At 47.4% G+C, this 115,343-nt stretch carries 93 protein-coding genes (1 of these 93 running past the window's edge); 36 read left to right on the top strand and 57 right to left on the bottom strand.

The window, feature by feature from the left end; all coding sequences use genetic code 11:
• Nucleotides 1–255: the 3' portion of a PEP-CTERM sorting domain-containing protein gene (locus LMJ53_RS02610; RefSeq protein WP_229584671.1), read on the top strand. 558 nt of this gene lie to the left of the window's left edge; the window shows 255 of its 813 coding nt (coding positions 559–813); the start codon falls outside the window, past its left edge; the stop codon is at nt 253–255.
• A 466-nt stretch (nt 256–721) separates the two neighbouring features.
• Nucleotides 722–1,090 carry a c-type cytochrome gene (locus LMJ53_RS02605; protein WP_229584670.1) on the top strand — a complete coding sequence of 123 codons (369 nt, stop codon included), beginning with the start codon at nt 722–724 and terminating at the stop codon, nt 1,088–1,090.
• A gap of 3 nt (nt 1,091–1,093) precedes the next feature.
• Here LMJ53_RS02605 and LMJ53_RS02600 read toward each other — a convergent pair whose 3' ends face one another.
• The 4 genes from LMJ53_RS02600 to LMJ53_RS02585 all read right to left on the bottom strand — a co-directional run bounded on the left by LMJ53_RS02600 (nt 1,094) and on the right by LMJ53_RS02585 (nt 9,262).
• Nucleotides 1,094–4,312, bottom strand: a complete 3,219-nt coding sequence (locus LMJ53_RS02600) for a DEAD/DEAH box helicase (RefSeq protein ID WP_229584669.1) — start codon at nt 4,310–4,312, stop codon at nt 1,094–1,096.
• A 163-nt stretch (nt 4,313–4,475) separates the two neighbouring features.
• Nucleotides 4,476–6,158: a FimV family protein gene (locus LMJ53_RS02595; RefSeq protein WP_229584668.1), complete on the bottom strand. Its 1,683-nt coding sequence runs from the start codon at nt 6,156–6,158 to the stop codon at nt 4,476–4,478.
• A gap of 16 nt (nt 6,159–6,174) precedes the next feature.
• Nucleotides 6,175–6,978 carry an outer membrane lipoprotein-sorting protein gene (locus LMJ53_RS02590; RefSeq protein WP_229584667.1) on the bottom strand — a complete coding sequence of 268 codons (804 nt, stop codon included), beginning with the start codon at nt 6,976–6,978 and terminating at the stop codon, nt 6,175–6,177.
• Nucleotides 6,968–9,262 carry an efflux RND transporter permease subunit gene (locus LMJ53_RS02585; protein ID WP_229584666.1) on the bottom strand — a complete coding sequence of 765 codons (2,295 nt, stop codon included), beginning with the start codon at nt 9,260–9,262 and terminating at the stop codon, nt 6,968–6,970. Before LMJ53_RS02585 ends, LMJ53_RS02590 begins: the two co-directional genes overlap by 11 nt.
• 166 nt (nt 9,263–9,428) lie before the next feature.
• On the opposite strand from LMJ53_RS02585, the gene LMJ53_RS02580 reads away from it, so the two are divergent.
• Nucleotides 9,429–10,931 carry a YifB family Mg chelatase-like AAA ATPase gene (locus LMJ53_RS02580; protein WP_229584665.1) on the top strand — a complete coding sequence of 501 codons (1,503 nt, stop codon included), beginning with the start codon at nt 9,429–9,431 and terminating at the stop codon, nt 10,929–10,931.
• Between the two features lie 36 nt (nt 10,932–10,967).
• Here the strand turns inward: LMJ53_RS02580 and pyrC are convergent, their stop codons facing one another.
• Nucleotides 10,968–11,999 (bottom strand): dihydroorotase, encoded by a 1,032-nt coding sequence (gene pyrC, locus LMJ53_RS02575; RefSeq protein WP_226750459.1) that lies wholly within the window; start codon nt 11,997–11,999, stop codon nt 10,968–10,970.
• Between the two features lie 167 nt (nt 12,000–12,166).
• On the opposite strand from pyrC, the gene LMJ53_RS02570 reads away from it, so the two are divergent.
• Nucleotides 12,167–12,319, top strand: a complete 153-nt coding sequence (locus LMJ53_RS02570) for a hypothetical protein (RefSeq protein WP_229584664.1) — start codon at nt 12,167–12,169, stop codon at nt 12,317–12,319.
• On the opposite strand, the gene LMJ53_RS02565 is transcribed toward LMJ53_RS02570, so the two are convergent.
• On the bottom strand, nt 12,316–13,500 hold the full coding sequence (locus LMJ53_RS02565; protein ID WP_229584663.1) for a multidrug effflux MFS transporter: 1,185 nt from the start codon (nt 13,498–13,500) through the stop codon (nt 12,316–12,318). The two genes, LMJ53_RS02570 and LMJ53_RS02565, sit on opposite strands and share 4 nt — an antisense overlap.
• Nucleotides 13,501–13,713: 213 nt before the next feature.
• Here LMJ53_RS02565 and LMJ53_RS02560 point away from each other — a divergent pair, with 213 nt between their 5' ends.
• Entirely contained in the window at nt 13,714–14,745 is a 1,032-nt protein-coding gene (locus LMJ53_RS02560) for a LacI family DNA-binding transcriptional regulator (RefSeq protein ID WP_229584662.1), read from the top strand.
• Here the strand turns inward: LMJ53_RS02560 and dauA are convergent.
• From dauA to LMJ53_RS02545, 3 genes are all read right to left on the bottom strand, one after another.
• Nucleotides 14,718–16,478, bottom strand: a complete 1,761-nt coding sequence (gene dauA / locus LMJ53_RS02555) for a C4-dicarboxylic acid transporter DauA (RefSeq protein WP_229584661.1) — start codon at nt 16,476–16,478, stop codon at nt 14,718–14,720. The genes LMJ53_RS02560 and dauA overlap by 28 nt on opposite strands.
• Before the next feature lie 179 nt (nt 16,479–16,657).
• The gene (locus tag LMJ53_RS02550; protein WP_229584660.1) at nt 16,658–17,191 is read right to left on the bottom strand and encodes a cytochrome b; all 534 of its coding nucleotides are present in this window, start codon (nt 17,189–17,191) and stop codon (nt 16,658–16,660) included.
• A complete protein-coding gene (locus tag LMJ53_RS02545; protein ID WP_229584659.1) occupies nt 17,184–18,185 on the bottom strand; it encodes a catalase family peroxidase in 1,002 nt (333 codons plus the stop codon). The genes LMJ53_RS02550 and LMJ53_RS02545 overlap by 8 nt, the downstream gene beginning before the upstream one ends.
• Before the next feature lie 86 nt (nt 18,186–18,271).
• Between LMJ53_RS02545 and LMJ53_RS02540 the strand changes: the two genes are divergently transcribed.
• Nucleotides 18,272–18,766: a MarR family winged helix-turn-helix transcriptional regulator gene (locus LMJ53_RS02540; RefSeq protein ID WP_229584658.1), complete on the top strand. Its 495-nt coding sequence runs from the start codon at nt 18,272–18,274 to the stop codon at nt 18,764–18,766.
• A 300-nt stretch (nt 18,767–19,066) separates the two neighbouring features.
• Here LMJ53_RS02540 and LMJ53_RS02535 read toward each other — a convergent pair whose 3' ends face one another.
• The 3 genes from LMJ53_RS02535 to LMJ53_RS02525 form a co-directional block, all read right to left on the bottom strand.
• Complete coding sequence (locus tag LMJ53_RS02535) at nt 19,067–20,782, bottom strand: alpha-amylase family glycosyl hydrolase (protein ID WP_229584657.1); 1,716 nt, start codon at nt 20,780–20,782, stop codon at nt 19,067–19,069.
• Between the two features lie 3 nt (nt 20,783–20,785).
• A complete protein-coding gene (locus LMJ53_RS02530) occupies nt 20,786–22,282 on the bottom strand; it encodes an MFS transporter (protein ID WP_229584656.1) in 1,497 nt (498 codons plus the stop codon).
• A 171-nt stretch (nt 22,283–22,453) separates the two neighbouring features.
• Entirely contained in the window at nt 22,454–23,311 is an 858-nt protein-coding gene (locus LMJ53_RS02525; RefSeq protein ID WP_229584655.1) for a LysR substrate-binding domain-containing protein, read from the bottom strand.
• 96 nt (nt 23,312–23,407) lie between these two features.
• Here LMJ53_RS02525 and LMJ53_RS02520 point away from each other — a divergent pair, with 96 nt between their 5' ends.
• Both LMJ53_RS02520 and LMJ53_RS02515 read left to right on the top strand, forming a co-directional pair.
• Nucleotides 23,408–24,412 (top strand): TDT family transporter, encoded by a 1,005-nt coding sequence (locus LMJ53_RS02520; RefSeq protein ID WP_229584654.1) that lies wholly within the window; start codon nt 23,408–23,410, stop codon nt 24,410–24,412.
• Nucleotides 24,413–24,463: 51 nt separating this feature from the next.
• A complete protein-coding gene (locus LMJ53_RS02515) occupies nt 24,464–25,264 on the top strand; it encodes a sulfite exporter TauE/SafE family protein (RefSeq protein ID WP_226750472.1) in 801 nt (266 codons plus the stop codon).
• Nucleotides 25,265–25,306: 42 nt separating this feature from the next.
• On the opposite strand, the gene LMJ53_RS02510 is transcribed toward LMJ53_RS02515, so the two are convergent.
• The 5 genes from LMJ53_RS02510 to LMJ53_RS02490 form a co-directional block, all read right to left on the bottom strand.
• Nucleotides 25,307–27,169 carry a glycoside hydrolase family 13 protein gene (locus tag LMJ53_RS02510; RefSeq protein ID WP_229584653.1) on the bottom strand — a complete coding sequence of 621 codons (1,863 nt, stop codon included), beginning with the start codon at nt 27,167–27,169 and terminating at the stop codon, nt 25,307–25,309.
• 66 nt (nt 27,170–27,235) lie between these two features.
• The gene (locus LMJ53_RS02505) at nt 27,236–29,674 is read right to left on the bottom strand and encodes a TIM-barrel domain-containing protein (RefSeq protein WP_229584652.1); all 2,439 of its coding nucleotides are present in this window, start codon (nt 29,672–29,674) and stop codon (nt 27,236–27,238) included.
• A gap of 9 nt (nt 29,675–29,683) precedes the next feature.
• Nucleotides 29,684–31,591: an alpha-amylase family glycosyl hydrolase gene (locus LMJ53_RS02500; protein WP_229584651.1), complete on the bottom strand. Its 1,908-nt coding sequence runs from the start codon at nt 31,589–31,591 to the stop codon at nt 29,684–29,686.
• Between the two features lie 102 nt (nt 31,592–31,693).
• Nucleotides 31,694–32,902 carry an EAL and HDOD domain-containing protein gene (locus LMJ53_RS02495; protein ID WP_229584650.1) on the bottom strand — a complete coding sequence of 403 codons (1,209 nt, stop codon included), beginning with the start codon at nt 32,900–32,902 and terminating at the stop codon, nt 31,694–31,696.
• Between the two features lie 98 nt (nt 32,903–33,000).
• Complete coding sequence (locus LMJ53_RS02490; RefSeq protein WP_229584649.1) at nt 33,001–34,257, bottom strand: DEAD/DEAH box helicase; 1,257 nt, start codon at nt 34,255–34,257, stop codon at nt 33,001–33,003.
• Nucleotides 34,258–34,584: 327 nt separating this feature from the next.
• On the opposite strand from LMJ53_RS02490, the gene LMJ53_RS02485 reads away from it, so the two are divergent.
• On the top strand, nt 34,585–35,952 hold the full coding sequence (locus LMJ53_RS02485) for a hypothetical protein (RefSeq protein WP_229584648.1): 1,368 nt from the start codon (nt 34,585–34,587) through the stop codon (nt 35,950–35,952).
• A gap of 198 nt (nt 35,953–36,150) precedes the next feature.
• Here LMJ53_RS02485 and LMJ53_RS02480 read toward each other — a convergent pair whose 3' ends face one another.
• Nucleotides 36,151–37,653 (bottom strand): tryptophan halogenase family protein, encoded by a 1,503-nt coding sequence (locus LMJ53_RS02480; protein ID WP_229584647.1) that lies wholly within the window; start codon nt 37,651–37,653, stop codon nt 36,151–36,153.
• Between the two features lie 78 nt (nt 37,654–37,731).
• Nucleotides 37,732–40,440, bottom strand: coding sequence for a TonB-dependent receptor (locus LMJ53_RS02475; RefSeq protein ID WP_229584646.1), 2,709 nt, complete (start codon nt 40,438–40,440; stop codon nt 37,732–37,734).
• A 377-nt stretch (nt 40,441–40,817) separates the two neighbouring features.
• On the opposite strand from LMJ53_RS02475, the gene malQ reads away from it, so the two are divergent.
• A complete protein-coding gene (malQ, locus tag LMJ53_RS02470) occupies nt 40,818–42,956 on the top strand; it encodes a 4-alpha-glucanotransferase (RefSeq protein ID WP_229584645.1) in 2,139 nt (712 codons plus the stop codon).
• A 74-nt stretch (nt 42,957–43,030) separates the two neighbouring features.
• Here the strand turns inward: malQ and LMJ53_RS02465 are convergent, their stop codons facing one another.
• The 4 genes from LMJ53_RS02465 to LMJ53_RS02450 form a co-directional block, all read right to left on the bottom strand.
• The gene (locus tag LMJ53_RS02465; protein ID WP_229584644.1) at nt 43,031–45,304 is read right to left on the bottom strand and encodes a CHRD domain-containing protein; all 2,274 of its coding nucleotides are present in this window, start codon (nt 45,302–45,304) and stop codon (nt 43,031–43,033) included.
• Nucleotides 45,305–45,691: 387 nt separating this feature from the next.
• The gene (locus tag LMJ53_RS02460; RefSeq protein ID WP_229584643.1) at nt 45,692–45,976 is read right to left on the bottom strand and encodes an EF-hand domain-containing protein; all 285 of its coding nucleotides are present in this window, start codon (nt 45,974–45,976) and stop codon (nt 45,692–45,694) included.
• Between the two features lie 104 nt (nt 45,977–46,080).
• Nucleotides 46,081–46,785, bottom strand: coding sequence for a response regulator (locus tag LMJ53_RS02455; RefSeq protein ID WP_229584642.1), 705 nt, complete (start codon nt 46,783–46,785; stop codon nt 46,081–46,083).
• Between the two features lie 9 nt (nt 46,786–46,794).
• A complete protein-coding gene (locus tag LMJ53_RS02450; RefSeq protein ID WP_229584641.1) occupies nt 46,795–48,228 on the bottom strand; it encodes an ATP-binding protein in 1,434 nt (477 codons plus the stop codon).
• A gap of 376 nt (nt 48,229–48,604) precedes the next feature.
• Between LMJ53_RS02450 and LMJ53_RS02445 the strand changes: the two genes are divergently transcribed.
• Complete coding sequence (locus LMJ53_RS02445) at nt 48,605–49,903, top strand: cystathionine gamma-synthase family protein (protein WP_229584640.1); 1,299 nt, start codon at nt 48,605–48,607, stop codon at nt 49,901–49,903.
• An 89-nt stretch (nt 49,904–49,992) separates the two neighbouring features.
• On the top strand, nt 49,993–50,502 hold the full coding sequence (locus LMJ53_RS02440) for a SixA phosphatase family protein (protein ID WP_229584639.1): 510 nt from the start codon (nt 49,993–49,995) through the stop codon (nt 50,500–50,502).
• Nucleotides 50,503–51,015: 513 nt separating this feature from the next.
• On the opposite strand, the gene LMJ53_RS02435 is transcribed toward LMJ53_RS02440, so the two are convergent.
• Nucleotides 51,016–51,678 (bottom strand): PEP-CTERM sorting domain-containing protein, encoded by a 663-nt coding sequence (locus LMJ53_RS02435; RefSeq protein ID WP_229584638.1) that lies wholly within the window; start codon nt 51,676–51,678, stop codon nt 51,016–51,018.
• A 516-nt stretch (nt 51,679–52,194) separates the two neighbouring features.
• Nucleotides 52,195–54,618 carry an alpha/beta hydrolase family protein gene (locus LMJ53_RS02430; RefSeq protein WP_229584637.1) on the bottom strand — a complete coding sequence of 808 codons (2,424 nt, stop codon included), beginning with the start codon at nt 54,616–54,618 and terminating at the stop codon, nt 52,195–52,197.
• A gap of 244 nt (nt 54,619–54,862) precedes the next feature.
• Here LMJ53_RS02430 and LMJ53_RS02425 point away from each other — a divergent pair, with 244 nt between their 5' ends.
• Nucleotides 54,863–55,438 carry a porin family protein gene (locus LMJ53_RS02425; RefSeq protein WP_229584636.1) on the top strand — a complete coding sequence of 192 codons (576 nt, stop codon included), beginning with the start codon at nt 54,863–54,865 and terminating at the stop codon, nt 55,436–55,438.
• Nucleotides 55,439–55,544: 106 nt separating this feature from the next.
• Here LMJ53_RS02425 and LMJ53_RS02420 read toward each other — a convergent pair whose 3' ends face one another.
• A complete protein-coding gene (locus LMJ53_RS02420; RefSeq protein ID WP_229584635.1) occupies nt 55,545–57,605 on the bottom strand; it encodes a M13 family metallopeptidase in 2,061 nt (686 codons plus the stop codon).
• 203 nt (nt 57,606–57,808) lie between these two features.
• Here LMJ53_RS02420 and LMJ53_RS02415 point away from each other — a divergent pair, with 203 nt between their 5' ends.
• From LMJ53_RS02415 to argA, 4 genes are all read left to right on the top strand, one after another.
• On the top strand, nt 57,809–58,222 hold the full coding sequence (locus LMJ53_RS02415; protein WP_229584634.1) for a DUF350 domain-containing protein: 414 nt from the start codon (nt 57,809–57,811) through the stop codon (nt 58,220–58,222).
• A 10-nt stretch (nt 58,223–58,232) separates the two neighbouring features.
• Complete coding sequence (locus LMJ53_RS02410; RefSeq protein ID WP_229584633.1) at nt 58,233–58,850, top strand: DUF1190 domain-containing protein; 618 nt, start codon at nt 58,233–58,235, stop codon at nt 58,848–58,850.
• Between the two features lies 1 nt (nt 58,851).
• Nucleotides 58,852–60,003, top strand: coding sequence for a glutathionylspermidine synthase family protein (locus LMJ53_RS02405; protein ID WP_229584632.1), 1,152 nt, complete (start codon nt 58,852–58,854; stop codon nt 60,001–60,003).
• A gap of 139 nt (nt 60,004–60,142) precedes the next feature.
• Nucleotides 60,143–61,462, top strand: a complete 1,320-nt coding sequence (gene argA, locus LMJ53_RS02400; RefSeq protein WP_229584631.1) for an amino-acid N-acetyltransferase — start codon at nt 60,143–60,145, stop codon at nt 61,460–61,462.
• A gap of 13 nt (nt 61,463–61,475) precedes the next feature.
• Here argA and proB read toward each other — a convergent pair whose 3' ends face one another.
• The gene (proB, locus tag LMJ53_RS02395) at nt 61,476–62,597 is read right to left on the bottom strand and encodes a glutamate 5-kinase (protein ID WP_229584630.1); all 1,122 of its coding nucleotides are present in this window, start codon (nt 62,595–62,597) and stop codon (nt 61,476–61,478) included.
• 158 nt (nt 62,598–62,755) lie between these two features.
• On the opposite strand from proB, the gene LMJ53_RS02390 reads away from it, so the two are divergent.
• A complete protein-coding gene (locus LMJ53_RS02390) occupies nt 62,756–63,394 on the top strand; it encodes an OmpA family protein (protein ID WP_229584629.1) in 639 nt (212 codons plus the stop codon).
• Between the two features lie 129 nt (nt 63,395–63,523).
• Here LMJ53_RS02390 and LMJ53_RS02385 read toward each other — a convergent pair whose 3' ends face one another.
• The gene (locus LMJ53_RS02385; protein ID WP_229584628.1) at nt 63,524–64,273 is read right to left on the bottom strand and encodes a LamG-like jellyroll fold domain-containing protein; all 750 of its coding nucleotides are present in this window, start codon (nt 64,271–64,273) and stop codon (nt 63,524–63,526) included.
• Nucleotides 64,274–64,732: 459 nt separating this feature from the next.
• Between LMJ53_RS02385 and LMJ53_RS02380 the strand changes: the two genes are divergently transcribed.
• Nucleotides 64,733–65,650, top strand: coding sequence for a hypothetical protein (locus tag LMJ53_RS02380; RefSeq protein ID WP_229584627.1), 918 nt, complete (start codon nt 64,733–64,735; stop codon nt 65,648–65,650).
• A gap of 72 nt (nt 65,651–65,722) precedes the next feature.
• On the opposite strand, the gene LMJ53_RS02375 is transcribed toward LMJ53_RS02380, so the two are convergent.
• Nucleotides 65,723–66,190, bottom strand: a complete 468-nt coding sequence (locus tag LMJ53_RS02375; RefSeq protein ID WP_229584626.1) for a CreA family protein — start codon at nt 66,188–66,190, stop codon at nt 65,723–65,725.
• Nucleotides 66,191–66,323: 133 nt separating this feature from the next.
• On the opposite strand from LMJ53_RS02375, the gene LMJ53_RS02370 reads away from it, so the two are divergent.
• Nucleotides 66,324–67,256 carry an HAD family hydrolase gene (locus tag LMJ53_RS02370; RefSeq protein ID WP_229584625.1) on the top strand — a complete coding sequence of 311 codons (933 nt, stop codon included), beginning with the start codon at nt 66,324–66,326 and terminating at the stop codon, nt 67,254–67,256.
• Between the two features lie 48 nt (nt 67,257–67,304).
• Here LMJ53_RS02370 and speE read toward each other — a convergent pair whose 3' ends face one another.
• A complete protein-coding gene (speE, locus tag LMJ53_RS02365; RefSeq protein WP_229584624.1) occupies nt 67,305–68,168 on the bottom strand; it encodes a polyamine aminopropyltransferase in 864 nt (287 codons plus the stop codon).
• Between the two features lie 134 nt (nt 68,169–68,302).
• Between speE and speA the strand changes: the two genes are divergently transcribed.
• From speA to LMJ53_RS02350, 3 genes are all read left to right on the top strand, one after another.
• The gene (speA, locus tag LMJ53_RS02360) at nt 68,303–70,189 is read left to right on the top strand and encodes a biosynthetic arginine decarboxylase (RefSeq protein WP_229584623.1); all 1,887 of its coding nucleotides are present in this window, start codon (nt 68,303–68,305) and stop codon (nt 70,187–70,189) included.
• A gap of 107 nt (nt 70,190–70,296) precedes the next feature.
• A complete protein-coding gene (locus LMJ53_RS02355; RefSeq protein ID WP_229584622.1) occupies nt 70,297–71,187 on the top strand; it encodes an acyltransferase in 891 nt (296 codons plus the stop codon).
• Between the two features lie 14 nt (nt 71,188–71,201).
• Nucleotides 71,202–72,131 carry an acyltransferase gene (locus LMJ53_RS02350; RefSeq protein ID WP_229584621.1) on the top strand — a complete coding sequence of 310 codons (930 nt, stop codon included), beginning with the start codon at nt 71,202–71,204 and terminating at the stop codon, nt 72,129–72,131.
• A 66-nt stretch (nt 72,132–72,197) separates the two neighbouring features.
• Here LMJ53_RS02350 and LMJ53_RS02345 read toward each other — a convergent pair whose 3' ends face one another.
• Together LMJ53_RS02345 and LMJ53_RS02340 are read right to left on the bottom strand one after the other, a co-directional pair.
• Entirely contained in the window at nt 72,198–73,406 is a 1,209-nt protein-coding gene (locus LMJ53_RS02345) for a methyltransferase (protein ID WP_229584620.1), read from the bottom strand.
• Nucleotides 73,406–74,251, bottom strand: a complete 846-nt coding sequence (locus LMJ53_RS02340) for a co-chaperone YbbN (protein WP_229584619.1) — start codon at nt 74,249–74,251, stop codon at nt 73,406–73,408. The genes LMJ53_RS02345 and LMJ53_RS02340 overlap by 1 nt, the downstream gene beginning before the upstream one ends.
• Before the next feature lie 312 nt (nt 74,252–74,563).
• On the opposite strand from LMJ53_RS02340, the gene LMJ53_RS02335 reads away from it, so the two are divergent.
• Together LMJ53_RS02335 and ilvN are read left to right on the top strand one after the other, a co-directional pair.
• A complete protein-coding gene (locus LMJ53_RS02335) occupies nt 74,564–76,303 on the top strand; it encodes an acetolactate synthase 3 large subunit (protein ID WP_229584618.1) in 1,740 nt (579 codons plus the stop codon).
• A 2-nt stretch (nt 76,304–76,305) separates the two neighbouring features.
• Nucleotides 76,306–76,797 (top strand): acetolactate synthase small subunit, encoded by a 492-nt coding sequence (ilvN, locus tag LMJ53_RS02330; protein ID WP_229584617.1) that lies wholly within the window; start codon nt 76,306–76,308, stop codon nt 76,795–76,797.
• A gap of 27 nt (nt 76,798–76,824) precedes the next feature.
• Here ilvN and LMJ53_RS02325 read toward each other — a convergent pair whose 3' ends face one another.
• Nucleotides 76,825–78,072, bottom strand: coding sequence for a cation:proton antiporter (locus tag LMJ53_RS02325; RefSeq protein ID WP_229584616.1), 1,248 nt, complete (start codon nt 78,070–78,072; stop codon nt 76,825–76,827).
• A 22-nt stretch (nt 78,073–78,094) separates the two neighbouring features.
• Complete coding sequence (locus LMJ53_RS02320; RefSeq protein ID WP_229584615.1) at nt 78,095–79,282, bottom strand: NRAMP family divalent metal transporter; 1,188 nt, start codon at nt 79,280–79,282, stop codon at nt 78,095–78,097.
• 152 nt (nt 79,283–79,434) lie between these two features.
• On the opposite strand from LMJ53_RS02320, the gene LMJ53_RS02315 reads away from it, so the two are divergent.
• Together LMJ53_RS02315 and LMJ53_RS02310 are read left to right on the top strand one after the other, a co-directional pair.
• The gene (locus LMJ53_RS02315; RefSeq protein WP_229584614.1) at nt 79,435–79,701 is read left to right on the top strand and encodes a hypothetical protein; all 267 of its coding nucleotides are present in this window, start codon (nt 79,435–79,437) and stop codon (nt 79,699–79,701) included.
• A gap of 3 nt (nt 79,702–79,704) precedes the next feature.
• Nucleotides 79,705–79,950, top strand: coding sequence for a GNAT family N-acetyltransferase (locus tag LMJ53_RS02310; protein WP_229584613.1), 246 nt, complete (start codon nt 79,705–79,707; stop codon nt 79,948–79,950).
• A gap of 49 nt (nt 79,951–79,999) precedes the next feature.
• On the opposite strand, the gene LMJ53_RS02305 is transcribed toward LMJ53_RS02310, so the two are convergent.
• Both LMJ53_RS02305 and LMJ53_RS02300 read right to left on the bottom strand, forming a co-directional pair.
• Entirely contained in the window at nt 80,000–82,840 is a 2,841-nt protein-coding gene (locus LMJ53_RS02305) for a M16 family metallopeptidase (RefSeq protein ID WP_229584612.1), read from the bottom strand.
• A gap of 312 nt (nt 82,841–83,152) precedes the next feature.
• On the bottom strand, nt 83,153–83,602 hold the full coding sequence (locus tag LMJ53_RS02300) for a MarR family winged helix-turn-helix transcriptional regulator (protein ID WP_229584611.1): 450 nt from the start codon (nt 83,600–83,602) through the stop codon (nt 83,153–83,155).
• Between the two features lie 161 nt (nt 83,603–83,763).
• On the opposite strand from LMJ53_RS02300, the gene LMJ53_RS02295 reads away from it, so the two are divergent.
• Complete coding sequence (locus LMJ53_RS02295) at nt 83,764–84,180, top strand: organic hydroperoxide resistance protein (protein WP_229584610.1); 417 nt, start codon at nt 83,764–83,766, stop codon at nt 84,178–84,180.
• Nucleotides 84,181–84,230: 50 nt separating this feature from the next.
• Here the strand turns inward: LMJ53_RS02295 and yjjX are convergent, their stop codons facing one another.
• From yjjX to ilvG, 6 genes are all read right to left on the bottom strand, one after another.
• On the bottom strand, nt 84,231–84,743 hold the full coding sequence (yjjX, locus tag LMJ53_RS02290; RefSeq protein ID WP_229584609.1) for an inosine/xanthosine triphosphatase: 513 nt from the start codon (nt 84,741–84,743) through the stop codon (nt 84,231–84,233).
• 217 nt (nt 84,744–84,960) lie between these two features.
• Complete coding sequence (locus LMJ53_RS02285; RefSeq protein WP_229584608.1) at nt 84,961–85,146, bottom strand: ribosome alternative rescue factor ArfA; 186 nt, start codon at nt 85,144–85,146, stop codon at nt 84,961–84,963.
• Nucleotides 85,147–85,288: 142 nt separating this feature from the next.
• Complete coding sequence (gene ilvA / locus LMJ53_RS02280) at nt 85,289–86,860, bottom strand: threonine ammonia-lyase, biosynthetic (RefSeq protein WP_229584607.1); 1,572 nt, start codon at nt 86,858–86,860, stop codon at nt 85,289–85,291.
• A gap of 396 nt (nt 86,861–87,256) precedes the next feature.
• Entirely contained in the window at nt 87,257–89,107 is a 1,851-nt protein-coding gene (gene ilvD, locus LMJ53_RS02275; protein WP_229584606.1) for a dihydroxy-acid dehydratase, read from the bottom strand.
• Nucleotides 89,108–89,131: 24 nt separating this feature from the next.
• Complete coding sequence (ilvM, locus tag LMJ53_RS02270) at nt 89,132–89,386, bottom strand: acetolactate synthase 2 small subunit (protein ID WP_226750523.1); 255 nt, start codon at nt 89,384–89,386, stop codon at nt 89,132–89,134.
• Complete coding sequence (gene ilvG, locus LMJ53_RS02265; RefSeq protein WP_229584605.1) at nt 89,386–91,032, bottom strand: acetolactate synthase 2 catalytic subunit; 1,647 nt, start codon at nt 91,030–91,032, stop codon at nt 89,386–89,388. Before ilvG ends, ilvM begins: the two co-directional genes overlap by 1 nt.
• A gap of 436 nt (nt 91,033–91,468) precedes the next feature.
• On the opposite strand from ilvG, the gene LMJ53_RS02260 reads away from it, so the two are divergent.
• Together LMJ53_RS02260 and LMJ53_RS02255 are read left to right on the top strand one after the other, a co-directional pair.
• Complete coding sequence (locus LMJ53_RS02260) at nt 91,469–91,606, top strand: hypothetical protein (protein ID WP_226750525.1); 138 nt, start codon at nt 91,469–91,471, stop codon at nt 91,604–91,606.
• 60 nt (nt 91,607–91,666) lie between these two features.
• Nucleotides 91,667–91,909: a DUF1289 domain-containing protein gene (locus LMJ53_RS02255; RefSeq protein WP_229584604.1), complete on the top strand. Its 243-nt coding sequence runs from the start codon at nt 91,667–91,669 to the stop codon at nt 91,907–91,909.
• A gap of 28 nt (nt 91,910–91,937) precedes the next feature.
• On the opposite strand, the gene LMJ53_RS02250 is transcribed toward LMJ53_RS02255, so the two are convergent.
• The 13 genes from LMJ53_RS02250 to LMJ53_RS02190 form a co-directional block, all read right to left on the bottom strand.
• Nucleotides 91,938–92,180 (bottom strand): GlsB/YeaQ/YmgE family stress response membrane protein, encoded by a 243-nt coding sequence (locus tag LMJ53_RS02250; RefSeq protein WP_226750527.1) that lies wholly within the window; start codon nt 92,178–92,180, stop codon nt 91,938–91,940.
• 100 nt (nt 92,181–92,280) lie between these two features.
• Complete coding sequence (locus LMJ53_RS02245) at nt 92,281–94,131, bottom strand: DUF4105 domain-containing protein (protein WP_229584603.1); 1,851 nt, start codon at nt 94,129–94,131, stop codon at nt 92,281–92,283.
• 56 nt (nt 94,132–94,187) lie between these two features.
• On the bottom strand, nt 94,188–94,667 hold the full coding sequence (locus LMJ53_RS02240; RefSeq protein WP_229584602.1) for a DUF3015 family protein: 480 nt from the start codon (nt 94,665–94,667) through the stop codon (nt 94,188–94,190).
• 120 nt (nt 94,668–94,787) lie between these two features.
• Nucleotides 94,788–95,483, bottom strand: coding sequence for a 16S rRNA pseudouridine(516) synthase RsuA (gene rsuA / locus LMJ53_RS02235; protein ID WP_229584601.1), 696 nt, complete (start codon nt 95,481–95,483; stop codon nt 94,788–94,790).
• A 45-nt stretch (nt 95,484–95,528) separates the two neighbouring features.
• Nucleotides 95,529–96,290, bottom strand: a complete 762-nt coding sequence (cysQ, locus tag LMJ53_RS02230; RefSeq protein ID WP_229584600.1) for a 3'(2'),5'-bisphosphate nucleotidase CysQ — start codon at nt 96,288–96,290, stop codon at nt 95,529–95,531.
• A 75-nt stretch (nt 96,291–96,365) separates the two neighbouring features.
• On the bottom strand, nt 96,366–96,968 hold the full coding sequence (cysC, locus tag LMJ53_RS02225; protein ID WP_420778840.1) for an adenylyl-sulfate kinase: 603 nt from the start codon (nt 96,966–96,968) through the stop codon (nt 96,366–96,368).
• Between the two features lie 47 nt (nt 96,969–97,015).
• Nucleotides 97,016–98,440 (bottom strand): siroheme synthase CysG, encoded by a 1,425-nt coding sequence (cysG, locus tag LMJ53_RS02220; protein WP_324295582.1) that lies wholly within the window; start codon nt 98,438–98,440, stop codon nt 97,016–97,018.
• A gap of 291 nt (nt 98,441–98,731) precedes the next feature.
• On the bottom strand, nt 98,732–100,276 hold the full coding sequence (ahpF, locus tag LMJ53_RS02215; protein ID WP_229584597.1) for an alkyl hydroperoxide reductase subunit F: 1,545 nt from the start codon (nt 100,274–100,276) through the stop codon (nt 98,732–98,734).
• A gap of 181 nt (nt 100,277–100,457) precedes the next feature.
• Nucleotides 100,458–101,024 carry an alkyl hydroperoxide reductase subunit C gene (ahpC, locus tag LMJ53_RS02210; protein ID WP_226750538.1) on the bottom strand — a complete coding sequence of 189 codons (567 nt, stop codon included), beginning with the start codon at nt 101,022–101,024 and terminating at the stop codon, nt 100,458–100,460.
• A 304-nt stretch (nt 101,025–101,328) separates the two neighbouring features.
• On the bottom strand, nt 101,329–102,081 hold the full coding sequence (locus LMJ53_RS02205) for a substrate-binding periplasmic protein (RefSeq protein ID WP_229584596.1): 753 nt from the start codon (nt 102,079–102,081) through the stop codon (nt 101,329–101,331).
• Nucleotides 102,082–102,162: 81 nt separating this feature from the next.
• Nucleotides 102,163–102,912, bottom strand: coding sequence for a phosphoadenylyl-sulfate reductase (locus tag LMJ53_RS02200; RefSeq protein WP_267867430.1), 750 nt, complete (start codon nt 102,910–102,912; stop codon nt 102,163–102,165).
• Nucleotides 102,913–102,930: 18 nt separating this feature from the next.
• Nucleotides 102,931–104,649 carry an assimilatory sulfite reductase (NADPH) hemoprotein subunit gene (cysI, locus tag LMJ53_RS02195; protein ID WP_229584595.1) on the bottom strand — a complete coding sequence of 573 codons (1,719 nt, stop codon included), beginning with the start codon at nt 104,647–104,649 and terminating at the stop codon, nt 102,931–102,933.
• Entirely contained in the window at nt 104,649–106,454 is a 1,806-nt protein-coding gene (locus LMJ53_RS02190; protein WP_229584594.1) for an assimilatory sulfite reductase (NADPH) flavoprotein subunit, read from the bottom strand. The genes cysI and LMJ53_RS02190 overlap by 1 nt, the downstream gene beginning before the upstream one ends.
• A 287-nt stretch (nt 106,455–106,741) precedes the next feature.
• Between LMJ53_RS02190 and LMJ53_RS02185 the strand changes: the two genes are divergently transcribed.
• The 5 genes from LMJ53_RS02185 (at nt 106,742) to LMJ53_RS02165 (ending at nt 110,672) form a co-directional block, all read left to right on the top strand.
• Nucleotides 106,742–107,524 carry a DUF2884 family protein gene (locus LMJ53_RS02185; protein WP_229584593.1) on the top strand — a complete coding sequence of 261 codons (783 nt, stop codon included), beginning with the start codon at nt 106,742–106,744 and terminating at the stop codon, nt 107,522–107,524.
• A gap of 133 nt (nt 107,525–107,657) precedes the next feature.
• Nucleotides 107,658–108,005, top strand: a complete 348-nt coding sequence (locus LMJ53_RS02180) for a RidA family protein (protein ID WP_226750543.1) — start codon at nt 107,658–107,660, stop codon at nt 108,003–108,005.
• Between the two features lie 81 nt (nt 108,006–108,086).
• Entirely contained in the window at nt 108,087–109,163 is a 1,077-nt protein-coding gene (locus LMJ53_RS02175; RefSeq protein WP_229584592.1) for a M20/M25/M40 family metallo-hydrolase, read from the top strand.
• Nucleotides 109,164–109,256: 93 nt separating this feature from the next.
• The gene (locus LMJ53_RS02170; RefSeq protein WP_229584591.1) at nt 109,257–109,709 is read left to right on the top strand and encodes an NfeD family protein; all 453 of its coding nucleotides are present in this window, start codon (nt 109,257–109,259) and stop codon (nt 109,707–109,709) included.
• Nucleotides 109,710–109,742: 33 nt separating this feature from the next.
• Nucleotides 109,743–110,672, top strand: a complete 930-nt coding sequence (locus LMJ53_RS02165) for an SPFH domain-containing protein (RefSeq protein WP_229584590.1) — start codon at nt 109,743–109,745, stop codon at nt 110,670–110,672.
• Nucleotides 110,673–110,704: 32 nt separating this feature from the next.
• Here LMJ53_RS02165 and ubiK read toward each other — a convergent pair whose 3' ends face one another.
• Nucleotides 110,705–110,992: a ubiquinone biosynthesis accessory factor UbiK gene (gene ubiK / locus LMJ53_RS02160; RefSeq protein ID WP_226750547.1), complete on the bottom strand. Its 288-nt coding sequence runs from the start codon at nt 110,990–110,992 to the stop codon at nt 110,705–110,707.
• 143 nt (nt 110,993–111,135) lie between these two features.
• Here ubiK and rep point away from each other — a divergent pair, with 143 nt between their 5' ends.
• Nucleotides 111,136–113,151 (top strand): DNA helicase Rep, encoded by a 2,016-nt coding sequence (gene rep, locus LMJ53_RS02155; protein WP_229584589.1) that lies wholly within the window; start codon nt 111,136–111,138, stop codon nt 113,149–113,151.
• 27 nt (nt 113,152–113,178) lie between these two features.
• Here rep and LMJ53_RS02150 read toward each other — a convergent pair whose 3' ends face one another.
• Nucleotides 113,179–115,050: a sensor domain-containing diguanylate cyclase gene (locus LMJ53_RS02150; RefSeq protein ID WP_229584588.1), complete on the bottom strand. Its 1,872-nt coding sequence runs from the start codon at nt 115,048–115,050 to the stop codon at nt 113,179–113,181.
• Nucleotides 115,051–115,343 lie beyond the last annotated feature (293 nt).

Genomic DNA, 115,343 nt, shown 5'->3' with positions numbered 1-115,343 from the left:
TTAGCAGTCGACAGAGTTGATGTACGTTGCGCCGTGCCAGGCGATGCCCGCTTAACGTGCAATGGGTTTGGTTCAGTAGGTGAGTCAAACTACTCAGATTGGAGTTCGACTGAGGGGCTAGCCTCTTCTTTTGAAATTTTACCCTCTAATCCACAAGACCCGGCCGCCCCTGTGCCAGCACCCTCGACCTTATCAATGATGTTGCTGGCCTTTGCTGGTTTGTTGGTATCGCGTCGTCGAAAGCTTAGTCGCTGATCCCACACACTAGTTAACGTTTTCACCGTTGGCGAGATACTTTCTTTCGCATCGCCAAAAGAAAGTATCCAAAGAAAATACCCCAATTTCGCTCGAAAGCCCGACTGCTGATGCGCTGCCCAAGGCGAAAACATCACTCGCGCTATGCTTCGTCGCCGCACTCAAACCCCCGTTTTCTTAAAACCTTGGCCAACGATGCTTAGGTGGCTCGCTGCAAAGGGGGATAAAATATTACTAAGAAATCACAGCATTATTCATGACAACCGCTAAGTCTCTGTTCCCAAACACTTTGCGCGGCTTTCCGCGCTCGCTTTTCGGCTTTTAGCCCAAAAGCCGCAACAACAGCACTCAACAGCGAACACACTGCCACTTCGTTACGTTGTCAGCGCATGACGTTGCCAGCCACAGAAAAAATAGGCGTAGACAAAAAGTTGTGGCAAGCTAAATGAGTAATAAGGAGAAGTGTATGCGTAAAGCCATGTTCATTTTCGCCGCCATGACATTAGCAGCATGCGATAAAAGTGTCACTCAACCATCAGCACCTAGCCCAAGTTATACCGAAGCAGAGCAGCAAACGTTAGCCGCGGGTAGTGCACGGGCACGCACCTGTGCAGCCTGTCATGGGCCGCGAGGTATCTCTCGTAATGCGATTTACCCACATCTTGCAGGGCGCCCCGCCAGCGAGCTCCATTCGGCGCTTACCGCTTTTCGTGATGGCGATCGTAAACATGCGATTATGAGCCCACAAGCTCGAGGTTTAACCGATGATGACATTGCGCTATTAAGCCAGTTTTATGCCTTATTACCGCCCGCAATAGAAAGCCCCGCTCCCTAATCGTTAGTCGGCCGTAAACAGCGCCAGCAAGTCTTCGGCTTGGCCTTGCCATACTTGGCCTTTGCCACCACCCAGTAACTGATCCGATAAGCCCTGCTTATACTGCTGTAATTTTTGTACTTTTTCTTCAACGGTATTGCGGGCAATCAGCTTGTATACAAACACCACTTTGTCTTGACCAATGCGATGCGCCCGATCGGTCGCTTGGTTTTCAGCAGCGGGGTTCCACCAAGGATCGTAATGAATAACGGTATCGGCGGCAGTTAAATTCAGCCCTGTGCCACCGGCTTTTAAGCTAATCAAAAAGACTTCCGTTTCACCATTTTGGAAGGCATCAATTTGTTGTTGTCGTTGTTTGGTTTGCCCCGTTAATTTACTGTAGCTAATGCCCATGTATTGCAGTTCTTGTTCTATTAAATGCAGCATGCTGGCAAATTGACTAAACAGTAATACGCGCCGCCCTTCTTCAATCATTTCAGGCAGGTTTTCTCTTAACCAGCTGAGCTTGGCGTTGTGCTTTACTAGTTGCGCTTGTTCAATGGGTACTAAGCGCGCATCACAACAAGCTTGGCGTAGTTTTAATAAGGCATCTAAAAACTCAATTTGACTGGCCGCCACGCCTTTGCGCAAAAACAGTTCGCGCACTTTGGTTTCCATAATCAAGCGGATGCTTTCGTACAGATTGCGTTGGTCCGCTTCTAATTCGAGTAGTTGTAATATCTCGTTTTTCTCAGGTAACTCGGTGGCGACCTGGCTTTTACTGCGCCGCAGCATAAAAGGCGCGATTTTTTGTTTTAACACCTGAGCACGTTCGGTATCCGCATGCTTTTCTATCGGCTTACGATACACCTGATTAAAATGCGCTTCGGTACCCAGTAAGCCCGGTAACACAAAATCAAATAACGACTTTAACTCGCCTAAATGGTTCTCTAACGGCGTACCCGATAACGCTAAACTAAATTCACGTTTTAACGCCCGCACACTTTGCGCCGCCTGACTGCCCGCATTTTTAATATGCTGCGCCTCATCCAGTATCACTAAACTAAATTCGCGCTGGCGATATAAATGTAGATCGCGCACTAACAATGGGTAGCTAGTTACAATAACGTCAAAGTCATCCATTTGCTCGAACAACGGCCGACGTTTAGCGCCGTAAAGCTGCAGCAAAGATAAGTCAGGTGTAAAGCGCGCAGCTTCGTTTTGCCAATTGCCTAATAACGACGTGGGGCAAACAATTAATGCCGGCTTTTTTAAACGCCCTTGTTGTTTTTCATACAACATAAAGCTGAGCGCTTGTAAGGTTTTACCCAGGCCCATATCATCGGCTAACACGCCACCTAAACCAAAGCAGCGTAAAAACACCAGCCAGTTAAAGCCCTGCTGCTGATAAGAGCGCAACACGGCATTTAAGCCGCTGGGCAAGGCCACTTCTTCTATACCTTGGAAATTATGCAGTTGCTCACTTAACCGAGTTAAACGGTTAGCATTTAAATATTGAATCTCAGCTGCACCAGGCGGGGGTAAGATGGCGGCCTTATAATCGGGTAACTCCAAGGTTAACGGCGACTTTTGTAAATTGAGTAATTCAACGATGGTATCAATCAGCGGCTGAATTAATTGCATCGGCAAGGCTAATTTGCCCTGTGGCAAACTAAGCCAAATGGTTTGGCCGCTCACTGGTAAACCATATTGCCGCAGCCATTGGCTGATTAACGGTAATAACGGCACTTGCTGGCCGTTCACATCCACTTGGATACCTAATTCAAAGCCACTTTGCTTACCATCTTGTACTTGCAAATACGGCGTGGCATCGAGGATCTGCAAATTAAAATCGGCGGCTTGCTCTACCTGCCAGCCTTGCTGTTGCAAGGTATCAAGCTCCGCCAATAACGGCTGCCATAACTCTGGGTTATCTGGGCCATCGCCAACATCAAAAGCGGCTAAACGTTCAGCAGGCGGGGCAAGCTCGCAACTAACTAATCCCAGTGCTAACAATTGCTCTAGTGCTGCCACTTCGTTTTCACGTTGGCGTTTAATAAACAAGGTTTGATCTGGCAGGCTGATTTCGGTTTGCGCTTGTTTTAAATCGAGTGGTAGCCGCTGGCCGGCATAATCAAAATACAATAAGGCGGTGGGTCGTGCCGCTGCATTTGCTTGTTGCACACGCATTTGTAACGCTAGCACCGGAGTGGGGGCTACTGTCACTTGCTGCACGGCAATACCCTTAGGTACAGGCAAGCTCACTTCTTTAAATAACTGCTGTAATTGCCCCAACCGCGATGATAATTGTTTTAGTGGGATCACCGGCATTTTGGCTAAGAGTTTAAGCTCGCGCGCAGTTAAAGGCGTGTTAACTTCGCCTAGCGAATAATGATCGGTATTTAAGTAACACAGCGGTTCAGTAAAAATAAGATGGTTGGCTTCATCATCGGCAATTTGCCAGTGCAGTCGCTGGCCATTTTCGTGCTCTTGCCAATACAGCGACAAATCCTTTGGCTCTTGCCAGGTTAATTCATGCCGAGCCTCACCAAAAAAACAGCGGCCGGTGGCGAAAAAGGCCTGCAGTAACTCATAGCCCCAGCGGCCTTCTAACACATGCTGATCTTGTGGGTTATGCGAGCGAAACACCGTAAGCAAACGATAGTCTTCGGCACTGAGCCAGCTTGGCGGTTGCGGTGCCACCAGATCGTATTTCCCTAAAGGCTGACCTTTACTATAGCCACCCTTTTTCAAAATTTTCACCCGCCGCGGATACAATTGTAAGCCACTGTGACCGTAGCTCAGCAGATACAGCATGGTATCTTCAACCATTTCTTTGTTGGGTGCTTGCTGTTGTTCCACCTCGGCAAACCAATTATCGACCTGCAGCATGGGTAATTGCTTAACCCGTAATTGTTGCTGCGCATAATCACGCTTTAAGCGCAATAACACCGCCAACACATGCTTGCAGCGAAAACCAACAGGGCAGCTACAACGGGCTTCTAATTGCCAACGACCATGATGCTGTTCTAAAGACAAATGTTGCCGATAAGGCGCAAAGCCCGCTCCCCATACTTGGGCACTGATCTCACTTAAATCATCATTGTATTCGAGCTTCAACACCTTACCGGCCTGCAAATAGGCTTTCGCGCGGTGCATAGTGGCAGTGTCAAACCATTGCGTCAGGTTCGCATCGCTTAGCGGGAATAAATTGGTGTCTTCACCTTTGGTGTGATCAGTCAAATTGCTCGGCTCACTTTACATTGCACTTAGGCAACACGCCCAAAAGATGGGCGCAAACAAAAGCTCTATGCTACCGCAAACGCCGAGCAGACCAAAGCACTGCCGACAGAAATAGGTACTTTTTCATTGTTCTGTCATTGGGCAGGCTTGGTTGAGGTCTGTTTTAGAAGTAATAGCTCAATTGCAGTGATAAATAGTCATCGCGTTGCAACCAATACAGTGGATCGTTGATTTGCTCACTTTGAAATAACCAGGCATTAATGCTTAAGCGCAGGCTATCGGTTAAACGCCGTGAACCTTCCAGTTTTATACTGCGGCTTTGACGTTCATCTAAATCTTGTAAAACGCCGACCAAGAAACTCGAACCGGCCACATCATTCAGTGCCAAGCGCCAGCCGATGAACAGATCATTTTGCCCCGGCATACTGGCTGTTTGGCCGCGACTGTCATACTGATATTCGACAATCCAGCCGAGATCCCACACCTGTTGCAGCACACCATATTGGGTAAACTCAAAACCCGCAGTGGCGGCGGCATATTCATCCACTCCCAAGCGCCGATAAATCGATTCCATTTTCCATAACCAATCGCCCTGCACCCATTGCAGATCAAGCCCATACTGCTCCATTTGATAATACAATGGCTGTAACTCACCGCTGATAGTGGGTTGCAATAAGGGTTCGCGGCTGGTGCCGCTAAAAAAGCTTAAACCGACATCTAAACCCGAAAAACGATGGGCGTATCGTAAGGCAACGTCGAGGTTATTTTGAGCTTTGGACGACTCATACCAGGCTAAATCATGATTTACCGCTAACGGCGTAGCTAAACGGCCCGCTAAACCGGGAAATTGCCGCTCACGAAAGTAAGGTAAAACGTAGATATCTAAGGTACCCGCGCCAGCACTGCGACGCAGGGCAAGCATCGGTTGCCCTAACTTAGCCTCTAGCTCAACGCCGGCGGTCACATCCGTTTGGTTAATTACGTCAACTAAATGCTGTGACTCACTAACGCCCCAAAAAATGGTGTCTAAACCTACTTTTACTTCCCACCCCTCTTGCACATATCGCCAATAGGCTTGTTGAAAATCAATAAGATGGCTTTCACTGTCGCGCTGATGCCAACGTAAGTAAGGCTCTAAATTAACACTGTGCTGCCGACTGGCGTCTTCATAAGACCATTGGCCACGATAACTCAGCATGCTGTGCTGTTTGCTACTGGGCTGCAAGCCGCTTTGGCTAAACATGCGCTGCGTAAAGTCCAGCTCATGTTGCCAACGCCAACTGCCCTGTGGCTTGGGCGCAGGGGCTATTGCTGCAGTTCGAGCAGAAGTATTAGCCGTAGCACTGCTGTTATTTGCCGGTAAGGTAGCTCGAGCAGGCGCTGCGCTGCTCACCGCTGTAACAGATGGTAATGTGGCCACAGCGGGGCTTACTGGGCTAACAGCAGCACGGCTATTACTTGCCATAACCTCAGGGTTAGCCGCAGTGACAGCGCGTTTGGGTTCAGCTATCGCTTTGCCTGGCAACGCTTGACGGGCTAATTGTTGTTGATACCACTGCGCGGCAAAGGTCACGTCAGTGGCTAACATTTGTGCTTTGTCAGGCACGGTTAATTCCGCACCTTTTAAAAGATAATTGACATTGTTATCGCGAAACGCTTTTGGGTTTTGCTGCCATAAAGCATACATCACTTGCGCCATGCTAACTTGCTCATCCGGCCTAGCCGCAAGCGCCAAACGCCATAGTGTGCTCTCAGCCGTTATGGAATCTGGTGTCGCTGCGTGTAGCGGTAAGCTACCCGTAAGTAAGGTCACAGCGCAGCAAAGGTTAGCGATGGTATGTTTCATAGTTAATGACGCGCGCTTAACGCGCCCGCTCCAAAGCACTCACATCAAAATCGGCAGCAGTACGGCCGGTTTGAAAACGCGTACTTTCTAACAGCAACTCGGTGCTTTTACCGGTTTGTTGGTTCTCCATTACTAAGCGATGTGGCCGCCAAAACTTATCTAAATACAGCTGATAATCGTAGGTGGTTAAGGTTTTTAATAGGCTATCTTTACGATCATAATATTCTGCGCGCTGCACCCGATAATGCTCGGTATCGACCCAAACCAAAATTTTGCTATAACCCGAAAAACTGTCTGTTGGCGTTTGCTCTACCACAAAGCACTGTAATTGCTCTGCACAGGCTTCGTCACGCAGATAACGGAAATTGAATTTCTCTAATTCAAAACTGGTCATATCTTCATAAGCAAACTCACTGGCCATAAAAGGGCCAGATTTATTGCGACTGGCAATACGCCGCGTGCGTTTAACGCTGGGTAAATATAACCACTGTTCATCTTCAGCCGTGGGGTGAGCATGGGTTAAAAAAGCGGAACCGCGCACATCCATGGGCTCATCAAAAATGGTCAGCGACTTATCACCATCACCTTGCACTTCAAGGGCTAAAGCCCGCATCCGCCTGACACTTTCACGGCCTTGAGCGTTACGTAAGGTCATTTGCAATTCGCTTTCACTGTCACCCCAGCCGCGATCACGCATTTTTTGTTCTTTTGCAATTTGTAAGCCTTTGGCTTGCGCCTCATCTTGCGCCGCCACCGGCGCCCAAGGTGCACACAGCATCGCAGCGAACAACAGGCTGCGAGATGTTAGATTATTTAGCATGCTTAGCTCTCCCAAATTTGCCAACTTGTAACAAGACGGCGGGTAAAAATAATAAATCGATGATCAGTGCCACCAAAATAATGCTAGATGTCAGCAAGCCCATATCGAAATTCAAACGGAAGCTCGACAACATCAACACCGCAAAACCACTGACCAGTACCAAGGTGGTGATCCAGAGCGCGCGGCCAACACTGTGAAAAGCAAAGCGCACGGCTTGTTCGTTATCTTGGCCCTCTTTGCGGGCATAGCGATACTTGGTTAAGAAGTGCACCGTATCATCAACAATAATACCGAGGCTCATACCGGCGACCACTGACAACGCCAAGTTCACTTCGCCAACTAATAAACCCCACAAACCAAAACCAATTATTGCCGGCACTAAGTTTGTTAATAAACTTATTAAACCTAGCCGCCAAGAACGCAACGTAAACAGCAATAATAACGAAATTAACACCAACGCTGCCGGTAAGGTTTTCAGCATAGACGCCATATTGCGCTCGCCAATATGAGCGAACATTAGGGCTGCACTGGCAGCCGATAGCTGGTATTCCGGCCATTGCTCGGCAAAATACGCTAAGGCACGCTCTTCTAAAGCAATTAATTCTTTGCTGCCTAAATTGTATAAGGTGGCACTTAACCGCGTGGCACTTTTATCAATGTTTAACTGGTTATTTAAATCAAGACCAAAAGGTAAGGACATTTCATACAATAAGATATATTGCGCCGCTTCTTCGGTGGAATGGGGTAAACGGTAATAGGCCGGATCATCCTGATGCATATTCCGATTGAGCTTTTTCAGAATATCGGTGAAAGTGTTTACGTGCATCACTTCCGGTTGCTCAACTAACCAGTCACTAAACTGTGCCACGGCCAACAGCATTTCTGGTTGATAAACCGCGCCTTCCCCGTCGCCCTTCACTTCAAAATCCATCAAAGTAAAGCCACTGAGGTTCTCTTCTAAAAAGTCATTCGATTGACGAAATGAAGTACTGGTAGAGAAATACTCATTGGGCTCATCATTCACTTTATTTAAGGTTAATAAACCTGAACACACGATAGTAATGGCAATAAAGCCAAACATGATCGGCCGCTGCCAGCGGATCACGAACAGCGCCAGTTTATCCATGGCATTCAGGCCGCTTTCAACATGGTCCGGCTCATGAAACGGTAAGGCATTCATTAATAATGGTAGTAAGGTCAGGCTGAAAATACACGCCAATACCACACCAATGGCGGTTAAATTACCCAGATCACGTAAGATCGGCACTTCCGAGAAATTCAGGGTTAAAAAACCAATAGCGGTCGTGACACTGGTTATCACTACCGGTAACCAATTACGCTCTAAACTGTACTTAATGGCTTGCTGCTTACTTTTCCCTTCGCTCATCGCAAATTGCATTCCGGCCAGTAAATGCACCGAATCAGCCACCGCTAAAGTCATTAAAATGGTCGGCACGTTCACCGTGGCGGTACTCATAAAAATACCGAGCCAACCGGCTATACCTAAGGTACTGACTACCGAAACAATCAAGATGATGATGGTCACTAACGAGGCATAAAACGAGCGGAAAAGCCAAGCCAGCATTAACGCGATCACCAACAACATCATGGGTACTAAGCGCTTCACATCGGCTTCAGCTTCTGAGGCAAAGGCATAGTTCATGGCAATAATGCCGGTGTGGTAAAACTCGACGTCGGGATACTGTGCAGCAAATTGGTCCGTCAGCGCCATCACCGCCGACCAAATTTCATCTACCTGCGCTTGCCCAGTAGGTTCGGGTAATTGCACCGTAATATTGATTGCCGTCACTGCGCCATCAGCGGCAATTAATCGATCACGAATAATCGGCTCGTTTAAGGCAATGTCACGAATACGAGCTAACTCGGCATCATCCAAGGTGCGTTCGGCACTCACCAGATCCTGCACCCGTAAATCATCATCTTCAGCTTCGGTATGTTGAAAATTACTAATTGAATCAATACGAATAGAGTAAGGTGTTTGCCAAGCGGCATTGGTAAAGTCTTGCACTAATTGCAGCACATCGGCTTGAAACACATTGCGATCTTTTGGTGCAATACCAATCAGCACATTGTCACTTTTATTAAACTCTTGCTGCATTTGTTCAAAGGCTTGCAGCTGCGGATTATCCGGCCCAAAGAAAATGCGGTAATCGCCACGAAAATACAGTTGATTTAAACCGGCACTAAACAGAGCAATAATCAACAACAGCGCAGATAACACCGACCAAGGATGGCGTAAAACAAAAGGACGGGATGGGGTCATGCAGCGAGCTCCGGGGCTTTTTTATTTTAAAAGTTGTACTTCAGTGTACACCCTAATTATCGGCCGATGATTACAAGCCATGAATATTTTTCTTTTTGCACACCTTGCTTGCAAATAATTTACAATTAAATAAACTTATTTTATGTCTGCTTGCTCTGGGTGCATTATGTCACTGGCCATTATTTATAGTCGGGCACGTTATGCCTTAGCCGCACCGTTGGTAACGGTCGAGGTTCATCTCAGTAACGGTTTACCGGCGTTTCAGTTAGTGGGTTTACCCGAAACCTCGGTGAAAGAAGCCAAAGATCGGGTTCGTAGCGCGTTAATTAACAGCGGCTTCAACTTTCCGGATAAACGCATTACCGTTAATTTAGCCCCTGCCGACTTACCCAAAGAAGGTGGCCGTTTTGATTTGGCTATTGCGCTGGGCATTATTGTCGCCTCGGCGCAATTGCCTGAAAACTGCACCGCAAACTATGAGTTTTGTGGTGAATTAGCCCTTTCGGGTGAGATCAGACCGGTGCTGGGCGAGATCCCGTTAGCCATCGCTTGTCGTGATGCTGGCCGTGCCGCCGTGTTACCCATGGCCAATGCTCAACAAGCTTGTTTAATACCTGATGCACAAATTCATGGCGCTGAGCACCTATTGCAAGTACATAGTTTTTTATTAGCACAACAACCGCTGCCCGCCATTCCGCCACTGCCGCCACCACCACTTAAAACGCAAGCTGATATGGCCGATGTTAAAGGTCAGTCCCAAGCTAAACGTGTGCTAGAAATTGCCGCGGCAGGTGAGCATAACTTATTGATGTTTGGCCCTGCTGGCACCGGAAAATCGATGTTGGCGCAGCGCCTCGCCAGTATTTTACCGCCACTCACCGAACAAGAAGCGCTGGCCACCGCGGCGCTTTATTCTATTGCCGGTCAACCGCGTGACCAACAAAGCTGGCTACAACGGCCCTATCGCGCGCCGCATCATACCGCCTCAGCCGTGGCTTTAGTGGGCGGCGGCTCAGTACCGCGACCTGGCGAGATTTCTTTAGCGCATCATGGCGTGTTGTTTTTGGACGAGCTAACTGAATTTCCGCGCAAAGTGCTAGATGTATTACGCGAACCCCTAGAAACCGCGCATATTCATGTTTCCCGCGCTGCACGCCAAGCGGAATTTCCAGCGCAATTTCAATTAGTCAGTGCTTTAAACCCCAGCCCCACCGGCCATCACGAAGATGGTCGCAGTAGCCATGAACAAGTATTACGGTACCTGAACCGTTTATCTGGGCCTTTTTTAGAGCGAATCGAATTACAAATTGAAGTACCGCTGCTGCCCGCCGGCACGCTCAGTAGCCAACACGCTGAAGAAAGCAGTGAGCAAGTACGGCAGCGAGTGATTGCGGCCAGAAATATTCAACTAACCCGTCAAGGCAAAGCGAATGCGCGACTACAAGGCTGCGAATTAATGCAGCATTGTCGGCTTAGCGACGTAGATAGTCAGTTTTTAGAAGAGACATTACAGCGCTTAAAGTTGTCAGCACGTAGCTTTCATAAGCTACTTAAGGTGGCAAGGACCATTGCCGACTTACAACAAAGCCCACAAATTAGCCGACCACATTTGTTAGAGGCAATCAGCTATCGGGCACTGGAAAGACTGATCCAATATCTAAAACAGTAGCCCGATAGGTTAAAACACTATGAAGCTATTAGCGGTTTAAACTAAACGCCAATGCAGCATTTCACCGGCAAAAAATGGCACTATTGGCTGGCCATTCGCCAAGGTTATTTCGGTCGGTACCTGCCACTGTTGTTTTTGTAAAGTGATGCTACCGCTATTGCGCGGTAAACCGTAAAAGTCTGCGCCATAATGGCTGGCAAAACCTTCTAGCTTGTCTAAGCAACCCAATTCATCAAACACTTGCGCATACAACTCAATGGCGCTGTGAGCACTGTAACAACCGGCACAGCCACAAGCTGACTCTTTGCGATGCTTTTCATGCGGCGCAGAGTCTGTACCCAGGAAAAACTTACTCGAGCCACTCGCCACCGCGGCGCGCAAGGCTTCTTGATGGGTACGACGCTTTAAAACCGGTAAGCAATAATTATGCGGTCGCACGCCACCTACTAATAAATCGTTGCGGTTTAACAATAAATGTTGTGGTGTGATGGTTGCGGCCACATTTGCAGAAGCTTCCGCTACAAAGGTTGCGGCATCAGCCGTGGTAATATGCTCAAACACCACCTTTAATTGTGGTAAACGTGTAACGATATGCTGCAAATAGCGGTCAATAAACACTTTTTCACGGTCGAAAATATCAATATCGTGATCAGTCACCTCACCGTGGATCAACAGCAACATGCCCACTTCGGCCATGGCTTCAAACACCGGATAAAGCGCGTCAAGTGCTGCTACACCCGAGGTAGAGTTGGTTGTTGCTCCAGCCGGATATAATTTAGCCGCCACCACGCCCGCCGCTTTCGCTTCAATAATATCTTGCTTGCTGGTTTTATCGGTTAAATACAATGTAACTAAAGGTTGAAATTCACTGCCCGCTGGCCGTGCCGCGAGAATACGCTCGCGATAAGCCATGGCTTGCGCTGCGGTGGTCACGGGCGGTACTAAGTTAGGCATAACAATAGCGCGACGAAAGACCCGAGCCGTGGCCGGAACAGTTTCTAACAGCATATCACCGTCGCGAAAATGCAGATGCCAATCATCAGGGGTTTGAATGGTTAAAGTGGTCATTAGAATGCTCCGGCAGGATGTCAAAAGTGCTTTATGATAGCAGGGAAGCAGAAATGAAGAAATTACCCAGGTGGTTTTTCAAGCCGCACTGCGACTTTTCTCAAGCATCGCTTTAGTCACTGCGTCGGCTCTGCTACACTATTTTTTAGCAAATGAAGGAGCCCACCATGTCAGAATTTGATTTCGATTTAGATCATTTAGATTTCGCAGCCGCCGAAGACTCTGTCGCAGCCACTCAAGCCGCCGTAGCCGCTGCCGAAAACGAGCCATTATTTGGCGATGACGATGACGAATGCAGTGGCGGTGCTTGTAAAATTTAAGCTCCCTGTGGGCGCAATTGATAAAAACGCGTTAATTGCGCCACTAAGATACAAATCGTCCCCGCCAGCATCAACAATGAAAATGGCAATGCCGTACCGTTGTAAAATACCCCTAATAAAGGCCCTGCCAGTGCGCCTATGCCAAAACGCAACGTACCAATCACCGCAGTGGCGGTGCCGCTATGCTCGGGAAACTTCATTAAAATCATCGCATCGGCATTAGTAGCCATCAGCCCTAAACTGGCCATTAACGGCGCAATACTCAGCACCGTGTACCACAGCCCTAAACCCAGATAATTAAACAAGCTTAGTAGTGACGCGCAGCACAAAGCTAACACTAAGCCGACGCCTAACATGCGCTGCGGCCCTTGCCGGGTAACCAAGCGGCTGTTAATAAAGTTGGCAAGCATTAACGCCGACACATTAAGCGCAAATAACACCGCGAATAGCTGCTCACTCACGCCAAAGTAACTGATATAAATAAAGGATACGGCCGTTAAAAACGTAAAAAAGCTAAAAGAGGCAAACATCGAAGTCGCAATATCTGGCCATGCTGCTTTATTAGCAAAAACTTGCCGATAACCACTAACAAAGGCGGGTTTTACCACATCGTCTGGCCGTGTGATCTCAGGCAGAAAACGCCAACTTAAACCCACCAATAACAAAGCATAACCGGCTAACACAGCAAAAATAACTTGCCAGTTCGCCAACACCATAATGCCACTGCCCAGCGCTGGGGCAATCAATGGCGCCAGCATCATAATCATAGATACATAAGACATACCTTTAGCGGTATTGTGCTGATACAAATGCCGCACGATGCCAGGGATCACCACGGTTGCGGCCGCACCACAAAAGGCTTGAGCAGCGCGCCAAACTAAAAAGCTTTCGATACTGCTAACAATACTGAGCATGATACTACTCAATAAAAACCCACAAAGCCCCGCTAGCGCTAAAGGGCGACGCCCCAGCATGTCGGCTAAGGGCCCAAACAGCAGCATGCCTAAGGCATAAGCAGCCAGATAGATACTGAGCGATTGCTGCACCAAGGCCATAGAGGTGTTGAGATCGGTCATCATGGTTTGCATAGCGGGCAAATACATGTCGATTGCTAAAGGGGTAATAGCAATTACGGACGCGAGTAGCATAATCAGCCACAGCGAAGGGGTTGGCGCTTTCATTTGAGGTACCTCCAGAGGAGCTGCATAGTACCGTTTCAACCCGATGCTGACTAGCAGGTTTTTTCGTAAGTACAAGCGCTTATTCACCTAAAATACCGTATTGTTGACAGGTTTAGACTGCGTTGAATCTTCTGCCAATAAGCTCTATGATGATGAGGGTTTGTTGAATCTGACACGCTGCAGTGTTTTGACGGTAACCGCATCGAGTAACGCATGAAAGAAAAAGCTACGTCTTTTGATATCGCCTATTTAGCTGGAGTGTCGCAATCTACCGTTTCTCGGGCATTACGCAATAGCCCGCAAGTGAATCAGGAAACGCGCGAAAAGGTGCAAGCGATTGCCCGCCAGCTTAATTATAAGGTCGATAAAAACGCCAGCAACCTGCGTAAACAACGCAGTAGCACGCTCGCGTTGCTGTTATTTGAAGATCCTACCACCGATGAATCCCTGATTAATCCGTTTTTTCTGTCAATGCTGGGTAGCATCACCCGTGCCTGTGCCAAGCGCGGCCAAGATCTGCTCGTGTCGTTTCAGCAACTTAGTAACGACTGGCATGCCGATTATGAAGACAGTAAAAAAGCCGATGGCATTATTTTGCTTGGTTACGGCGACTATGTAGATTACGAAGAAAAATTAGCCAAGCTGTTAGCGCAAGAAACCCACTTTGTTTGCTGGGGTGCCGAAGTATTGGGCCATCCGGAATTTACTATTCGCAGTAACAATTGGCAGGGCGGCAAATTAGCCGGCGCGCATTTAATTTCCACCGGCCATCGTAACTTTGCCTTTATTGGTAACGCCTCTGAAGGCAGCCCAGAGTTTAGTGCTCGTTATCAAGGTTTTATTGAGGCGTTAGTCAGTGCTGGCATTAACGCTGCGGATGTGCCGCACCATGATGCGATCTCCACCGAAAGCGCCGGCGATCTCGCCACCGAGCAACTGTTAAAAAGTGGTCAGCCGGTCGATGCCATTTTTTGCGCGAGCGATTTAATCGCCATTGGTGTGATCCGCTGCTTAAAACGCAACGGCATTCGCGTTCCGGAACAAATTGCCGTGATGGGCTTTGATGATATCCCTGCCGCCTCTTTTGCCTCGCCCGGTTTAAGTACGATCCAGCAAGACACCAGCAAAGCCGGAGAAATGCTCGTCAATAACCTGATGAACCTGATTACCAACCAACCGATCACCGATAACCTGATTGAACCTAAGCTGGTGATCCGTCAATCTTGCGGTGCCACGTCGGTTTGAGTTGCCCGCTCAACAGATGGCGGCAATGCCTCTAGCGCTTCACGTAAGGTGGCATAAAAGGTCAGCCGACCGGGTTCTGCCACTATCCCCGCTTTCGCTAAGGTTTTTAATGGCTGAAATTGCAAGTCGGCAATAATCAACTCAATGCCGTTAGTCTGACAACTGTGTCGCAGTTTTTCTAAAGCCGCCAAGCCACCGGCATCTAATAGCGTAACGCCATCCATATACAACACTAAACCACGCTGCTTTTCAGCTAACAGCGCAATTTCTGCAAAAATACGATCGGCGGCGGCAAAAAACAGTGGGCCACTAATTTTTAAGACTTTCCAACCCGCGGGTAACGGTTGACCAATATGCTTACGACTTGCCGAGATGTCCGTGACCTTGGTCATGGCGGCGATATCTTTCATAAACAAGATTGTTGCTAACAGGATGCCCGTGGTAATAGCCAGCACCATATCAAAAATAACGGTTAGCGACAGACACACCAAGAAAACCCAAACATCACTGCGCGGCGCAGTTTTTAATAAATGCAGTGCCTTGGGGGCTTCACTCATGCCCCACGCCACCATCACCAATAACGCGGCTAAAGCCGCCATGGGCATATAAGCCAGCACAGGGGTTAACAATAATAAAGCCAGTAATACCACCAGCGCATGGATCATCGCAGAGATGGGAGATTGCGCGCCAGCATTAAAGTTCGCGGCCGAGCGAGCCAGCGCCGCTGTCGCGGTAATACCCCCGAAAAAAGGTGTAATAATATTACCGATACCTTGCCCCATTAATTCGCTATTTGCACTATGGCGTTGGCCACTACTGTTATCCAATACCACCGCACACAATAACGACTCAATCGCGCCAAGCATAGCAATGGCAAAGGCTGCGGCCAGCAGATCTTTTGCCAATTGCCAACTAAAACTCAGCGCTACACCCTCAGGTCCAGGCCGATCCCAAGGCCAATCAAAATAAGGTAAATACGACGGCACGCCGGCAGCGATAGCACCATCTTCTGCTATATAAGTAAACCGCGAGGCGATAGTGGGTACATCTGCGCCGAATTGCAGCAATAACAACCCTAGCAGGGTGCCGATAAACAATGCCGGTAAATGCGGTGGAATGGGGGTGTGAAGTCGGCGCCAACCAAGCATAACGGCTAAGGTCACTACCGCCACCAGCAAGCTAGGCCAAGCGGTTTGGGGTAATGCTTGTGCTAAAACAAAAATTTTATCGCCAAAATGCTCGGGCAAAGCGGCTAACGGTAACCCCAAAAAGTCTTTGACCTGCAAAATGACAATCACAATAGCAATACCCGAGGTAAAACCTAAGGTGACTGACTCAGGGATATATTCAATTAAACGGCCCAAGCGCAGTAAAGCCATAGCGACCAGCAACAAGCCAGATAGCACAGAGGCGATTAATAGCCCGCTTAAACCGTACTTTACGGCAATGGGATATAGGATCACCACAAAGGCGGCGGTGGGCCCCGAAATGCTGTAACGCGAGCCACCGGTTAGCGCTATCACAAAACCGGCGATAATAGCCGTATACAGGCCGTATTGCGGCGGCACACCCGATGCAATCGCCAACGCCATAGCCAGTGGAATGGCAATAATGCCCACGGTAACGCCGGCTAACAGATCTTTGAATAATTTTTGCCGCGTGTAACCTTCAGCCAAACTCTCGCGTAGCGCATGACCAAGACGTAAAGAAAACAAATGGGCGCGATGAGACAAAACAGACTCCGCTGATCTGGCCTAAACAATACATCACTATAGCGCGACTATTTTGCTAAACCTATGCACTTTTAGTCTCAGATAGCATAGTAATAAGCCCTTTTAACTGCCGCTTAACGCAAAAGCGCTGTTCGAAAACAGCGTTTAGATTCAATGAAACGCATTGAGTCGCGATGGCTTTATGGTGTTTTTTTTAGCATGCTCGCCAGTACCCCATCACGTTTAATGAAACCATGCTGCAATGCTGCGCTGATATGCAGAATAATTAACAGCATCAGTAGCACACTGGCCCAGCCATGCAGCTCACGTAATAAGCCATAATTGGCTAAATCAGTTGCTAGCAGCATCGGCAAACTGACACCGAACAGCACCACCGGCAATCCAGCAGCATTTTGCATTAAATAACCCGACAGCGGCATTAACACCAACAACAAATAAAAAGCAAAATGGGTGAGTTTCGCGGCCCACTTTTGCCATAACGGCAGCGAACTGGGTAAAGCCGGAACCTGCGAAGTCAACCGCAGATAAATGCGCAGCAGCACGGCACAAGCAGCTAATAACCCAGCCATCTTATGCGCACTTAGCAATTGCTGTTGCCAAGCCCCTAATGCACTAACCATCGTTAAACCAGCCAGCAATAAAGACAATACTAAAGCCGCCATCAGCCAGTGCATCAAGCGCATAGCTAACGAGTACGTTGTCGGATTATTCATGCTGTTCCCCTACCACTGATTGCACTAATACTTCACGCGCTCGGCGCCGATGTGACTCGGCATAAGCAGCAGCGCGCGCACGTAAAATCGGATCGGCGGTTGGCGCAACACCACGAGGTAACACTAAGGGGTCAAAATTAAGCGCATTACAATTCCCGTCTAACTGCTCTATCGCCTGATGGATCTGCAGTATTCCCGCACTTATTTGTACATTACTGTCAGGCCATAATACCGTCGCGTTATTTTCATCATCCGCGGCCGTGCCAAGGGTAAATTGCCAGTCAAAGCTCACCATGCCCGCATTTAAGCGCGCAAAAAATTCTTTTTGCAGGGCATCAGCATCTGTTTCATCTAACTCACTGCTGATTGTCGACGTTAACATCGGCACTGCAGCCCATTTCACGGCTTGCTGCTGACCAACCGCATTCTGCAAATAAAAGGCGTTAATACTGTGATAGCGTTCACTAGCAAAGCTACTGCTGGCTTGATAGGTTGAACGCCATTTTACAAAAGCCTGACTCTCTGGATGCTCGGCAAAAAATTGCGGCACACTATTACTTTGAATGGCTTGCAACTGCAGATAAAACTTCTCTGGTGTTCCTACCGCTAGCACCGGTGGGGTGTTCATTGCTATGCGCCATTGCTGTGCGGTTTCGGGCAACAAGGTGATGGCAAAACTGCGTACCGGTGCTTTTAAATCAGGCGCCAGCGGATTATTACCAGCAATCGAAAATCGACCAATAAACGGATAACGCCCGGCTTGCAACACGGCAGCACTTGAATACGGCGCTAACGCACCGCTAGAAATAAAATCACCGGCTACGCAAAACCCTTTCGCATGCGCACGGCGAAAACCGGCATGCACTGTTGAACCTTGCTGTAAATCGACAAAATCTTGCGCACTGAGTGCATTACCCGCGCCCAAATTAGCGGCCAATAAAAATGCCGCGCTAACACTGCCCACTAGCGCGGCCACAATAAAATAAGCTCGCATCTTGTCACGCCCCCAACATTTATCTTGAACTCAAGATAAAGTAAAGATATCTTGAACTCAAGATAAATTTAACATAGCGACGCATAATGGACGAACTCGATCGGATCCAGCAGGCTTGGGCCAGTGAAATGCCCACATTGAATACCGACAGCATGGCGCTAATTGGCCGTTTGCAAATTTTGCATAAACGTTTAACCAACGCCATGTCGCCGAATTTTCGGCATTACGGCTTAACGGACGCTGGCTTTGATGTGCTGGCCACCTTACGTCGTAGCGGTAAGCCCTATCAACTCACACCTAATCAGCTACTTGGGCAGACCTTAATTACCTCAGGCTCATTAACTAGCCGCTTACAGTCATTAGAAAAACAAGGCTTTGTCAGTCGCCACACCGACGCCGCAGACAAACGCAGTATTGTGGTAAGCCTAACGGAAAGCGGTAAAAACGTGATCGAGCAACTGCTGGTCAAGCATGTCGAGACACAACAGCAGCTGCTCAGCGGTTTAAGTGCGCACGAACAACAGCAGCTAATTTCGTTAATGCGCAACTGGCTTAATGTAACTACCGAGCCAGCTCTCTGAGTCTGGTCATACCTGTACCGGAGTGTGGCCAAACCAGTGTCTGAGTGCGGTCATACCAGTACCGGAGTGTGGCCAAACCAGTGTCTGAGTACGGTCGGACCAGTACCGGAGTGTGGTCGGACCGGTGTCTGAGTGTGGTCTTACCTGTACCGGAGTATGGTCGGACCGGTGTCTGAGTGCGGTCGGACCGGTGTTGGTTGGTTAAGTACGAAGATCAGCAGCGATGTGGCATAGCGGGTAGTGACAAAAAACCACGGTATGCTTTTTGATACCGTGGCTGTTCAGGTTTGACAATGCGGGTTAGGGTGTTTGCAAAATCAGCAGGCCATAAGCTGCCAGCATGTTGCCTTGCAAATCAAAAGCCCAATTGGCGGTTTGCTCGGTGTTTAACAGCGAACTGATATCTTGTGCTGAATCACTAAGATTTAACACAAAACGGGTTTTGCTGCTGTTTAACTCGCGCTCTATTTGCAATATACCATTAGCCAATTCAGTGACCTGATAACTGCCGGCCAGCTTCAGCTCTGGCCGTTGCTTTTTCTGGGCGATGAGCCACTGATATAAACGCCACACAGAGTCAGGCTGCGCTTGTTGCTCGGCAACGGTGCTGCCGCCTTGTGCTAATTGCTGTTGTAAAAACGCCGGCCACCAATTTTCAAATTGTTGGGTAAATAACTCAGCTTGCTCTACCCAGCTCAGGGTCGCTGGCGTAAAACCGCCTTGCGTTTGCGTTGACCAAAGCATTGGCGCGCGTTTATAAACGTCATGGCCGGTATTCGCCTGGGTTAAACCAATTTCTTCGCCGTAATAAATGTACTTGGTACCGGGAGAGCTAAATAACATCGCCGCGGCTAACTTGGCTTTTTGCTGCACGATTTTAGGCTCAGATGCCAGCTGATAGGCCACCCGCTCTTGATCATGATTGGTTAAAAACGGCGAGAAAAAAGCCAACGGCGCGTTAGATTGCTGGCGACGCTGCACGTTCTCTTGTAATGGATGCAACTCGCCGCTTTGAGTACCACTGATGGTGCCAAATTGTGCGTCATTACCGGCTGTAGGGAGCAATTGCCCTAAGATTTTATAACCCACTTCAAAATCAAAGCCTTGATCTAAGCCCTCGCCATTGCCCCAATATTCGGCGGCCACCGGTATATCAACCCAGGCCTCACCCACTAAGTAGGCTTCGGGGTTCACGCTTTTCACGTAAGCATTAAAGTCGCGCCAATAATCGATGGTTTCTGGCAGGTCAGCTTGGCCCGCTGGGCCAGTTTCCATCACAAAGCGCACTGCATCTAACCGAAAACCAGCGACGCCTTTATCCAACCAAAACTTTGCCATTTTTTTCATTTCAGCCACCACATCGGGGTGCTGCAAATTTAAATCAGGCTGCGTTGCACCAAAGGCCGCATAGTAATATTCACCCCGGCGCGCGTCGAAATGCCACACGGCTTCGGGTTTATCCGACTGATCCCAGGCATAGCCCCAGCCTTCACCTTTGGCGGGTAAGTCTTTACGCCAGACAAAGTAATCACGATAAGGCGCAACACCTTCAGCCGATAACCGGAACCATTCATGCTCACGCGAGATATGGTTAATCACCAAATCGAGAATCACCTTCATGCCTTTTTCATCGGCCGCTTGAATAAAGGTTTCAAACTCGGCCATCGAGCCGTAATCACTTTCTACCTGGTAAAACTCGGTAAAGTCATAACCATGATAAGACGGCGCTTCAAACATGGGCGTTAACCAAATCGCATCGATGCCAAGTTCTTGTAGATACGGCAGTTTGGCGGTCATGCCATTAAAATCGCCATGGCCATCACCATTGGTGTCGTAAAAACTGCGTGGCCAAATTTGATAGAACACCGCATCTTGCCACCAGGGCGCGTCTGCTGTTGCTGGGCTTAGCGTGGTGGCGGCTGGCACAGCACTGTCGTGACTCGCTTGCTGAGGTGCTGGCTTGCAACCGCTTAGCGCCAGCGCTAACATCAAACAACTTAAGGACGTTTTAAGCATCAGTTACTCCTGTACCAAATCAGTTTTCACACGTAGCACATACAGCGCCGCAATAATGTAACTTACCCCGCCAATCGCCAACGCATAAATAGCTTGGCCTTGGAAAAAATAGCCAACCAAACTTCCCAAAATGGCCGCTGCCAGCAGCTGAGGCAGCACGATAAAGATATTAAACATGCCCATATACACCCCCATTTTATTGGCTGGCAGGCAGTTGGAGAGCATGGCATAAGGAAGTGATAAAATGGATGCCCAAGCGATACCAATACCAATCATCGGGATCCAGAGTAAGGCCGGATCCTTAATAAAGAAAAAGGCGAATAGCCCTAAAGCGCCACAGCATAAATTAATCGCGTGTGCCTTTTGTGTACTGGTGGCTTTAACTAACAGCGGGATCAGTAAGGCCGCAATTGCCGCAAAACCGTTGTAAACCGCAAATAACACACCAACCCAATCGGCACCATCGTTATAAGCGACCGATGTGGTATCCGTGGTGCCATAGTGATAACTGGTCACTGCCGCCGTGGTATAGATCCACATGGCAAATAACGGAAACCATGAGAAAAACTGCACTATCGCCAATTGCCGCATGGTGCTTGGCATAGTAAATAAATCATCGACCAGTTGTACCAGCATATTGCGATTTTGCTGTTGCTTAAACCAGCTCGCCAGCCACTGTAATACCCCAAAGCTGGCGATAAGTGCGCCCAGTAAATACAGTTGCTTATCTAACTGCGCAGAAGCGACAGCAATCATTGCTGCCACACCCACCACCACGGCCACTGCGCCGCTGCGCCAGTAGTTTGCGGCAGGCGTTGCACGCTCAGCGACCGGCTGAGCCGCTTGTTCAGCCGCATCGAAGGCAGCTAATTGCTCAGGGCTATATTCTTTTGAGGAAATAATGGTCCAGCCAACCGAAAGAAATAACACGGCACCACCGGCATAGAACGAAAACACCACCGAGTCAGGGATCAGCCCCTCTGCTGCCGTATTCGACACACCAAACCAATTGCTCATCATCCATGGCAGCGCCGACGCCACCACGGCACCGACACCGATAAAGAACGATTGCATGGCAAAGCCGGTGGGGCGCTGCTGTTTATTGAGGTTGTCGCCGACAAAAGCGCGAAACGGTTCCATCGTGACATTGATGGCCGCATCTAATAGCCACAACATCCCTGCAGCAATCCACAAGCTTGGTGAATTTGGCATAAAAAACAATGCCGCGGTGGTGGCCAGTGCACCGTATAAAAAAAAGGGCCGACGCCGACCTAATTTAGTCCACGTTTTATCACTGAAATGGCCGATAATCGGTTGTACCAACAAGCCCGTTAACGGTGCGGCAATCCACAGAATAGGAATTTGATCCATATCTGCGCCCAACGTCTGGAAAATTCGGCTAACATTGCCATTTTGTAAGGCAAAACCGAATTGGATACCGAAAAATCCAAAACACATGTTCCAGATCTGCCAAAAGCTGAGGTTCGGCTTAGTTTGCATAAGTATGTTCTCTATCGTCACGGTTGTTATTATTGTTACCCACTCGGTTGGCCACAGCCGCCAAAGTGGGTAGAAAACCTGTCAGCCTGATTGATACCGCCATTTGTTTGCGACTACAAGATGAATACGTATTCAATGCGCCAAAAGTGTGCAAGCCAACCCATCCGTTATTCAAGGCTGACACAGTGCGATAAATTGCCGTGCTAACACCGAATGGTACTTTTGTTTATGCCAAACTAATTGCAATTGTCGCGTAAAAGGCGTCGGTAAGGTAATTTTCGCCAGCCGACCATAGTGCAAACGATCGGCGGCCGCAGCAGCAGAAATAAAACTCAGCCCCAGCCCTGCTTCAACGGCCTGCATGATCGCCTCTGGCGAGTTAAATTCGGTAATCGCCGTGATCGTCGGCAAATGTGGGGCAAGATGGCGGTCAAACTGCGCTCGACTGCCGGAGTGCGCTTCGCGTAACACCCAGCTTTGCTGTTGTAAGGCGTGATAGTGGTGCACTGTTGTTCCGGCGAGCGGATGGTCGGCTTTGGCAATAATATACATTTCGTCTTGCCGCCACGGTTGGGTGATCAAATCTGGGAAAGGGTTATCTCCTTCGATCAGCGCTAAATCAAGTTCAAACTGCAGCACTTGTTGACACAGCGTATAGGTATTATCGATACTGACTTTAAATTGCCCTGGCGCTAATTGGCTCAATAAGCGGGGTAATAAATAATTACCAATGGTTTGGCTGGCTCCTAAGCTCAGTTGGCCTTGTGGCGTGTTATGTTGAAATAAGTATTCAATGTCTGACACCCGCGCCAAAATTTCATCGGCTAACGGCTGTAATAAGCGCCCTTGTTCATTGAGTTTTAAACGCGGGTGTACCCGATCAAACAGCGGCGCACCCAGTTGCACTTCTAATTCACTTAAGGCCTGCGAAACCGCCGCCTTACTTAAATACAGTGCGCTCGCCGCACTGCTTAAATTCCCCAACCGAGCAATACAACTAAATACCTGCAGCTTTCGAATAGCAATCATGTTCGGTTTATCCTAACGCTAGGTTAAAAACGTTCAGATATGCTAAAGCAAAAGTGAGCGCTATCCTAGCGTCATTCTGTAAATTGGAACCATGACATGTCAAACGATCGCACTGATCTCACTCGCGCCATTCCAACCCCCTTGGCCGCGTTAGCATTAGGCATAGCCAGTTTAGGCTGGTGCTGGGATAAAGCATTGCAATTACAAGGCGCGCTGCAAACCGCAGCGGCATTGTTCGCCTTGGTATGCCTTAGTTTGTTACTGTTTAAGTTTATCCGTCAACCGGCGCTGCTACGCCAAGATTTAGCGAACCCGATACTCGGTGCGGTGCTACCGGCGTCAGCCATGGCGTTAATGGTGATCGCCACCGCGCTACCAAATAGTGCGGGGCGTTGGCTTTGGTCCGTTGCTGTGGTGCTGCATTTATGGTTACTGGTGGCGTTTATCTGGCACCGTGTAGGCACTTTACAGTTTAATCAGCTGTTACCCGGTTGGTTTGTGCCGCCTATTGGTATTGTCACTGCCGTGGTAACCTGCCCTGCAGCCGTTTCAGAAAATGTCATACAGGGTATTTTTTGGTTTGGGCTGCTCTGCTATGCCGTATTACTGCCTTTAGTGATCATTCGTTTGCTGTTCGCCGGTAGCGTCCCGTTAGCGGCAAGGCCGAGTTTGGCGGTTTTAGCGGCTCCGGCCAGTTTATGCTTAACCGGCTATCTCAGTTTATCCAGCCCAGCACACCCCATGTTAGTGCTCAGCTTACTGATATTGGCACTGGTGATGACCAGCATTATTTATGTGGCCATGCTATATTTATTAAGGTTACCGTTTTCGCCCGGCTTTGCTGCTTTTACCTTTCCTTTAGTGATTGGCGCAACGGCGCTGTTTAAAGCCAGCGAACAATTTGCGCTATGGCAACAGCCTGAAAGCGCAGCATTACTGCAGCAGCTCGCTTATCTAGAATTAGTTATCGCAACTCTGGTAACCTTATATGTCAGTTTTCGCTTTGCCGGTTATCTCTGGCAACAAAGTGCGGCGCTGCGGCCAGATACACTAGCCAAGCAAACACAAAGACTGGTTGAATCTGCTAGCAGCAAAAATTAATGAATAAAAACAGATCGGTTCGCAACCTCTAACCTAAATAAGGCTTAATACATGGCAATTGAATGGATACTGGCTTTTGTATCCTTGGGAGTGTTTGCTGGCTTTATGGCTGGTTTACTCGGTATTGGCGGCGGCGGCATTATGGTGCCTATGCTCACCAGTATTTTTGTCGCACAAGGGATCTCACCCGATTACGTGGTGCACTTGGCCCTTGGTACCTCTATGACATCTATTATGATGACGTCGCTTTCGAGCCTGCGCGTGCATCACGCCAAAGGCGGTGTACTTTGGCCAATCGTAAAAGTGATGGCCCCTTGGCTAATTATCGGCTCTTTTGCCGCCACCTTTGTCGCAGCAAGGATAAGTGGTTATGCCCTTGCGGTATTTTTTGCCATTTTTATGAGCTACATTGGGATAAAAATGCTGCGGCCGAAAAAAGCCATCGTGGCTGAAAGTAGAAACCCCAGAAAATTGGAGTTAGCGGCAGTAGGTACGGGTGTCGGCGCTATTTCAGCCTTGGTATCCATTGGCGGTGGCACCCTCACCGTACCCTATTTAAGTTGGCGCAACATCACATTAAAGTATGCTATTGGCACCTCAGCCGCGATTGGTTTACCTATCTCGTTAGCCGGTGCCTCTGGTTATTTACTGAACGCCCAACCACAGCTGGATTTACCCTACACTGTGGGTTTAGTGTATTTACCTGGCGTTGTTTTAATCTCTGCAGCCAGTTTTTTTACTGCTCGCATTGGCGCAAAACTGGCGCACAAATTACCCGTGAACACCTTGCGAAAAATCTTCGCTATTTTGTTGATCTTACTCAGCTTAAAAATGCTCTGGTACGTTCTATAGGCTATCTATAGCTGGGTATATAAATAGCCGTTTTTCAGCGCCTTATCTTATATCTAAGATAATACTCCCGCGCGCAGGGATACTTAGTGGCTGTTGCAAACTCACGACGTTACCGGTCAGCACATTGGTAGCGGCTTTATCTGTCGCTAGCACTTCACGAAAACGCGCTAAATCCAGTGTCACTGCCTCGTGTTGCTTATTCAGCACCACCATCACCGTCTGCTGCTCATTGTAGCGAAAATAAGTATAAGTGCCGCGATCCGGCGCGAAATGTTTTAATTTACCGTTATGTACCGCACTCGCAGTTTTGCGCCAATTCAGCAACGTTTTCACTAACTGCTGCGCCTGACGCTGCGTTGTGTTTAAACCTTTACCGGTAAAGGCATTTACCTGATCACCGGGCCAGCCGCCGGGAAAGTCAGCGCGTACTTTGCCATCGTCACGCTGCTGAGGGCTAGTCATCGCTAATTCTGTACCATAAAACAGTTGCGGGATACCGCGCATCGTTACCAGATAACTCAGTGCCATTCGATATAGGTCCATATCTTCATTAAGCACTGAAAATAACCGCGCTGTGTCATGATTACCTTCAAAAATCACCAAGTTAAAGGGATCGGCATACACATGATCATTACTGAGCATTTCATACAGCCTGATCCAACCACTGTTCCAGCTCTCTTGCTCCACTAAGGCATTTAATAAGGCATCGTAGAGCGGAAAATCCAACATGGCCGGCGTATGCGAGACATAATCGTCTTTATTTTGTTTACCGGCCTGCCAGTACGACACGATCAACGGATTAGGGCTCCACTCTTCGCCCACGATATTAAAGTGCGGGTATTCCTGCATAATGCGCCGGCCCCATTCGCTTAAAAAGGCTTTGTCGGCATAGGAATAGGTATCTTCACGAATGCCTGATAAACCGGCATATTCCACCCACCAAATACTGTTTTGAATCAGGTAAGTGGCTAATTGTGGTTGCCGTTGATTCAGATCAGGCATACTGTCGACAAACCAACCATCGGTAAATAATTGGCGATCACCTGCGGCGGCATAGGGGTCTTGAATGGTACTGCGGTTGTGGTTGGTTGGCACAAAGCGCCCCTTTGCATCACCGCTTGGAAAATTAAGCCAGTCTTGCGCGGGTAAATCGGTCAGCCACCAATGCTTGCTACCGATATGATTAACAATAATATCCTGAATCACTTTAATGCCACGGCGATTTGCAGCGGCGACAAAGTCACGAAATTGCGCATTACTGCCAAAGCGCGGGTCAACTTGGTATAGATCAGTGGCCGAGTAACCGTGATAAGAATACGCCGGTTGGTTATTTTCGGTTAAGGGTGTGGGCCACACCGCCGTAATACCCAAGGTTGCAAGGTACGGCAGTGCCGCTTGCATACCCGCGATATCGCCACCATGACGACCGTTATCCTTTGCACGGTCCACACCTTCTAGCATGGCGGGTACCGTATCATTGCTCGGATCGCCGTTGACAAAACGATCAGGCGTAAGTAAATAAATCACATCACTGCCATTAAAGCCTTGCCGCTTCGCGGAACCCTGCGCTCGCGAAAGCAGCGGATAATCATAGCGAAGTGCTACCTTTGCTCCCTGCTTTAGTTGCAGCGGCAATTGCCCGGCTTTTGCCTCAGCAGCGATAGTGAGCTCCACAAATAAATAGTTGGGATTGTCAGTGCGCGTGATCTTGCTGATCGCGACCCCAGGGTAAGTTAACGCGGGTGTTAAGCTACTGATATTTTTGCCGTATAACAGCAGTTCAACCGTTGGATACTGCATGCCCACCCACCAATTTAATGGCTCTACTCGTTGTAACGTTGGCATGCTGGCGTGAAGCGGTAAGTTACAACCAAGCAGAATGACAGCAAGCAGCAAAAAACGCATGTAAGATAAGCTCCTGTTTAAGTAAACAGCGCCAGATAAAACCGGCGCTAGTTATCAGTACTGAGACTATTTAATGACAATCTGACTCAACTCAGCCTGCCACGTGAGTTTGATATACACTTTTTTTGCTGCTTTATCGTACCAAGCCAGCTGTTGGCTTTTAGCAAAGCGCTGCGGCTGTGCCACCAGCGGAATATACTGACCATCGACATAGATTTTGTCTGGTTTGCCGCGTTGATTATGCACGACGAGGGTTAACTCACGCTGCGCGGGCTTACCCTGATAATCTCCACCTTGGCGCTGCAACGAAAACAGCAGCTGTTCGTTGCTGTGCTGTGCATTAAAGTTCAGCAATTCATATTGGCCTTTGGCAAGCGAATCGGGCGTTACGCCGTCATCTTCAAACAGCTGACCTTGCGCGGAGCTTACACTGGCATCTGCGAAATAATGTAAGGTAAGCGCTTGGCTAGAGTAATCTGCGGTGCGCTGGATCGGTGCCGTCATCGGGATAAAACTACCCGCTTTCACTAACACCGGAATGGTCTCAAGACTAACTGGGCGCTTTACAACTTCGCCGCCAATAATGCGTTCACCGTTAAAAAAGTCAAACCACACGCCCGTTGGCACATTCACTGGCCACTGCGTAACACCTGGCTCGGTCACCGGCGCCACTAAAAACGCGTCGCCCCACAGGTAACTGTTGGTTTCAGTGCGTAACGAGGGGTTAGTTTCATCAAGGAAAAACAACGGTCGCATCAGGGGTATCCCCGTTTGGCTATGTTGATAGGCCAGCGTGTAGTTATAGGGCAGCAGTTGATAACGTAAGTTTAGCCAAGGGCGCAGGGTGTCAATCACCTCATCACTGTGAAATACCGGCTCTGGCGCAATATGTTCTTGCGCATGTGGCCGATAAACTGGCTGAAACACACCGTACTGCAGCCAGCGAATATACAGCTCCGCATCAAACTGCTCGCCGCCGGCAAAACCGCCCAGATCAGAATGGATATAGCCAAACCCAAATAAGCCCATTTGTAGCGCCAGCTCAACTTGTGGCTTTAACCCACCCCAGCTGCGGTCGACATCGCCGGTCCAAGGCACCATGCCATAACGCTGCGAACCAAGATTCCCGGCACGCATCATAATAAAAGGCCGCTGCTCAGGGAAATCTTGCCGATAGCCTTGATACACTAATTCTGCCCAGCGCTGACCATAGGCATTGTGTACCTCATTGGCCGTCACACTACCGATACCCGGTAACTGATGCAGGGTATCCGCTGGGTGCACTTCTGGCTCACCTAAGTCGCCCCAAATACCACCGACCCCTTGCGCCAGTAGATCACGATAAATACCCCAAAACCAACTTGACGCTTCCGGTTTAAACACATCAATTAAGCCGGTATTGCCAAAATAAAAATCAAAGGTTTTTGGCTTGCCATCGGGGCCCAAGGCTATAGCACCGGCGTCAACGGCTTGCTGCCAACGCTTGGAACTGGTTAAGATAAATGGCTCAGTAACCAAAATGGTTTTAATGCCATCGGCGGCAAAGTCAGCCAGCATCTGCTCGGGTGTAGGAAACGCCTGTTTATCCCAAGCCAAGTTGCCCATATGGCCTTGAATGTCTTTACCAAACCAGTACAAATCGATAACGATGGCATCTAGTGGTAAGTTTAGATCACGAAATTTTTGCACCACAGCACGCGCTTCGGCTTCTGTACGATAACCAAAACGTGACGCATAATTGCCTAAAGTCCAACGCGCCGGTAACGGTGCCTGACCGCTGGCCGCCGTGTAGTTAGCAATCAGCTCCGGCGTATTTTGCCCTGCCACCACGATATAAGCACTACGGCCACCTTCGGCTTGAAAAGCCAAGGTATCGGCTTGGCTATGGCCCAGATCCAACTCACCGCTAGCGCCATTATCAAATAGCAGCATGTAGTTTTTACTCGACATCACCCCAGCCAAACTAAAATACATCTGGTTTGATTCGGTGCTATAACCATAATGCGCTTTGTTATACAGCGGTAATTTATGGCCACGGCGATCCATACCCAGCACGCGCTGGCCACCGCCAAATAACATCTCCTCGGGCGTTAAACGAAACTTAAAAGCAATTTTTGTAGCGTCGGGTTGCAACAAACCCGCGATATCTTCAGTCAGTAACCGCTCACCTTGATAAAAACGCAATGCCAGTGGGCTTTTTTGTATTTCGACCCGCAAGCGGGCGCTTTGCAAGATCAGCTGCTCTGGCTGTTGCTGCAAGGTCAGTGCTACCGCAGATGTTTTATCGGCTAAAATCAGTGATGGCAACTGCTGCCGCCCTTCCGGCTGATACCACACTTCAACCGCCGCTTCGTGTTGAAAGCGCACACTCACTTGGCCACGGTCAGTGGTTAAAATAAGCTGATTATCATTAACCCGATGCGATTGATAATGTTCAGCCGCGCCGAGCAGCAGCGAGGCAAACAGCAGCGCACTACACACCAACCATTGAAAATAACGTTGCATAGTTTTTCCTTAACGCACCAATTGATATACCACAGAGCCCAGTGGCGCCAACTTCACCGCAATACGGCCTTCACCGCTGGTCACCACCAGTTCATGGCTCACACCCGTTAACTGTTCATGTAATGCATATTTGCCATCGGCAAGCTGCCATTGCTGCATCAGGGTGCGAGGTAATTGCAGCTGAAATTCAACTGACTCTGTGGCATTGAAATGGCTGACCACCACTAATTGCTGCTCGTTAGAAAACCGTGCAAAAGCCAATTGCTGCTCTGAATAAGCACTGCCTGCGGCTAAATTTAGCGTATGCAATTCCACATAGTCACCGTTTAATGCCGGCGCCTCACGGCTAAAGCTGAGTAAACCTTGATAAAAATGCCGTAAGTTCATTTCGGCGGGCGTCAGCGCACCACCATCAAACTTCCCGCCATTCACCCAGCGCTGATGATGCGGTACGCCCCAATAATCAAAAATAGTGGTGCGACTGGCTTTGCCAAAACCGGCATCCTCACTCGCCGGTTCACCCACTTCTTGGCCAAAATACAGCATGGTGGGTGAACTACTGATTAACGTTGAGACCACCATGGCTGGCATGCCTTTACGGGCATCTCCTGCAAACTCGGGGCTGGCAATGCGCTGCTCGTCATGATTTTCTAAAAAATGCAGCATATGGTGTTCAATATCCGCCATGCGCTGCTGCACCTGCACTAAGGCTGAGGTAGGTCCTTTGCCTTGCATCACTAATTTTAAGCTGTCGTAAAATTCAACCTTGTCATACAAATAGTCCATTAAACCTAACTGTATATAGTCGCGATATAGCGCCGGCTGATACACTTCTGCGAGTAAAAATGCTTGCGGATTAGTGTGTTTGATATGCGCGTTTAAATAACTCCAAAACTCAACGGGCACCATTTCGGCCATATCATAACGAAAGCCATCAACACCCAGTTGCAGCCAATATTGCGTAATATCACGGAATTTTAACCAAGAATCAGGCACCGACTTACCTTGCCAAAACTGGTAATGCGCTTGCCAATCTTTTTGGGCATAATCAGCCGGCAAGCGCTCAAAATCATAACTGCCATCAGGCCGCACACCATAATTGATTTTGACCGTCTCATACCAATCATCAAAGGCGGGTTTGGCCGCTCGTGCACCATTACCGGTCCATTTCGCCGGATTTTCGTTAAATTGGCCATCAGCCAACGGGTGCGCTTGCCCCCCTAACACTTGATAATCAGCGGGCCAGTCAGGTACTTGAAAGGCTTCGCCAGGCACATAGTAAAAGTTATTGTCGCGCGCATAGACCACACTGGTATCATCATTCGCGCCAAAATCAGCCACGCCGGCAGGTTTCGCCAGCGACTGATAAGAGCGCGCCACATGATTGGGTACGATATCAATTAACACCTGCATACCATGCTGGTGAGTACGCGCAATCAACGCTTGGAATTCTTGTAAACGCTCAGCAGGATCAACCGCTAAATCAGGATTAACACTGTAATAATCTTTCACCGCATAAGGCGAACCGGCGCGGCCTTTCACTACATCGGGATCGTCATGACTGATACCATAAGCGCTATAATCGGCAATAAGCGCATGATGTGGCACACCGGTAAACCAAATATGGGTGGTCCCCAACGCTTTGATGCCACGTAAGGCGTCATCATTGATGTCATTAAATTTACCTACGCCATTTTGCGCCAGTGAAACCCAGGGTTTGTTAGTACTGGTGGTATTGGCATAAAGACGAGTGAACATTTGATATACCACCGCCTTGCCCTGAGCAGCGGTGTGATCCGAAGCGGTGCTGACCACGGCCGGCGGTGTTACGGTTTGAGATGCGGGTGTGGGGGCTTTATCACAGGCAACCAATACTGCGAGTGCCGCCAAGCTCAATAAGCGAATTGTTTTTATCATCTTGCTGCTACCTATTGGGTTGATCCCAATAAGTTACCGCAATTTTTGACGCAAGCATTGCCTTTTTTTGGTGCATACGTATGCAACAGGTCGATGCCCGAATTAAGGTTGCAACACTTGCTCGGTCCACAATACCGCTTCTTGATAAAGTTCCTGCAAGCCGGTCAGTGGATCAAGTGCCTGCTTTAGTTGCTCCGTTCTTGGCCAATCGGCTTGTTCAAAGGCTTCGATTAATTGCAAGAACTGCCCTAACACGCCTTGTCTTGCTAGCAGTGCTTGTTTTACGTTGTCTAACAGCGGTAATTGTTGCAGCAACTCTGCCAGCGGTTGCTCGACTATTTCGTGCACATTTGAAAACAGACCGGTTAAAAAAGCACTGGGCGGATTGTCCGGCAGTTTTTTTTGTTTGGCGAGTTGCCCGCAAAAATAAGCCCGCACTAAAGATTGAGTGATCCGCTCATCAATGCCGCCATCCGCTAAATTGGCTAACGCTAACAACGAAATAAATTTCTTTAATTCCGTTTCGCCCATAAAGACCATGGCATGTTTTAACGAGGATATTTTTTCTGAACGCATTGGCCCAGAGTTATTAATAAAACTCAGTAACTTGTAAGACAAACCCACATCGCGCTGACAACACTCAGCTAGCCGATTAAAATTCATTTTGCTGGATGACGCTTCAGCAATTAACTCCAGTAAGGTCGCTTTGTTTACCGGTAATTGTTTGTGCTTCATCATCTCTGGCCGAGCGAATAAATAGCCCTGAAACAGATGAAAACCCAAAACCTTTAACTGCTCAAATTGCTCGGCGGTTTCTACCCGCTCGGCTAATAAGATCAATGGAAATTGTTTTAATTCGCGTAATTGGCGACTAATTTGCAGCATATTAAACTGCTGAATATCGACTTTTAAATAGGTAATGTAAGGTAAGAAAGGCCGCCATTTTTCATCAAAGTCGTGATCATCTAACGCCAATTTATAACCACGACCATGCAAAAACTTTAAGGTATGCAACAGCTCTTCAGAGGCAGGTACCGATTCTAATACCTCAATGACCATGCCTTCTGGGCGGATTGACGTGGGAAAGTGATAAATTAGGGTATCTTCAGAAAAATTGATAAACGCGAGTTTGTTGGCAGCGACTTTTTCAACACCCATCAATAGGTGATGCTGCATCAAGAGTTTGGAGGTTGCCTCATCGGCATCAATATTAGGAAAGGCGTTGGCCTCACCATCACGAAACAATAACTCGTAACCGATGGTCTCCTTTGAAACATTAAAGATTGGTTGCCTTGCAATAAAACCATACATATTACGTAACCCTTAAGCACTACCGCTTGAGAGTATAAACTTTAACGCCTCGAGCACAAGAGCGCAGCAGAATATATCCGCTGCGCCATCAACAGGCTTTAATGCTTTTGTGTAACACTTCGTTGACCCGCCCGGTGCTCGCGCGCTTGCGGTCTTTTTGCTGCAACGGCCCGTGGCGCTTTGCTGTTAGCCGTGGTAACAGGTAAAGGTTGCTGCGGCGTAAAACCGGCAATCATCTGTCTGGGCAGTAATTGCTTAATTAACCGCTCAATACCCACCAACTCTTTTAACTCTTCTGCACACACTAATGACACCGCTAAACCTGCGGCCCCAGCGCGACCCGTGCGGCCAATGCGGTGCACGTAGTCTTCAGGAACATTGGGTAATTCAAAGTTGACGACTTGTGGCAATTGCTGAATATCTAAACCACGGGCGGCGATATCGGTCGCCACTAACACCCGTACTCCGCCCGCTTTAAATTCAGCGAGGGCTTTAGTACGCGCGTTTTGGCTTTTATTACCATGGATAGCCATGGCCGTGATGCCTGCTTTTTCTAATTGCAGCGTCAGCTTGTTAGCACCGTGTTTGGTTTTGGTGAACACCAACACCTGCTGCCATTTATGCTCGTTAATTTGTTGAATGAGCAAGGCGGCTTTTTGGCTTTTATCTACCGGATACAGCCACTGTTCGATGCGCTCGACCGTACTGTTTGGCGGAGTCACCGTCACTTCTAACGGATCGTTTAACAGGCCTTTTGCCAAAGTACGAATCTCGTTGGAAAAGGTTGCCGAAAACAACAGGTTTTGCCGCTTAGGTGGTAATAACGCTAAGATTTTTTTAATGTCGCGAATAAAGCCCATATCGAGCATACGGTCAGCTTCATCTAACACCAGCACTTCAAGCTGATTAAAGCGCACGGCATTTTGCTGATATAAATCCATTAAACGCCCTGGCGTGGCAATCAGAATATCAACGCCTTTGCGAAGCGCCATCATTTGCGGGTTAATTTTCACGCCACCAAACACTAAAGTGCTACGCAGTGGTAAGTATTTACCATATAACGCCACGTTTTCTGCGATTTGCGCAGCTAACTCGCGGGTTGGCGTTAAGATTAAAGCACGCACTTGGTTAGCTTGTACTTTACGTCCTTGCGTTCGGCCTTCCGCTAATAATTGTAATAAGGGTAAAGTGAAGCCGGCCGTTTTACCGGTTCCGGTTTGCGCGGCTGCCATCAAGTCGCGCCCTGCTAACACGGCAGGGATGGCTTGTTGCTGGATAGGTGATGGTGTGGTGTAACCTTTTTCTGCTACAGCTTTTAAAATGTCAGCCGATAACGGTAAATCTGTAAATTGCATGCGTATTCCCGCAATTGTCGCTGCGAAAATCTCTGCCCGCAGCTGCAGTACCCTTCCAAATGAAGGGCGCGCAGCTTACATGATATTGCAACAAAAGACGAGTAAATCACTTACTTAGTCCCGTTAATTGGTAATTGCGCGGTGAATCGTACAGAAAATAACTTTTTCGTAAAACGAAAAGTGTTAATTTCAACTTTTGCTCTATTGCTACTTTGCAGCCTAGATCGGGAGTGGTATTTTGTTTTATAAATCAAATAATATCGGGGCTTAGTTTTGAATCTTGCGCTTCCCAAAAAATCGGTTTTTGTGCGGAACCTTGAGCAGCTATTGGCACAGTTTTATAGCACTCAGCAAGCGTGTTTTTATAACGAGGCGATAGATTTTTTTGCGCAATATCAAGAACAACAACGTGCTTTACGCCAAGCGGAATTTGTTTGGAAGCAAAGTCAACAAGCGGGTGATATTGCCGAAGTACAACGCAAAAACCGCAGCCTTTTTACTGATCTGCAATTTGAAGACGAAAAGCGCCGTATCCGTTGCTGGACGTTGTTGCGCCAAGCCGCAGAAGCCCTGCTAAAACTGAGTGAAGGTACCACGCCGCTCGAAACCCAAACGGCCAGTGCTCGCTTGCTCGGTGGTTTGTTAATGACCGCAAGCTCAAATAAACGCAAAACGGTCTTACTGGAAAACGCTTATAAACCCTGTTATCGCGCCTTACTCACCTTACGCTTGTTAGAAGACTTGTTAGAACAAAACATCTTAAAAGAACCGCTCTGGCAAGAATGGTATAAAGAACGCAATGTGGGCTCTTTAACCGACTGCCCCTATCGGCAAAACCTACAAATACCGATAGTGATGGGCTGTATCATTCAACATGCCGGCTTAATGTGCTTACCGGCACAGCAATTGCTCGCCAAACAAACTGGCGGTGACAAGGCCGATCGAGCCTTGACTCAAGAGCAACGGCAAGAGCTATTAAGCCATTGCCTTACCGGCAGCCTCGACTTATTAAAATATGGCCTAGGCGAGTTACCTTTCAGGGGTAATAAACGCGAAGAACGTGATTTACATCAACAGCAACAACAGCGCTTATTAAAACAATTACAACGTTTTATTAGTGCCAAACCCAATACCCCGCTGGGCAGCTTATTTAAAGTGCCGCAAGCTTATGCCTCTGTCGCCCTACCGGGCCGGCCACGCTATAACTATGAAGCCTTACCTAAAGCAGCACTGTTAATGCGAGATGGTGTGCAACGTGGTGATTACCATGGTGTGTTAGTTGATAGGCTGTTTCGGATTGTTGGTTTGTTCCCGCAAGGCTATGGCGTAGTGTTCACGCCGCTGGGTGATGATGGGAAACCACAAATGAAATATGAGTTTGCCATTGTGAACACCCTTTATCCCGAAAAGCCAGATCAACCTGGCTGTCGAGTGGTCAGCCGTAATATGCAATATCGCAATACGGGGCATAATATTAGTTTAAGCAGTGAGCTGAATTTATTTTTTAAACCCGCGCGGGACCGTTTAAAGCGGCTACCAGAAGAGCGGTTAAAAGAATTGCTGAATATGCTGTTTAAAGACGGCGAAGAGAACTACATGAATGTACTCTTGCCCAAATGCTGGTACCCAGAAAGCTTCTTTAGCGTGCCAGAAAACCAGAACCTATGGCAAACCGTGCATTTAAAACAAAACTAAGTAAAAACTCAGGTTTTCGCCGCTTTTACGCTGTATCTCATTGCAGTAAACAACATACTGACGGTATGTCGTCTTCTGCCAGTACGGTGGTGTCACTTATTTTGGTGGCATTACCCATCCAACATTAGCGTCTCTTCCTCAGCGCGGTTTTGTTGCCCGTTTTTTTAACAGCACGCTGTCAGCATAAACGTTTAGCCTTTACTGCTGGGCCGCGCTTTGCTGCAAAAATTGTTGGTGACTAGGTAATTGGGCTGCGGTGCGCTGCATAATTAACTGGATATCATCTAAAAAGCCGGTTAACTGCCCAGCTGACAAACTCTCCGCCAAGGGATGATAGTGCTTAGGTAATACATGTTGCCCTAGCATCACTTGCTGCCAAGCTACTTCGGTAAATAACTCATCTTGTTGACGAAACACCGCAGCATTTTCGGCAAACAGCGCTATACGTTGCGCCAGCGAATCAGGCAAGGTCATTTGCTGACAATATTGCCACAAACCCTGATCAGTGCGCTGATTTAAATGATAATGCAGAATAATAAAATCACGGATAGCACAGTATTCCTCAGCGGATTGCCGATTATATTCTTGGCGTAATTTAGCCATATCCACCGAAGTAGGAAAGCACTGTACTAAACGCACTATGGCACTTTGGATCAGATGGATACTGGTCGATTCTAACGGTTCGAGAAAGCCACTTGATAAGCCAATCGCCACACAGTTGTGCTGCCATTGCTGTTTACGCCGGCCCGTTACAAAGCTAATTTTGCGCGGTTCGGCTAAGGCCGGTGCATCTAAATGATGCATTAAGGTGTGCTGTGCTTGTTCATCGCTTAAAAATTGGCTGTTGTACACCAAGCCATTACCGGTTCGATGCTGTAACGGAATACGCCATTGCCAACCGGCATCTCGGGCGATAGCACGCGTGTACGGTAAAATAGGTTGTGTTGCGGCCGAAGGCACGGCTAAAGCGCTGTCACAAGGCAACCAGTGTTGCCAATCTTCATAGCCTACGGCTAATTGCTGCCCAATTAATAAAGCGCGACTGCCCGAACAATCAATAAATAAATCGGCTGCCAGCTTTTGGCCATCGGTTAATACCACCTCTGCAATCGCCTCAGAAGGATGCTGGGTTACCGCAGCGATAGTGCCTTCGGTGCGGCTAACGCCTAAACGCTCACTGTATCGGCGTAAAAAAGCGGCATATAAACCGGCGTCAAAATGATAGGCATGCACTAAACCTTGTAAGGGTGTATTCGGAATTTGCGCTAAAGGCTGATATTTACCGGCACGCGCGGCCTGATAATTTAATGAAAACTCCCAAAAACTGCGGCTATCACCGCGAGCCCGTGCCGCCAACCAAAAATGATGAAACGAGGTAAAACCCAAGGGTTTGCCAATAGGACCAAAGGCATGCATGTAACTGTCGCCCGGCTTGCCCCAATTCTCAAATTGAATGCCTAATTTGATGGTGCCTTGGGTGGCTTGCAAAAACTCGGCTTCGTTAATACCGAGCGCCGCATTAAAGTGTTGAATGGCCGGAATGGTTGCTTCGCCCACACCAACAGTGGCAATAGCATCAGATTCAATAAGTTGGATTTGTACTTGTTGGCCCATAAACCTTGCCAGCATAGCCGCTGACATCCAGCCTGCTGTACCACCGCCAACAATTAATACTTTTTTAATCGCGCGTTGCTGCATCATCCGTCTGTTGTCTCCATGATAAAAAAGCCCCTGGTTATCGATGATAACAGCAGGGGCGGCTTAGTCAGTTAGACTTTATTAAAACTTATATGACACACCGGCCATAAATGAGCGACCGTAGCGCTGATACTCAATCACGCGACGCGTGTCATCACCTTCAACCCGCACAAAAGGTTCATCGGTAATGTTGTTCGCTTGCAGTAACAACGTCAGACCTTCATAGTCACCCGAGAAGCTATAGCTTAACTGAGCATCCACGACGGTTTCTGCTTCAATCATACGTAAGTTACGACCATTACCAAAGCCAGAGATTTCACCTAAGAAGTCTGAACGGTAACGGCTGCTGATCCGCGCAGAGAAGCCTTCGTTTTCGTAGTAGAACGTTAAGTTAGCCACTTTCTCTGATAAACCGGGTAACGGCGTAGCAGGATCATCAGGATTCGCTTTGATATTACTGTCTGTCCAAGAACCGGTTAATACCGCACCGAAGTTATCTAACGCTGGCGTTAACATGCCGCCACTAGCCGATAAGGTAAATTCTAAACCGTTGATCCGACCGCCTTCACCATTTTGTGGTGTCGTCGCAATACCTTGGTTAATCACCGGCACTTCGCCACCTGATGGGAAACCGGTAAAATCTTGGATCACGCGCTGATCATAGATGTAGCTTTCTAAATCTTTGTAGAACGCTGCAATGGCCACATAACCATTACTGTTGTCGAAATACTGCTCGTAAGAAACATCCAGTGAATTAGCAATCCATGGGCGTAAGGCAGGGTTACCACCACTAGCGCTCCAAGGAGAATTTTGCTCTGGCGTTGCTTGTGCGTTATTCAGTGCAGGGTTAAAGCCGAAATCTTGGCTCGCCCGCATCTGATCCATCCGCGCCCGCGCCATAGTCCGCGCTAAACCAACACGGACATATTTCGCCATACCTACTTCAAAATTCAGGTTTAAGCTTGGCAGCACTTCCCAGTATTTATCGCCACCGTCTAAACGGAAAGACGATACGTTAATGCCTGAGCCTGAGGCCGCTAACGCGAAAGAAGATTGGTCAGTGTGCACTAATTGCGTACCCACATTACCAGTTACGGGGATTTCACCAATACGGCTGTTAATACCCACTTTGATATAACCGGTGATCACGTCTTCTTCTACGTTCCAGTCTTTAATCAAAACGTCAGCATTGGGGTTACGCACTTTGACGAGCGCACCGGTATCAATCAACTGGCGCGGATCGTAGCTCACCATACCTGGAATACCAAAAGCCGCTAGGCTGGTGGTGCCGGCTACGTTCGGGATCGGCGCAGATAAGGCGCCATTAGGTAATGCCAGGAAGAACTCATTAGCTTGCTTGTCTTTTTCACGGTTGCTGTAGTTAATGCCCACTTCTAATGAATCGAAGTTCTCACTCTCTAGCATGGTTTGTGCACTAAAGCGCAGCTGATTCAAATCATCGGTAATACCAGGTGAGTTGAAATAACCTAACTGTCCGCCAGGGATAATATCGCCACCCCAACCTTGCGGGCTGGTCAGTAAAATTAAGCTGGGATCAGCATAGTTAAGCGTAGTGTTAAACACCGGGCCATTCGGGCCCATGGCGAAAGATAAGTTATCTAAAGCGCCTGATCCAGCAGGGCCAGTACCGGCATCTGATTCTAAAATTAAATCGGTACGGTCTAAGGATGAGTGACTAATATCTAACGTAGCATCCCAACGATCAGATAACTTGAACTCGTTTTTCCAACCCAGCGAGAATAATTCACTTTCGCGGTAGTTGCCGTGGTTACGCACAATGCCTTTTACGCCAGTGTAGCCACCTGAGGTCACTAAACCGTCTTCAACCGTTGCATTAACCAGTGGTGCGCCACCCCAAAATAAGGGTAACTCAATAAAGCTGGTGCGCTGCGTTTCATCAAACTGTGAATAATAGAAATCGAGGGTGCTGCTGAATTTATCGCTAGGCTTGTATTCTAACACGCCGATAAAACCGTCGCGCTCTAATAAGTTAGAGTTTGCATACACTTTGCCGCCGCCGATCACTTTATTGCCATCCGCTGTATCAGCATAACCCCATGCTTCAAACCGCTCGATTTGCACTGGGTTAGACATGTTGGCATAACCTAAGGCCACGCCAATGGTGTTATCGGCAAATTGGTCAATATAAGAGATGCTAAAACGTTTACCCGTGTCATCGGCACCGGCATTTAAGGCATCAATTTGGCTCCATTCGTAACGCGCGTTCACCACTACCGTGGTTTCACCGTGTGTTAATGGGCTAACCAAACGCATATCCGCCGTACCGGCTAAACCTTGGCCCAGTAAAGCCGCGTCTGGCGTTTTATAAACGACCACGCCACTGAGTAATTCAGATGGATACTGGTCGAACTCGACGCCGCGGTTGTCGCCTGAGCTGACTTGCTCACGGCCATTTAATAACGCGGTAGAGAAATCGGGCGCTAAACCACGGATACTGATGACTTGGCTGCGACCATTTAAACGCTGTGCCGTTAAACCGGGTAAGCGAGCTAATGATTCAGCAATACTGACGTCAGGTAACTTACCAATGTCTTCTGCAGAAACCGCTTCTACAATTGAACTATTGAACATCTTAATGTTCTGAGACTCTTGCAAGCTGCGACGAAAACCACGTACTGAAATCACTTCAATCGCTTCTTCTTGCGCTTGAGCGGCTTGTGCGTCTGTCGCCTCTTGTGCCAACGCCATTGAGCTGCTACCCGCTGCCGCTAACGCCAATGTCAGCATACTGAGTTTAAATTTATTCATAACCCTACCTTCCCCGGTCTGTTGTTGTTTTATTGATGCGAAATCCGTAAGCCTGCCTGTAATTAATCAGTCTCGGTTTCGCCATGCTCATTTATTAAACTTATTCTGTCGTTCACTCAAGATGAATACGTATTCATAAGCAAAATTATGCCCAAATGCTGTGCATCGCGAAATAAGCCTGCACCTTGAACGCACAAAGCTAACATTGGTAGAACTTTGTTTTCTCTTGAAAAAAACAGCACGCCACACAGGAAACATCGTTATTAAGCAGAAGTTTGCACCAAAATGAACTGCATACGTATGCAGCATGTTCCCTAATGTCAGGGAGCTGTTTATGCTTGTGAGGGTAATATCTACACCAGACTAACAGGTGCTTTATGGAACAACTTCAACAGCTAGCCGATCTTGCCGGTTTGCAACAAAGCTATGTGCATGCCAATGGTCACCCAGTGACCATTGCGCCAGAGGTGCAACAGGCCATCTTAAATGCCATGGGTTTTAACCTTTCAAATGAACAGGTTATCGCCGAGCAAGTACAGCAAGCTATTGCATCACGCTGGCAAGAGCCCATAGCGCCGGTTACGGTAGTCACCCAAGGCCAGCCGCTACAAGTCAGACTCCAACTCGCTGCACAGAACGCTAGCAGCTTGTGGCAATGGCAACTTACCTTAGAAGAGGGTGAAATACGGCAAGGCGAAATTAGTCTGCAACCCAAAGATATTATTGAACAAGCCGTTTTAGCCGAGCAAAAAATGCTGGCCTTTATGCTGCAATTACCTGACGATTTGCCACTGGGCTATCATCAATTACAATTAAGCGATGGTCATCATCACTGGCAGCAGCAGGTGATTGTCGCGCCAAGCCGCTGTTTTCAGTTACATGACAGTGCCATCTTACATAAAACGATGGGCCCGGCTATTCAGTTATACGCCATTCGCTCGGCCCGCAATTGGGGTATCGGCGATTTCCTTGATCTTAAAAACATGGTGGCGCCGTTAGCGGCAATGGGTAACGACTTTATTGGTTTAAATCCATTGCATGCGCTTTACCCTATGTTGCCGCAAGATTGCAGCCCTTATAGCCCGAACAGCCGCTTGTGGCTCAATACGCAGTACGTTGCGCTTGAACATAGCGCCGAGTTTCAACACTGTAGCGCTGCCCAACAGCTAGTGGCGTCAGCGGAGTTTCAGCAACAATTGGCCGCCTGTCGTGCCGCCAGTGATGTTGATTATGCCCAAGTTGCGGCATTAAAAGCCCCAGTGGCTAAATTGCTTTACCAGACCTTTAAAACCCAAGAGTTGGCCAAACAGAGCGCGCGAGCACAAGCGTTTCAGCAATTTGTGCAGCAAGGCGGCGCATCGTTAAAACAAACTGCGCTATTCAAAGTGCTACAAGGTACGCTGTTTTGGCAAGATCACGCGATGGCGGCTTGGCAAAACTTTCCACCGGAATATCAAAATCCGCAAAGCGCGGCGGTACAACAGTTTGCCCAAGAGCATGCAGAGCAAATTCATCAGCAATTGTATTTACAATGGTTAGCTCAACAGCAATTGGCCGAAGTGAAAGCCGAGTGTCAAAAGCAGGGTATGGCCATTGGTTTGTATTGTGATGTCGCGGTAGGCACCAGTCGCAGCAGTGCCGAAAGCTGGGCCGCGCCTGAAGATTTCTTACTGGATTTAAGTGTGGGTGCACCACCGGATATTATGGCTCCGAAAGGCCAAAACTGGGGTTTACTGGCTTATAACCCACACACCTTACGTCAAAAAGCGTATCAGCCATTTATTGAATTGATCCGCGCCAATATGCGTCATGCTGGCGCCTTGCGTCTTGATCATGTGATGGCACTGCTGCGTTTGTGGTGCTGTCCCTTAGGCGCGGATGCTACCGCAGGCGCCTATATTGGCATGCCCGCTACGGCGCTTTTTGCCATACTCGCATTAGAAAGCCAGCGTAATCATTGTGTGGTTATCGGCGAAGACTTAGGCACAGTGCCAGTTGCCATCAGTGAATTGATGCAGCGCTATCAGGTGTTGTCATATCGCGTGTTTATGTTAGAACAAAAACACGGCAGCTATGATTATCGTGATCAAACTTATCCGGCTCGGGCACTCGCCACCGTGACAACACATGATATGCCCACGCTGATTGGCTATTGGCAAGAGCATGATTTAGCGCTGCGGCATAAACTGGATTTATTTCCAAGCGCTGAGGTGGCCGCTAATTTGCAGCAACTGCGTAAAGATGAAAAACAGCTGTTACAGCAGCAACTGCAGTTACATGAGCCCGATGCCGCCGCCTTAGTAACGGCGTGTCATTTGTATGCGGCTGCCACACCGGCGCAGTTATTTGCCTATCAGTTAGAAGACTTAGTGTTGCTGGATACACCGGTTAATATTCCGGGCACCAGCACCGAATACCCCAATTGGCGTCGTAAATTACCAAGCAATATTGAAGATATTTTAGCGCAAGCGGATGTCCAGCAATTATTACTCAAAATCAAACAGGCACGCGCCTAAAACGAAAACACCCGATAGCTTACTTGCCATCGGGTGCTTTTATGCTTAAACGTCACGTGACTTGTTAAGCCAACTTATTCAATTTGACCACGGATCTCGCCACTTGGGAAAGCTGGGGTATGAATGTTGACATAGTGACCACCCGACGCCAATACGGCAAAAATCGCTGCATTCAGGTTAGTACCGGCGCTTGTCTGCCAACGATTCACATCCGCGGTATTTTGCTCAAGCGCAACAAGAACCGGACCATTACTCCCTCTAACACCTGTATGAATGTGCGCCATGGTGGCATCAGCGACACCGCTCGTCAGCACTTGTAATTCCACATTAAAGTCTTGTAACCGCACTAAGGCATAACCATCACCTCGCGCCATCGTTGTCACTGCAGGTACTTCTTGTGCACCAGACAGCGGGAAGGTAACTAAAGCATAATCGCTAGCCCGAATGATTTGACCACGCAATTCACCACCCGGGTTGGTTGGCGTATGAATATTCACGTAATGTCCGCCAGCTGCTAACACCGCCAATATTTCTGCGTTTATCACCGTATCCGCTGGCGTAGACCATTTACCTGCATTATCTGTTGCACGCTCCAGTGCAACCAAAACACTGCCATTTTGACCAATGCGACCAGTATGAATGTGCGCCATAGTGGCTGCATCTGCGCCTTGGGTTAAAGCAACCAACTCTAGATTAAAGTTGCTCGTATTCACTAAAGCATAACCCTGACCCGTTGCCGTTGTGGTTACCGCTGGCACTTCTTGTGCACCGCTGAGGTTAAACGTCGCTAATACAAAATTATCTGTTAAGATTTGCCCACGTAATTCGCCACCAGGATTAGCCGGCGTGTGCACATTGACATAGTGCCCACCTGAGGCCAGTACCGCAAAGATATCGGCATTGATCTCGGTTTCAGCAGACGTAGACCACTTACCTAAGTTAGTTTGGTCTTGCTCAAGCGCCACTAACACTGGGCCGTTATTCCCCACGCGGCCAGTATGAATATGGGCCATCGTCGCGTCATTAACACCTTGTGTTACCGCAACAACTTCCACACTGTAATCTGTGGTATTGACTAACGCATAGCCATCGCCCGAAGCAGTGGTAGTTACACGCGGTACTTCTTGTGCGCCACTGAGTTTAAACGTAGCCAAAGCAAAATTGTCGGTTAAAATTTGACCGCGTAACTCACCGCTCGGATTCGCCGGTGTATGCACATTGACATAATGACCGCCTGAGGCGAGCACGGCAAAAATTTCAGCATTAATTGCGGTGTTCTCAGGCGTAACCCAAACGCCCACTTCACCGTCAGCTTGCTCTAAAGCAACTAATACACTGCCGTTATTACCAACACGACCGGTATGAATATGTGCCATCGTTGCATCATTGACGCCAGAAGTAACAGCGACCACTTCTACAGCATAATTCGTGGTATTAACCAGCGCATAACCATTACCCGAAGCTTGGGTTGCTACTGCGGGCACTTCTTGTGCTCCGCTTAACGGAAAGGTCGCCAGAACAAAGTCATCGGTCAGAATTTGACCACGTAATTCACCACTTGGATTAGCTGGCGTATGCACATTAACGTAATGCCCACCGCTGGCTAAAACAGCAAAGGTTGGCGCATCTAATAATGTGTTATCAGCCAGCACCCAAACATTCGGATCATCCGATAATTGCGCTAACGCCGCTAACACCCCACCATTCATGCCAATGCGGCCTGTATGGATGTGCGCCATAGTCGCATCTGCTACGCCCGAGGTGCGTACCGTTAGATTGACTTCAAAATCGGTTTGGTCAACGGCAGCATAAGCATAGCCCATACCTGCTGATGCAACTGCCGGTACTTGCTGCATACCAGACAAGGGGAAAGTGACAATAACCGTTTGGTCATTAACAATTTGACCGCGTATTTCGCCATCTGGGTAAGCGCTAGTATGCACGTTAATATACCAATCGCCATCTTTCAGATCCGTCATTAAATCTGCAGAAATGGTGGTCTCGGCTAATTGATATATCCCATCATTATTACCATCGGTGAAACTGAACGCGACGGGCCCATTTAAACCCAAATCACCATCATGAATATGCACAGCTTGCACATTGGCGATATTGGTTAAGTTTATCGATGCTCTGACTTGCATCAGATTTTCATCAATTTCAACAGTACCCGTTGCCATTGCGGTAGACGGCGTGCGTGGCACTTGTTGATCGCCAGAAAGTGCGGCATTAAAGGTTTGTGATACGGTGAATACCGGTGGTGGTGGGACTTCAACTTTATCATTGTCGTTATCATTACAGCCCATTAGCAGTAACCCAATGACACTGAAACAAATCAGCTTTTTCATATGTGGATCCTTAACCGTTATAAGCCAAAACACGCCGTTTTTGGCAAGAGGGAATCTCTATACATCTAAGGTTGCATATGGTGTAACGTAAGGAAGGCGAAAAAGGATCGTTAATTGTGGTTATTATTTAAGCGCAAAGTTTGCCTAATCCTTAATTAATCGGCTACAGGCTAAAGGCGGCAAGCCCTTAAGGCATTACTTGCCATTAAAAAATAATTCAGCTCAGCACTTAAGCTGCGCAACAAAAAATCGGGGATAAACATGAAACAGGCGCGTCATAATGCTTCAGCATTTTGACTTTACTGAAATCGGCTTGGCTGTCAGCATTAGGTTTATAGCGACAGCCAACCTTTAACAAGATGGCTTATAATGAAAACCCGTTAATCCTTATTTAGGTTTTTTGCGAGGGGGTTTATGCGCCGCATATTCTTCTGCTGACACCACGCCGTCTTGATCGGTATCCATACTTTGAAATACCTCTTCAACACTGCCGTGCGGCAGGCTAATGCTTGAGAACTCGTCCCATTGCAACAGGTTGTCACCGTTGCTATCTAAGCTGCTAAATTCTGGGCGGGGTTTGGGCCGTTTTTCAGCTTTTTCTTGTTGTGCAACCACGTTGTTGCTTAACAAAGCGAAAGTTATAAATACACTAAGGGCTGTCGTTTTATGCATGATGTGTGACTCGTTAATGAATGAACACCCAGCATAATGAATAACCAAGCAAACAATATGGAATCATTGTGCAAATTAGAAGCTTATCGACAACTTTGCCGGGTTTACTGAAAAACATATTTATAGCCGACGCCATATACCGACTCGACCAAAGTGGTGTGCGGTAAGGCAACATCGAGCTTTTTGCGAAGTTTTTTGATATGGCTGTCAATGGTTCGTTCATTGACGATGCGATAATCGGCATAGATCGCATCCATCAGTTGGCTACGGCTAAATACCTGATGCGGGTGCGCGGCCATGGTATGCAATAACTGAAACTCGACGGCGGTTAGCGCACAGCGCTGACCATTGATTAAAATACAAAATTGCTTTGGAAGCAGCTCAATCACTGGCTTGGCAGCTAGCGCAGGGCTAGCCACTGTACTAGGTAGCGTGGTTTCTGGCGGCGTAACTCGGCGCAGCACCGCTTTTACTCTGGCGACCACTTCACGCGGGCTAAAAGGTTTGCACATATAATCATCGGCACCTAACTCTAAACCAATCAGCCGATCAATTTCTTCTACTCTGGCCGTTAACATTAAAATAGGCACATTAGAAAACTGCCGTACTTCTTTGCAAATATCTATGCCGTCTTTGTGTGGCAACATAATATCCAGTAACACGGCGGCGGGCTGATGCGTTTGGATCCATGCGACAACTAAAGCACCGTCGCCAATAATATGCGTGCTAAAACCTGACTGCTGTAAATAGTCATTCAATAACGCCGCCAGTTTGCTTTCGTCTTCGACAATTAATATGGTTTTACTCATCGCCTGCTCTTAACTGTTCTCGGGTAATTTTAAGGGTAAAACGATACTGATCGCTAAGCCCCCCTGCGCCGCAGTACTGGCAAATATATCGCCGTGATGACGATGGACAATTTGGGCACAAAGCGCCAAGCCGAGCCCCAAACCGCCGTTACTGCGATGCCGATGCTCTTCGGCACGATACAAATACTCAAATATATGCGCATGATGCTGCGGGGCGATACCAATGCCATTATCCGCCAGCTGGATCAACACCTGCTGATCGTGTTGACGGACACTGAGGGTGAATTGGCTTGCCTGAGCGTATTTCACACAATTGGTTAAAATATTCTCAAAAAGCTGATTCAGCCGCACAGGATCAAACGCCAGCCAGAGTGTGCCACTTGGCCAGTCGGTCAATAATTGAATGGCGTTGTCTTGCAGGTACTGGCTATATTTCAACTGATGTTGTTGTAAAAACGCTAATAAATCATGCTGCTGCAGCTTTACCGGGATCCCTTCAATTTGCTGACTGGTCAGCGCATAGAGATCATCAATCATCTTACTGAGCTGATTAACTTCGCTGTGGATACTTTGTAAGTTTTTTAAATCTGGCTGACGGATACCATCAATTAAGGCTTCTGTTTCACCTTTTAAAATCGCGATAGGTGTGCGCAGTTCATGAGAAACAGTGGCTAACCAACGCTTACGATGTGTTTCGGTTTGCGACAAGCGCTGTGCCAGGGTATTAAAATGCTGACTCAGCAGTTGCAACTCATCCTTGCGGTTAATCTCTATTTTCTGTTCGTAGTTGCCACGGGTTAATTGCGTCATCCCCTCGACCACTTTTTTAATCGGTTGCACAAAGTGTCGGGCGATCATGTTCGAAATAACCACCACAACTACAAATAAAAACAGCCCCACCCACAACCAGTAATGTTGCTGTTGCTGCAAAATTTCAAATTCGTAGTCTTGCGATAACTGCTCTTTTTTCGCAACCAATAAGGTGCCTATTTGCTGTTGCTGCAGCCAAATAGGGAAATAATGATAATCGATGCTAGCATCATAACTGCCAACGACTAACTGCTCTGCACTATCGAGCAGCGCTATGGCCGGCCCTCGTTTCTCTGGCGGCGGTGGGGGTGGCCGCCCAGCTCGGGGCTCGTGAGGGCCTGACTGCGGCCGTTGCCTTTGTGCAAAACCTCGCGGGCTTAATTCAGCTTGTAGGTAAAAACTGGCGCGATCAAAAAAATAGCGTGGCTGCCCCGCCCATTGCTCCCAACTTTGCTGCTTTTGATAACTTTGCTGTAGTTCTTCAACAAAGGGCTGCAATAGCTCTTTTTCTTTCGAGTTCACATATTTAATTAACCCCTGCCCAAAACTCCATTGGGCAAACATTGCTAAGCTGCTAATAATGAACAAGCTTAAACCGAGCAGTGTTAATAACAGTTTATTTTGGATCTTCATGGCGAATACAAGCTAATTTAGGGCCTAACTTTATTGCAGAGTAGCAGCAAATAATGCAAATAATGTGCATTAATGCGTTATTTCATTAGTCGGCACCATTATCCCTATACCTGCTAGCCCACTTTCAGCGCTGTGCTGACTAAACCGGCAACGCCTTGACGCTTGACGGATGGTTTTCAAGCCGCTTGGCTAGTAAAACCCTTATTGATACTGCTAAAGTGCAGCTTCATTGACGCGCTGCAGGTATCCCAAATACTGCGCGAGAAAGCATAGCCTTGCGCTAGCGCAACCTTTACCCAGCAGGCCGCTGCTGACTTATCGTGCAATAAAACCTTCACGGTCGGCCGCTTACTACATCATAAAAAGAGAAACCACCATGGCTAACGACGGCAACTACAAAAAAAAGAAAATTGGCGAACATACCTTAAAACCCGAAACCATGATGATGTCTTATGGTTATAACCCACAGTTTTCCGAGGGTTCTGTTAAGCCACCGGTGTTTTTAACCTCGACTTTTGCTTACCAAACGCCTGAAGAAGGCGAAGAGTTTTTTCATATTATGGCGGGGCGTAAGCCTGCTCCAGCAGGCAGTGTCGGTGGCTTAATTTATAGCCGTTTTAACCACCCTAATGTCGAAATAATTGAAGATCGTTTGTCGTTATTTGAAGGGTCAGAAAGCTCGGTGGTTTGCTCCAGCGGTATGGGCGCCATTAGCGCCATCTTGCTGGCTTATCTTCGTCCGGGTGATGTGATCGTGCAAAGCGCCCCACTGTATGGCGGCACTGAAACCTTGATCCGTAAGTTTTTGCCGGAGTTTAATATTCACACCGGGGAATTTCATCATGGCTTAGATGAAATGGGCATGTTAAGTGCACTAAGAGCGGCCGCGAAAAAAGGCCGCCTAGCGATGGTGTTTGTAGAATCGCCAGCCAACCCAACCAATTCCTTAGTGGATTTTGCCGCCTTAAACCGCGTACTGGATATCATCAAAACGGAAACAGGTCATCGGCCGATCAGTGTGTGTGATAACACGCTAATGGGCCCCGTTTTTCAGCAAGCTGTGCCACAAGGCATTGATATGGCGATGTACTCACTGACCAAATATGTGGGCGGCCACAGCGATTTAGTCGCCGGTGCGGTGTGTGGTAGTCGTGATATGTTGCGCCCCGTGCGGGCCATTCGCGGTGCCATTGGCCTTAACCTTGATCCACACACCAGCTGGATGATTTCACGCTCATTAGAAACCTTAAGTATTCGGATGGAACGCGCTGCTGCCAGTGGTCGTAAAGTGGCAGAGTGGCTGGCGCATAACCCTTATAAGCCGGCCAAAGTGTTACATCCTGACTTGATTACCGATGCGGCTTATCAAGCGGTATATCAACGACAGTGCTCCGGCCCAAGCTCAACCTTTTCTTTTGTTATGGACATAGCAAAAGCCGATGCCTTTCGTTTAATTAATAACCTGTCTATTTTTAAATCGGCGGTCAGTCTCGGGGGTAGCGAAAGTTTAGTTTGCCACCCAGGCAGCACCACACACTCTGGTGTGCCAACCGAGCTGCGTGATCGTTTTGGCATCAGCCACGGGCTGATCCGCTTATCGATTGGCTTAGAACACCCAGACGATTTAATTGCCGATTTAGACCATGCGTTCGCCGCCACTTTTGGTACGAACTAACCACAGCATACGGTCGGGGGCATCACGAGCCACCGACCGCGCAGTCTCAGTGCGTTGCACCTAGCAACGATTTTAAAGCGGGATTATCGATGTTAAAGTTATCTCAGGCTCTGGCCATCTGCAGCAGTATGTTTTGCTTATGGCTGCCACAAGTCAATGCCCAGACCTTATATCTGGTGCGGCATGCCGAAAAACTCAGTGGTGCCGATCCGACACTCTCGGCGTGTGGTCAAGCCAGAGCCGAGGCACTGGCCGAGTATTTCCAAGCCATCCCATTGCAAGCAGTCTATGCCACGCCCTATCAACGTACGCAACAAACAGCCGCCGCGGTAGCAAAGCGCCAGCAGTTAACCGTAACAAGTTACCATCCCGATGCACCTGAGCAGTTAAAACAACAGCTAAGTAGTGCAAACCACACGGTATTAATCGTTGGCCACAGCAACACCGTACCGGCTTTAGTCAAACTGTTCAGTGAGATCGACGTTGCACCGCTGACGGAGCAAGATTACGATTTATTATATAAGGTTAAGCTTGGTGACACGCCCAGTGTAACTATTAGCCGGCAAAAATTTCACTGTCAATCGCCGTTATCCCTGTAACACTTGATTCAATTTTTCTGTATAGCAATGTCTGGTACATCGCTCATAACCATCCTACTGCGAGCTAAAGCTGCACAGATATGCTCTCAGGCACTGAGTGTAAAGCATGGCCTGAAAAACTTTATGACCCTTAGCTGTCAGTATCCTAAAGTGACTCGTTAGGTTCATACACACAATATCCCACTTTATTACAATAGTTACCCAACCATTATGTATTCAAAGGTTAATTCCACCCTGCTGTATCATTCTGAAGCTAATCTATATTCAGGTGGCGTAGCTTCCGAAAGTTAATTTATAAAGGCATTGTTTGACTGCTCGAGTTTTTAAGGATGGTCAGCTTGTCTATACTTGTTATGTACTTTCTTCTTTTTTCAAGGCGCCCACCCAGTATCAACCTTTTAATTAATAACATAAAATAAACATTATTTAAGAAATTTAGTATAGCCCGGCGTAACAAAAAAGCTGCTGAATTTTAAAATTACAGCAGCTTTAAACCAAAAGGAAATATAAAGATTACTTTGTTACTTTTCTCATAACTAAACCAAATAACCCAATCATAACAAGTATTATACTGCTAGGAGCAGGAACTGAAGCCGTTGGCGATGTTGAAGCTACCGGCAATAATCTGCTAGTGGGAGTAGCATTCCAATCTGCAAGAACAACTTGATAGCTTAAAGTTGTATCTATCGCTGTACCATTAGATGCAAATGAACTAAATGCAAACAAACCGTTAAAAACGACACCTAAAGAATTTATTTCTGTTCTAAGTGCACCAAAATTAATATTATACTGTGTCGTGATACGGCATAGACCAACATCACCACATCCAAAAATGTTTGTTGAATTAAACGAATAGTTAGGAATGCTAATGTCAAAAAACTGTGTTTTTAGAGCTTCGCCAAATGGAAGAACTTCAGCATAGCTAGCACCAATAAGACCATCAACAAATAACTCTGAAGGCTTACCATCTACAAACATGACATCGTAAAAAACGCCATTGACATCCAGATTAAACACACCCGCTAGATAATTATTAATATCAATTTTGAAAACGGTCTCATTTACGCCATCTAGCGTTGAAATTGAAGTTCCATCTGAAACTTTAATTAAGGCCGCATGTGCAGAAAATGTCATAGCCATATATGAAAACACAATAGCTGCTATTATTTTATCCATTTTAATTTACCCTATTCATTTTATTATTTATGTATTTACAAACACAGCTTAAGCAAAAAAAGTGCCAATCCCTAAGCTATTGTTTTATTGAAATAATATAAAATGGATTGCGTTTAGTTGTAAAATTTTCTGACACGAGTAAAAAGTTACTCAATATTGGAGCATTGAATTGAATTGCGACGACTCACTTATAGTAATACTGTTAGATTTCTCCGTACAGGCAGCCACAAGAAAAGCAAGAAAAGCAAGAAAACCAAGCACATAGTAAGCTTTAGGGTTTAATCCAGCACTGATTTTGAATATCACTTGTCGGCAATTGTTAAAACAAAGGAAAAGGATATTGTGCAAGCCTTTCTCTAACTCAAATAACTGCTCAAACACTACACTCTGGTATATCAGGTTGGCTTATTTCATCCTCAATAGGATGAAATAAGCCAGAAAATCTGGCTAAAAAACGCTGATCAACCTGCATTAATCAGCGCTTGTTAACTAGCGTATTTAAGCTTTTTCGGCCGTTTATTGTTTTGCTGGTTTTTTTTCTACATTTTTCACAAACTCATCTAACCAAGCCGTCGTTTCCCACAGCATATGTAAGATCGATTCGCGCGCACGGTAACCGTGAGATTCTAAAGGCAACATCACTAAACGTGTGGTGCCGCCATTACCTTTGATGGCTTGGTATAAACGCTCACTTTGTAGCGGGAAAGTGCCTGAGTTGTTATCGTCTGTGCCATGGATCATCAGTAACGGTGTTTTGATTTTTTGCGCATGGAAAAACGGAGACATGCGGCTGTATAACTCAGGATCATCCCACAAGGTACGCTGTTCACGCTGAAAACCAAACGGTGTTAAACTGCGGTTATAAGCACCGCTACGCGCAATACCGGCTTTAAATAAGTTGGTGTGCGCCAGCAAATTCGCTGTCATAAAGGCACCGTAAGAATGCCCCCCTACCGCTACGCGATTAGCATCCGTTACGCCCAGCTTTACACCGGCCGCAATCGCGGCTTCGGCGTTCATGACCAATTGCTTGATAAAGGTATCATTTGGCTCTTGCTCGCCCTCCCCAACGATCGGCATGGTGGCATTGTCCATCACCGCATAACCTTGCGTTGCTAAAAACTGTGGCGTCCAATAACTGATGCGATTAAAACGATAAGGTGAATCACTCACCTGGCCTGCAGCGGCCGCACTTCTAAACTCGCGTGGATAAGCCCAAATCACGGTAGGTAATGCACCATCTCGTGCTTTATCGTAACCAGCAGGCAGCAACAAGGTCGCAGACATCGGCACACCATCGGCGCGTTGATAATTAATTAACTCGCGGCTAATACCTTGAGTATGCGGCATCGGATGCGGCGTTTTGGTTAAAGCGCTAAGCTCGCCACTTTGCAGATCTCGCAGGTAAAAGTCAGGCGGTAGATCGCTTGATTCGCGCTGGGTTAATAACTTGCCAGACGCTAATAACGTGTAAGGATATTCATAGAAAGGCGCTTCTGAGCGCCATAAGCGGCTGGTTTCACCACTGCTCAGTTGGCGTTTATCTATAAATGGTCGGTTACCTTCTGTAGAGGCACCAATGCCGGTTAAATAAATCGCGCCATCTTCAATGCGTAATAAGCTTTGGCCATTAGCAGCAGTGGTCATTAACGGTGTACCAGGATCGTTATAACGATCTTCAGATGAACGCTCCCACATTAATTGCGCTGGCTGTTTTGGCGCTAAATACCACACTTTTTCGTTGCGATCTTGCCACCAACGCTCCGACACCATCAAGCTACCCTCAGCGCCCGCGCGCAGATTAGCAAAGCGATAACTTAAATCTAGCAGCTTTTCAGCGGGTTGCGTAAAGGGGGCTGGCAGTTGGAATAACTGATCACGCACTGTGGCCGTATTGGCCGGATCACCGCCATCTGCCGCTTCCGCCCAATAGAGGGTAGCCGCATGATCGGCACGCCAGCCGATATCACGCCGACCGGTGGGTACCGCATCAAAGGCAATGGGTAAATTATCAGCAACCGGTTGCTGCACCACGTTATAAACTAACTTACCCGTGGCATCCCATACTTCAGCAGTATAGCCAAAACGAAATACCGGTACGGCATAGGAAAAAGGCTCTTCTAAACGATTGACTAAAATAAAGTTATTATCAGGAGACACTTCAACACCGCGAAATAACTGCGGTTTGCCGATGGCAGTTACTTTATTATTGAGGCCAATTTTTACTAATTGACTGGTGAAGTAATGGCTAAACAAGGCTTCATCATGTTTATCTTTCAGTAAATCTTGATAAGTCCGCGCTGGCGCGGTGCGACCACGTGCTTCCGTCACGACGGGGCCACTGGGCACTTTACTCGCTTGCGGCTCCGCACCCCGTTTTGCCGGCACACTGCTGGCGAAAATCGCTTTGCTATCAGCTGACCACTGTAAAGCCCCACCCCAGATCGCATTAATGGGTGTTTTACTCCACTGGCTGGCTTTCGCTTTAGCAATATCAACCCGCCATAAGGTCGCGATGCTGTCATCTAACTGAATAAACGCGAAATAACGACTGTCGGGCGACCAGCTTAAATTCACCGCTTTTAAGTTTTTCGGTAAACCACTGATTGCACGGCTTTGCTGGTTAGCTAAATCAATAAGTTGTAACGACGAAACATAGCGTGGTTGCGCCGGACCATTGTTCGCCGGGTTAAAACGGACGCCCGCCAAACGGTATTCGGGTGCGGCTAAATCGGCAATACTGGGTAACGCAGGAAAAGCCGTGCTTAGCAATATGCGCCCATCAGGGCTTAAACTGGCACTGGGTGCCGGTGCGGCATCGACAATATCAATAATTTCTTGGCTAGGTTGTTGGTAATTAATATCAACGGCTGTGGCCAGTGCATAGCTGCCATAAGCAAGCGCAGCCCCTAGCAGCAGAGTACGTAATAAGCTGTTCATGTTGTTTTCCTAATAATTTATCAACTTCTTTTTAGCATGTTCTAGCACAGGCTGCTGTCCGTTTCGACCATCTAGGGTAAAGCTGAGATAAATGCACAAAACAGCGTTAAATCTTCATCATTTTTATGAACGGCAGATGAATAAAAAATGTTATTAAAATAAACCATATATGTAAAATCATTCAGATTGTATTCAGGCGTTGCATCCGATAGTAAGGGCGTATAACAACCCACAAGGAAAGACCATGTTAAATAAAATTTTAGCCATTGCCCTGGCAAGCAGCTTAGTGACGCCCGTTTTCGCCGCCGACTCACCTTTTTATATCGGTGGCCAAATCAGTAATACCACCTTGAAAGAATCTGCGGCTGGTTTTAGCGATGATTTTGATTTTACGGTATTAAGCGCTATCGCGGGTTATCAATTCACACCTTTTTTTGCCACAGAATTACGCTTAGGTAAGGGTGTTAGCGGTGAAAGCTTTCAAGATATCGGCTATTCCGAAAAACTGGACGTAAGCCAACAAACCGCAGTGTTAATGAAAGGCAGCGTACCCATTACCGACGCATTTTCTCTGTATGGTGTTGCCGGTTATGCTGCCAGTAAGTTCACTTACAAAGAACGCGACGGCAATTTCTATTACTCTGATTCAGAAACCGTAGACGGTTTAACTTGGGGTGTTGGCGCGGGGGTGAAATTTACTCAGAACTTATCTGCAACCGTTGAGTATTTACAAATGCCAAGTGAAAAGTTTAACGACGATGGCTTTGGCTACAAGCTAAAAAGTCATAACCTGAGCTTAGGTGTAATTTATCAGTTTTAATTGCAGCGCTCACTAAAAAGCCGGTTTGCTCTACAGCACGAATTGCGCTAGCAAACCGGATTTTTATAAAACATGGCACTAAGGGCCTAGACCCTTAGTGTCATCACTACCAAATTTTCACGCGCACGTCTTCTTCCCGATACATGCCATCACCCGGTTTGATATCGAAGGCTTCGTAAAACTCTGGCATATTCGACAATACACCTAACACACGGTACATACCTGGCGAATGCGGGCCAGTGATCACTTGCTGGCGCAATGCTTCATCACGGAATTTAATGCGCCACACTTGTGCCCAACCAATAAAGAAACGCTGATCTGGCGTAAAACCGGCAATGGTTTGCTGTGGTTTATCTTTTGTGGCCGCTTTGTACGCTTTATAGGCCACGGTTAACCCGCCTAAGTCCGCGATGTTCTCACCTAAACCCAAAGCACCTTGCAGTGTTAAGTTATCAATAGGATTAAACGCATTGTATTGATCAATCATCCGCTGCGCGCGCTCGCTAAATTGCGCGGCATCGCTGGGTGTCCACCAATCACGCAAGTTTCCGTCACCATCAGAACGTCGACCTTGATCATCAAAACCGTGCGTAAATTCATGGCCAATGACACCACCAATGGCACCATAGTTAATGGCGTCATCCGCAGCCACATTAAAAAACGGGGGTTGTAAAATGGCAGCAGGGAAAACAATTTCATTCATGGTAGAGCTGTAATAGGCATTCACGGTTTGCGGTGTCATGCCCCATTCATCACGATTCACTGGCTGCCCTAAACGCGCCACCATGCGTTGGTATTCGCACTCGCTGCTGCGGCGTAAATTGCCAATAAGATCATTGGCATCAACTGTTAAACAGTCATAATTGCGCCAAACATCGGGATAACCGATTTTCGTATTAAACTTGGCTAATTTGGCCTGCGCTTCCACCTTAGTCGGTTCGCTCATCCATTCTAACTCAGCAATGGCGACCTTAAAGGAACCGCGTAGGTTTTCGATCATCTCGTCCATACGCGCTTTGGCTTCTGCTTTGAAGTAGCGATCGACATATTGCTTACCAACCATAAAACCTAAGCTGCTGTCCACCACACCCACTGCACGTTTTTCTCGGCTGCGCTGCTCTTGTAAACCACTGAGTGTTTTACCGTAAAATTCAAAGCTCGCTTGCACAAAAGGCTCACTTAAATTACTGGCATTACTGCGCAGTAAATGAAACTTTAAATAGGTTTGCCACTGTGCCACTGGCACATCACCCTGCATTTTGGCGAACGCCGTAAAATAAGATGGCTGACGTACCACGACTTCATTCACCTTATCCAGCTCGGCGGCGGCCATAAAACGCGGCCAATCAAAGCCCGGCGCCACTTGTTGTAACTCGGCTAAAGTGTATTTGTTATAAGTGGCATTACGATCACGATTTTGAATACGGCTCCACTGTGCTTCGGCCAGCTGCGTTTCTAACGCAATAATCTGCGCCGCAGCTTGCGCTGGATTATCCCAGCCGGCCAGCTGCCACAGGGTTTGAATAAAGTCGCTATATTGGCTTAACAGTTTTTTAGAGCGCTCATCATCTTTGAGGTAGTAATCGCGATCAGGTAAACCTAACCCCCCTTGGCTAGCACCTGTAATATATTGATCAGATTGACGTTGATCTTGACCAACGTAAACAGACACCGGTGTCCCAAAACGGTAACGCTGTAACTCGCCCCATAACTCGGCAAGATCTTGGTGTGTGCGTAACTGTTCAATACGCACAATGTCGCCCCGCAACGGATTTAACCCCAAGACGTTAATTAATGGCTCATTTAAGTAAGATGAATATAAATCAGCAATCTTTTGCGCATCAGAGCCCTTGGCATGCTCACCCGCCGCCAGCTCGCGGATAATCTCTAACACTTGTTTTTCGGCATTTTCACGCAGCTCATCAAAGCTACCCCAACGTGAACGATCCCCTGGAATTTCGGTGCTGTTTAACCAGTTACCATTAACAAAACGGAAAAAGTCTTGCTGAGGCGCTACCGTTTGGTCAAAGTTTTTTAACTCAAAACCGGCTTTCTGTTCTTGCATCGCCAGTGTTTGTGCGGTTTGTTCCACGGTCGGCTGACTGCTACAGGCCGCTAATCCCAACGCGGCAGCAATGCCCAGCGCCAGTAAAGAAAGTTTTTTCATCATAGTTCCTTGGTTTTTGTTTTATTGTTTTTAAAACGACTTGCCGAGTGTAGAAAAGGCCAGCGAAGCCTGTCCAGTAAACAGGATATTAGCCCTGCCGGCTGCGATAAACTTCGGTAGTTTTTGCCTTGATACGGTTTTACTTGAATTACGCCGCAAATTTCCGCAGGATCAGTGCATCATTTAGGTAATAGGACCTTGCTATGTTAGATACAGCGTTAAGCTCATTAACCGGTTTACCCTCTTTTTTGGCTTACTTTGCTTTGGCCATTATTTCTTTGCTGCTGTTTATTCGCTTATATAGCTGGGTAACACCGCACGATGAATTTGGTTTAATTCGAGCAAATAATCCTGCCGCCGCAGTGGCCTTTGCCGGCGCATTAATCGGTTTTGCGTTGCCACTGTCTAGCGCCATTACCCATTCATTGTCATTGTTAGATTGTGCCATCTGGGGTGCTGTGGCCTTGCTAGTGCAAGTGCTAACCTTTTTTGTTAGCCAGTTGGCCTTAAAACAACTACCAGAACGTATCACCAAAGGCGATATCGCTGCAGGGATTTTTTCTGCAGGCTGTTCAATCAGCGTCGGTATGTTAAATGCCGCCTGTATGAGTTACTAAGGAGCAGACCATGCCAAAAACCACATGTAAACGTAGCCGCAAAGCGGCGCTCATTTTTATGGTGCCCGCCGCCACCTTGTTACTACAAGGCTGTGGCCAAGAAAAAACGGTAGAAGCTCAGGTTTACAATACGCCAGATGAGTGTGCCGCTTTTTATAATCCACCGGCTCAATGCCAAGCTGCGTTTGAAGAAGCCGCCGCGTTGCATCCGCAAGTGGCCCCTCGTTATGCCAATAAACAAGAGTGTGAGGCTGACTTTGGTGCGGGCAGTTGCGAAACCGCACCGCAACAACAAAGTGCTCAAGGCAGTTTTTTTATGCCCATGATGATGGGCTTTATGGCCGGACAAATGCTCAATCGCGGTGGTATGGGCGCACAAGCGCCACAACAAAGCAGTGCAGCGGCGCGCAACAGTGTGCCGACACAACCGTTGTACAAATCACGGGACGATCGCGGCACTTTTCGCACCGCAAGCAATGCACCGGTTGCAAGCCAATCTGGCCCAACACAGGTTCGGCCATCAGCCGTGCAGCCTAAACCCGCCAGCTTAGCGCGTCGTGGTGGCTTTGGCTCACAAGCGCAGCAACGTGCCACTGCCGCACAGCGCAGCAGCAGCTACGGCGGTTAAGATGAAACGCATCCCCATTGCACCGCGCCCGGGTTGGCAAGATTTCGCTGAAAGTGTGGGCTTTGATTTTCATACCATAGATGGCGAAGCCTACTGGGATGAATCGGCTTATTATCAATTTAGTCTGGCGCAAATTGAGCAAGACTTAGAAGCGCCAACCGAAGAACTGCATCAAATGGCGCTGGATCTGATCCCCGACATTTTGCAGAGCGAGCAACAGCTAACGCAACTTGCCGTGCCTGAACGGTTTTGGGATGCGGTGCGCGATAGCTGGAATAATGCTGAACCCCACTTATACGGTCGCCTCGATTTCGCTTACAACGGCCAAGGCCCAGCTAAACTGTTAGAGTTAAATTACGATACCCCTACGTCCTTGTATGAAACGGGCTTTTTCCAGTGGGTATGGTTAGAAGATCAGCAGATGCGGGGGGGGCTACCCGCCAATGCCGATCAATTTAACTCTTTGCAAGATAAGTTAGAGCAAGCCTTTGCCGAATTACCCTTACCCCAACCGTTTTATTTTAGTAGCGTGACGCAAAGTATCGAAGATAAAGGCACCGTCGATTATCTGATGGATATTGCGCTGCAAAGCGGCCTAGACAGCCGCTATATTCAATTAGAACAACTGGGTGATATTGATGGTCAGTTAGTCGATTTAGCCGGTTTCCCGATCCAAGGGTTGTTTAAGCTATACCCGTGGGAATTTATGCTGCAAGAAGAGTTTGCCGCGACCTTACTGACTACAGAAACACGTTTCTTAGAACCGCTGTGGAAAACCTTGTTATCTAACAAAGGTATCTTGCCGCTGTTATGGCAAAAATATCAGGGCCATCCTAATTTATTACCGTCATTTTTTGATGACGGTAAAAAGCCATTAACACCCGGCTGGGTACGCAAACCGTTATTTTCGCGCGAAGGTGCCAATATCGAAATGATCACTCCGGATGGACAAAGCTTGCTTGAACCCGGCCCTTACAACGATAATGGCTATATACGACAAGCCTTTGCACCCTTACCCCGTTTTGGTGAACACTTCACCTTAATTGGCAGCTGGGTGGTCGGTGATATGGCCGCCGGTATTGGCATCCGTGAGGATAACAGCCTCATCACTAAAGATAGTTCTCGCTTTGTACCGCATATCATCCTAGATTAAAGAATAATTATTCACTTATTGTGGATATAAAGTCACTTTAATGCTATGTTGCATGCGTTATTTCCGTTCAAGTCTGGCAGTTTATGTTAATAGCTGCCAGACTTAACCTTAATTGCTAACCAAAGGATCTTCATCGCCCGTGCGCACTACTGAACTTGTCAGCGGTTTCCGCCAATCTGCCCCTTATGTGAATGCCCACCGCGGTAAAACTTTTGTCATCATGCTCGGTGGCGAAGCGATTATGCAATCGGGTATCCGCAGTATCGTTAACGACATTGCCTTGTTAAATAGCCTCGGTATTAAAATCGTTCTAGTGTATGGCGCTAGGCCGCAGATCAATCAGGCCTTGCAACAAGCCGGCTTAGAGCCGCAATACCATAATCGCGTGCGCGTCACTGACGACGAATCCTTTCGACTGATTAAGCAAGTCGCCGGTGCCTTACAATTAGATATTACCGCTCGCTTATCGATGAGTTTGAGCAATACGCCCATGCAAGGCGCACAAATTAACGTGGTGAGTGGTAACTTCGTTATTGCGCAACCGCTAGGCGTTGACGAAGGCGTCGATTATTTCCACAGTGGTAAAGTAAGACGCATTGATACCAACGGTATTCGTCGGCAACTAGACAACAACGGTATCGTACTGATGGGTCCGATTGCGGCGTCTGTCACCGGGGAAAGTTTTAATCTGACCGCCGAAGAAATTGCCACGCAGGTCGCGATCCGTTTAAAAGCCGATAAGATGATTGGCTTTAACGAAGCTGGGGGCGTTACTGACGAAGATGGGCAAATTACCGCTGAATTAATGCCAAACCGCGCTGAAGAAATTATGCAGCGATTAGCAGCAGACAGTGATGCGTGTGTGGGTACGGTAGCCTTTTTAAATGCCGCCATTACGGCGTGTCGAGCAGGCGTACCGCGCTGTCACTTGGTTTGTTACAACGAAGATGGCTCAATCTTACAAGAATTGTTCTCACGTGATGGTATCGGTACGCAAGTGGTTACCGAATCCGCAGAGAAACTGCGGCGCGCGGCGATCAGCGATATCGGTGGGATCCTTGATTTAATCCGGCCGTTAGAGCAGCAAGGCCTGTTGGTTCGCCGCTCACGCGAGCAATTAGAAATGGAAATTGAACATTTCACTCTGATCGAACGTGACGGTTTAGTGATTGGTTGTGCAGCGCTGTATCCGTTTCCTGAAGATAACGTGGGTGAGTTTGCCTGTTTAGCCGTGCATCCTGATTATCGCGATGCCGACCGTGGCAGCATCTTGTTAAAAAGCGTGATCCAGCAAGCACGGCAACGCAAGTATGACCGGTTATTTGCCTTAACCACGCGCAGCATTCACTGGTTTTTGGAGCAAGGCTTCCAGCTGGTGACTGTCGATGACTTACCTAGCCAGAAAAAGCAGCTGTATAATTACCAGCGCCGCTCAAAAATTTTAGCGCTCGATTTTTAATGCACAACGCCAGCTAAGCTGGCGTTGTTGTTTCAAACAAGGCTAAATCATCTCGATGCACGGCCACTTCACTTGGGCAATACCCTAACAAGCTGGCAATTTGCTGGCTTTTCGCACCACGAATTTTGGCCAGTTCTAAAGCACTGTACTGACTGATCCCCTGCGCCAGGGTAAGCCCCGCCTCTGTTTGCAGCAATACTGCATCACCTTTGTCAAAATGGCCTGCCGTAGCGGTAATGCCCGAAGGTAATAATGACGCACCGCGTTGCTGTAATGCTAGGGCCGCGCCCGCATCAACCACAATGCTTCCCTGCGGTTTTAAGTTGTGCCGCAACCAATGTTTCTTGGCGCTGATGCGTTCTTGTTGCCGCTGAAACAAGGTACCACAGTGCCGATCGGCTAATAACTCATCAAAGGTTGTGGCCTTTTGTCCATTAATAATCAGCGTATCAATACCGGCTTTAGTGGCTTTATCTGCCGCTTGAATTTTCGTTGCCATACCGCCTGTGCCAATGGCATGGTGGCTGCCGCCCGCCATCGCATAAATAGCGGGGGTAATATGCTCAACCAAGGGAATAAGCTTGGCATCTGGCGTAGTACGCGGATTGGCATTAAACAAACCGTCAATATCAGAGCAAATTAATAAAGCGTCAGCATCGGCTAAAATCGCGACCATCGCGGCGAGATTATCGTTATCGCCCACTTTTAATTCCGCTGTGGCTACCGTGTCGTTTTCATTGACTATCGGCAGCACCTGATTTGCTAGCAAAGTACGCAAGGTGTTATCGATATTCAGATAACGGCGCCGATCTTTTAAATCATCGTGGGTCAGTAAAACCTGCGCACAATCAAAATCAAAAAGTTGTGCCCAGCAAGCCATCATACGGCTTTGCCCTACTGCCGCCATCGCTTGTTTAATGTTAATCGGCAAAGGTAACTGCTTAAAACTAATCGCATTGCGCCCAGCAGCGACACTGCCTGATGAAACCAGCACCACTTCAGTACCTGCAGCGCGACACTCGGCAATAAAGCGCGCAATCGACAATAAATAGCGTGTTGAACAGCCGTCTGCCGAAGGTGCAATTAAAGCACTACCCACTTTTAACACTATACGTTTCCAACCTCGAACGGGCATATCCTGCATCCTTAGCACACATTTAACTTGCCTAGCTTAAAGTTTGGAAGTCTATATGTCTATTGCTATTTATCTGCTAACACTGATATCAATTCAGCCATGATTCAGCCGCTAAGCTTAAGCTTAGACTTAATTACCTTGCTTCACGGAGTAACACCATGAATTTAAAAGTCACTACCGCCTTAATGATGTCAGCCAGCTTAGTCTTAGCCGGTTGTGCAAACATGGAAAACCAAAATACTGCTCGCGGTGCCGCTATTGGTGCCGTTGTCGGTGCCGTTGCTGGTAAAGCTACGGGTAACCATAAAGACAAACGCATCGTCATTGGTGCTGCCGTAGGCGCCTTAGCCGGTGCTGCCGTAGGTAGCTATATGGATAAGCAAGAAAAAGCCCTGCGCGAAGAGCTCAGTGGCTCAGGCGTTAAAGTGATCCGCAATGGCGATAAACTGATGTTGGATATCCCGGCTCAGCTGACCTTCGAGATTAACCGCTCAGACGTGCGTGCCAGCTTATACCCTGTATTAAACGATATCGCCAAAGTATTGCGCGATTATCCCAAAACCATGTTAGTGATCGCTGGCCACACCGATGATACCGGTACACGCCAATACAACATGACTTTATCTACCGCCCGTGCTGATGCCGTGAAAAATTACCTGGTGGCGCAAAGTGTGCAGTCGATACGTTTAGAAACCATTGGTTATGGCCCAGATTACCCTGCTTTACCGAATAATTCAGATGCCAATCGTGCAGCAAACCGCCGTGTCGAAATTCATATTGAACCAGTAGTTGAATAAACTAAAAGCCTTAAACAAAAACGCAGCCTAAAGGCTGCGTTTACTATTTTAATATTTTACCCATGCAACTTTTAGCTTTAGCTAACTCAACACTAAAAGCAGACTTAAAGTAAAATGGATATCAGCGAATTATTTCTTACCTAATCTTGTTCTAACCGCCATGATTAATCCAAAACCAAACAGTAACAATGTTGCTGGTGCTGGCACGGCAACAGTGTCAGAAACAGAATTAGCACCAGGACCTGTTCGATATAATTCAGCAACACTTGCCGCACTTAGCAAGCTATCATTCCATATTTGAATATTATCAATGTAACCTGTGTAGCTTTCTGTTGTTGCTCTGTTAATACCCACTCTGAAGTTTTGTAACCCGCCTGGGTTATAACCAATGTTTTGGACGAAAACACCATTAAAATATAAGCGGGCATTACTTCCACTAAATTTTTGCACAACGATATGCTGCCAATCATTCGCAACCGCCGCACCAATAGTTGAGTTAGCACCGTTAGCAGAGATCAGTCTATAATCGCCATTAAAGCTGTCTATTTGCCAAGAGTTAGCGGTGGAAGAACCTGCTAAATTTGAAAATATTCCTTTAAATTGGCCTTGGTTTGCTTGCTCAGTAAAAAGCCATAGAGACAAAGTCCAATCCGTTAAACCCCCTGGCCCGGCAACGTTCAAATAATTTGCACTGTTACCATCAGAGAAATATGCTTGTTTAGAAAAGTCCGCTGTACCAACTGTGGCTAAATTGTAAGCGGATGAAGCGGTGTTGTTGGCAGCATTTCCGTCAAAATCATAAGCGGCAATCAGGCCTGCTGACGCTTGTGTAGAAATGGCTGCCATTGCTGCAAATGCTAAGAGCCGAACAAATTTCATAGTGCTTATCCCTAAATTAAAATTGCCATTATTGTTAAGTGAAAAATGCTTAATAATACAAAAGCACTACCCAAGCAAAAAAGATGCCAAAGATCAAACTATTGATTTTTATGGAATTAAAAAATTAGCTATCTGCAGATTGTAAAAAATCCTGACGTTTACAAAATAGCCACAACGCTTTTGGCAGGGGGACACGTTTATCTATTAATCATAAGAAATAATCAGTAGGCTCGGCTTTTAATCGCTTGGCTAACCATGGCGGGAACGATAAAGGGTGACTCAGCGTGTTTAGCTAAAATGTGTTGTCTTGGCATCAACCATCTTTAGAATGCATTACTAAACACTTTCTTTGTGATAAAAAGCTTAGCTGTTCATGCTGTATATTTGACGATATGCCACCAAGCAGCCATAGTGGTGGTATTACAATCGGCATTCATTTTTCAATGGCAGTAACGTTTTATGCGCTTGTCTCTGGTCATTTTACTGCTAACGGCTTTTAGCATCAGCGCTTCAGAAAACCTGAGTGACCACGAAACGTTTTGTCAGCAAGACAACACGATAAGCTGTGAGCACTATCTGCAACAGCAACTTACTGCAACAACCCCCTACAGCAATAATTGGTTTCGGATAAAAGCCTACCAACTCAATTATCTGTTTGATAAAAATCAATTTTTACAATTACAACATGAAGCAGAGTATTTATTAACGCAGCCCGCCATGCCTGATGTGTTTCGGGTACAACTGTATTTTTACTATGCTAAGGCGCTGTTTTATTTTAAAAAAACCGATGAAGCAAAAATCTATGCTGCCAAGGCAGTGGCTATCTTAAAGGAGGTTTACGCTGCGTTTGGTAATCCACTGCGAATAGTCGAGCTAGCCAATCTGCATTACTATTTAGGCGAACTAGATCAGGCAGAGCAACTCCTGCGTTTTGCTCAATCGCACTATTCTAAAAGTATCGATCCTCTGTTCTTATTCGAACTTAATTCTAATTTGGCGCATATCAGCCATCAGCGTGATGATTTAACGTCTGCAGCGGCTTACCGTGCCGACGCATTAGCGGCTGCCATTTCGCTTGGGCATACTGGCAAAATGATTATCGGGATGGGCAATCTGGCCCGCACACAACAACTACTAGGCCAGTTAGCGGCGGCAGATCAGCTTTACCAAGACTCGCTAAAGTATACCGCCGAGCCAGAGCACCAAGTACAACACCATATTCATCTGCTGCGACTGACAGAAATAAACTTACAACTGAATCGGCCAACATTGGCTCGCGATTATTTTCAACAAATCGAGCCGAAACTACTTTCATCTTTTCATATGACGCTTTATCAACAATTCGGCACTAGCTTGGCGCAATTTACCGCTCAGTAAAGTCGAGTATTGATTCTTGCCATAAGAGTAACAAAACACCCAAACCACAAGGTTTAGCGAACTTAATACCGCTTAATTTGCTTGCTGCTGCGCAGCATTATAAGCTTGCGTGCCCCACAATGGCACCGTAGACAAGCTGTGTTTAAAGCTGCCCGAGGTTTCTTTGGTTGAATACGCCAGATACATCAATGTCTGATTTTCAGCATCGAAAATACGCCGAATTTTCATGCTTTTAAAAAAGATGCTTTTTGATTTGGTAAACAGTACCTCACCGCTTTTGCTCTTATCTATTTTAGCAATCATCTCAGCAGTAATCGGGCCTGTTTGGCGACAAGAAATACCGCTATCAGAAGGGTCTGAAAGATTTAGATTGGCTTCAATACTGGAGACATGACAAGTCACACCGGTGACCAGCGGATCAGTAAAGGCATCAAGTTTAATATCCTTAGTGGTAAAGACGCCTAATGACACGTCACCCACTTCATTGCGGTTACAACTGACCAATAATAACAACAGTAAAACACCGAACAGTAAGCGCATGTGAAGGTCTCCCTAGTTAAATAAGTGCATTGCTGCAAGCTACCGCAGCTAACAGTATAGGTACCAGTAAAACACACCGGCGCAATTGTTGTCAGTATTTAAGCATACTGTGCCACTTTCAAGGCCTGACCCCATGCAGATAAAAACCACATACGGTGCCTTTACGTATGGCATACTGCGTCATCTAGGTTGTCGGCGGGTTTGGCTGTCAGCATGGTTAGTCTTTTTAAGCTCGGAAATACCCTATATGTATCTGATTTGTTTTGACTTGGACGGCACCCTGTTAAACAACGCCTCTGAGATCTCCCGCTTTACCTACGACACCTTACAACTGTTAAGTGAGAAAGACATTGCCTTCACCATTGCCACCGGGCGCACTATGCTGTCGGCACAGCGAGCGGTGGCGGGTCATAAATTTGTGTTACCGCAAATCTATAATAATGGCGTAACTATCTGGGATCCGAACACCCAGCAACTGACCTTAGAGAACATCTTAGAGCAGACTGAAATTAATACTATTCTTGAGCTTGCACTGCGCCAAGGGATCTCGCCCTTTGTGCACGTGATTGCACAGCACCAGCATGTGGTGTTTCATGCTGAAACCCAGCACGATGTGGAAAAAAGACTGGTCGAAAAGTACTTTAGCGACACGCCACAACAGCTACTGCCGCTGCACGCCTTAGCGCCTGAGCATCAAGTCACTAATATCAGCATGATTGGCGAGGCAGCCACCATTCATGCCATGTGGCTAAAATTAAACACCTATCCAAACCTGATTGCCTACTCAGGCCCTGCCATTGAGGGGCCGCAATATCGTTGGATGGATGTGCATCATTACCAAGCTAATAAAGGCAAGGCCGTCGCGCAGTTGAAAAAACAACTGGGTGCCAGCAAAGTCATTTGTTTTGGGGATGGTGATAACGATTTAAGTATGTTTGCTTGTGCTGATGAAAGTTACGCCCCCGCCAATGCCATTGACGAAATTAAGCAAGTGGCCAGTGCGGTAATTGGGCATCACCATGAAGATGGCGTCGCGCATTTTCTACGCGAACGTTTCTCTTTATAAACAATAACGCCTGCAATGGCAGGCGTTATGATTAGCGGCGCGTTTTAACTACTTCGTGGCAAAGGCTTTTTTAACAAAGTTAGGCAAGGCCGCGGCGGCTTTATGCACCTCAACGTTGTAATACTCGGTATCAAAGCCAGCGGTCGCCGCCGCTTCTTCGCGAAAACCGTTAAACTCACCGCTTTTCTTCGCCAAGGTACAGGTCCACCAGCCAGAGGGATAAACCATTTGCGGGAAGTTCAGCGTTTGCAAACTGGCAAAACCGGCATCGCTCATCGCTTGACGCATCGCGGTTAATAACGGCATATGAATCAGTGGCGATTCACTTTGTTGCACTAAGATACCGTCACTGGCTAGCGCCGCTAAGCAGCTAGCATAAAAGGCACGGTTAAATAAGCCTTCGCCTGGGCCAATCGGATCGGTAGAATCAACAATAATCACATCAATGGAGCCGGCAGCCGCTTCACGCATAAATTTAATGCCGTCTTCAAATTTCAGCGTGGCGCGTGGGTCATTATTCGAGGCACACAGCTCAGGGAAATATTTTTCCGCCATACGCGTGACTTGCTCGTCGATATCAATTTGCGTCACGCGTTCAACACCTGGGTGTTTTAACACTTCGCGTAAAGTGCCGCAGTCACCGCCACCAATAATCACCACATTTTTTGGGTTAGGATGCGTGAAAAGTACAGGGTGACTCAGCATTTCGTGATATAAGAAGTTATCACGGCTACTGAGCATGATAACGTCATCAATCACCATTAAATTACCAAAATGCGTGGTTTCGTACATGGCAATTTTCTGAAATGGTGACTGCACTTCGTCCAATTTCTTGGTAATCGCTAGACCAAACACACTACCACTGTCGGCAAACACCTCAGTAAGCCACTTTTTGTCATTAATTACTGACATAATTTCCCCCTGCATCGTATAAGGGGCGTATTCTGCCTGTGTTGCAGGCCACATACAAATTTTTTGGGCAATTTTGCTGCACCAACCCGTTATAGGCTTTAAACTATAGCAGTTAATTTTTTTGAGGAAGCACAATGTCAGCTTGGGGTTTTGAAAAAGCGCGATCGATTTATAACGTGGCAGTCTGGAGTGAAGGCTATTTTGACGTCAATCAGGACGGTGATCTTATTGCCTACCCAGACCAAGATCACAGTAAAAACGGGATCAGCTTTCCCGAGCTTACGCAGCGTTTCAAAGAAGAAGGCTTAACCTTACCAGTTTTAGTTCGCTTTACCGATATTTTGCAGCACCGGGTTGATACGTTAATTAAGTCGTTTCAACTGGCCAAAGCAGAAAAAGAATATAAAGGGCAATACACTGCTGTTTACCCCATTAAGGTAAACCAGCAGTTCTCTGTGGTAAAACGTTTAATTAGCCACGACAGCGGCAAGGTCGGCTTAGAAGCCGGCAGTAAGCCTGAATTAATGGCGATTCTTGGGGTGACTGAGCAACCGCTGCAAATCGTTTGTAATGGTTATAAAGACAGCGAATTTTTACGCTTAGCCACCATCGGCCAAATGATGGGCCACACCGTGTATGTGGTGGTAGAAAAACTGTCTGAGCTTAAAACGCTGATCCGCGAAATTGATAACTTAGGCGCAGCACCGCGCATTGGTATTCGTATTCGCTTAAACTCGGTAGGTAAAGGCAAATGGCAAAACACCGGTGGTGAAAAGGGCAAGTTTGGCTTAACCGCTACCCAAGTATTGCAAGCGATTGACGTACTGCGTGCAGCGAACAAGCTCGACCTGCTGCAATTAGTGCATTTTCATATCGGCTCACAAATTGCCAATATCCGTGATATTCACAACGCTATACGTGAATGTGCACGTCACTATGCAGAATTACGCACCCTTGGCGTGCCGATTACCACGGTTGATGTGGGTGGTGGCTTAGGTGTCGACTATGAAGGGTCGAAATCGCGCTCAGCCTGCTCGATGAACTACACCATGATGGAATATGCTCGCAACGTGGTAAACGGCTTAAAAGAAGTCTGTGACGAGTACGACTTACCCCATCCGAACATTATTACCGAATCGGGCCGCGCCATGACCGCGCACCATGCGGTATTGGTTACCGATGCGATTGATATTGAACGCGCACCGGGTTTAGTCAATTTACCTGAGCCCAGCGAAGATTCACCCACGGTGATCTTAGGTTTGTGGGAAGCTTATCAAAGCGTCACGCCACGTTCTGCGGTAGAAGCCTATCATGACGCCATCCACTATTTTACCGATGCGCATGCGCAGTATGTACACGGTTTATTAACGCTGCAAGATTGGTCGTTATTAGAGCAAATTTACTTCGCTACCATTAACAAAGTGCGCGCGAATTTAGATTTATCGGCACGTTCGCATCGCAGTATTCATGATGAGCTAAACGAAAAGCTGGCAGATAAGCTGTTCGTTAACTTCTCGCTGTTTCAATCGATGCCCGATGCTTGGGGTATCGACCAACTATTCCCAGTAATGCCACTCGAGCGGATGAACGAGCCACTGAATCACCGCGCTATTATTCAAGATATTACCTGTGACTCAGACGGTATGCTAAAAAGCTATGCCGATGGTAATGGTATTGAATCCAGTTTACCGCTGCCAGAATACAGTGATGATAAGCAGTATTTACTCGGCATGTTTATGGTCGGTGCCTATCAAGAAATCTTAGGTGATTTACACAACTTGTTTGGTGACACCGATTCAGTGCACGTTGAACTGACGGATGATGGCAGCTACAAGCTAACCAATATCATCAAAGGCGACACTGTTGCTGATGTATTACGCTATGTGCAGTTTGATGCGAAGAAGCTGATTGCCTCTTACACTAAACAGCTGGCGAAACTTGAAATGGAAAGTGAGCGAAAAGATGAACTGCTGGATGAATTAAAAGCCGGCGTTTATGGTTATACCTATTTCGAAGATTAAGCTAGAATAGCAACTGATCGGACGAGTAACGCAGCTTATTAGCGCGTTACTCGTCTTACATTTATTTCCTGTTGCCGCCTCGGCAACACTAAATAATCAGGTGCGTTATGTTGGCGTTTTTACCCAAACCCCTTGTCGGTGTGCTCTCCATCCTACTCTATACCCTTAATACCTTATTCTGGTTTGTCCCTGTTTTGTTACTGGCTATCCTGAAGTTGCTGCCAATACCACTTTGGCAAAGCGGCCTCACTTATCTGCTGGATGCCTGTGCCGTATGTTGGATCAGCGTCAATAACTTCACCACGGCATTATTCACCCGTATTCGTTGGCATGTTCAAGGTATCGAGCAACTGTCGCGTAAAGAGTGGTATTTGATTATTGCTAATCACCAATCTTGGGCAGATATCTTGGTATTACAGAAGATTTTTAATCGCAAAATTCCATTTATTAAATTTTTTCTGAAAAAAGAACTGCTGTATGTGCCGTTTCTGGGCATTTGTTGGTGGGCGCTCGATTTTCCTTTTATGAAGCGTTACAGCAAAAGCTTTTTACAGAAAAACCCGCATTTGCAGGGTAAGGATATCGAAACTACGCGCAAAGCCTGTGAAAAATTCCGCTATAAGCCGGTCTCGATTATGAATTTTGTTGAAGGCACCCGCTTTACCAAGGCGAAGCACCAACAGCAGCAATCGCCATTTGCGCACTTACTGAAACCCAAAGCCGGCGGTACCGCCTTTGTGCTTGGCGCCATGGGCCAACAACTGCATAAGCTGCTAGATGTGACCATTTATTATCCGCAAGGGATCCCAACATTTTGGGATTACGTCTCAGGCAAAGTTCATGCTATAACAGTAAAGGTTCAGGTATTGCCCATTACAGAAGATTTGATTGGCGACTACAACGATCCTGCTTACAAAGCACATTTTCAGCAATATATTAATCAGTTGTGGTTAAATAAAGATCAACAACTGGCCGAGCTAGATAAAAACAGCCAGTAAACAAGGAGTGGACGATGTTAAGCATATTGCCAGGGTTTCTGTTATTGCCGATAAGTTTTAGCTTATTTGCGCTTAATTTGGCATTTTGGGGCATCATCGTCACCCCGCTGGGTTTATTAAAATTATTGATCCCAAACGCCGCCGCCCACCGCTTGATTGCCAAGCTGGGTCGCTTTTGCTATCGCGGCTGGACCCGGGTTAATACGGGGCTGATTAATCTGTTTAACGATGTCGATTGGCAAATTAGCGGTGAGCAGCAACTGGATAAAGAAAGCTGGTATTTGCTGATCGCCAATCATAAAAGTTGGTTAGATATTCCGGTGGTCAGTACTTTTGCCGCTAAGTTGATCCCTGAACCCAAGTTCTTTTTAAAAGACCAATTAAAATGGGTGCCCTTTTTAGGCACTGGCTGCTGGGCCTTGGATATGCCTTATATGAAGCGCTATAGCGCAGCGACCTTGGCAAAGCGCCCTGAGTTAAAAGGCAAAGATATCGAAACAACGCGTAAATCTTGCGCCAAATTTCGCCACGCTCCCACCACTATTATCAATTTTGTGGAAGGCAGCCGTTGTACTGCACAAAAACAAAGATTACGGCAAAGCCCCTATAGCCATTTACTGCCGCCGAAAGCCGGCGGTATTGCCTTTACCCTGGCCAGCATGGGTGAGCAGTTTAACGCCATCTTAGATATCACGCTGATTTACCCCGATAACCAGCACAATATTGCACTTGATATGTTGATGGGCCGTTTAAAACGCGTGGTGATCAAAGCCGAGATTTTAGCCGTTGATCAACACGTCATGGGTGATTACTTTAACGATGCGGTATTTCGCGAGAATTTTCAGCAATGGCTGAATCAGCGTTGGCAGTTAAAAGATCAATACATTAGTGCTTATTATCAGCAGCAACAAAGCGATACGTTTAAACAACCTATCCGCTGTTAATCTTCAGCAACATGGCCGTAAGCTGGCCTGTTGCTGAGAAACCGCTGGCCATCATTGGCTTGGCCGTTAAACAGCGGGGTTTAAACTGGCTTGCAGTAATAAATTACGTGGGGTCAGCTGATAATCACAAAAGGCTTGCACGCTCACCTGATAACCGTGTTGTTGCAAGTACAAGGCTCTATCAAGCACCAAATACAGCTCTAATGGCCGCCGAAACAGGTGCCGAATGGCATCTAACCGCTGTACCAACAGATAACGCGCCTCACCAGCCGCTAAATAACTCGGCCAGTCTGTAACTGCAGGTGCTGTTAAATGCTGTAAGCTGGCCGCCATCTTGGCAAACGCAGCAAAATCGCCACTAAACCACTGCTTGGGTAACGAAGGTAACGGTTGATATGCCCGCTGCCCCGTATGCTGAGCTCGCCATTCATCATAGGCCAAACGCCAAGTCACTTCGGTTTGCCGCAAACGACTGACCCGCTCACCCGCTGTAACTTGCCCTTGCACCGCCAGTTTTAAATCTTGCCGACTTAGCGCTAACGCATCGGCTTGTGCCTGTTTAGATAACGGCTGATAGTCTGAGCTGCTAATTAAATGATAGCAACAGGGGGCAACTTGTAACTGTTGGCAGCGATGGGCTACCGCCACCGTGAGTAATTGCAGATGGAGTTGACCGCAAGCATGCAAGGCCAGCACTTGTTGGTCGGCATGCACTGCCGCCGCCCCCGCAGCAGTTAGCACATCCGCCTGAATAAACTGCTGTGAAATCTTATGCTGTGAAGCTAAAGCACTGCCCGCCTCACATAAGCTTGGCTGCCATTCGATACTCGTCACGGTGCGGCTAGATTGTGCGGCAAACAGCCGGCCTAAATGGCCTTTACCTGCGCACCATTCCAGCACCGGCAACGCTTGCTCAGGAATAAACTGACAAAACTGCTGAATTTGCGTGAGCTTACGACCATGAATACCATTCGTTAACCAAAATGGCCAGATGCTGCTGTCTGCATCACGCTGGGCTTTCAGCCACAAAGGTAAGTCTGTCAGCTCTGGAAAATACTCGGCAAAATAGTGGCGTTGTTGCTGCGGATCCTGATCTAGCACCGCGAGCTCACTGGCGCCAAGTTGCGACAGTTGTGCATTCAAGGCTGGTGAGAAGGGTAATGTCAGGCAGTCCATCGGTGAGAACTGCCAATACTGGCGATAGCGCTGCAATACACTGCTGAGCTGCTGAAACAACTCAGACAGCGCACTGCCCTGCAGCGGTGCGTTCGACATTAATACAACAGGGCGTATAAACGACGACGATATTGGCTGGCCAACGGATCACCTTTCGGCAATGCCGCCAAAATATCTAAATACAATTTTTTGCTCTGACCAAAATTAAGATCTTGCTGCAAAATGTTCAATAATAAGGCCAGCGCCTCTTCTGAACGCAACACCGCCTGATATTGCACCGCTAATTGTTCGATAAGGTGTTTATCTTCTGGCGCAGCGGCTAATTGTGCTTCTAATGCTTGGATCTCAGGGGTATTGGTGGCTTGCTGGGCTAATTCTAATTTGGCTAACACGGTTTTGTACAAGGCGTCTTGATCCGCTAAACGCACTTCCGCTAACAGCTTTTCAGCCTGAGTCAACTGACCTAAGCTAATTGAGCAATCCGCTAACCAAATTTTAATTTCCACTCGCTCTGGTGCCAGCGTTAAAGCCTCAGCTAATAACGGATAAGCGGCGTTCATCTGCCCAGCTTCTAATTGTCGCTGCGCTTTCGCTAGCAAGTCATCTTCTGGCTTGGGTAAGTAAGCGGCCAAGCGTTGTAGAATTTGTTGTTCGGTTTCGACACCGGCAAAACCATCAACCGGTTGGCCTTCTTTAATAAACATGACGGTGGGCAACGATTGCACACCAAATTGCATGGCTAAATCTTGCTCTGCATCGCAATCCACTTTCGCCAAACACAGTTGCTTGGGATATTGCTGCACTATTTTGCTTAATGTTGCCGTGAGCTGCTGACAGCCGGTACTACGAGCCGACCAGAATTGAAAAAGCACTAACTGTTGCATCGAGCGATCGAGGATCTCCCGCGCATTCATCATGGTGACGTCAACAATAGGGTTTTGCATTAGCGGTAAATCCTGTAACAAAAGTGATAGTTGATACTATGGTGGCGCCGCCGCCCTTTTTAAAGCAGTAAAGATGGCTAAAAAGTGAAAAAGGCATCGACATTCCCAAGCAGTTGCCGTAAATTAATTAAGCGCACAAAAAACGCCAGCAGAGCCATAAAGAAAGCGCAGGAACTGTAGCGAAAAGCTTACGCTTCCCGACATACCAGCCCACGTAGCACCACTGACAATCCGATAACGGAATGTCGGCAGTTTTTAGTATTTAATGCCTTAAAACTGCTTTTACCTCAGCAACTGATGAGATACTACATTATGACAAGCCAATCCAAACAAGCCGAGATGTTATCGGGCGCAGCTATGGTAATCCGCGCGCTGGCCGATGAAGGGGTAGAATACGTCTATGGCTATCCCGGTGGCGCTGTGCTGCATATTTATGATGCGCTGTTTCAACAAACTCAAGTCAAGCACGTGCTGGTGCGCCACGAGCAAGCCGCCACGCATATGGCCGATGCCTATGCCCGTGCTACCGGTAAAGCCGGTGTGGTGCTCGTGACTTCAGGTCCGGGTGCCACTAACGCCGTCACCGGTATTGCCACCGCCTATATGGACTCGATCCCAATGGTAGTGCTCACCGGCCAAGTGATGAGCCATTTAATCGGCGAAGATGCCTTCCAAGAAACCGATATGCTCGGTATTTCCCGGCCGATCGTCAAACATAATATGTCGGTGCGACGCCCTGAAGATATTCCGGCTCTGATTAGAAAAGCCTTTTATATTGCGCAAAGCGGTCGCCCAGGCCCGGTAGTGCTCGACATCCCGAAGGATATGACGATCCCAAGCCAAACCTTTGCTTATGATTACCCAAGCGAAGTGAAACTGCGTTCATACCAGCCAAAATTAAAAGGCCATAGCGGCCAGATTAAAAAAGCCGTTACCGCGTTATTAGCCGCGAAAAGACCGATCATTTATGCCGGCGGTGGTGTCATCATGGGCCGTGCATCAGACGAGCTCACTGAATTAGCGCAACTGTTAAATGTGCCCGTAACCAACACCCTGATGGGCTTAGGGGCTTATCCGGGTGATGATAAACAATTTGTGGGTATGCTGGGTATGCACGGCAGTTACGAAGCCAACCAAACCATGCACCACGCTGATGTTATTCTAGCCGTAGGTGCGCGTTTTGATGATCGCGTGACCAACAACACCAAAAAATTCTGCCCCGATGCCACGATTATTCATATTGACGTTGATCCGGCCAGTATTTCTAAAACCGTTAACGCGCATATTCCGATTGTCGGTTTAGTGCAGCCGGTGCTAGAAGAAATGCTTGGCCTGGTGAAGCAGAAAAAGAAAAAACTGGACGAAGCCGCGCTATCAAGTTGGTGGCAACAAATTAATGCTTGGCGTGCCGTGCACGGTGGCCGTTATGACACCACCACCTCACAAATCAAGCCACAGCATGTCATTGAAATGGTGAGCAAAATTACTAAGGGTAATGCCTTTGTCTGTAGTGATGTTGGCCAACATCAAATGTTCGCGGCGCAGTATTACAAATTTAACAAACCGAATCGTTGGATTAACTCGGGTGGCCTTGGCACCATGGGCTTTGGTTTACCTGCGGCAATGGGCATTAAATTAAACTTCCCTGATGACGATGTGGTGTGTGTTACCGGTGAAGGCTCTATTCAGATGAATATTCAGGAGCTATCAACCTGTAAACAGTACGGGCTGGGTGTAAAAATCATCAACCTGAATAACGGCTATTTAGGCATGGTGAAGCAATGGCAAGATATGAATTATGAATCGCGCTATGCCAGCTCTTATATGGATTCACTACCTGACTTTATTAAGTTAGCCGAAGCCTACGGCCATGTCGGTATTCGCGTAACGAAACCAGAAGAACTTGAGCCGGCCCTAGAGCGTGCTTTTGCTCTCAAAGATCAGTTGGTGTTTTTAGATATTCATATCGATCCGAAAGAGCATGTTTACCCGATGCAAATTCCAGGCGGTGCCATGAATGAGTTATTTTTAAGTAAGACAGAGAGGACTTAACCATGCGACATATTATTTCTGTTTTACTCGAAAACGAATCGGGTGCTTTAGCGCGTCTTGTCGGTTTGTTTGCTCAGCGCGGTTACAACATTGATTCGCTCACCGTAGCGCCAACGGAAGACGCCACGCTTTCGCGTTTAACCTTGGTCACGCACGGTAATGATCAAGTGATTGAACAAATTACCAAGCAGCTGCATAAACTGATTGAAGTAGTGAAACTGACTGATCTTAGCGAATCAGCGCACATTGAACGCGAATTGATGCTGGTAAAAGTGAAAGCCGCCGGCAACCAACGCGACGAAGTAAAACGCTGTGCGGATATCTTCCGCGGCCAAATTGTTGATGTTTCTGCCAATACCTATACCGTGCAATTAGTAGGTACCAGCGACAAACTGGATGCGTTTATCCAAGCATTAAGCGGCTCGCAAATTTTAGAAGTGGTGCGAAGCGGCGTATCGGGTATTTCACGCGGTGAAAAAACCTTAGCGATGTAACCCGCGTTAAGCTTACAAAACGGCGACCTAGGTCGCCGTTTTCTTTGGCTGATGACGGCCATACACCCACTGAAACAACGGCGAAGCCATCAAAGTGGTGACAATAGCCATCACCACCATAATTGAAAATAGCCCTTGTTGAATAATGCCGTAATTCAACGCAATATTAATAATAATCAGCTCCATCAACCCCCGCGCATTCATCAAGGCACCCACCGCTAAGGCGGTTGGATTATCCGCACCGTTCCAACGGGCCGCCGCCCAACAGGCGACAAACTTGGCTAGAATAGAGCACACTAAAATAGCCAAGGTAATCAACAGTAAGTTACCGGAAGCCAGCACATCTAAACGGGTATTTAAGCCTGAATAAGTAAAAAACATTGGCAACAATAACAAAATGGTAAGGCGCTCTAATCGCTTGCGCAGCAACTCGGCCATCAGGCCGCGCGGAATGGCGATACCCAATAAGAACCCGCCAAATACCGCATGCAAGCCCACCCAATCCATACTCCACGCCGACAGAGCGAACAACAGCATTATAAATACAAAAGGCGGCCACTGTAATTGTTGCTGCTGCGCCACCCGATCTGCCAAGGGTTGTAACCAGCCACGTACCTGGGTTAGCATCAACAACGCATATAAACCGCCCCCCACCAAAGCGGTTAACAGTACACTGATGCCACCGCCAAAACTGGCCAGTACCAGCGCTAAAATTAACCAGGCCGCGGCATCATCTATGGCACCGGCGGCCAAAGCCATGGTGCCCAGTGGCGTATTAGCAAGGCCACGCTCATAAATAATACGGGCCAGCATGGGAAAGGCGGTAATCGCAATGGCAGCACCTAAAAAGAGCGCAGCATTAAAATAGCTGATACCGGGGGCAAATAAGCCTGGCTGCGCTAACAGCCACAGGCAGAGCAAAGCCGCCACAATAAAAGGCACCAGCATACCAGCCAGCGACACTGAAATGGCACTGCGCGCATGTTGCTTAAATAACCGCGTATTAAACTCTAAGCCGACTAAAAACATATAGAGGCCGACACCTAATTGCGCACCAAAATACAGCCAACTGCGTGTTTCAGGGATAAAAATACTTTGTTGAAGGGCGGGCAAAAACCAGCCAAACAAGGAAGGGCCGAGCGCCACACCGGCAATCATCTCACCGACGACTTTCGGTTGCCCGACAAACTGAGCCAACCGACCAAATAGCTGAGCCGCCATTAAAATCAGGGCTAACTGCGCAACAAACAACAAGATTAACTGCCAAAGAGACACCCTGAACTCCTAATACCCATGGTTAACCGAGTAAGCCTAGATACCAACACAAGAACAATACGGCAAAACCAAACAAATAACTCAGTCCAAGCCAACTTAATAGGGTTAACCCTTTCGATAATGGCGGCATGCCTGCCCCACGCAGTAAACTAAAATTAAGCCAAGCAAAAACGGGAGTAGTTAAAAAGGCTAAGGTCATGGCGAAGGTCAACATCGGGCCGAGTGCCGAACGGAAAAACAAGATCACCGCCATGCCACAAAGTGCCTGCACGATTAGCCAACTGCTTAAGCTCAGGCGATTATCCACTTTTTGCCAACCCAACAAATAAAACGATTTATTCAGGGTTCGTGCGTACCCATCCAACACGGTGATGGTGGTACCAAACATACATAAAAAGGCAATCAGCGATACCAGTGGCTTTGACCATGCGCCAATGGTTGCGCCATACATATCGACCAATTGTTGGGCAAAGGCAGCACCGGCCAAGGCAATCGGCTGCGCAGTACCGTATTGCACTAACGCCCCTAAGGATACAAAAACTAACGCCAAACCTGCGGTTAACCAATAACCGAGGTTAAAATCAAACAGGCCCTGAGCACGCGTTACCGGTTGTCGCCGCTGTTTCGCGGTTAGCCACAATGAGCTGATCGCCGAAATCTCAATCGGTGCGGGCATCCACCCCATTAACGCCACTAAAAAACCTAGCATCACTAATTGCCAAGGGGATTGCCCAACATAATCTGCAGGTGCGGTAGCGCCGTTTTTAGCGGCAATAATAACCGCGGTTACGGTGGTGAGGGTTAAGAGCAACATAATCACTTTCGCGACGCTGTCTAGCGCCTGATAATGACCCAGCAACAAGATCAGTAAGCAAGCCAATAAGATTAAGCAACACAATAGGGTTAAGGACCAATTCCCAGGCAGTGCATATTGCAATAAGGCTGCCGTTAAAATCAGTACCGCCGCGGTATTCACCACCGCCGCCACAACGTTTAAGCCAACAAAGCAGTAAAAATAGCCGTTACCTTTACGCTGATAGCCTTCTAACAGCGTTTCGTTTTGCTCTAAGGTATATTGCACACCAAACCGAAAAAACGGGTACTTTAAAATATTCACCAACAAAATAAGCCATAACAACTGCCAGCCAAATAAAGCACCGGCTTGGGTTGATGCCACCAAATGAGAGCCACCAATCGCGGCTGTTGCCATTAAAACACCGGGCCCCAATGTTTGCAGGCGGGCGCGCCAGCCAGAGAAAACTTCTTGCATAATACGACTTGTTGATTGTTATTTGATGCTCGCTAGCTTAGCCTAAGCATCACAGTGATGCACTGCTTTTACCGCTAACAGAGGCTTGTAACATGCAAGAAAGCGACTTAACCGATCAGGCAACCTTGCTTGAGGTTCTCGAAAACCAATTAGCCGATAATTATCCCACGGAAGTGATGGCAACCTTAATGCGTTTACGGATGACAGGGCACAGTCGCGAGGCGGCTATGGAGTTAATGGCTTGTGCGCTAGCCCCAGAAATGTTTGCCGTGGTTGAACAGCAACAAAGCTTTAATTTAGAACGCTATACCGCGCATTTAGCGTTATTACCTGCAACCCCTTGGTTAGATGAGGAGTAAGCTATGTCAGAACCGCTTATTAAGCATCTCGCATCAGAGCAACGCTTTACGCTCACCTTGGCGGATGCCAGTGCGCAGCTAGATTATCACGTGAATGGCAAGGTGATTAATTTTCACCATACCTTCGTGCCGCCGGAGTTTCGCGGTAAGGGTTTAGCAGAAAAATTGGTGCGACATGCGCTGCAGTGGGCGCAAACAGCAGGTTATGACATTCAAGCAAGCTGCTCTTACGTGCAGCGTTTTCTCTAATAAAAAAGCCAGGTGACATCACCTGGCTTTTGCTATTTACTGATGCGGCTTATAGCTTCATTTCGATAATCGGCAATTGCAGTTTTTCTAACTCAGGCTTGAGTTTATCTGCTTCACCGACCACCACAATCACCATCTCTTCTGGTGATAAATAACGGCTGGCTAACGCATTTAGTTGCGCTTGGGTGCTTTGCTGTAAGATCTGATTACGCTGCTGAGTAAACTCCGCACCGACGTTAAATTCTAACATCTGCGCCATAAAGCCTAACTTGGCATTCGGTGTTTCATAACGTAACGCTTCAGATTGGTTTACCGCACTGCGCATAAAGGCTAATTCTTCAGCGGTCATGCCGTTTTGTTGGTAATTGTTAAGCTCTTTTAAGAACTCTTCAATCGATTCACGCGTGACATCGGCGCGCACTGCGGCACTGGCCGAAAACATACCCACGCGCTGATCCCCACCAAAACCACTTCGAGCACCGTAGGTATAACCTTTATCTTCACGCAGGTTCAGGTTGATACGGCTGTTAAAGTTGCCACCTAAAGTAAAGTTCATTAAACCCGCTTGATAGAACTCACCGGTCAGATCACGCGGCATAGCACGGCGTACAATACGGATTTCTGATTGTGGTGATTGGTCTTTATGCACTAAGTAAATCGCGCCAGCCTGTACCTTAGGTGCAGGCAATGCCAAGTTTAACTCAGGGGCTTTACCTTGCCACTGCGGTGCCATATTGGCTAATAACGGCAACAGTTTCGCTTGAGGTAAATCCGAAACCGCCACTAACTGCGCACCAGCTGGTTTAACAAAGGTTTGATAGAAACTACGGATCTGCTCTAAGGTCATCGTCGCTAACGTTTGCTCAGTGCCCATGCTTGGCTGACCCGCAATGGTGTCACCGAACATTAACTGACTGACGGCACGTTCGGCCAAGTAGCTGGCATTTTTCTGTGCTTGGGCCAGTGATTGTAAGCGTTGCTGTTTTAAGCGATTAAAGTCTTCCTCTGAAAAAGCCGGGTTTAACAGTTTTTCTTGCACAAGCTGCAACGTTTGCGGCAAGTTACTGGTTAAACTGCTGACAAACACATTTAAATCGTTGTCATCGGCACTGATTGACACCGAACTACCCAATAACTCCAGCGCCATGCTCATTTGCTCAGTGCTGTAATTGGTGGTGCTTTCATTTAATAACGACGCCATCATCGAGGCGACACCCGCTTGCTCAACGCTGTTTGCATAACTGCCCGCAGGAATACGCAGTAATATCGACGTTGTCGGTGTTTCGTCACTCACAGACGCCAGCACCTTGATACCGTTAGCTAATTCGCTGGTCCAAGTGGCAGGTAAGGTGATTGCAGGGTTAGCACCGGCTTTAGGTACGGCAGTGCGATCAAAAGTATGGCTCGCTACTCGTGTAGGTAAACTTTCTGAAGGAGTGGCTTCAGCAGGGTCGAACGTGCGCGGCGTGAAGTTATCTGGCGCAGCAATCATCTCAATTTTACCGCGTGGTACGACACTGCTAATCACTGCAGGTTTTTGCTGCACATATTGCTGATATACCCGCATTACGTCTTCTGCGGTGACCGCAGCATAGGCCGCTAATAAGGTAGCGATACGATCAGGATCACCGTAAAAAGTCTCATTGTAAGCCAACTGGCTGACTTTACCGGCCACGCTTTGTAAACCAAAAATGCTGCGCGCTTCAACGCGCGCTTTTGCCCGAGCTAAATCTTCAGGTTTAACGCCGCGCTCAGCCACTTGTTGCAAGTTTTGCCGTAACAGTTGCTCTAACTCAGCCAGGTTTTTACCCGATGCGGGGTGTGGTAATGCCGTCAGGTTGAAGGTACATGCCAATTCTTGGCAGCGATGGCTTGCACCGGCTTGCACGGCAATTTGTGGCCGTACTAAGCTTTGATATAACAAAGAGTTGTTACCGCTACCTAGAATATCACCTAAGATATTCAGCGCGGGTTCGTCTGGATGACCGGCATACACGGTAGGGAATGTCATGCTAAGTAACGGCAAGTGCACGTTATCTTCCATCGAGATATAACGATCGGCGGTTAATACCGCTGGGGCTTTTGCCATCGTTTCAACAGCAGGGCCTGCAGGAATAGTGGCAAAATACTTTTGCACTAAGGGCAGTACATCTTCCGCTTTAACCGCACCACCGATTGTCAGAGTGGCGTTATTCGGGCCATACCAACGTAAGAAGAAATCTTTTAACGCTGGCATATTGGCGCGATTTAAGTCATCCATATGACCAATCACCGGCCAAGAGTATGGGTGACCATAAGGATACAGTGCTTGCGATAACTGCTCCCAATAACGGCCATAAGGCTGGTTATCTACCCGTTGTCCGCGCTCGTTTTTTACCGTCGATAATTGAATATCAAACTTTTCTTGCGTCACCGCATCCAGAAAATACCCCATGCGATCCGATTCTAACCACAGCATTTTTTCTAACTGGTTAACCGGTACCGTTTGGAAATAATTGGTGCGATCGCTGTTGGTCGTACCGTTTAGCGTACCACCGGCTTCGGTGACATATTTGAAATGCATTTCCGGGCCAACGTTTTCTGAACCCTGAAACATCATATGTTCAAAAAAGTGCGCAAAACCTGACTTACCTAACTCTTCACGCGCCGAACCAACATGGTAAGTTACATCAACATGCACCAATGGATCAGACTGATCTTCATGCACAATAACCGTTAAGCCATTGGCTAATTGATATTTTTTATAGGGTAAATTTAATTCACCCGCTTGCTGTTGGCCTTCGGCCACTAGGGTAACACCCTCAGGTAAAGATTTAACTGATGTGGTGTTAGTACAGCCAGCCACACCGAGGGCAACCAGTAAGGCGAGACTTAAAGTAGATAATTTCAAAGCAGGCTCCGCTAATAAAAAAGGATTTACGCCTAGATTAAAACAGCTCGAGCCATTAATGAAAACCTTACAGATGTAACAAAATATAACACGCCAGCACCGCAGCCTTAACAGATGCCAGCGTAACCAGTTGGTTTAAATCAATAAATTATTTAACCATGCGTTGAAATGCATTTTACACCCTGATAGCGCTCGACCAAGGCCCTGAAAATTACGTTAGTTACCGTTAAGCGCAGCGGGCAGACACGATGAGGGCGCAGCGTCATCACGCTCTACCGTGCGACTCACTCAACCAAACCGACTTTATTCAGCCTACTTACGGCACTGCTCAAGCTGTTGAATTTGCAGTTGCAAAGCACGCGCCTGTTCACGCAGTAACACCAATTCATCATCGGATAAGGCAACCTGACAACGTAAAGCCGGCATCACATTGACCACTTGCTGTTCTAATGCTTGACCAAAAGGCGTGAGCACCACTTTTTTCACGCGCTCATCAGCGGGATCGCTTTGCCGCTGCAAAATGGCTTTTTGCTCTAACTTTTTAACCAGTGGCGTTAAAGTGCCCGAATCAAATAACGTCTGCTGCCCTAGCTGCCCCAAACTAATATTGTCTTGCTGCCATAACGCGAGTAACACCACATACTGCGGATAGGTCAAATCAAACGACTGCAATAAGGGCCGATACAAACGCATCATGGCGTTATTGGCGCTGTATAACGCAAAACACACTTGCTGCGCTAAAGGTAAGGTTTTCTCTGTCATACCGCTGGTCTCATCTCGCCTTGCATGCTGCCTAGTATACGCTGATTCTCCGCTGCAGAGAAATATTTCACGCAATTATATTGCATGCAAGATAAATTGGCGTTAGTATCTGTTCGTCCGGTGCTTAATCCGGTTTACTTACTCAACAATTGGAGCGACACATGGAAATATTATACAAAGCCGTTGTTACCGCAACCGGTGGCCGTGATGGTCAAGTTAACTCAGATGATAATTTATTGAGCAGCAAATTAGCTGCGCCAAAAGCCTTGGGTGGTAAAGGTGATGCCACTAACCCTGAGCAATTATTTGCCGCCGGTTATGCCGCCTGTTTTATCGGCGCTTTAAAATTTGTTGCTGGCCAGCAAAAACTTGCCTTACCTGCAGACAGCACCATTCGTGGCGAAGTAGGCATTGGTAAAATCGAAGGGGGTTTTGGTTTAGATGTCGATTTATTTATTAACTTACCGGGTTTAGCCGCAGACCAAGCCGAGCAGTTAGTCGCTGCCGCGCACCAAGTTTGCCCATACTCAAACGCCACTCGCGGTAATATTGAAGTACGCTTACACACTAGCGTTTAATGAGAAGCGTGCCGCTGCCACGGCACGTGTTTCCAAGTGGATCCTGTTTTTTAAAACCACTCGGTATTAAGAAACGGGATCAGCGCTAGTGTTAAGGCTTGTTGATAGACTTGGCTGCGACTTAACCGGTTTTGAGTTAATAAGCCAATTGCGCCACCCGCTTGTTTGATATTTTGCGTACCAAACAAGGTATCCATTGCATCACCCAGCTCTTGCCCTTGCTCTATGGCGGCAAGCGCCGCTTTGGGTAACATTAAACTCGCAGAACGTGCTTTACCGACCTTGCCATTATGCTCAATTAACATCCACGCAAAGGTTAAATCGCCATCTAAACCGGCTTCAATCGACACATAGTAATCAGCAGCGATGGCTTGTTTTAAGGCCGTTAAACGATTTTTCGCGCCGGCATAGGTTTCTTCACTGCTCATCGGCTGATCGGGCACACCCGATGGCACATTAAGCCCTGTTACTGTCAGTGCTTGCTCTGGAAAATTAGCATTAAAACATTGCTGTACCGCATTAATTTTCGCCGGATTCGCCGACGCGACTGCTATGCTCCACATGTATTCTACTCTTCGTTTCATCAAAGGCTTAGCCTAACGCGAGCCACGCCGACTTGTAAACACAACGCCACCCTACCGACTCACGACGGGCTTTATACTTTACGTAAAAGCGTTAATAAAAGAGGTCGCTAGGCCAGATACAACAGGGTTAAGGCTCAGAAAAGTTAAATAAAGCAGAAGTGCTCACAGAAAATAAGTAGGCGGGAATGCAAAGAAATCAGTGCGGGGCGTTAAAAATAACAAGGGCGTAATCTTGTGAATTACGCCCTTTGCGGTTGTAGGAACCTTTGCCCTTTTTCGCCTTAACCACCCTAGTTTGAAACAACTTACTAGTCACTAAGGCCTTTAACGCATTATCGCGGATCTCTCCGCGACCATGCTCGCTGGTCGCTGACTTACTCATAGTGGTACTCCCCTTTTAAAACCAACCAGAAAAACGTCCAAAATGTCACTGCAGGCTTAGGCCGCAACCCAGGCTGTAAGTTCCCAACTATTCGGCTCACACACTGAGCCGAATAGTTGTCCGGTTCAAGCAATAACCGCCACTATTCGCCTGCAGTTAAGAAAGTTTGGTAACTCTGATTATTGCTAACCAATTGATACTGATAACCCAGCTTATCTAAGTAACTGGCAATATCGCTATGCTCGGCCACTTCAAAACCGGCCAACACATCCCCTGTTGCGGCGCCATGGTTACGATAATGGAATAAGCTAATATTCCAATCTTCGCCTAATGTGTTAAGAAAATTCATCAATGCGCCTGGATATTCAGGGAAATTAAACTGATAGACCTGTTCAGTAATTGCCCGTGGCGGCATACCGCCGACCATATGCCGAACATGCAGCTTGGCCAGCTCGTCATCAGAAAGATCTAAGTATTGATAACCGGCATCACTGAGTAATGTTTTTACGGTGGCCAGCTCTTGCTCACCGTGCCGCAGCTTGATGCCAACAAAGATATGCGCTTTACGATCGCTGGCATAACGGTAATTAAACTCGGTGATGGCTCGACCGCCGAGAGTTTGGCAAAAGCGCCGAAAGCTGCCTTTCTCTTCTGGTATCGTCACGGCAAATACCGCTTCTTTTTTCTCGCCAAGTTCGCAGCGCTCAGATACATAACGCAAAGTATCAAAGTTTAAGTTCGCACCACTGAGTACCGCTGCATAATGCTGCGGTTTGGCAAGCGTGCTATTACTTAAACGTTGGCTGTATTTTTTCAACCCGGCCAAAGCTAAAGCGCCAGCCGGTTCCGCCACTGCGCGTAAATCATCAAAAATATCTTTAATGGCCGCACACATTTCGTCACTGGTCACGGTGATCACTTCATCACAAAAGCGCTTAGCAACATTAAAGTTTTCCGTACCAATCCGCTTTACAGCCACACCATCGGCAAATAAACCAACACGCGGCAAGGTCACCGGTTCACCCGCGGCCATGGCCGCCTTTAAACAAGCCGCATCTTCCGGCTCGACACCAATCACTTTAATATGTGGCTGAATAGCTTTGATATACACCGCCATACCCGCCATCAAACCACCACCACCCACGGGAATAAACACGGCATCCAATTGATTATTTTGGCTTAATAACTCTTTTGCTACCGTACCCTGCCCAGCTATAACATCGGCATCATCAAACGGCGGAATATAAATAGCGCCTTCGTCTTTGGCTTTAGCAATCGCAAAACTGTTAGCTTCATCAAAGGCCGTGCCGTGCAGCACCACATTACCGCCCAAGGCTTTGACCGCCGCCACTTTGATTTCAGGCGTGGTGATCGGCATAACAATAGTCGCTTTTAAGCCCAGCTTACTGGCTGATAAGGCCACGCCCTGTGCATGATTTCCGGCCGAGGCGCAGATCACGGCAGCAGCAGTATGCTGTTGTTTTACTTTGTGTAACTTATGAAAAGCACCGCGCACTTTAAAAGAGTAAACCGGCTGTTTATCTTCGCGCTTTAATAATACCTGATGCCCCAAGCGTTTACTGAGCTTGGCCATGTCATCCAACGGAGTTTCAACCGCAGCTTGATAAACCGGCGATAGCAAAATCTCCCGCAGATACTGTTGCATCACTTCGGCATCCGTTTGCTCGGGTTGGACTGTTGCCAGATTATTCATTGTGACTCCATTGCTCTTACTATTTATATTATTAAACAAACCATCTGCGCAGCTAACTCAACTGCACGTCACTAAACCCACCTTGCAGCCAGCTAATCAGCTAACGCTAAACACCCACACGCCCCACTAAACGTGCAGCTCACTAATCACCAAGCAAGCCGTCTCCAGCATGGATACTGGAGAAGAGCCTACAAGGACGTATTCACGGCGTCCTTGCATGAAGTTAACTTGCGAAACTGCAAAACCAACTAGGTAGCTAGTTAATCACTAAGCAAGGCCTCTCCAGCATGGATGCTGGAGAGGAGCCGACAAGGACGTATTTACGGCATCCTTGCGTGTGATTAACTAGCGAAACTGCACCTCATTGCACTACTTAATTACAATAGCCTTTCTTAATTAGTCTTCCAGCTTAGAAACATCCCGCACGGCGCCCTTATCGGCACTGCTTGCTAATAGCGCATAGGCTTTTAAGGCACTGCTTACCACACGCTGCCGATTTTCCGGCTTCCACGCCAGCTTACCCTTTGCCTGCATAGCCGCACGCCGTGTTGCTAGCTCCTCATCACTCACTGCAATACCAATTTTGCGATTCGGAATATCAATCTCAACCCGATCACCCTCTACCACCAAGGCAATCACCCCACCACTGGCCGCCTCTGGCGAAACATGACCAATGGATAAACCCGAGGTACCGCCAGAGAAACGGCCATCAGTAATCAAAGCACAGGCTTTACCTAAGCCCATCGATTTTAAATAACTGGTGGGATACAACATTTCTTGCATACCTGGGCCACCTTTCGGGCCTTCGTAGCGAATAATCACCGCATCACCGGCCACCACTTTGCCACCCAGAATAGCGGCAACAGCATCATCTTGGCTTTCAAAGATCCGAGCACGGCCAGTAAACACTAAGTTTTCTTTTTCTACGCCGGCGGTTTTAACGATACAACCATTAGGCGCTAAGTTACCAAACAATACCGCTAAGCCGCCGTCTTGCGAGTAAGCATGCTCTTTACTGCGAATACAGCCATCAACCCGATCATCATCTAAACTGGGGTAACGGCAACTTTGCGAAAAGGCTTTAGTCGTGCGAATACCGGCAGGGCCGGCTAAATACATTTGTTTCGCTTCCGCGTGCGCGGTAGACGCAATATCCCACTGCGCTAATACATCGGCTAAATCTTTACCCGCCACATGCGGTACATTCGGATTAAGTAAACCGGCACGATTTAACTCTGCCAAAATAGCAATAACCCCACCGGCACGATGCACATCTTCCATATGGTATTTTTGAGTTGAAGGGGCGACTTTACATAAGTGCGGCACGATGCGAGACAAACGATCAATGTCGTCCATGCCAAAATCCACTTCGGCTTCAATGGCCGCAGCTAATAAATGCAAAACCGTATTGGTAGAACCGCCCATCGCGATATCCAGCATCATGGCATTTTCAAAAGCCGCTTTATTGGCGATATTACGCGGTAGCGCACTGGCATCATCTTGTTTATACCAGCGATTGCACAATTCCATAATACGGAAACCGGCTTGCACAAATAATTCTTTACGATCAGCATGGGTAGCCAATAACGAACCATTACCCGGCTGACCTAAACCTAATGCCTCGACCAAACAGTTCATTGAGTTAGCCGTAAACATCCCAGAGCAACTACCACAAGTTGGGCAAGCACTGCGTTCAATTTCAGCGCTGTCACTGTCGCTGACGTTGGGATCGGCGGCAGAGACCATCGCATCCACTAAATCCAATTTGATAATTTGATCAGATAACTTGGTTTTACCCGCTTCCATCGGGCCGCCAGACACAAAGATCACCGGGATATTTAAGCGCATGGCGGCCATTAACATGCCGGGCGTAATTTTGTCACAGTTTGAAATACACACCATGGCATCGGCACAGTGCGCGTTAATCATGTATTCAACAGAATCGGCTATTAGCTCACGCGAGGGCAAGCTGTACAACATGCCACCATGGCCCATGGCGATACCGTCATCCACTGCTATGGTATTGAATTCTTTGGCAATACCACCCGCTTCTTCAATACTGCTGGCAACCAATTTACCTAAATCGCGTAAATGCACATGGCCGGGTACAAATTCGACAAAAGAGTTCACCACCGCGACGATGGGCTTACCAAAATCGGTGTCTTTCACGCCTGTAGCGCGCCATAATGCTCTGGCGCCAGCCATATTACGTCCTTCGGTAACGGTTGCAGATCTTAACTTTGGCATTGTTATCTTTCCTAAAAATAAACGTTAGGCGCGAAGCGCGGCGACAGCAGCAGACGCTAATTCCAACTGCTGCACATCATAAAGTTTAACTAATTGACTGGTGAGTAAAGCGATAGGCTTATCACTTTGTACTTGTAAGGTAATGCGCATACCTGCGCGATCGGTCAGCGGTTTTAATTCTAAACCTGCCAATTTGTAACCACGATAACGGGTCACCTGCAATAAGCGCTCAACAACCGTTGCCTCATTGCTGGTGGTGATAGTTAGGGTATGTTGCATTAGTTAGTCTCCGTCATCATATCTTGGTTAGCGGCACCTGGCGGAACTAATGGCCAGACATTCTCTGTTTCATCAATGCGTACGTGCAGTAAATAAGGGCCTGGCCAGGTGAACATCGCCTCTAGCGCACCGGCGACTTCGTCTTTGCGGGTGATCGTATGGCCAGGGATAGCAAATGCAGCGGCTAAAGCCACAAAGTCAGGGTTATCGGATAAGTCGGTTTCGCTATAACGCTCATTAAAAAACAATTGCTGCCATTGCTTAACCATACCCAAGCGCTGATTATCGATTAAGACAATTTTCACCGGTAAACGAAAACGCTTAATGGTGCCCAGCTCTTGCACATTCATCATAAAAGAGCCGTCACCACTGACCGCTAAAACCGTATCTTGTGGTCGTGCTAACTTGGCACCAATGGCGGCCGGCAAACCAAAACCCATAGTCCCTAAACCACCACTGGAAAGATGATTGCGCGGGCTGTTAAAGCGCATATGTTGCGCCACCCACATTTGGTGCTGGCCAACATCACAACACACCACGCTGTTGTCGGGCATGCGCTCGCTTAACTGTTTTAACAGCAAGGGAGCATAGATTTTTTCGCCGGGATGATCATAACGCCAGCCATACTGCTGTTTTAACTGCTGGCAGTGTGCCAACCAAGCATCGCACTGTGTCGGCGTAGTGATCGCCGGTAAGATTTGCTTCATATCACCCAGCAAGGCGCAATCGGCAAAACGTACTTTGTTAATTTCTGCCGGATCGATATCTAAATGGATCACTTTGGCATCGGGCGCAAATTTTTGTAAGTTGCCGGTTACGCGGTCATCAAAACGTGCGCCTAAACACACTAATAAATCGCATTGCTGCACCGCTAAATTGGCCGCTTGCGTACCATGCATACCCAGCATGCCTAAATAATGCACATTATCGCGTGCCACCGAGCCCATGCCTTTTAGCGTGGTCACGGATGGCATCACGCTTTCTGCTAAAAAGGCCTGTAAATGCGTTAAGGCATCAGCCATATGCACACCCCCGCCGATATAAGCCATCGGCTTACTTGCGGCACTGATCATTTGACGGGCGGCTGCGGTATTCGCTAAAGAGGTACTTACTCGTTGGCTCGGCGGGGTAATCCACTCTGGCTCAGCAACCGGTGCTAATTGCACATCTTTTGGGATATCGACTAGCACAGGGCCTGGCCGACCACTGCGAGCTAAGGTAAAGGCTTGTTGTAAGATCGAAGCCAGTTCGTTGACATTACGCACCATAAAGCTGTGTTTTGTGACACTTAAGCTTAAACCTAACACATCAATTTCTTGAAAGGCATCCGAGCCCATCACCGCTTGTGATACCTGACCGGTGATCGCTACCAAGGGTACAGAATCTAATAACGCATCGGCCAACGACGTGATCAGGTTAGTGGCACCCGGGCCTGAGGTAGCCAAACATACCCCGACTTTACCAGAGGCGCGCGCATAACCAATCGCCGAAAAAGCGCCGCCTTGCTCATGCCGACACAGATAATGCTTTACCGTGCTGTGATAGATCGCATCATAAATGGGCATAATAGCGCCGCCCGGGTAACCAAAAATGGTATCAACCCCTTGCTGCTGTAACACCTTTAATACCAACTCTGCGCCATTCATCTGTAACCTCAACCTTTTACTGATCTTGCCGGTGAAATTTTACCCAGCCCTGAAACGACAAAACCCCCGGTCTTTGCAGAGCGGGGGTTTTGCTGGAAATCGATTTGCATCTTATCTTCCGAAAACACCGCCCCCGCGGAGATTAATAATCACCACGCTTACGAGGACAAGAATGTTTAGAATGGAAGCTAAACGCATATTATTTACTCACTAACTCTAATCGGTTAATTGTTGAGGATCAGTTCACCTAATCACAATGTGTCTATTAATAGACGTCTATCTGTCTGGAGTCAACCGATTTCTCTAAAAAAGACACTTTTTGTACAAATAAATTAAAATTTGTACCTTGGCCAGTCTGCTATTACAGTAGAGGTAATACCACTCATCGTTTCGCTGATGTTTTAAACAGTGCGGCTTTACTGACTTGGAGTTAACAATGAATGCCAATCTCTGGTTTTTCTTAAGTGTTTGTGTGATTTTTGGTGTGGGTTTTTGTATGTTTATTGTTTATTTGCAGCATTTAAAAACCATGAAGCAATTAGAGCTAAACGCGACGCAGCACAAAAAAGACTAACGCTATCTTGCTTAATCACGCGCTAGCGACTTAGTTCAAAGCTAACAGGCAAACAAACGTATGGATCAACTTGAGCTGTTTGACATACCCAACCCTTGTATTGGGGTTTGCCAAAGTAATAATAGAGGTTATTGCTTAGGGTGTTTGCGCTCGCGAGAAGAACGTTTTAATTGGCCACAAAAACCGGCCAATGAACGATCGCAAATTTTACGGCTGTTAGCGCAGCGGCGTGCTCGGCTAAAAGTGAAAGCGCTAAGTGCCGAGCCAGAGGTTACACCCGCCGGCTCGTTAGATTTATTTTAAGGGTAAATATCATTAGGGCTGAAAAGCCCTAGCTACGTTTGACTAAACTGATTAAATACAATAACACCACCGCCCCTACCGTTGCCGTGATTAACGAACCCACAAATCCAAAGGCTTTTAAGCCCAGCGCACTAAACAAAAAACCGCCCAGCATAGAACCGACAATCCCCACCACAATATTACCTAACAAACCAAAGCCGCGGCCTTTCATAATATTGCCCGCTATCCAACCCGCTAAGGCGCCTAAAATTAAAAAAGCGATAAAGTTCATAACATTCCTTATTTATAACATTGTCGAATCACTAAGGTTAGCTGCTGTTTAGCCTAAGCTCAAATAAGCCACGCACAATCGACGCAAAAAGCGCTAAAACTTACCAATAGTAACTGAAAGCTAGCTTAAACTCTGTTGCTCGCTGCTTTTCCAATATCAGCCTTATATCCCAATGCTGACTTTGACCAAACCGCTGTTGCAATTTATACCAATAAAAATTACTGGCTTCACCAGTCAAATAAGCTCGATAGCCAAACTCTGCTTGAATGCGCCAGCGAGCATCTAAGTTAAAAACGGTTCCTAAACGTGTGTCCGTTGATAACAGCCCAACATCGTGACGATTTTCATGCAGTCGGCCATCTTGCATCGCATACACAACCCCTTGCTGTAATTGCATCGCCTTACCCAAGCCGCCAATTAACTGTAGTGTTTGACAGCGTTGACAGGCCAAATCTTGTGGCGCATAACCCGCATTGAGCTTCCAAGCGAAACCGCCATCTTGCGGCAAACCCGTTTGCGATAAATTCATATTCTCGATATTAAGCAAATCAAAGCGATAAAGTTGCAAGCGATCGGCCTCTTGTCGAACATGAACATCCACCATCGACAACGCTGAATAATTTGCATTATCTCGATTAGCCGTCAGCAAATCGTAGTAGGTTGCGCGAAAACGCAACTCGAGCGCATTTGATTGCTCTGTATGGATGGCTGATATTTGCAACAATGACGGCAAGGTTGCCAGATGAGGTGGCGACTCGGCTAACACTATGGGTGATGCTTTACCGGCAGGCAGCTTTAAACGTGCCTGCAATAAGCGGTTTTTATAGGTAGTTAAAGGCTGCGGGTCATCGGCTGCCACTTTCAGAAACTCGATATAATCAAATAAAATCTCTAACGTCTGGGTCTGCTCAGCCGCATTAAGTTGCGCGTAAAGGCTATTCTCTATCTGATATTCGTTCTCAATTAATTCAGCCACCGCAGCTTGCACTGGCTCAGCTACCTGTTCAAAACGTTTAACCAGACGCTTTTGCCGTGACGGATGTTGTATCACCTTTGCCACTAGCGGTTGCCCATGATGCTCTAACTCTGCCACCCGATGAAACACGCTGATAGGCATGGCATAAGGCTGCGTTTTGTTGATCAAAGGCTGCTGTATAACCAATTCCAGTAGTTCTGCCATCCGAAAGGCACAATTTTCTTTTAGAAAATAATAGACATAGTCGCGCCCAATCAGCTCCCAAGCGTGATACAGCAACTGCGAAACTTCAGATGGGTTTAAGGCTAACTGATATTCCCAAAGATCCCGTAACTCTGTTTCACCATATGCTTGGGTATTTCGGTAAAAATCACCATAAGAAAACACCGCATTATAACCGCCAAATAAGCCATTCAAGATATACACAAGCGGGTTTTCAGCTGCGGGGACGGCTGCACCAAAATTAATATTCTGTTGCTGTAACAAGGCGCGTCGCTCACTCGCACTGCCAAACTTCAGTAAAATATGGCCATAAAATGAGGCGGGGTTTCCTAGGTAACCACTGGCAAAAATCATGCTCACGTGATCAACTTGCTGTTGATCACTCCATGCCTCAAACAATGTGCATGTTAATTTAGGCAACGCTTGCTTTAATTCCGGCAATTGCTGCTGCAGCCAGTGCGAACGCGCAATAAAGCGGCACTGAGCATGTTCGTTCACATCATCAGTGACAGGTGCGAGTAGAGCCGTTAAGGTGGCATTGAACTCTGCACTGGCGTCTTGCGTGTTGGATAAAAAAAAGTGGGGATCGATAATCTCGCTATCTGTTTCTGCATCACGCTTATGCAAAAGCGCTAACCAATAGCGATCAGCAGCTAAATTCTTTGCTGCTGCCTGTTCTATAAAGCGCGGGGCGCTGGCTGACCATGTGGAAAAAGCCAGCAAACTGCCCAGCATGGCAATAATCAACTTCATCAGGGACTCAAAAATAAAAAACCCGCATTACAGCGGGTTTAATCAAGATCTCACCGTTAGATAACTTGGCACTGTGCTGCGAATTTACTATTCACCGCGTTATCTAATTGTAGGTAGTATGCTTCTGCTTTAGCAGCTGAAGTGGCATGACTCAGATCTAAATCTGCACGAACATCTTCAATAACCGCCTGATGAACACTTGCTTCACAGCCCATCAGATTTAACATTGCCGTTAAATGTTCGCCTTCACCAATAACAGTTTCTTCTTCAATGTTAGTGATGGTGCTGTTGATAAACTCCGCGGCAGCCACTTTAATACCTTCACATGAGCCTTGCGAGCTAATGTTAGATGACACAGCCGTGGTACCTAAGTCCCAAATAATATTTGATAAGGCAGCAGCAGTACCATTATCATCAAAAATCATCGCGCCAATACCACATTGCTTCCATGGGTTTACTTTTGCTTGCGCATTTACTGTAGGAGCAGTCACCAGTGATAAGGTTAAAACTGAGGCTGCTAAAAGTGCTAATTTCATGTTCCATCTCCATTTTGTTGTGTTGCGATATTCCCGCGTGAAGAAATTAAATGAAGCGAACACATTTAGTCAACAATAATTTACAAGCCTGTGCGTTTTTTCGTTGTTAGTTAATAATAGTTAGGACAACAATAACTGCAGTTCCATCTCCGTTAACAAACGATACTCTCCCTCTGCCAAATCATCCGGTAAAGCTAAACCACCAATTTGCTCGCGATGTAACTGCTCAACTTTATTGCCAAGCGCGGCGAACATGCGTTTTACTTGATGATAACGCCCCTCATGAATGGTCAGCAGGGCTTCGCATTCAGCAACAATCACCAACTCTGCGGGTTTAGTGGCGTCTTTTTCGTTGCGCAGCATGATACCTTCGGCAAATTGCGCGATGGCCTCTGTAGGGATAGGATCGGCAGTCCAAACACGGTAGGTTTTCGGCACATGATGCTTTGGCGCCGTTAATCGATGTGACCACTGCCCGTCGTCGGTTAACAGTAAGAGGCCGGTAGTATCCAGATCCAGCCGCCCTACACTGTGCAAGCGCTCAACAAGTGGCTCGTCGAGTAAGGTAAACACGGTAGGATGTTCTGGATCGTCATTAGCGCAGATGTAACCGGCAGGCTTATGCAACATAAAGTAGCGTAAACCAATCAGCTGCAGCGGTTGATCATCCAAGGTTACGCTGTCAGCCGCTAACACTTGGCGCGCGGCTTGTTTCACCACTTCGCCATTGACCGTCACAAGGCCTTGACGAATATTTTTACCGGCTTGCGAACGAGTTAAACCAGTACAATCACATATAAATTTATCTAAACGCATAAGTCACCTTTATTAGCTGCGCTTAGTGTAACCAAATTTTTGCGGTTAGTCGTTAAGTGCTGACACCATAAAGTGCGGATTCAGTAGGTTTTCACGATGATAAACCTGCGCATCAATGCCGCTAAAACTCACTTTTGCCCCGGCCTCTAGTGCAATAATATGGCCAGCGCCGGTATCCCATTGCATGGTTGGGCCAAAACGAGGATAGACATCGGCACTGCCCTCAGCCACTAAGCAGAACTTAAGTGAGCTGCCCACCGTGACCATTTCATGCTGCGGAAACTGCGCGAGGTAACCGGCTAAATCGGGGCTTGGATGACTGCGACTGCCGACCACACGAATGACTTCACCCGGTTTACTCACCTGAATAGGCAGGCTACCACTGGTGTTTTTTACAAAACTGCCGATGCCTTTTGCCGCAGAATACGTTCTTTCCAGCACAGGCGCATGGATCACGCCAAGCACCGGCTCACCCTGTTCAATCAGCGCAATGTTTACGGTAAATTCACCATTACGTTTGATGAACTCTTTAGTGCCATCCAAGGGGTCAACCAGCCAATAACGCTGCCACTGCTGGCGAATCTCCCAGCTAATATCGGCGGCTTCTTCAGACAAAATGGGAATGTCAGGGGTCAGTGCGGTTAACGCTTGTACAATCAACTGATGCGCTGCCAAATCGGCAGCGGTTAGTGGTGAAGTATCGGCTTTATCGGTGATATTAAAATCACTGCTGTCTTTTTGATATACCGTTAAAATGGCCGCACCGGCTTGTTCGGCGATCTGAATAATGTTCTGTAAAAGTTGCATGGTGAATTCCAGATTAAATTAGGCTGTCATGCCATGAATAAGCTCATTTAGCCGATGAGGCCACGTCAACTCACGTTAAATAATGTGCCGGCGTTGTAAAAGCGCCAGCAATTGCTCAACACTTTGCTCAATAGTAAGCTCAGCGGTATTAAGCACTAAATCAGCGGCGATAGGCGGCTCATACGGATCAGAGATGCCCGTAAAGTGGCTAATTTCTCCGGCACGGGCTTTTTTGTATAAGCCTTTGACATCGCGCTGCTCACAAACAGCCAAAGGCGTGGCGATATGCACTTCAATAAATTTACCTGTGGGCACTAAGCTTTTCACTAATTCACGTTGACTGCGATAAGGCGAGATAAAAGCACTTAATACCAATAAACCAGCATCGACCATTAAGCCCGCCACCGCACCGACGCGGCGTAAATTCTCGGTACGATCGGCGGCGCTAAAGCCTAAGTCAGCACACAAACCATGCCGTACATTATCACCATCAAGCAAATAAGTATGGGTACCTCGCGCCAGCAACGCTTGCTCTAAGGCATTGGCCACCGTCGATTTACCTGAACCACTGAGCCCCGTAAACCAGACTACCGCACTTTGATGACCATTAAGTTCAGCTCGGGTTGTGGCATCCACTTGATAGTCTTGCCATTTAATATGCGCATTATTCGCCATTATTCACTCTCTGTTAGTACGCTTAGGCAGAGTATACCCTGCGCTGGCGGTTACTGCAGTTGGGTTAGCGGCTGTGCAAACACTGCGGCACTGGGCCGCTGCCCAAACCAATGTAACTGCGATTGTAACGCAACCACTTCACCAATAATCACTAACGCCGGCGATACTACCTGATGTTGTTGCACCAAGCTGCCCAGTTCAGCCAGGGTACCGGTGATCACACGCTGCTCGCGCCGAGTACCGTTTTCAACAATGGCTAAAGGCGTGTTGACATGGCGCCCTGCCGCGATTAACTGGGCTTGAATATCTGCCGCTTTTAAAATACCCATATAAATCACTAAGGTTTGCTGCGAGCGACTCATACTATGCCAGTCGGGCTGATCACCGTCTTTACGGCAATGGCCAGTAACAAACTGTACGCTTTGTGCATGCTCACGATGGGTTAATGGGATCCCCGCATAAGCGGCACAACCTGCGGCAGCCGTCACGCCGGGGACCACTTGAAACGGAATATGGTGCGGCAGTAACGCTTCTATTTCTTCGCCGCCACGACCAAAAATAAAAGGGTCGCCGCCTTTTAACCGACACACTTTTTTGCCGGCTAAGGCTAACTCAATCAGTAAAGCATTGGTTTCTTGCTGTGCGACCGAATGCGCCCCCGCTTTTTTACCCACACACAGCCGTTCGGCGTCACGCCGTACCAGTTCTAAAATTTCTGGCGAAACCAGATAGTCATACACAACAACATCAGCTTGTTGCATTAGTTGTAGCGCTTTTAAGGTTAATAACTCTGGATCGCCTGGGCCGGCGCCGACAATCCACACTTCGCCTTGCCGCGCAGGCACCTGAGCTTGCAGCATCGCATCTAAACGCTGCTCTGCTTGCGCGGGTAAGTTTTGCTCAAGATCCCGCACCACATCAGAATCAAACACTTTTTCCCAAAACTGCCGACGCGCAGCAAAACCTTGAAATTTAGCTTTAACTTTATCGCGAAACCGCCCCACTAACTGTGCTAGAGGCCCTAAATGCTGAGGCAATAAGGTTTCGAGTTTTTCACGTAAACGGCGCGCTAACACCGGCGCAGTACCAAAACTGGAGATCGCAATAATGATTGGGCTACGGTCTATAATCGAAGGGAAAATAAAACTGCATTTAGGCTGATCATCTACCGTGTTGGCCAGCATATTGCGGGCGGTGGCGGCGGCAAAGACAGCAGCATTGACGCTATCGTTATCCGTGGCGGCGATGACTAATAATTTACCGTCCAGTAGCTCTGGAGAAAAATAGCCGGTAATCAGCTCTGCCTTACCTTGCTGCTGCCACTCGATAAATTCTGCGGCAAACTCGGGAGAAATCACCGTCAGCTTGGCACCCGCTGTAAGCAGCGTGCCAGCTTTGCGTAAGGCAACCGAGCCGCCACCGACAATCAGTACCGGTTTATCGGTAAGTTTTACAAACAAAGGCAGATACTGCACAAAGGCTCCTACAGTTAGCGGATACAGGCCATCTTGATGATGAATCATAGCGCTCAGCCTAACTGAACGGAAATAGATATTCGCGCTCTGTTATAACCAAAAGGCATTAAAACGATAGCGGCTTATTAAAATTGCCATACAAAACGGCTGAGCTAAGATCAGCTTACGGCGAAGGTGCAACGCGTGGGGGTGTTGTCGTTTTTAACAACATGACAGCAAAAAAAAGCGGCAACCGAAGTTGCCGCAAGCAGGGATGAGAATAGCAATAACAAAACTCAGTGGAACCAGAACCTACTGGCGAATTAAATAATCAAAGGCGCCTAAAGCAGCTGTTGCGCCAGATCCTAAAGCAATAATGATTTGCTTAAACGGCGCTGTGGTGGCATCACCGGCGGCAAACACACCTGGGATAGAAGTTTGACCGCGTTCATCGATAATAATTTCACCGCGTGGTGATAATTCCACTGCACCACGTAACCATTCCGTGTTAGGCACTAAACCGATTTGCACGAAAATACCGGCTAACTCAACATGTTTCGCTTCGCCACTTGGACGATCGATGTAACTTAAGCCATTGACTCGATTGCCATCACCGGTCACTTCTGTCGTTTGCGCTTCCGTAATTATGGTGATGTTTCCCATAGAATGGGCTTTTTTCACTAACACCGCATCAGCGCGAAGCTCCGCAGCAAATTCCAGTACAGTCACATGTTCAACAATACCGGCTAAGTCGATGGCCGCTTCAATACCCGAGTTACCACCACCAATCACGGCAACCTTTTTACCCTTAAATAGCGGGCCGTCGCAGTGTGGGCAGTACGCTACGCCTTTACCACGATATTCTTGCTCGCCAGGCACATTCATTTCTCTCCAGCGGGCACCGGGGCTTAGGATAATCGTCTTACTTTTCAGTACCGCGCCGTTCGCCAGTTCTAGCTCAACTTTATCGGTTTTGCGTAACTTCACCGCGCGTTGGTTGTTCATAATATCAACGTCATACTCACGCACGTGTGCTTCTAAACCGGCCACCAGTTTTGGGCCCTCGGTATATTTCACCGAGATAAAGTTTTCGATACCCACGGTATCCGCCACCTGACCACCAAAACGCTCTGCGACAATACCGGTATTTAAACCCTTACGGGCAGTATAAATAGACGCTGCGGCACCGGCTGGGCCACCACCGACCACGAGCACGTCAAAGTCTGGTTTATTCTTCAACGCTTCAGCTTGACGCTTTTCAGCATTTACATCGATTTTCTGTAAGATTTTCTCTAGGGTAATCGCCCCTTGTGAAAATAATTCGCCATTTAAAAATACCGACGGTACAGCCATGACATTCTTAGCCGATACTTCGTCTTGGAACATGGCACCATCAATCATCACGTTAGTGATATTCGGGTTAATGGCCGACATAATATTTAAGGCCTGCACAACTTCTGGACAGGTTTGGCAGCTTAAGGAGATATAAGTCTCAAACTTAAACTCGCCTGGAATATTTTTGATTTGTTCAATCAGATCGGCTTCCACTTTGATGGGGTGGCCGCCCGAGTGTAATAAAGCCAATACTAATGAGGTAAACTCATGTCCTAGCGGCACACCAGCAAAAGTAATTTGCGTATTTTTCGCAGCAGAGCGAACCAGCATCGACGGTTTGCGGTCAGCTGCGCTGTCATCACGCGACACACTGACTAAATCTGATAATTCAGCAATTTCCGTTGCCAGTTCATTTACCTCAGCTGCCTTGGCGCTATCATCCAAAGATACCACCAGCTCTACCTGAGTTTTCAGGTTCTGCAGATAAGTTTGTAATTGTTGCTTCAGGTTAGTATCTAACATAACTAATAAATCCTTAAAAAATATGGAGATTGCGGCGCAGCAGGGCAAGGGAGGACGAGGCCAGCGAAGCCGCTGGCCTGACACCAAACTTGAGTTTGGCAGTGTGAGGCTAGATTACAGCCTCACGGGGAGTACTGTATCTAGCGTGTCACACTGCAGTTGCCTGCAGTTTGCATCAAATTTAGATCTTACCAACTAGGTCTAAAGAAGGCGCTAAGGTCTTTTCACCTGGCGTCCACTTAGCTGGGCACACTTCACCGTCATGATCTGCAACGTATTGTGCAGCTTGCACTTTACGGAACAATTCAGCAGCGCTACGGCCGATGCCTAAGTCGTGGATTTCACATACTTTGATCACGCCTTCAGGGTTGATCACGAAAGTACCACGTAACGCTAAACCATCTTCTTCAATCATTACGCCGAAGTTGCGTGTGATGGCACCTGTTGGGTCACCGATCATAGGGTATTGAATTTTCTTGATGGTTTCTGACGCGTCATGCCATGCTTTGTGCGTGAAGTGCGTGTCAGTAGATACTGAGTAAACTTCTACGCCCATTTCTTGGAACTTAGCGTAGAAATCAGCCAAGTCGCCTAATTCAGTTGGGCAAACAAAAGTGAAGTCAGCTGGGTAGAAGCAAACAACAGACCATTTGCCCAGTAAGTCTTGCTCAGTTACTGGTACGAATTTACCTTGATGAAAGGCAGTCGCTTTGAAAGGTTTGATTTTAGTGTTAATTAATGAAGACATTGTCTTGCTCCTTTGGGTTAATAAAAACAGTTTCTTGTTTCAACGCCAACTAGTCTATCTAACTCGACCAGACTTTTAAAACGAATAAAACAAATCATCCTAATCACTTTAATCGATGAAGATGGTTTACTTCATCCGTTATATATGTTGCACTGCGGCTATCAGGTCAAAAATAATGGCAACCTCAATAGTGCTAAGGTAATTAGGGCGGCTGAACGGAATTTCAATAGCCTATTTTTATCGATACTTGGCGCACCGTCACAAAGCGGCATGGTTTGCACTGCTGAGTGATATTGGTACTTAATTAACGAGAGCTTGGCGAAGGTTTCACCAAAAACTGTTTTTCGAGGGCGCCATATTCACCATTCGCCTTAAGCTGATCAAGCGCTGCTTGCAAACGCTCAACCGTGGCGATGGGCATTTGTGGGTGTAAGGCGAGATAATTATTGCCAATAGTAGATAAATCGATTATCGCAGTTACCGCTGATAGGGTTTGTTGATGTTGCTCTAACCAGACCGGTAAAATCAAATCAGAAGCGATCAGTAAGTCGACTTTGCCATGTAAAAATGGCAATACCGCATCAGCTTTACTGTTAAATTGAATTAAATTGACGCCAACTTCAAAACCTTGGTTTTGCAAATATATTTCGTAAACATCGCCACGGGCAACCGCAACAACATATTTTTTGGCTTCCTCAAGATCCTGAGGTGGTGCATCCCGGCGTGAAGCAAGCCAATACATATTGGCGGAGGCATGCACTATAGGCCCAACCCACTGAAATTGTTTTTCACGCAAGGCGTTACGAGCGGTGGAAAATAAGCCGCTATTCGGCGTGCGCTGTGCTGTTTCCAGTGCCCGCAGCCACGGCATCAATTGAAAGTCACACTTTAGTAACGCCACTTCACAAGTGCGCCGCACAATTTCCGCATTTAAGCCAGTAACATGCTGATCTTGTTCATAGCTATAAGGTGGGAAATGCTCGGTATACATCACCAGCGGCTCCGCCTGACTTTGCTGAAACAGCAAGCCTAAACACAAGATGACAAACCATTTCATGGCAATACGATTATGTTGGTAAAAAGTATATCGTTACTATGGCTGAAATTTCAGCGAAGTGAAAGTGCAACGCTAAAAAACCTAAATACCATCACCATCCATATGCAAACCGCACTCACGGCCAAGGCCGTTAAAGCGGGTGTCTTCTTCACGCATACCGGGCTCAAATTTAACGGTGGAATGCGTATCGCCGACAGAGAGATAACCTTTTTCCCACAACGGGTGATATGGCAAGTTGTGCGCTTTTAAATAATAAAACACGTCTTTATTTGACCAGTCGATAATCGGTTGTACCTTTACCACGCCACGGCTAATTTCAACAATGGCTTTATCGGCACGCGTACTGCTTTGACTGCGGCGCAAGCCGGTAAACCAACAGCCTACTTCGAGTTGTTGCAGCGCACGCTGCATCGGTTCCACCTTATTTAACTGATTGTAGTGTTTTAACCCCTCCGCTGTTTGCCATAACTGACCGAAGCGGGCTTCTTGCCAGGCGGGGCTTAATGTGGCGCGATACACTTTTAAATTCAGTTGTAGCCGCTCTGTCAGCTGATCAATAAATTGGTAGGTTTCAGGAAATAAATAACCGGTATCGGTTAACACTACCGGAATATCCTGCTGCTGGCTGCTGACTAAATGCAGCATCACCGCCGCCTGGATCCCAAAACTGGAACTGAGCATCGGTTGTTTTGGTAAATGCGCAAGCGCCCAGGCTACCCGCTCTGCCGCGCTAAGTGGCTGAAGATGGGCATTGATCTCGCTTAACCATTGCTGCTGTGCCATTGGCGTTTGCTGCAAAATATGTTCAGATGATTTTACTAACGCATTCATTGTTAAGTTACCACCTGCTTACGCATGAAAATCGGTTTTCGACACTTTCACTTCGGCAACAACGCCAACGCGTATCACAAAGTCACCAAAACATTCTCCGCTTTGCCGCTCTTGACTCCATTGACCAATCAGCTGATCCAGCGTATCGAGGATCTCGGCTTCGGCGACGTTATCCAATAACAATTTTGGAATACGCGTACCAATGCGGTTTCCCCCCAGATACAAGTTGTATTTACCCGGCGCGCGGCCTACCAGCCCCACTTCGGCCAGCATGGCACGACCACAGCCGTTCGGGCAGCCGGTGACCCGCAAGACAATATGATCATCGCTCAACTGATGCTTAGTGAGTAAGCCCTCAACCTTGGTCACTAATTCAGGTAAGTAGCGCTCGGCTTCTGCCATTGCTAACGGACAGGTTGGAAAAGACACACACGCCATGGAGTTTTTGCGTTGCTCACTGTGGTTATCGTCAATTAAACCGTGCTCACGGGCTAACTGCTCAATTTGCGCTTTTTGACTGGCCGGCACCCCTGCAACAATTAAGTTTTGATTGGCGGTCATCCGAAAGTCGCCCTGATGGATCTGGGCAATTTTGGCTAAGCCGGTTTTTAACGGTTTGTTCGGAAAATCTAAGATCCGGCCATTTTCAATAAACAGCGTTAAGTGATGTTGACCATCTATGCCTTCTACCCACCCAAAACGATCACCGCGCGTGGTAAACTGATAAGGCTTCACCGGCGCAAACCGGACACCTACGCGCTGCTCTACTTCAGCGCGGAAGTTATCTAAGCCAATGCGGTCAATGGTGTACTTGGTTTTGGCTGTTTTGCGGTTCACCCGATCACCATAATCACGCTGCACTGTAACCACATGCTCGGCCACTTTTAAAACGTGCTCAAGGCCAATAAAACCCAGCTCTTCCGCCCGGCGTGGATAGGTTGCCGTGTCACCAAAGGTCATGGCTAAACCACCGCCAACCAGCACGTTAAAACCAATTAATTTGCCCTGCTCGGCAATCGCCACAAAGTTAAGATCATTAGCGTGTAAATCCACGTCGTTATGCGGTGGGATCACCACGGTGGTTTTAAACTTACGCGGTAAATAGTGCTCACCTAACACCGGCTCGGTTTCTGTGGTTTCGACTTTTTCTTCGTCTAACCAAATTTCGGCATAGGCGCGGGTTTTCGGCAGTAAATGCTCACTGATCTGCACCGCCCATTGATAGGCCTGTTGATGTAATTCACTTTCTACCGGATTAGAGGTACACAGCACGTTACGGTTAACATCGCCGGCCGTGGCAATGGAATCGATACCGATACTGCTTAAAAATTGGTGCATCGGTTTCACGTGCGGCTTTAATACACCGTGAAATTGAAAGGTTTGCCGAGTGGTTAAACGAATACTGCCGTACAGCGTTTTATCCGTTGCAAACTTGTCGATGGCCAGCCACTGCGTTGGCGTAATAATGCCACCTGGCATGCGCGCACGCAGCATCACATTGTGCAGCGGTTCTAATTTTTGTGCCGCGCGTTCAGCGCGGATATCGCGGTCATCCTGCTGATACATGCCATGAAAGCGGATCAGCATAAAATTATCACCGCTAAAACCGCCGGTGATTTCATCTTTTAAGTCAGTGGTAATGGTGCCGCGTAAATGCTCACTTTCGGCTTTTAAGCGTTCGTTGTCAGACAGCTTACCCTGGGCGACAAATTCTGGCTTGATTGGATATTGGCTCATTAATACACATCCTTCTGATAACGCTTGGCGACCCGTAATTGGTCTAAATAGTGTTGGGCCGCTTTTTCATCTTTGCCGCCCTGTTGCTGAATGATGCTCAGCAAAGCTTGGTGTACGTCTTTCGCCATGCGATTACCATCACCACAAATATACAGATGCGCCCCTTGCTCTAACCATTGCCACACTGTCGCAGCTTGCTGCATTAACTTATGTTGTACATAAATTTTTTCAGCCGTATCGCGGCTAAAGGCCACGTCTAACTTGTTCAGCAAACCTTGTTTCAAATAGTTTTGTAGCTCAACCTGATAGAGAAAATCTTGGGTAAAATGCGGGTTACCGAAGAACAACCAGTTTTTACCACTGGCGCCACGAGCATCACGTTCTTGTAAAAAGGCACGGAACGGCGCAATACCGGTGCCAGGGCCAATCATGATAATGGGTGTGTCATCGTTTTCCGGTAAGCGGAAGTTGTTGTTTTGCTCTACAAACACCTTGATCGACTCGCCTTCGGCTAAGCGCTCTGCCAAGAAACCCGACGCGCCGCCTAAATGCGGGAAGCCATGTGCATCATAACGCACCACCCCCACCGTTAAGTGAACTTCGTCTTCCACTTCAGCTTGAGACGAGGCAATCGAATACAAACGAGGCTGCTGCTTACGTAACGCATCCACCAATTGCTGGGCATTTAATAAACCTGGGTAATCACGCACGATGTCGATAATTTGCCGATCGGCTAAATACTGTCGCAACGCCACTTTGTCAGCCGCCAAGGTTTGTAATTCGGCATGGCCGATAGCCGTGGCATAACGGCTCACAAACCCCGGATACGATTGCGTTAGCTCTAGGTGCTCAATCAAGGCCTCGGCTATCGGTAGCTGCAGCTCGGCAAACTGCACCGGCGTATTACTGGCAATGCCGGTGAGCAATAACAACTCGCGCACTAACAACGGATCGTTACGGAAATAGACCCCTAAGGCATCACCGGGTTGATAAGTTAAACCTGAACCGGCTAAAGAAATTTCGATGTGCCGCACATCTTTAGTTGAGTCTCGACCCGTGATTTTTTGGTTGGTATACAATTCCGCACTAAAGGGTTGCTGCTTGTTATAGCTACTGACTGCCGCTGGCGCAGCTACACTCGTCAAATCCACCGCTAACGCACTGCTTACCTGAGCCAATTCGGGCTCCAGTGCTTTTAACAGCTGCTGTTGCCATTGCGCGGCTTGCTCAGCGTAGTCGACATCTAAATCAGCACGGGCAATCAGCGCTTTTGCGCCTAAAGCCGCGAAACGCTCATCAAAGTCTTGCGCCGTTTTACAGAAGAATTCATAGCTGGTATCGCCTAAGCCTAATACGGCATAGCGCAATTCAGGCAGCGCAGGCGCTTTCTTACTAAAGAGAAAATTATAAAAACTGATGGCATTTTCGGGCGGTTCGCCCTCACCATAAGTTGAGGTGACCACCACCAACAAGCGTTCATTTTTCAAGCTGGTATTTTTATACTCGGCCAAGTCTTGTACTTTTACCGCGAACCCCTTGGCCGTTGCTGCGGCTGCAATATCCTCCGCAACATGTTTGGCATTACCCGTTTGCGAGCCAAACAATACCGTTAAGCTTGGCGCGGCAGCACTGGTGGCGGCGCTGGGTGCGGCTAACGTCTGCCCCGCTAACTGGGCACTGGCCGCTAAATAACCACTCACCCACGCTTGTTGGATCGGATTCAATTTCACCAGCAAAGCTTGCAACTCAATAATTTGCTGCTCAGACAACGGGCTAGCTTGGGCAACAAGAGACGATAAAAGCATAAAATATCCTGCAAAAAATCTAGATGATTATTTTAGCCAGCTAAAGTCACTCAGGTAAAAGAATGGATCTCTCTTCTTTATGCCAATTAGTAATTAAAAACCACTCATGCTGACCAAAACCCCTTGAAAACAATGTGGTCTAATTCGCCAAAAAATAGTATTTCATGCCAACACTAAGCAGTCACAACTGCCACATTAAAAATTAAAGCTATTAAATTCAATAATGTGCAGTTGGCATTGGCTTTGCAAACTACTCAGCGTGATTGAAATACAACCAAGGACTGATCATGAAAACCTTATTACTTATTTGCTGTGTCTTTTTTGTTGGGCAACTCAGTGCAGCAGAAAATTGTCATTTAACGTTAAAGCATGATTTACGCATTACAGCGCAAGATGTCAGCCTGCAAGCTGAAGAGCAGCCGCTGTGGCGTATTTCAAACTCAGGCCAATTGTGGCTTGCCGAGCAATTACACCCAACCGATGCCAGTACTGCGGCGCTATTACAGCAATATCAGCAAAGTGTTCGCCAGCAAGCTTTCAGTACGCTGAATTTAGTTAACAACGCTTTGCAGTTAGCCACCAGCGCCTTAGAGCAAACGTTTGCAGGGTTGACTGGCCAATCAGACATGGAACAAAGCGCACTGCAACCGGCTTTTGCGCATCTTCGCCAAAGCTTAGACTTAGTGGTAAGACAACAAGGCGATACCTTGCTATTGAATGGCAGCAAACTAGAGCAACTGGACCAAGCCTTTGGGCCAGAGTTTGATGCGGCCATGGAAGATATGGTGCAGCAACTGATGGGCAATATGTTAATGCATGTTGGCAAGAGCATGTTAAGTGGTAGTGGCTCATTTGAAGATCGCATGAATGCTTTTGGCGAGCGTATGGAAACCATGGGTGAGCAACTCGAGCAAAACATGCAAGACAAAGCCCTAGCGCTAGAAGAGCAAGCCGCAACCTTGTGTGCTGAGCTTGAACAGTTACAGCAATTAGAGCGCCAATTACAGCAACAGTTACCGGCAATGCAGCCCTTTACGCTGGTGACATTGCATAACGAAAAAGCAGAATAACCCCCATCCTAACCGCGAGCTTGGCGTACGCAACTTTGTTGCCGTACGCCCTTTTTGCCATCCCGCACAATAGCCTGCATAATTCAGCTTTAATAAGCAGCAATGCCTGCTGCACTATTTGTTTGGAGTGATTATGAGCATACAACGTATTGATCCTGCTAGTCGTTATTCTGAAGCAGTCATTGTGAATGGTTTAGTGTTTTGTGCTGGCATGGTGCCAGACACCGACAGTAATGATATTACGCTGCAAACCCAAAACGTGTTAAGCCAAGTTGATGCCTTGTTAGCGCGCTGTCAAAGCAGCAAGGATAAACTGGTTGATACCACTATCTATTTAACTGACTTTGCGGATTATGCGGCAATGAATGCGGTATGGGAGCAATGGCTCAGCCCAGGCTGTGCGCCAGCACGGGCAACGGTAGCGGCAAAATTAGCGGATCCGCATTGGAAAATAGAAATTAAAATCACCGCTGCACAATAATCTGAAGTTAACCGCTGAGCAGCAGGCTTGTTGCACTCAGCAAGACTGCGCTGCTGTAATGTATTAAGGAAAGATTGACACATGGCTGTAAAGACGTTGCTACACAAAAAACGACTGTGGTTGCCCGCTATTTTCATCTTGTTCGGCTGGGCATTGTATCAATGGGCTTGGCCCTTTTGGCTTAATCAACTCACAGAACGCGAAGCCGAACGGATCCGTGTTATCACACCAACCTTTGTCGCTGAACCCACTTTAAACCGTTTAAATCCCGATCGTTTACTGGCCGATGTAAGCTGGTTAGCCGCTGCTGAACGTCAGGGTCGAGCACCGGGCACACCGGGTGGTATTGCTGCCCGTTTATGGATTGCCGAGCAATTTGCCGAAATCGGTTTAACCGCCGCCGGAACCGACGGTTATTTGCACCCTTACAGCGTGGCAGAACATTTTTCTTGGCGTCGTTGGCTGCGTGGTGCGTCTTCCACTATCCCCGGCGTAGATAATGCGGCAAATGTTATCGGTTTATTACCCGGCACCGAAGCTAACCTTAAGCCACTGGTGATCACCGCACATTATGATCACTTAGGGATGCACGGCGACGACATTTACTTTGGCGCCGATGACAATGCCTCGGGTGTGGCCGCCATGCTTGAGCTGGCACGCTATTTAACGGCTCATCCTTTGCGTCATCCGGTATTGTTTATTGCTTTAGACAGTGAAGAAAAAGGTTTACAAGGTGCGGTGGCGCTATTTCGTACCGGCTTGTTACAACCTGCCGATCTGGCCTTTAACATTAATATTGATATGTTAAGCCGTGATACCCACCAATTATTGTATGCCGTTGGCACTTATCATCACCCTTGGCTATTACCGCTAGTTGAACAGTTACAAACTCGCAGCGCAGTGAAATTACTGCCCGCCCATGATCGCCCTTGGTATCTGGCAGGTAACACGGCAGATTGGACCCTTAGCTCTGATCACGGCGTGTTTCATCAGCAACAGGTACCGTTTATGTACTTTGGGGTAGCCGACCATCCCGATTACCACAGCCCGCGCGACACCGCCGACAAAGTAGATTTGGCGTTTTATCATCAAGTCGTTGAAACCGTATTGCATTTTATATTAATACTTGATCAACAATTAGCAGTGCAAATCGAGTAAATACTTGCTAATAATAAAATGTAAATATACAGTTACTATCACGTTTTCGGGCAGCCGCATCAGTACGAAATGGCCGTCAAATAGGAGAAAAAAATGAGTACAGCAATGATTTGGATCATTATTGGTGTGGTACTGATTTTAACAGAGTTATTGGCAACCAGCATTGTCGCGGTATTCCTCGGTTTAGCCGCTATCGTCGTCGGTATTTTATTGCACTTTGGGCTCATTGAATCAGCCAGCATGCAATACAGCGTGTTTGGTCTGGTCAGCCTGCTGTTGCTCTTCACCGCACGAGGCCGCTTTAAAAGCTGGTTTGTCGGCTTTACCGCTGATAGCGAGACGCAACCCAGCTCGCTGAGCCAAGATATCGGCGATCGCGTTACGGTTTTATTGGATTTTCAACAAGGCCAAGGTCGTGTGGTGTTAAATGGCGTGCAATGGGATGCGCATTCTAACGACACATTAAAAGCCGGGGATGTGGCTTGGGTAATTGCCAATAAAGGCATCCACCTCGAAGTCGCGGCCAATAAGCCACAGTCGTCTTAACTTTACAGCACGTATTAATCGTAGGAGAGTGTTATGGAACAACTAGATATTCAAACGGTATTAACCCTAGGCTTTGCGATTGCGGTAGTGATCACCATACTGAAGTCTGCCAGAGTCGTGCCGCAACGAAGCAATGTGGTGATTGAGCGCTTAGGGAAATATTCACGCACCTTAGACTCGGGCTTTCATATTTTGATCCCCTTTATCGATAAAGTTGCCTACACCCACACGTTAAAAGAAGAAGTGATCGATGTGCCTCGTCAAACCTGCGTGACCAAAGATAACATTCAGGTCGGCATCGACGGTATTTTATATATACAGGTTATCGACCCGCATAAAGCCAGTTATGGTATTAACGATTATCGCTATGCTGCGTCACAATTAGCGCAAACCACCATGCGTTCTGTGATCGGCCAAACCGATTTAGACAAAACCTTTGAAGAGCGAGCCAAAATTAACGAAGAAGTGGTACGCGCCCTGGATGATGCCGCAGCGCCTTGGGGTGTTAAAGTGTTGCGTTATGAAATAGCCGATATTGAATTGCCAGTCAGTATCAAAGACGCGCTAGAGCAACAAATGCGCGCCGAGCGTGAACGCCGTGCTGCGATTGCCAAGTCTGAAGGTGAACGCCAAGCGATGATTAACGTGTCTGAAGGTCAAAAGCAGGAAGTGATCAACCTGTCGGAAGCCGATAAAACTCGACAAATCAACGAGGCCGAAGGTCGAGCAAAAGAAATTGAATTAATCGCTATTGCCACCGCTGAGGGTATTCGACAAATTGCTGAGGCCATCAATCAACCGGGTGGTCAAAACGCGGTAAATTTACGCGTGGCCGAGCAGTATGTGAAAGAGTTCGGCAACCTGGCTAAAACCAACAACAGCATGATCGTGCCGGTTGAACTGGCGAACATTGGTGGTGCAGTGGCGGGTTTAACTGAAATTTTAAAAACCGTCCAAAAATAACCATGGCGGGCAGTAAACTGCCCGCTCATCATTTATTCTTGATCAGAGCTGGGTAAGGCGTTTTTACTGAAATCTTGGGTTTTCTCAGCTAATAACGCGGCCAGTTGCTGTTCCATCGCTTCCACTTTTTCGCGAGTTCGCAACAGCACTTGGCGCTGCACATCAAATTCTTCGCGGCTAACAAAGTCTAACTCTGACAGCTTTGCCTGCAGCACTTGCTTTACTTTGCCTTCTAATTCATCGGCAAACTGTTTTAATTGTGGCGGGATAATACTGCCAATTTGCCGTGCAATATCTTCCACTTTTTTCGGATCTAACATCAGGTTCTCCGTTACGCTAGGCAGCCAGGGTTCAGGCTGCACTGTGATAGTATCTAACCATTCTACGGTCTTCTGACCAGAACGCGAATGAAATTTACCGCAAAAATTGGTTACAATGCAGCTCCTCAGATCAGGCAAACACTATGAAGTTAAATCCACAGCAAGACGCAGCAGTAAAATTTATCTCCGGGCCCTGCCTAGTATTAGCCGGTGCGGGTAGCGGTAAAACACGCGTTATTATTAATAAAATAGCCTATCTGATCCAGCAGTGCGAATTACCCGCTCGTCATATTGCCGCCGTGACCTTCACCAATAAAGCGGCACGAGAAATGCGCGAGCGAATTAACACCCAATTGCCAAAAAGCGCGACCCGTGGCCTTACTATTTCCACCTTTCACACCCTTGGCTTAGATATTATTAAAAAAGAATATCGGCAGCTGGGTTACAAAGCTAATTTTAGCCTGTTTGATGATCAAGACAGCTTTGCGCTACTCAAAGAGCTAACCGCCAACGAATACAATGGCGATAAAGAGCAGATTAAAGCGCTGCAAAGCAAAATTTCTAACTGGAAAAACGACTTAACCTTACCTGCGTTGGCTGTGCAACAAGCGCAAGATGCCGCTAGCATCAGTTTAGCCAATTATTATCAGCAATACAGCACCATGCTTAAGGCCTGTAATGCCTGTGATTTCGATGATTTAATTATGCTGCCAACCTTGCTGTTTCAACACGATGTAGCAACACGTGAGCGCTGGCAACAGAAAATTCGCTATCTGTTAGTGGATGAATATCAAGATACCAACACCAGCCAATATGAGTTAGTCCGCTGGTTAGTAGGCGAACGTCGCCGCTTTACCGTGGTCGGTGATGATGACCAGTCTATTTATTCTTGGCGCGGTGCGCGGCCGCAAAACTTGGTGTTATTGAAAAAAGACTTTCCTGAATTAAACGTGATCAAACTTGAGCAAAACTACCGCTCAGCAGAACGCATTTTAAAAGCGGCCAATATCTTAATTGCCAATAACCCGCACGAGTTTGAGAAAAAACTGTTTAGCGTGAATGGCTATGGTGTGCCGCTGAAAGTCTTACCTTGTAAGCATGAAGAAGACGAAGCCGAAAAAGTGATTGCCGAAATTATCTCGCATCGCTTTACCAACCGGAGTCATTATCGCGATTATGCATTGTTATATCGTGGCAATCATCAAGCACGGGTATTTGAAAAAGCGCTAATGACCAACCGCATTCCCTATCGCATTTCTGGCGGCACGTCTTTTTTCTCACGCAGTGAAATTAAAGATGTGATGGCCTACCTGCGCTTGCTGGTGAATCAAGATGATGACAATGCCTTGCTGCGGATCATCAATGTGCCGCGTCGCGAAATAGGCCATGCCACCTTGGAGAAAATTGGTAACCTGGCCAATCAAGAACACATCAGTTTATTTGCAGCGTGCTGCCATCCGGGGCTAAGCCATACTTTACCGGCACGCAGTTTTCAGGCCGTAAAACAATTTGCCGATTGGGTTAATCAATTAGCCGATAATGCCGTGCGAGCAGAGCCTGCCGAAGCCATTCGTGATTTGATCCGGCAAAGTCACTATGAAGCCTGGTTGTTTGAAAGCAGTAACAGCCCTAAAGCAGCTGAAATGGCCCTGAAAAACGTCAATGAACTGTACCGCTGGATTGTCGAAATGCTCAACGGCAAAGATGATGAACCGCCGATGCCCTTGAGCGAAGTCGTTAGCAAATTATGTTTACGCGATATGCTAGAACGGCAAGAACAAGAAGATAACGCCGATCAGGTGCAATTGCTGACGTTGCACGCTTCGAAAGGCTTAGAGTTCCCTTATGTCTTTATGGTGGGCATGGAAGAAGGCATTTTGCCGCATCAAAGCTGTATTGATGAAGATAATGTCGAAGAAGAACGCCGTTTAGCCTATGTGGGTATCACTCGGGCACAGCGCGAACTCATTTTTACTTATGCACGAGAGCGTCGGCAATATGGAGAAGTGATTCGGCCAGAGCCCAGCCGCTTTTTAACCGAGTTACCACAAGACGATTTGGAATGGCAACAGCCTAATCAACCCAAAACTGCAGAGCAGCGCCAGCAAACTGCGGCATCGAATATCGCACGTTTGCGGCAAATGCTGAATAAAGATTAGCCCTATAAACACACGGTTCAATTAGCGCTAATTGGCACCTAGCGCTTTTAACATTTGATCGCGCATACCCGATTCAAACGTCACATAGCGACCACGCCCTAATGCTTTGGCGTGATACATGGCGGCATCAGCGTCGCGTAACATCGCATCGGCATGGTGATAGTCTGAACTGAATGGCGCAATACCAATACTGATGCCCGAATTGACACTGTTATTTTCTAACACAAAGGGCTGACGGAATTTGTCGATAATGCGCTGAGCAATTTCTTCGGCATCTTGCTCAGATTGCAAGTTTAATAACATAATCACGAACTCATCACCGCCGAAGCGGGCGGCTACATCATGCTCGCGGATCGCACTGAGTAAACGTTTGCTACTTTCAATTAAAAACGCGTCGCCAATATGATGGCCTAAGGTATCGTTGATCAATTTGAAACGGTCGAGATCTAAAAACAGCAATGCCATCCCGGTTTGCGGTTGGCGTTTATTTAATAAAAATTGTTGTTTTAATTGCTGCAAAAACATCTGCCGATTGGCCAGCCCAGTTAATACATCATGATTCGCATCATAGAACAATTTTTGCTCCGCTTTTTTACGCTCTTCAACTTGCAGGCGTAAAAATAAGTTGGTTTGACGCAATTCGCGGGTACTTTCAAAGACTTTACGTTCCAGTTCTTCTTGATGTTGTTTTTGTTTCTCAGCAGCAAGCTTACGCTGGATCGCTACCGCGATATGCTGTGAAACGAAACGTAAGATAGTGAGTTCTTGCTCGGTGTAATGATAACCATCAACATAAGACTGAACCGCAACCACCCCAATGACTTTTTGGTCAATCTTCAGCGGAGCACCGAGCCAGCTTTTTGAATGGCGAGCTGCTTTCTCTAGCTCAGTGGTACCACTCATACCTCGGCGGATCTCACCTTGCTCAACCAGTATTGCCGCTTGATCAGGGTTAATGAGCCGCGCTTCAGCACAGCGGATAACATATTCGGTAAAACCTCGGCTTAGTGGCCGGTCAAAGGCCGCAGGGCTAAATTGATCAACATAATACGGAAAGGTTAATTTCGTCGCATCGGCGTTGAGTAAGGCAATGTAACAGTTTTCTGCAGCCATAAAATTACAAAGCACTTTATGGATGGCTTTATAGAACGTTTGCATATCTTGGCTACTGGCCGTTAGCTCAGATATTTTATATAACGCCGCCTGCAGCTTTTCACCGTGGATACGTTCTCTAATTTCTTTTTGTAAAAAGTCGTTGGTTTGTTGTAATTGCAAGGTGCGTTCTTTCACCGTGCTTTCTAATAGTTCACGACTCTTTACTCGATCTAAAGCAATAACAGTGTGAGAACCAATACTGCTAAACAATTTTAAATCTTGCTCGTTATAACGATACTGACTGTCATAAGACTGGATCGCCATCACACCGATAATTTTTTCACCACGACATAAAGGGATACCCATCCAGTGCGCTGAGGGTGAGCCTTGTGCTTCAATCTCGCCGCTTCTCACTAATTCGTCAAATTCTTCTTCATCACACAACAGCGGCCGCTGGTAGCGAGCCACATAACCGGTTAAGCCACGAGAGAAAGCATTGTCTGGAATAGAAGTAATGAGTTGTTGATCTTTTTCATCAGAGAAGTACTGCAGTTGGTAACGCTCAGTGTCGGCATCATAAAGCACAACATAAAAGTTTTCGGCGTGTAACTGCTCAGAGACCATTTTGTGGATCGCCGGATAAAAATCGGCCATATCACTAATATGGCTGGCCAATTCTGACAGCTGCAACAAGGCCCCCTGAATGGTATAGGCTTCTTTTTGCCGAGCAATCAACAGCAACAGCCGTCTGATTTTATTGCCCGCTTGTTTTAATTGGTATTGGAGCGTTCGTTGTTTAGTCAATCTTCCGATCCTGAAGCGAATACAAACTGGTCAGATGTATAATAACAATGGGCTATTATGCACAAAGTTTAAACACATGGAAGAGCTACAGAGCAAATTCGTTTAATTAAATACAAAGGATACTGTTAAAGAAGTTTAGTCCAACCGGCACAAAAAAACCGCGACTGGCGTAATGCCGATCAGTTAAGAACTTTTCAGATCGGTTGACCGATCCAGTGGTTGGTATATAAAGGCCTACAGAATGAACTCTGTAGGCCTTTTTTATGCATATTAGCCAAGCGCTGGAAACCGTT

This window comes from Rheinheimera sp. UJ51, assembly GCF_020819615.1.
GTDB lineage: Bacteria > Pseudomonadota > Gammaproteobacteria > Enterobacterales > Alteromonadaceae > Alishewanella > Alishewanella maricola.
This window is presented reverse-complemented; position numbering and strand designations above follow the sequence as displayed.

Coding starts and splice junctions, on each gene's coding strand:
- LMJ53_RS02435 (WP_229584638.1), bottom strand. CDS start 51,678: ATGGATAAAATAATAGCAGCTATTGTGTTTTCATATATGGCTATGACA.
- LMJ53_RS02310 (WP_229584613.1), top strand. CDS start 79,705: ATGTCAGAACCGCTTATTAAGCATCTCGCATCAGAGCAACGCTTTACG.
- LMJ53_RS02410 (WP_229584633.1), top strand. CDS start 58,233: ATGCCAAAAACCACATGTAAACGTAGCCGCAAAGCGGCGCTCATTTTT.
- LMJ53_RS02380 (WP_229584627.1), top strand. CDS start 64,733: ATGCGCTTGTCTCTGGTCATTTTACTGCTAACGGCTTTTAGCATCAGC.
- LMJ53_RS02285 (WP_229584608.1), bottom strand. CDS start 85,146: ATGAGTAAGTCAGCGACCAGCGAGCATGGTCGCGGAGAGATCCGCGAT.
- LMJ53_RS02490 (WP_229584649.1), bottom strand. CDS start 34,257: ATGCAATTTACAGATTTACCGTTATCGGCTGACATTTTAAAAGCTGTA.
- LMJ53_RS02520 (WP_229584654.1), top strand. CDS start 23,408: ATGTCAAACGATCGCACTGATCTCACTCGCGCCATTCCAACCCCCTTG.
- LMJ53_RS02595 (WP_229584668.1), bottom strand. CDS start 6,158: ATGAAACATACCATCGCTAACCTTTGCTGCGCTGTGACCTTACTTACG.
- LMJ53_RS02245 (WP_229584603.1), bottom strand. CDS start 94,131: ATGAAGTTGATTATTGCCATGCTGGGCAGTTTGCTGGCTTTTTCCACA.
- LMJ53_RS02505 (WP_229584652.1), bottom strand. CDS start 29,674: ATGCAACGTTATTTTCAATGGTTGGTGTGTAGTGCGCTGCTGTTTGCC.
- LMJ53_RS02345 (WP_229584620.1), bottom strand. CDS start 73,406: ATGTCGAACGCACCGCTGCAGGGCAGTGCGCTGTCTGAGTTGTTTCAG.
- LMJ53_RS02350 (WP_229584621.1), top strand. CDS start 71,202: ATGTTAAGCATATTGCCAGGGTTTCTGTTATTGCCGATAAGTTTTAGC.
- ilvD (WP_229584606.1), bottom strand. CDS start 89,107: ATGCCAAAGTTAAGATCTGCAACCGTTACCGAAGGACGTAATATGGCT.
- LMJ53_RS02420 (WP_229584635.1), bottom strand. CDS start 57,605: ATGAAAAAACTTTCTTTACTGGCGCTGGGCATTGCTGCCGCGTTGGGA.
- LMJ53_RS02425 (WP_229584636.1), top strand. CDS start 54,863: ATGTTAAATAAAATTTTAGCCATTGCCCTGGCAAGCAGCTTAGTGACG.
- ilvN (WP_229584617.1), top strand. CDS start 76,306: ATGCGACATATTATTTCTGTTTTACTCGAAAACGAATCGGGTGCTTTA.
- LMJ53_RS02565 (WP_229584663.1), bottom strand. CDS start 13,500: ATGAAAGCGCCAACCCCTTCGCTGTGGCTGATTATGCTACTCGCGTCC.
- LMJ53_RS02200 (WP_267867430.1), bottom strand. CDS start 102,912: ATGAATGCGTTAGTAAAATCATCTGAACATATTTTGCAGCAAACGCCA.
- LMJ53_RS02455 (WP_229584642.1), bottom strand. CDS start 46,785: ATGAGTAAAACCATATTAATTGTCGAAGACGAAAGCAAACTGGCGGCG.
- cysQ (WP_229584600.1), bottom strand. CDS start 96,290: ATGCAACTTTTACAGAACATTATTCAGATCGCCGAACAAGCCGGTGCG.
- LMJ53_RS02320 (WP_229584615.1), bottom strand. CDS start 79,282: ATGGCAACAGCCGCGATTGGTGGCTCTCATTTGGTGGCATCAACCCAA.
- LMJ53_RS02560 (WP_229584662.1), top strand. CDS start 13,714: ATGAAAGAAAAAGCTACGTCTTTTGATATCGCCTATTTAGCTGGAGTG.
- ilvG (WP_229584605.1), bottom strand. CDS start 91,032: ATGAATGGCGCAGAGTTGGTATTAAAGGTGTTACAGCAGCAAGGGGTT.
- LMJ53_RS02415 (WP_229584634.1), top strand. CDS start 57,809: ATGTTAGATACAGCGTTAAGCTCATTAACCGGTTTACCCTCTTTTTTG.
- LMJ53_RS02535 (WP_229584657.1), bottom strand. CDS start 20,782: ATGCTTAAAACGTCCTTAAGTTGTTTGATGTTAGCGCTGGCGCTAAGC.
- LMJ53_RS02590 (WP_229584667.1), bottom strand. CDS start 6,978: ATGCTAAATAATCTAACATCTCGCAGCCTGTTGTTCGCTGCGATGCTG.
- LMJ53_RS02545 (WP_229584659.1), bottom strand. CDS start 18,185: ATGCGAGCTTATTTTATTGTGGCCGCGCTAGTGGGCAGTGTTAGCGCG.
- LMJ53_RS02570 (WP_229584664.1), top strand. CDS start 12,167: ATGTCAGAATTTGATTTCGATTTAGATCATTTAGATTTCGCAGCCGCC.
- LMJ53_RS02550 (WP_229584660.1), bottom strand. CDS start 17,191: ATGAATAATCCGACAACGTACTCGTTAGCTATGCGCTTGATGCACTGG.
- LMJ53_RS02405 (WP_229584632.1), top strand. CDS start 58,852: ATGAAACGCATCCCCATTGCACCGCGCCCGGGTTGGCAAGATTTCGCT.
- rep (WP_229584589.1), top strand. CDS start 111,136: ATGAAGTTAAATCCACAGCAAGACGCAGCAGTAAAATTTATCTCCGGG.
- LMJ53_RS02250 (WP_226750527.1), bottom strand. CDS start 92,180: ATGAACTTTATCGCTTTTTTAATTTTAGGCGCCTTAGCGGGTTGGATA.
- LMJ53_RS02340 (WP_229584619.1), bottom strand. CDS start 74,251: ATGCAAAACCCTATTGTTGACGTCACCATGATGAATGCGCGGGAGATC.
- LMJ53_RS02540 (WP_229584658.1), top strand. CDS start 18,272: ATGGACGAACTCGATCGGATCCAGCAGGCTTGGGCCAGTGAAATGCCC.
- LMJ53_RS02385 (WP_229584628.1), bottom strand. CDS start 64,273: ATGAAATTTGTTCGGCTCTTAGCATTTGCAGCAATGGCAGCCATTTCT.
- LMJ53_RS02460 (WP_229584643.1), bottom strand. CDS start 45,976: ATGCATAAAACGACAGCCCTTAGTGTATTTATAACTTTCGCTTTGTTA.
- ilvM (WP_226750523.1), bottom strand. CDS start 89,386: ATGCAACATACCCTAACTATCACCACCAGCAATGAGGCAACGGTTGTT.
- LMJ53_RS02315 (WP_229584614.1), top strand. CDS start 79,435: ATGCAAGAAAGCGACTTAACCGATCAGGCAACCTTGCTTGAGGTTCTC.
- LMJ53_RS02525 (WP_229584655.1), bottom strand. CDS start 23,311: ATGATTGCTATTCGAAAGCTGCAGGTATTTAGTTGTATTGCTCGGTTG.
- LMJ53_RS02355 (WP_229584622.1), top strand. CDS start 70,297: ATGTTGGCGTTTTTACCCAAACCCCTTGTCGGTGTGCTCTCCATCCTA.
- LMJ53_RS02605 (WP_229584670.1), top strand. CDS start 722: ATGCGTAAAGCCATGTTCATTTTCGCCGCCATGACATTAGCAGCATGC.
- LMJ53_RS02430 (WP_229584637.1), bottom strand. CDS start 54,618: ATGAACAGCTTATTACGTACTCTGCTGCTAGGGGCTGCGCTTGCTTAT.
- pyrC (WP_226750459.1), bottom strand. CDS start 11,999: ATGACCACTTTAACCATTCAAACCCCTGATGATTGGCATCTGCATTTT.
- LMJ53_RS02255 (WP_229584604.1), top strand. CDS start 91,667: ATGGATCAACTTGAGCTGTTTGACATACCCAACCCTTGTATTGGGGTT.
- ilvA (WP_229584607.1), bottom strand. CDS start 86,860: ATGAATAATCTGGCAACAGTCCAACCCGAGCAAACGGATGCCGAAGTG.
- LMJ53_RS02180 (WP_226750543.1), top strand. CDS start 107,658: ATGAGCATACAACGTATTGATCCTGCTAGTCGTTATTCTGAAGCAGTC.
- LMJ53_RS02445 (WP_229584640.1), top strand. CDS start 48,605: ATGGCTAACGACGGCAACTACAAAAAAAAGAAAATTGGCGAACATACC.
- LMJ53_RS02165 (WP_229584590.1), top strand. CDS start 109,743: ATGGAACAACTAGATATTCAAACGGTATTAACCCTAGGCTTTGCGATT.
- LMJ53_RS02580 (WP_229584665.1), top strand. CDS start 9,429: ATGTCACTGGCCATTATTTATAGTCGGGCACGTTATGCCTTAGCCGCA.
- LMJ53_RS02260 (WP_226750525.1), top strand. CDS start 91,469: ATGAATGCCAATCTCTGGTTTTTCTTAAGTGTTTGTGTGATTTTTGGT.
- yjjX (WP_229584609.1), bottom strand. CDS start 84,743: ATGTGGAGCATAGCAGTCGCGTCGGCGAATCCGGCGAAAATTAATGCG.
- LMJ53_RS02335 (WP_229584618.1), top strand. CDS start 74,564: ATGACAAGCCAATCCAAACAAGCCGAGATGTTATCGGGCGCAGCTATG.
- ahpC (WP_226750538.1), bottom strand. CDS start 101,024: ATGTCTTCATTAATTAACACTAAAATCAAACCTTTCAAAGCGACTGCC.
- LMJ53_RS02390 (WP_229584629.1), top strand. CDS start 62,756: ATGAATTTAAAAGTCACTACCGCCTTAATGATGTCAGCCAGCTTAGTC.
- ubiK (WP_226750547.1), bottom strand. CDS start 110,992: ATGTTAGATCCGAAAAAAGTGGAAGATATTGCACGGCAAATTGGCAGT.
- LMJ53_RS02585 (WP_229584666.1), bottom strand. CDS start 9,262: ATGACCCCATCCCGTCCTTTTGTTTTACGCCATCCTTGGTCGGTGTTA.
- ahpF (WP_229584597.1), bottom strand. CDS start 100,276: ATGTTAGATACTAACCTGAAGCAACAATTACAAACTTATCTGCAGAAC.
- LMJ53_RS02450 (WP_229584641.1), bottom strand. CDS start 48,228: ATGAAGATCCAAAATAAACTGTTATTAACACTGCTCGGTTTAAGCTTG.
- LMJ53_RS02185 (WP_229584593.1), top strand. CDS start 106,742: ATGAAAACCTTATTACTTATTTGCTGTGTCTTTTTTGTTGGGCAACTC.
- LMJ53_RS02530 (WP_229584656.1), bottom strand. CDS start 22,282: ATGCAAACTAAGCCGAACCTCAGCTTTTGGCAGATCTGGAACATGTGT.
- LMJ53_RS02205 (WP_229584596.1), bottom strand. CDS start 102,081: ATGAAATGGTTTGTCATCTTGTGTTTAGGCTTGCTGTTTCAGCAAAGT.
- LMJ53_RS02500 (WP_229584651.1), bottom strand. CDS start 31,591: ATGATAAAAACAATTCGCTTATTGAGCTTGGCGGCACTCGCAGTATTG.
- LMJ53_RS02300 (WP_229584611.1), bottom strand. CDS start 83,602: ATGACAGAGAAAACCTTACCTTTAGCGCAGCAAGTGTGTTTTGCGTTA.
- proB (WP_229584630.1), bottom strand. CDS start 62,597: ATGCCCGTTCGAGGTTGGAAACGTATAGTGTTAAAAGTGGGTAGTGCT.
- speE (WP_229584624.1), bottom strand. CDS start 68,168: ATGTCAGTAATTAATGACAAAAAGTGGCTTACTGAGGTGTTTGCCGAC.
- LMJ53_RS02170 (WP_229584591.1), top strand. CDS start 109,257: ATGAGTACAGCAATGATTTGGATCATTATTGGTGTGGTACTGATTTTA.
- LMJ53_RS02510 (WP_229584653.1), bottom strand. CDS start 27,169: ATGCGTTTTTTGCTGCTTGCTGTCATTCTGCTTGGTTGTAACTTACCG.
- LMJ53_RS02465 (WP_229584644.1), bottom strand. CDS start 45,304: ATGAAAAAGCTGATTTGTTTCAGTGTCATTGGGTTACTGCTAATGGGC.
- malQ (WP_229584645.1), top strand. CDS start 40,818: ATGGAACAACTTCAACAGCTAGCCGATCTTGCCGGTTTGCAACAAAGC.
- LMJ53_RS02240 (WP_229584602.1), bottom strand. CDS start 94,667: ATGAAATTAGCACTTTTAGCAGCCTCAGTTTTAACCTTATCACTGGTG.
- LMJ53_RS02480 (WP_229584647.1), bottom strand. CDS start 37,653: ATGATGCAGCAACGCGCGATTAAAAAAGTATTAATTGTTGGCGGTGGT.
- LMJ53_RS02515 (WP_226750472.1), top strand. CDS start 24,464: ATGGCAATTGAATGGATACTGGCTTTTGTATCCTTGGGAGTGTTTGCT.
- speA (WP_229584623.1), top strand. CDS start 68,303: ATGTCAGCTTGGGGTTTTGAAAAAGCGCGATCGATTTATAACGTGGCA.
- LMJ53_RS02375 (WP_229584626.1), bottom strand. CDS start 66,190: ATGCGCTTACTGTTCGGTGTTTTACTGTTGTTATTATTGGTCAGTTGT.
- LMJ53_RS02295 (WP_229584610.1), top strand. CDS start 83,764: ATGGAAATATTATACAAAGCCGTTGTTACCGCAACCGGTGGCCGTGAT.
- LMJ53_RS02440 (WP_229584639.1), top strand. CDS start 49,993: ATGTTAAAGTTATCTCAGGCTCTGGCCATCTGCAGCAGTATGTTTTGC.
- rsuA (WP_229584601.1), bottom strand. CDS start 95,483: ATGCGTTTAGATAAATTTATATGTGATTGTACTGGTTTAACTCGTTCG.
- LMJ53_RS02175 (WP_229584592.1), top strand. CDS start 108,087: ATGGCTGTAAAGACGTTGCTACACAAAAAACGACTGTGGTTGCCCGCT.
- LMJ53_RS02475 (WP_229584646.1), bottom strand. CDS start 40,440: ATGAATAAATTTAAACTCAGTATGCTGACATTGGCGTTAGCGGCAGCG.
- LMJ53_RS02190 (WP_229584594.1), bottom strand. CDS start 106,454: ATGCTTTTATCGTCTCTTGTTGCCCAAGCTAGCCCGTTGTCTGAGCAG.
- LMJ53_RS02370 (WP_229584625.1), top strand. CDS start 66,324: ATGCAGATAAAAACCACATACGGTGCCTTTACGTATGGCATACTGCGT.
- LMJ53_RS02495 (WP_229584650.1), bottom strand. CDS start 32,902: ATGTATGGTTTTATTGCAAGGCAACCAATCTTTAATGTTTCAAAGGAG.
- cysI (WP_229584595.1), bottom strand. CDS start 104,649: ATGAGCCAATATCCAATCAAGCCAGAATTTGTCGCCCAGGGTAAGCTG.